Below are 87,637 nucleotides of genomic sequence, written 5' to 3'. Positions count from 1 at the left end.
GTCATATATCGATACTCCGGCCATATTGTTTCGATCTAAAATGACCAAATCATGTCACGGCGATTGAACATGAACCTAAAGCGTATTATGTTATTGTTTTATAATGGGTGGCTTGTTTTATTTGCGGGTCGATTTTGGGAAGGACGCTTTAAATCCCAAGCTTTGTTAGATGAAGCCGCGGTTTTAGCCTGCATGGCCTACGTTGATTTGAACCCCATTCGAGCCAAGATGGCCGCGACACCTGAGGGCTCAGACCATACCAGTGTTCAGCTGCGCATTCAGGCTGCCTTAAAGGGTGAGCAGCCTAAAAAGCTACTCCCTTTTATCGGCAATGAACGCGACAATCAACCGAATGGTATTGCTTTCTCGTTAGCAGACTACCTCGAACTGGTTGATGATACTGGACGTATTATTCGTGACGATAAACGTGGCGCCATCAGTGAAAACTGTGCCAACGTACTGACAAGATTGAATATCCCCCATGAAAATGGGGTTAAGCTCATTAGCGAATTTGGTCAATTGTTTCATGGCCCAGTGGGCACATTACAAGCACTCACCCATTACTGTGAACACTTAGAGAAGCGACGACGGCACTTTGCAACGAGCTGCCAGCATTTCCAAATAGACTGATATTAACGCTTTATTACATCACAAAACCTGTTGTTCTTCTGGTGCAATAGGTTGGTTTAGTGCAACTGAAATACGTCATTTTCAAGTCTGCAGGCTTAATGCCGTCATATATCGATACTCCGGCCATATTGTTTCGATCTAAAATGACCAAATCATGTCACGGCGATTGAACATGAACCTAAAGCGTATTATGTTATTGTTTTATAATGGGTGGCTTGTTTTATTTGCGGGTCGATTTTGGGAAGGACGCTTTAAATCCCAAGCTTTGTTAGATGAAGCCGCGGTTTTAGCCTGCATGGCCTACGTTGATTTGAACCCCATTCGAGCCAAGATGGCCGCGACACCTGAGGGCTCAGACCATACCAGTGTTCAGCTGCGCATTCAGGCTGCCTTAAAGGGTGAGCAGCCTAAAAAGCTACTCCCTTTTATCGGCAATGAACGCGACAATCAACCGAATGGTATTGCTTTCTCGTTAGCAGACTACCTCGAACTGGTTGATGATACTGGACGTATTATTCGTGACGATAAACGTGGCGCCATCAGTGAAAACTGTGCCAACGTACTGACAAGATTGAATATCCCCCATGAAAATTGGGTTAAGCTCATTAGCGAATTTGGTCAATTGTTTCATGGCCCAGTGGGCACATTACAAGCACTCACCCATTACTGTGAACACTTAGAGAAGCGACGACGGCACTTTGCAATGAGCTGCCAGCATTTCAAAATAGACTGATATTAACGCTTTATTACATTACAAAACCTGCTGTTCTTCTGGTGCAATAGGTTGGTTTAGTGCAGCTGAAATACGCCATTTTTAAGTCAGCAGGCTTCATTTCGTCATACATCGATATTCCGGCCATATCGTATCGACCTAGAATGGCCAAATCACAGCACGGCGATTGAACATAAACCGAAAGCGTATTATGTTATTGTTTTATAATGGGTGGCTTGTTTTATTCTGTCACTGGATGCCGCCTTTGTCCAAAACCTAGTTAGCTTTTTAACTAGCTACTCGCACGAAATGAAGCAAAATCGAAGAGACAGAATAACCCAGTGTAGATGCGGCTGCGGACGTTGATGGCAGGGATGCCATCGTCGAGCCTCCACGGATGGATTCACGGCGTGTAGCAGCAGTATCTGCACACTCCCTGCCGGACAGGCGATTGATAACAGTGAAGATACAAATTTCAAAGACACTCTACCAACACTAACTCAGCCAAATGCAAAAATGCCAACACCTTCATTCGAAGTCCCACAACCTTTTGTCCAAAAACAATTTAACTTTTAACGGTTCTGTAGATACCAATTATGGCTAAATCGAAGAGATAGATAAGTCGGTGTAGGTGCGGCTGAGGCCTTCGATTTCAGGGATGAAATCGCAGAGCGCCTAGGGATGGCTCTTGTTTAACAAAAAGTCAGCGGTGCCGAGGAAGTACCTGCACGAAAGGCCTGCGGCAAGCAATTCAAAACAATGTAAGTCAACGCTACCATCAATCAATAAAAACTAACTCGACTAAATGTTACAAGCCCGAAAAAGCCAACACCTTGATTCGAAGGTCTGCATTCTTTTATATCCATGTGATCACGACATTTGCGTATCAGTGAAATAAAAACAAATCAACAAAATGCCACAAGCAAAAAAGCGCAATATGGTCATAGCTAGCACACCAAAGCGCTAAAATATGTGCGTCTGCACAAAATTGTCTTATAAACCCCTTGAAGATTCATCAATTTTAACGAAGCCTGATTATCCTTTTGTGCGGATAATAGCCTAAGCCTGAAATACCTTAGCCCTCACTTTAGGTGGTGCTGACTAAGCGGGTCATTGTTCGAACAATCAAATAAATATAACCCAAATACAGGGACACCCTATGAGCCTCGTACTGATCTTGCTCGCCGTGATCGCGTTTATCGTTATCGCCACGTCGAAATTTAAATTACATCCGTTTTTAACCCTTATTCTCGCGTCATTTATCGCTGCATTTGCCTACGGGCTACCAAGTGCTGATATTGCCAAAACCATCACCTCTGGCTTTGGTGGCATCTTAGGCTATATCGGCCTAGTGATTGTATTAGGTACCATTATTGGCACCATCTTAGAAAAAAGTGGCGCGGCTATCACCATGGCTGACGTGGTCATTAAGGTGCTGGGGCAACGCTTTCCCACCCTCACCATGTCGATCATAGGTTACTTGGTATCCATACCGGTATTTTGTGACTCAGGCTTTGTGATCTTAAACTCGCTGAAACAATCGATGGCCAATCGCATGAAGGTCTCAAGCGTGTCGATGAGTGTCGCCTTAGCCACCGGCCTGTATGCCACCCATACCTTTGTGCCGCCAACGCCAGGCCCTATTGCGGCGGCAGGTAATTTAGGCCTCGAATCAAATCTTGGATTGGTGATTGGCGTCGGTATTGTCGTCGCTGCCGTTGCCGCCTTGGCCGGCATGTTGTGGGCCAACCGTTTTGCCAATGTTGAGCCCGACGGCGAAGGCGCACAAGAGCTTAAAGAGAGTGTCGAAGATTTTGATAGTTTAAAAGCCGCTTACGGCAAACTGCCTAGTCCAAGCAAAGCCTTTGCACCTATCTTCGTGCCGATACTGTTAATCTGTTTAGGTTCTATCGCTAAGTTTCCGTCACAACCCTTAGGCGATGGCAACCTTTTTGCAGTGCTCTCTTTCTTAGGGCAGCCTGTAAATGCCTTGATGATTGGCTTAATGTTGTCGCTGGCATTACTTAAGAGCGATAATCGCATCAAAGAATTTAGCGATCGTATCAGCCATGGTTTGGTCGTCGCCGCCCCTATTTTGCTGATCACCGGTGCTGGCGGCGCATTTGGCGCGGTATTGAAAGCCACCGAAATTGGTAACTTCCTTGGCAGTTCATTGTCGGCTCTTGGCATCGGCATCTTTATGCCCTTTATTGTTGCTGCGGCGCTCAAGTCGGCGCAGGGATCATCTACCGTAGCCTTAGTCGCCACCTCGGCGATGGTCGCGCCTATGCTTGGCGATATTGGTTTAGCAAGCGAAATGGGCCGGGTGTTGACCGTCATGGCCATTGGTGCAGGCGCTATGACAGTCTCCCATGCTAACGATAGCTTCTTTTGGGTTGTTACCCAGTTTAGTCGCATGAGCGTTAAGCAAGCCTATAAGGCTCAGACAATGGCGACCTTAGTACAAGGGATCACCGCTATGATCTTAGTGTATCTACTGAGTCTTGTGTTGCTGTAAACAATAATCATCAGCATGGGCCTCGCCATTAATCGAGACCCATGCTGCTTATCACGCAAGATGTGCGCCCCCTTTTCCGCCCACGGCTTGTCACTCCATTTTTAGATCACAGGATGTTTCAATGAAGATAGTCATTGCGCCCGATTCGTATAAAGAAAGCTTGAGCGCCATGGAAGTTGCCACCGAAATAGAGCGTGGATTTCGCCAAGTACTGCCCAATGCCGACTATATTAAAGTGCCTGTGGCCGACGGCGGCGAAGGGACGGTGCAATCTATGGTTGATGCCACTGAGGGTAAGCTTGTCACCTTGTCGGTAATTGGTCCTCTTGGCAATCGCGTCGAGGCTCACTATGGCATCTTAGGCCAACGGCGTCATGCCCTCGGTGACAGCAGCAATCAGAGCGACGCTATGGCGCAGGCTCACACCGCCATCATTGAAATGGCATCTGCATCAGGGCTTCATCATGTGCCGCTTGAGCAGCGTAATCCACTGCTCACCACCAGTTATGGCACAGGCCAGTTGATCCGCCATGCGCTCGATGCAGGCATTAACCATATCATCATAGGCCTAGGCGGCAGCGCCACTAACGATGGCGGCGCCGGCATGCTACAGGCCTTGGGCGCTCAGCTTATCGATCAGAACGGTAACGAGATTGCCGCTGGCGGTGCGGCGCTCGCCACTCTCAAGCGTATCGATATCAGCGGACTCGATCCACGCTTAAGCCATTGCCATATTGAGGTAGCCTGTGATGTCGACAATCCGCTGTGCGGCGATAAAGGCGCATCAGCCATTTTTGGCCCACAAAAAGGGGCAACCCCCACCATGGTCGCACAGCTCGATGCGGCGCTGGCTCATTTTGCCGATATCACTCGCGCCGCCGGACTGGCCGAATGCCGCGACATAGCTGGCGCTGGCGCGGCTGGCGGCATGGGCTTTGCGGTACTGGCTTACCTTAAGGGTGAACTCAAACCCGGTATCGATATCGTAATGCAAACCGTCAATTTAGCCGCGATCATTCGCGGCGCCGATCTGGTGATCACAGGTGAAGGCCGGCTCGACAGCCAAACCTTGCATGGTAAAACCCCCATGGGTGTCGCCCGAGAAGCCAATAAGCAGGGGATTGCTGTTATTGCCATTGCCGGATGCGTCAGTGATGATGCCAATGTGCTACTCAATCATGGCTTTTGCGCGCTGTTTTCGACCACTCCTAGAGCAATGCCGCTTAACCAAGTGCTGGCCAGCGCCAAACATAATTTATACTCCACCTCGGTGAGCATTGCCGCGCTGTATAATACCAATCGCACTCGTTAACCTTATGAGGGTAAAGGGATCGGCTCAACCCCTTTATCCTGATAAACAACGGCCATTTCACTTTTCCCCTTGATGCGTTATAAAGCTTACAGTAAAGTGAGCTCCCATTTTGACTGACCATGTCCCAGCAATAAGGGAACGGGTCACAGTGAAGCGATGCACCTTGATGACATCTAAACAGACACGACAAGCAACGGCCTCTGAAGCAGCATTACTGCGTATTTTCACCTTGCCAGAAGCCCCCCACTCGACCTTGAGTCAGATTGAAAAAAATCTCTCTGAAAATCTCATGGGGTTCTTAAAAGAAAATATTGTCGCTGTCGAAAAACCCTTAACTGAAATCGAGAAAGATTTTCAGGCACACCAAATTCCCGCATCGCCGAGCTTCGTATCCGATTACGCCGAACAGATGATGCAAACCTTAATCGCTCACAGCGTGCACACCTCGGCGCCAAGCTTTATCGGCCATATGACCTCGGCACTGCCCTACTTCGTGCTGCCGCTATCGAAGATGATGGTGGGGCTAAATCAAAACCTCGTCAAAATTGAAACCTCGAAAGCCTTTACACCGCTAGAGCGCCAAGTGTTGGGCATGATGCACCATTTAGTGTATGGGCAAGCTGATGATTTTTATGATAATTGGATGCACAGCGCCAACCATTCATTGGGGGCATTTTGCTCAGGCGGCACCGTAGCGAACATTACCGCACTATGGATAGCACGTAACCGCTTATTAAAAGCCGATGGGGATTTTCGCGGCGTCACCGCCAGTGGTTTACTGAGTGCACTGCGCCATTATGGCTATGATGACTTGGCCATTTTAGTGTCGACTCGTGGCCATTACTCGCTCGGTAAAACCGCCGATCTCCTAGGTATCGGCCGCGATAACATCATCCAAATCCCTTGTGCCAAAGACAACAAGGTCGATGTGGTTAAGATGCGCGCCGCCGCGAATGAGCTCAAGGCACGCAATATCAAGGTGATGGCGATTGTAGGGGTGGCTGGCACCACAGAAACCGGCAATATCGACCCCTTAAACGCCCTTGCCGATTTAGCCGCAGAGCTGGAATGTCATTTTCATGTGGACGCTGCATGGGGCGGCGCGAGCTTATTATCCAACAAGTATCGCCACCTGCTAGCCGGCATAGAGCGCGCCGACTCGGTCACCATCGATGCGCACAAGCAGATGTATGTGCCTATGGGCGCAGGCATGGTGCTGTTTAAAGATCCTCAGTTGGCCAATGCCATTAAACATCACGCCGAATATATTTTACGTAAAGGCTCAAAAGATTTAGGCAGTCAGACGCTGGAGGGCTCTCGTCCTGGAATGGCGATGTTAGTGCACGCCTGCTTGCAGGTGATTGGCCGCGATGGCTATGAAATTTTGATTAACAATAGCCTAGAAAAGGCGCGCGACTTTGCCGAGCTGATTAAGCAGCAAGAAGATTTTCAGTTGGTGTCGGCACCCGAACTATGCCTGCTCACCTACCGTTATGTGCCCGCCAAAGTGCAGCGTTTGCTTAAACAAGCGGTGCTCGATAACGACCTCAACAAGGTGAGCCAAATAAACGGTTTACTCGACGGGCTGACTAAATTTATACAAAAACGCCAGCGCGAACAGGGGAAATCGTTTGTGTCGCGTACCCGAATCACCCCAGAAGATAACCTTGAGCTCACCTCTGTGGTGTTTAGAGTCGTACTCGCTAACCCGTTAACCGGAGATGATATTTTACAGCAGGTGCTTGAAGAGCAGCGCGAAATTGCCCAGCAAGATAACCCGTTTTTGCCGCAGTTGTTAACCCTATAACATAGCCTGTCCCATATCGATAGCGACGGCACAACCGAATATAGGCCGTTAATGCTCGGTGTCACTGTCTAAAAATCTGCGGCGATCGATCTCACTGGGTAAGGCGCATTGTCGCTGACCAAATAATCGATAACGCCGCCTTGCCACCTGCCGATAGCACCAATCTCTTAGGGGGCGAGGTACTATCTTAAACAGCCGCAATAAGGGCCAGCCACCAGACAGCGCCCCGGCAATGTCGAGTGCCGCATCGCTCTGGCTCATGACCTCAGCCCCCTTAATTAAATAGACACTGTCGGGATCATCGATATCGCACTCAACACCTCGTTGCCGCAGTAGCTGCTGAGCCTTAGGGCTTTGAATCGAGGCAAACTTAAATACCCCTTTTGGATCGCGCTTGACGATGAAGCGTACCGCGCCATGGCACAGGTTACAGCGACCGTCGAAGATCACCACAGGTGGTTGTTGTATCACGCGCCACTCTTGTTTAGTTTATCACTTAGCACGACCATAACATCGCCCGTGGAACAGGGCAATTCGGTAAAAAAACCGTCGGTAAATTTAGGCTATGCTGAACCATCGACAACAACGCCAACATGGACAAGCACAGCAATAAAGAGACCTCATAGAGCCAGATAAGTTGCACGGCGATACAAAACGCAAGTTTACCGCGGCCTTATAGCCCCTCGTTGTCGGGCTCGCATCGGGCCACTGACACTGCGGGCCTTCCATACAGTGCCGTCATTTTGGCGATATAATCGGCCATTTCTTGGCCCGCCGAGTGATCAAAGTGACTTCCCAACGGTAAGGCTCCAGTGATGCGATCGACACGAAAATTACGAAAGTCATTTCGCAGTTCGCACCAAGCCAGTAAAGTCCAAACCCCTTGCCAATAATAGAGCGCCAGCGGCCGGATCTGGCGTTCACTCTCGGCCTGATTCACATCCTGATAGCTCAACATGAGATATTCACGCTCTCTGGCATACTTTCGTAGCAAGTCGAGCAACGAAAACAGCTGGCTGTCGCTGTAGAAGTCGGGGGCAAACATCAGCGATTGATAAGCCTTAAGCCTATCGGGCAACACGGCTTCGACCTTTATCATCGCCTGCTTAGCGGCGCTAGCCAGCTCGTGCCCACCCTGAGCCTGTACCATGCGCATCCCCACCTGAATGGCCTCTAGTTCCTGCTCATTAAACATCAATGGCGGTACGCTGACCTCTTGACGCAGCAGGTAACCAACCCCGGCCTCCCCCTCGATAGGGATGCCAGAGAGGCAAAGATCTTGAATGTCACGATAAACGGTGCGAGTGGACACCTCTAGACGCTCTGCCAGCTGCTGCGCTGTTGTCAGGCGTCTGTGCCTTAGGATCTGCACAATTTGAAATAAACGATCGGCGCGGCGCATCAAATAACCTTAAATAACCAGGCCGCTCCCCTATGGGAACGGCCGAGTGAACTCCTTATACTTCGACATGCACGCCGATATAAATATCGACGCTATCGGCCGTGGAATAACATTCGAAATCGGTCAAATATTGACGGCGATAGGGACAATTATCCTTGCCGAAATAAGCCCAGATCGTTTGCCAAAGCTCAATCACACTGCGGGGCATCTCTCCCTGAGCGCTGAAACAGAGATAGTTACCGGCCTCAAGCGTTAACGGCAATAACCCTTCGCCAGAAATCGTTCCGACGTCGACAGCTGTCATTAAACTAAAGTCACCATTCATGTCGCTGGCATAATCGTAGTAGACACCATAAACAGGCATCTTAGCCAAGATCTGCTCACCATACTGACCCATAAAATCCTGCCAGAGTGGACCTATCTTTGCTGACACCGACTCAGACTCGGCGCGGTTATTGGTACGCACGCTCTTGCCAATAACCGACTTCTGCGGCAGATTTACCGTCTTCATCTCAATTCCTTCTGTTATCCGTTGCATGTTCTGCAGGTTTAACCCGCTGTTAGACTAGGCGACCACAGGCCAACCTTGTTGCCCTCACTGTCGATAAAGAGACAAGAGTAACCACACTCGCCGTCATTGATCGCCATCGCGGGCATGACAATCTCGACGCCGGCACGCTCGAGTCGCGCCACCAACGGCGAGAGCTGATCGCTTACATGCAGATACACCACACTGCCATCTTTACTAGGACGCATGGTTTCATGCTTCACTAAGGCGACACTGGCGGCCTGCTCAAGCTCCGTTTCTATGATCGCCATCTGCATACCGCTCATCGTCTGCTGTCGAAACGTCACATCGAAATGTTGTACATAAAACGCCTGTGCTCGCGCGATATCTTCAACGGCTATTTCGCCCCATACCAAAGGTTGTTGCTGTAACATAATGCTCTCCTTGTGTAGCAGATGCGATGTTCACCCCTGAACACCTAACACATCTGACGACAAGGACAGCTTAACGCGCCCCTACTGACAGCTTGGTGTCAGTAGGGTTTAGCCGAACTCAAATATTGCCCCTTGCTGGCCGCTATGATTTAGGCAGCTGCTGTTGATGCTGCTCGATAAGCGCCTTCATCGCCAATGTAGCGCGATGATGCACCTCACTTAACGTCTCCTGTTCGCCAAAATCACACACCACCTCGTAGTAACATTTAACCTTAGGCTCGGTGCCAGAGGGGCGCACGATGACACGAGCACCATCATCTAGACAATAGATAAGTACATCACTGCTAGGAAGATCGATAGGCTCGATGCGCCCATCGGCAAAACGCCGTTTTCCTAGGCTGATATCATCCACAGACACGATTTTTTGCCCCGCAATCTCAGTAGGATTAAGGTTACGCAGTTGCTCACCTATGGTTGGTGAGTCATCACTACCGCTCAGGGCAATACTCACTTGCTCGTTGAGGTAATAACCATGTTGACGATAGATAGCTTCTAGCCTGTCCCAAAGGGTTTGTCCTTGGGAGGCCAGTTCGGCGGTTAATTGGGCAAAGGCCACTAAGGCCGATAAACCATCTTTATCCCACACCATACTGCCGATGGTGTAGCCCAGCGCTTCTTCATAGGCAAACAAAAACTGGTTGTCTGCCGATTGCTTACTCATCCCCACGTTCGTCAGCCACTTAAAACCCGTTAAGGTGGTTTCGCACACACCGTGCATCGCAATACTCACCTTAGATAATAGACTCGAAGAGACTATGGTACGGCAGGTGAGTCTTTGGTTATCGGGTGCATGGGACAGTAAATAGTGTCCTAACAACACCCCTACTTGATCGCCGGTGAGCATTTGATATGCCTCGGTTGCCGCCATAGAAGCTAAGGCATCGGGTTTTCTGACCGCCACCGCAAACCGGTCGGCATCGGGATCGTTAGCGCACGCTAACATGGCATTATGTTGGTGCGCTTCGGCGATCACCAAATCCATGGCTCCAGCCTCCTCGGGGTTGGGGAAATTGACCGTAGGAAAATCGCCGTCGGGTTCTCGCTGCGCCGCCACCGAATAAACCTGAGTAAAGCCAGCATCCTTGAGCACAGTTTCGGCCATCTCGGCGCCAACACCATGCATCGCGGTATAGGCCAGACTCACCAATGCTGGTTGTGTATGATTTTGCAGCACTGTGGACTGTTTGATGCCATCGCGGTAAGCCTGATAAAAATCATCGCCGAGCATCACCAACTGCTTGCTCGCCAACGCGTCTGATATCGGCATTAATGGCACCCGTTGCTGGGCAGCCTGTTCGATACGCGCCGCAATCCCCGTATCGTGCGGAGGAATAATTTGCGCGCCATTTTCCCAGTAAACTTTATAACCATTATATTGCGGTGGGTTATGACTTGCGGTGACGACTATGCCCGCAGCCGCTTTAAGGTGCAGCACACCAAAGGCCACTAACGGGGTGGGAGCCACCTGTTCGGTGAGATACACCTTAACGCCAGCACTGGTCAACACGGCCGCAGCATCATAGGCAAACTGCTTAGAATCATGGCGACCATCATAACCTATGACCACGCCTCGACTGGCGGCCTGCTTGACTTGTGCCTTAAGGTACTCAGCTACCCCTTTGGATGTTTGTTGAACCACTAAACGGTTCATTCGCATCGGTCCTGCTCCAACCACACCACGGATCCCTGCGGTGCCAAAGGTCAATCGCCCACTAAAACGCTGTTCAAGCTCACGCTGTTCATCGTTATCGAGCATGGCTTGGATCTCATTATGACTACTGGGATCGCCGTCTAGCCCCAACCAATGTTGAATTTTTGCCTGTAGATGTGCATCCATAAAAGCCTCCCTTTACCCATCAATCCGCTATGCGAATATTACTATAACTAACAGTAAGTCGCGGCGCACGAGAGAACAAGTGAATTTGCATTAAAGGTAAGTATACTTAACAAAGTACTCTGGTGTGATGACAAACCGCTATCGCCCGCAACCCTCTCAAACGTGATAGCCTTTTAGCTTGTGGACGGATGACAACTGTCAGTCTAATTCAGCGCGTGTACACCGCTGCCACTGATAGTCAATACGTTACCACTCACCCTAGCTTACGCACTTCACTTACGTGGTGCGATAAAGCTTGCATGAGGTAAGCTGTCTAAGAGACTCCGTTGAGTCATGCAGCTCATAGCATAAATACAACACAGTTTTTACCGGCACGCTTTGCACGGTATAGGGCGGCATCGGCGCGTTTGAGACTATCTTGATAGCCGCTATCATTGGTGGCCATGCACGCCACGCCAATACTGACCGATGCCGACAATCCAGATATGGCCAGTAGCTCAAATCGCGCAAGTGTGGACTGACGTAGCCGCTCGGCAAACGCCAAAGCTTGTTCTGCGGTCATACAGGGCAAGGCCAACACAAATTCATCACCGCCAAAACGATAAACACTGTCGGCTTGTCGACATTGCTCGCGGCACGTCTCCGCCATGGCGACAATGATATTGTCGCCCATATGGTGGCCTAAAGTATCGTTTATTGCCTTTAAGTTATCGAGATCGAGCATCAAAATGCTACAAGGCCTACTATAGCGAGCCCACTGTTCATAATGCTGACTGACATCTTGCTCTAGTCTGCGCCGATTAAATAGCCCTGTCAGTTGGTCGGTATCGCTGTACTCTCGCAGTTGTCGCTCCATTTCATGCCGCTTAGAGATATTGCTCGCCACCCACAGCACTACGCGCTCACCCGCTATTGTAAAGTCCAGCGGTTGGATACGCCCCTCAAACCAAATGGGCAGATCTGGCCCATCGACTGATACGCCCAATACGTCTTTATCGGATAGCTCATATTCTTCAATTAATAATTTGTTGGATTGTAATGCTTGGGTAATTTTATCGAGGAACCATTGTGCCTTTTCGGCCGAAATAAGATTACTGAGGTGTAAGCCGACCAGTGCAGAGCCATCGTGATAGTAGCGCGAATCGTTGCCACCAAATACACCGAGGTATTTGCCACTTTGCGACAAGATAAACGTTGGATCGGGCAAAGCTTTTAGCACTGCGGTCATATGTTCAATGCGCACCGCATTCACCGCGCTAATATTAAGATGAGGATGACGTTGTGATTCGGGTAGATGCATGGCTGTGTCCCTCGAACACTTGAGGAATCCCGTGCAAGCATGACGCTTTATCCCCCCAACAGACTATGCCCTAAGGTCAATGAGGTGGCACTTTTGTCCTAAAATTGTATTCATATTTAGATTACGTTTTTCATGAGATAACAACAAGATAATTTAAACTAAAAGAGTTGATCTAACTCTTATTTTATGGCTAAAAATGACGTCGAAAACGCCATATACAGCTTTTATGGTTATTCATCAGCCGATAACGCATTTATCCATACCGCTCATAAGCACTGACTTGCTTTTTACCTAGCACTGAGGTCGATATCAGCCTCTCATGCTTGGCAAAAATAGTGTAAACTCGCCCCCAACAGCGGGGACCACCATCAACATATAGCCGACCTCATGAACCTAACTAAATCTGAATATCATCTTACCATTACCCAAGTCGATAGCGATGCCGTCAGCCTCTTGGCGGCGCACTGTGGATTATCTAAACAGATCATTAAACAGGCCATGGTCAAAGGCGCAGTGTGGTTAAGTCGTGGCAAATATACCCAGCGACTACGGCGGGCAAAAAAAGCACTCAAGGTGGGCGATACATTACACCTCTATTATCATCCGGAGGTGTTGGCGCAAACGGTTGCCGATGCACAACTGATTCTCGACAAAGGCCAATACAGTATTTGGTATAAACCTTACGCCATGCTCTGCCAAGGCTCGAAATGGAGCGATCACACCACGATTAATCGTTTTGTCGAAACCCATCTTACTCCCCAACGTCCGGCATTTATTGTGCACCGGCTCGATCGCGCCGCCACAGGCTTAGTGATCATCGGCCACAGTAAAACCACCACGGCGGCACTGGCGGCGCAATTTGAACATCGGCAGCTTAATAAGCAATATCGCGTCATAGTCAAAGGCGAATTCCCCAAGCAGCGCCAAACCATAGACACGGATGTCGATGGTAAAACGGCGCGCTCGCACGCCGAGCTTATCGAATACGATGCCCAGCATGCTCGCTCGCTTGTGCAGGTCACTATTGAAACGGGGCGTAAACACCAGATCCGTATCCATATGGCCAGCATAGGGTATCCCGTGGTGGGCGACAGGCAACATGGCGATGCCGTGGCGGGCGATCCAAACCTGCAATTAACCGCCTGCTTTCTCGATTTCACCTGCCCGCTTACCCAAGAAAAGCTGCATATTGCCCTACCCGAGCACCTACAACCTCAGCTGGCCGCGCTCGATTAACCTTTAATCACAGCGCGGCTCAAGTGAGCACAGGGCACACCTCGCAGCCTCGGCGGTCGTTAAGGCGTGATATCGGCTTTAGCTGCCGCTGGGTCGATAGGCTCATCACCTTCAAGTACCTCCTCGTAGCCTTTAGGCGGCGGTGTCCAGCCACGTTCACTGTTAGAATGCTTGTCACTTCTATCTCGCGTCATTGCAGTTTTAATGGTCTCTTCCAGCTCAATAAATAATTTGCGATAGTTATTGTCGAATCGCTCACCTGAGCTGTCATCACACCAGGCTTGATAGAGGATATCGGAACTGCGTTTTTCGATGCGCTTGAAGGTATTTTTTTGCTGCTCAACGTGAAAGGGATGAAACCCTAAACACTTCATCGCATCGGCCCCTAACTCTAACGCCGATAATAGGGTCTCCTTTTGGATAAAATCCGCGCCCGCGCGGCGCAGCATATAAGCATGACCACGGTCGAAGGCGCGCGCTAATATCTTCACCTGAGGGTAAGTGTGTTTAACGTATTTAACTAACTCGGTCGCACTTTCGGGGTTGTCCATCGACACCACTAGCAGTGAGGCCTCCTCGATACCTGCGGTGTGCAGCAGATCGGGGCGAGTGGCATCACCAAAATAACTTTTAACATTGATACTACGCAGAATATCCACTTGGCTTATCTGATGGTCGAGTACCACAGTGTTAACCCCGTTGGCCGTCAATAACCGGTTCACCACCTGACCAAAACGGCCGACACCGGCGATAATAACTGGGCCTTGCTCTTCAATAATATCGGCCTCTCGGGCGTCAGGCGCGGCGCGGTAACGGGGTAAAATGAGCTTTTCAAAGGCGATAAATAGTCCGGGTGTAAGGAACATACTCAGCGCCACCACCAGCAATAAGGTTTGGGCTAAGTCGGTTGGCAATACATTATTTTGTACTGAATAGCTCACCAACACGAAACCAAACTCCCCCGCTTGGGCTAGGCTCAAGGCAAATAGCCAGCGATCGCTTTTTCTTATCTTAAACAGCAGGCTCAGCAGCAGTAATACTAAGACTTTGAGCAGCATCAAGCCTAATGTCATCAAGACAATGACACCTAACTCTTGCCACAACCAAGCAAAATTCACTCCCGCACCCACGGTGATAAAAAATAAACCTAATAACAAACCTTTAAAAGGCTCGATACTCGACTCTAGCTCATGGCGAAACTCACTGTTGGCTAAGACTACGCCGGCTAAAAAGGCCCCTAAAGCCGGCGATAACCCCACGAGACTCATCATCGCCGCAATGCCGATAACCAACATCAGCGCGGTAGCGGTAAAGATCTCTCTTAAGCCTGAACTGGCGACAAAACGAAACAGCGGCCGGCTCAAATAATGGCCGCCAACCACCAACAGGGCGATGGCCCCAGTAATCACTAAGGCGTAAGCCCAACCGGGTAAACCAGCCACCAGACTCACCTCTTGATGTTGCTGCGCGGCAGTGCTAGCTAACTGCTGCGCCTTATCCACAAGCTCAGGCAACGCCAGTAAGGGGATAAAGGCTAACATGGGGATCACCGCGATATCTTGAAACAGCAACACCGAAAACGCACTGCGGCCACCGTCGGTTTTCCCAAGCCCTTTCTCATTGAAGGTTTGCAGCACAATGGCAGTAGACGATAGCGTAAAGACTAAACCTATGGTCAAGGCGATGGTCCATTGCACTTCAAAATAGAGCGCAATCGCCATCACGGCAGCGGCGGTCAACACCACTTGCAAACCACCCAGTCCCATTAAGCGATGACGCATCGCCCACAACATTTTGGGCTCGAGTTCTAGCCCCACCACAAACAGCATCATCACCACACCAAACTCGGCAAAATGCTGAATAACGCTGGCCTCTTCGCCCACGAGCCCCACCACAGGGCCAATCACCACCCCGGCTATGAGGTATCCCAGAACTGAGCCTAAGCCAAAACGTTTGGCTAAGGGCACGGCAATCACCGCTGCCACTAAATAGATAAACGCCTGTAGAAAATAACCTGTCATCACCTCTCCCTCTCGATAATGGTGTCCAAGTGATGATTTAAACAGTCTAGCTTAGCCGTCAGATGCACATTGACCCTGTCTTCAACCAAGGCCTTTAGTAGGCGTTGCCATTGCCCTATATGGCGGGCCATGAAGTCATCTTCGATAACGGTTCGGGCGCCAAACAGCACCAGAGGCGCAAGATAGTGCATGCCGGTTAAGCTGGCGGTCTGCTCCAGTGGTGCCAACAACTGACGCACAGTGAAATGGTTATAACCTTGCGCTTGATAAGCATCTTCCTTACCACCGGCGCTGACGGCGCAAAAAAAGGTTTTCCCCTTTAACGCAGTGCCATCGGTGCCATAAGCGAAGCCGTATTCAAGTACCAAATCTTGCCACTCTTTTAAAATGGCTGGAGTCGAATACCAGTACAGCGGAAATTGAAAAATAACAATATCGTGCTCAATCAGTCGCTGCTGCTCGCACTCAATATCGATATCGAAGGTGGGGTATTCGCCGTAGAGATCGACAGCAGTCACCCCATCGATGGCCTTTGCCGCGTTAAACAGCGGAATATTCACTTCAGAGCGATGCTGGGAAGGGTGGGCAAGTAAAAGTAAAACACGTTTATGAGTCGTCGACATGAGCGTCCTATGCGAGGCGGCATGACGCAATATCCTTGCAAAATTATCGCGCCATAGGTCTAGATAAAATAGCTTGTAACGCCTTGAATCTCAAGCGCGGTCACGAGAAAATTGCACCTAAAAATGGCATTCTAAAACGCCCTTTAACCTGTTTGCCGAGCCTGTCTACTGATCCACATTGACTGGTTAATGTGGTGAGACAAATGTGCGATGTGCATATCAGCGAGCCTAGGCCTGTTGATCTTTGCTGATTGAAAACAGGCCCTAGCGTATCGCGCTGACAATGTAGTGTATCAACCGTGATAACACTGTCATTTATGTTAATAACATCAAGCACTTGGCGTACCACACTAATCTCGTTATTCTTGTTTTTAGTCGGCTTTTGACTCAGAGCGAGGCCATATTCAGTGTCGTAAGCAGTCACCCATTGTAATGCTGTTTTCTTGTTATTGCTGTACGAGCCACGCAGTACTATTCCGCCAAATGCGATGATGGGCCTGTTTTAACTCGTTCGTTGCTCGTTAATCCACAGAGCGAATGCCTCAAACAAAGATTTCGCGACAACAGAACGCAAGATGCGTGCTATCGTGTGTCGTCGTGGGACCTCGTGTTTAAATGTCTATATATCCTCAGCCAATCTAACTTCTCTTCTCCATAATATTCAATGTCTTGCCAGCCTTCACATCCTGATGAAATAGCACTGATAACAAGGAAAATCACGTCAATCAGGTCATACTTTTGATTAATGTCAGATCGAATATCCTCGACGACTGATAAATGTTCAATTATGTTCAACGTGGCTGTATAGCTAAGGGGTTGGCGCTATTAGATCATAGCTGTTAACAAAGTGCGATCCCGCCCTGACCGCAGCGTACATGGTTTCATGCTTAATGTGATAGGAGGTTTAGTGGCTTATCAACTCAAAGATAATATGCCACAACTCAATATTACATCAGCAGAATTTAACGTGATTTCAGTGTTACATTAAACCGATCTGAGGTTAATTAGGGCCTGTTGATCTTTCAAGGTTGTTTTTGCAGCGAATTGCTGGGTATTTATACAAGGCAGAAGCTTTGTAGTGTAGTTATTCTACATAAAAAGCTGAGAACGCAGTAAAAATACCCAACAAACGCTGCCCGAAGGGTTCGGCTAAAAACGTTTTACTCTTTGTTAAGTGAATTTTGCTTAGATGACTAGGCTGCAATCCACTCGCCTCGATTAAAACGTTTTTGTCTAGAACAAAATTCAACCAACAAAGATCAACAGGCCCTAGTTATCAAATAACTAATTTTGTATTTGTGTCAATTTTACCAAACGCTCCACGCTTCTAAGGTTGTCTTTTATGCCTTGTGTATCAGGAGCTAATTGATAAGCCTGAGTTAATGCTAATAATGCTCGCTCATAAGCTTTCATTTCCAGTAGTAACTGAGCTTGTAAAGTAAGAGCACGCACTGCTGTGGCGTCAATATCAGCTGCCCTAGCGAGCAATATTTGTGCTTGTTGTTGATTACTCGACTTGAGTAATAAAGCCTGTTGAATAAAGGCTTCACCATTTAATGGGTCCGCTTTAACGGCCATAGCAAAAGCATTATGGGCTTGGGTATTACGCCCATCGCTTAATTCAGCACGACCTACTAACATCCATAATTGGCTATCGAGTTCACTATTAGATTGTGGGTGCGACATTAAACCATTCGCCAATTGTTTAACTTGCTTAGCTTGGCCTTGAATTAACAAGTAATCGAGCGTAGCAACTAATTGTTTAGATTCGGGTAAACGGTTACTGCCACCTAAACTTGCTAACATATCATTTGCTGAATTATACGCTCCGGCTTTTAAATACAGTTGCGCTAATTGCCAGCGAATAGTCTGCGCTTGTTGCTTGGTGGTTTTTGTCTGGTTTAATGCAAGGCGCAAGCTATTAATCGCCGCAATATCATTATTCCGCCGCTGAGCAATACTGGCACGAACCAGCAATAATTCTGTATCTGCATCTTGCTGAGCTAATAACGCCTCTAAAATATTATCGGCACTAGACCACTCCTGTAACGCCATCGTGACCTGCAGTAAGCCTTTTAAATAACTGCTATTAAATCCATCTAACACTAAGGCTTGTTGGTATGCAGCTTTTGCAGCCACATAAGCTTGCTGCTTTAGGTACCCATAGGCCAACATGCCATAAAGACCGGCAGACGCTTGACGCTTAATGGCTGCTTGTAGAAATGGCCGCGCCTTATCAAACTCCCCTTGTTGAGTATAAATACCTGCTAATACGCTCTGCGCGCGAGTGAAATCAGGCAAAGCCCCTAACGCTTGCGTCAATGAGCTAACAGCCGATTCTGTTTGCTTTTGCTGTAATTCAATACTGGCGAGGGTATACCACAAGGCCGCATTAGTCGGTTTACTCGTTTTCAGCCCATGGCGTAACTCAACCATGGCCGCCTGATAATCTTGTTTCTCAAGTAAATGGCTGACCTGTTGTAGTACCTTACGTCCGGCCATATCGACTTGCGGTTCATGTACGCCAATTGGCATGTTCGAAAATGTTGGGATCACCAGCGGCACCGACACATTATGGTCTTGTGCCGTAACTACTGCGATCCAAAATGATGCAGTTAAAACAAGCGCTAACTCGATTGATTTTTTCATATATAACATTAGGCTTTAATCCTTACAGGCCAGTAAAACTCAGCCTTCACTTTTTCACCATATCGCATTGGTGACGTAAAATGTGCTTGGTGAACTATCTTATTAGCAACAGGAGTAAGTTGTGGATATTGCAGATCGGGCGTACCAACTAGCTCGACTTTGCCAGTTTCATGGATAATCACATGCAGCATCAATTTCAATTCATCGACACCTTGAGATGCGATATCAGCCGGAATACGGGCATTAATACGATTCAACAAACGTGGGGCCTGATCGAGCTGATCGAGCCCAAAGGTCGCTATCTCATCTAAGGTGTGGCTTGGCGCCAAAGCAAAATCCATCGTCAGCTCAATTTGCTGACCTAAATCTAGGTTAGGTTCAATCACGCTTGGCAATTCAGTTTCAATAGGACTGACGTGTACACTTGTACCACTAGTTTGCTGCGGCAATACCAATTGCGGTGCAGTATCAACATTAGTCTGTGTTTGACTTTGCGGAGGAGGCGGTGGCGGCGCTAGTTGCGCAATGCTGACCTCTCGCACCATTAAGCGGGCTTGCGACAGTGGTGGTTCACGTCTCAGTTGCTGCATAAAAATAAGCAACAGCACCATGCTCAGGGCAACCAAAGTATTAAACACTGATCGTGGTAAACGATTAAGCAACGCTATCATATTATTTATCCTTGCTTTGTCGCCACGCTAACCGTGGCAGATGAAGCTAATTTGCAAGCATCTATCAAAGACACCAATAAACCTGCTTCAACAGCAGTATCAGCCTGAATAACCACAGGTTTGTCGGTCATTTGGCGTAATAATGGCGCCACTCCTGCTAAACCAATTTGCGCGCCGCCGTGCCAAACTTCTCCATTTGCGGTTAATGCAATTAATACACTGCGCTCGGCAACTTGTGTTGCACTGGCCGCTTGGGGCCTTTCAACTTCAATACCGGTTTCTCTAACAAATACCGCAGATACGATAAAGAAAATCAGCAAAATAAAAACCACATCTAATAACGGTGAAATATCCACGGCTAAGGTTTTATCCTGCTGCTGGCTTAATATAACTTTGCGCCGTCTCATCAGGCTTGCTCCAGTTTCAATTTACAGTGCTGCTGCCCTAGCAGTAGCAAAATCCACGCAGGAATAGCCACAGCCAACCCCACCTCAGTGGTGATCAACGCCTGTGCCATACCTTGGGTAATGTTAGCGTCTTCGCCGCTAGCCATAATTTCAAAGCTCCCGAGTAAACCATGCACTGTACCGAGTAATCCCAGCAGTGGTGCAACGCTAACCCAAGTCATTAACTGTACGCATTTGTGACTGCGACATTGCCAACAGCAATGTCCACCGGGGCAGCGAAACTGCCCCAATAAGTCTGCCAGTTGCCAGTAAAGAATGGCGGCGAACAATAAAATCAGCAACAACACCAGCCCGCCAGCTTGAACACTGTTAGCCACTGTACCGATATTGAATGTATCAAACACCGTTGCGTTCTCCGAGCTGACACAAGATCCCAGCGTCAGCTTCTAACTGACTAAGAACCCCTTGATGACGACGGCCCAACCAGGCATGCAATAATAGAGCAGGAATCGCCACCACCAATCCAAGTTCAGTTGTGACTAAGGCTTCAGAAATACCGCCCGATAAGACACTAGAGTCTTGGTTACCAAATAGATTCATCATTTCGAAGGTGTGGATCATGCCACTCACGGTTCCCAATAACCCCATCAATGGCGCTACCGCAGCCGTTGCCGCAATCAATGTCATGCCTTTTTCTTGCTTGCTTTTAATTGTTAGCAAGTACTGATGCAGATAATCCGCCATGACATCAGCGCCACAACCTTGATAACGCTGCGCCTGTAAAGTCAGTAGCGCCTGCCAACCATCAGCACGGGGCAACACGCCATCCTTAAGGTAGCGGCCAACAAACCCACAATCAGGCTTGGGTTGCCCACGTAATTGCCACGCCTTTAGCGCTGCAATAATAAAAGCAAATAACCCCATCGCTAAAATAGGGAAAACCCAAAATCCACCTTGATTAATTCGCTCATACCAAGACTTATGATTCGCTTCAATCTTAATTGCACGGTTACCAGTAATATCTACAGGTAAAGTCTGTGGAAGTGTGCTATCAGCGGCTAAAGTCAGACTGATCTCAGCTATTCGATGCTTATCAGTGCCCTGCATATTTAAAATGCTTAGCTGGTCACCATGATGCAAATACCCCAGTGGCCCTAGGCGTAAAACCTGCCCTGTGACTAAAGCGCCATTGCTAGCAATCGCTTTGCCAACTTGCCACTGCGGTGTTATTTTGTCACCAATGCTGGTTAGCTCGCCATTAATCAATGCCAATGGCGCTCCCACTTGATTACCAGCATGGCGCATCAATAAGTTATAGATATATCGGTTCTGCTCCTGCCACGTGCTTAGGCGTTGCTCCATCGCCTGTACACTAAGGTATGCGTCATCCTGAGCTCGTGTTTGACCAAGTAATTGGTGGCGCAAATCAATCAGTTCAGCTTCTAACTGAGTCAACTCATTAAGCATAGGTTGGCGCGCTTTTGTCACTTGTGTCACCTGCCGTTGGTATTGCTGTTCGGCTTGTTTTACCTCTTTGCTAAGCGTGGCTTCATAACTTGCCATATCAATAGCTTGCACCGTTACTGGCAAAGCCAGCGTACAACACATCACTAAGTGCTTTAATACTGCCGCAGGCTTAATCATGCTTGCTCTCCAGCTTTAGCAACGGCAAGTCAACTAAACTAACCTTTTGTTGCTGTAAATAGATGGCAAAAGTTTGATTTATTTCATCTTTAGCTTGGTCATTGATTTGCCATAACCAACCATCACTCTCCCCCAATGTTACAGGGCTGCCCATTCCAGCAAGCGAGCCATCAGGTAAACGAAATAATGCTTTAGCTAATCCCAAGTACAATACCTCGGCTTGCCAGTCTTGACCGTTTAATGTCAATAATTGCTTATTTAAGGTGAAGGTTTGATTAAAGCTACGCGTTGCCTCAAGCACATTCACTAGCGCAGTAAGTCTTTGCGCTAGTTCTGCTTTGTCATTCGTCAGCTGACGATACTCTTGCAATTGGGCACGCTTTAACGGCTCAGGTAATAACGGCCAGCTAAGCTTAAAACTCGCCACGCCTTGGGCTAACAAGTTTTGGTAATCCACCGCCGTTTTCTCAGCATTGGCCTGCTCTTTTGCCAATGCTTGACGTCGTACAGCGGCATCGTCACTTTGCGCACCAGTGCTGCGCAACTTCAGCTGCAATTGCCGCTTTTCGGCTTGATAGCTGGCTTTAAGCTGCTGCAAACTGGCTTGCTCTTGTTGCCAAGAAAAGCTCAGCTCTGCACTGGCTTTGTCGTTAGCAAGCTTTTGCGCCATCAATTGATCTGTGCGTTGTAACTGCTGTGCGCGCTGCAACTCTGTGCTGCTCGCCTGCGCGGTAGTCACTGAACAACTCAAAAGCAATAGCACAGACGTTAACAGGTTACGGTACATGGTTGCTCCTCCACTACGGCCTTAGCTTTTGCGGCGTAAGGTGTTAAGTCCAAATGACGCTCAAACAATGGCTGTAGCGCAGTTTGATGCGACACCATCATCAACGTGGATTGTGGCAGCTGAGTTTGTAGCAACGTAATCATTGCCAGCGCAGTGGGCTCATCTAAACTACTGGTTGCTTCATCTAAAATTAGCGTATCAGGCTTGCTTATCAGTGCTCTAGCTAGACTTAATCTTTGCTGTTCACCGCCAGAAAGCTTTTGTTGCCACTCTGCTTCAACATCTAATTGCGATGCCAATGATGCCAAATCGACTTGTGCTAAAGCTTGAATAAGGCGGTCATCCTTGGCCCAAGAGTCATAACCATCAGCCGTTTGCTCTGCTGACGTTTCTCGTGGGTAAAGCAAGCAATCACGCAAGCTACCGGTTGGTAAATAAGGGCGTTGCGGTAACAATAAAGTATGGCCTTGAGGCTGAGAAAATTTGCCTTGATAGAAGGGCCAAATCCCAGCAATAGTGCGCAACAAGGTCGACTTACCCAAACCGCTGACACCAGAGATAAATAACTGCGTTTGCGGTGCTAGCGTTAACTGCATATTGCTGATTAACGCCTCGCCATTCGGCTTTTCTATACTCAAGTTTTGCCAGCTAAGATTGGTTTGGCGAGTCACCTCAGCAATTGGCTCAAGCTGCTCCATCGCCGTCGTAAATTGCCCCAAACGCGTTACGGTTGCACTCCACCGGGTTAGATTTTGATACTTGTGTACAAACCAGCTAAAGCCTGAGTACACCTTCATAAACGCCATGCGAACTTGGAATAGTCCACCAATAGTAATGGTCTTGGCCATCAGTGCCGGAATACCGGCAAACAGCGGTACCATCATGGCTATCTTATGGTAAGCATTAATCACGAAACCTAATTTTTTCTCACGGTTCATTAGCGCATACCAATTGCCAGAGATATCAGCAAAACTCTGTTTCAACTGGCGCTCCTCACTAGCTTCACCGTTAAGTAAGGCGATCTGTTCGGCTGCATCACGCTTGCGTAATAACAGTGCACGGAAGTTAGCTTCTTTTCGCTGTTGTTGAAAATTCAAACCATGTAACTGACGCCCAAAGAAATGGGTAACCGCCGTTCCAATAACCGAGTAAATTAACGCAACCCAAAATAGGTAACCGGCAATATGTATCGTTTCGCCCTGCCACTCAAAGCCCAGATTCCCCGACAGATCCCAAAGGATTTGTGTGAAGGCAATCAACACCGCCACCGCTTGAATCCCCCCAACAAACAGTTCAACAGAGTCTTCAGTCAGTATTCTGGCATCTTCGGCAATACGTTGATCTGGGTTATCAGGCTCGCTGCCTAAGGTCATGCGGTAATAGGTTTTATCTCGCATCCAGCTCGAAATAAGCTGCTCAGTTAACCAACTACGCCAGCGAATAACCACCAGCTGTTGTAACCATTTACCATAAACCATTAGTACGACGGATAATGCAATAATGCCGCAAAACTCAAGCATCAATGGATAAATAGCATCAATATCCACTGCAGCTAGAGCATCGTAAAAATGCTTATTCCACTCATTTAACCATACGGTGGCTTCCACCACGCTTAACAGCGCAGCAATACTTAAAAACAGTAAAACCCAGCTAAACCAATGGGCTGGGTTAATCCAATAAGGTTTGGCCAAAGACCAAAATTGTTTTAACAGCAACATCTATATACTCCGACCCGGCATGGTTGCCGGGTCTACTTCCTATATCAGGGATATTTACTTAGTTTCAGGGGTCAGTCTCGCGTCTATGGTGTTGGGTTCGCTCAATACCGCTTTAGCTAAGGCGTTTAGCTCGGCAACAGTGACTTGATCTAACCAGTCCAAATAGGTATCGCGCTTGTTTTCAAACTTGTTGTACTTGGCGTTTTCAGTCAACCAGCCAAGGCGCTGTCGGTCGGTGATCATTTCTGACGCTAATGCCGACTTATACTGGTGCTTAACTTGTGCTAACTCCTGCTCTGTAACGCCCTCACTCAGTGCGTGAACAATCACGTTATCTGCTTGTTGCTTCAGCTCATCACCTCGACCAGGTTGATGGCTGTAGCTCAACATCCCAATTGCTTGCTGACGCTCTTTGTCTAATTGGATACCAAAACGAAGACTATAAATACCGCCGGATGTTTCACGTAATTGCTCACGTAAACGCGTAGACAAAATACGACTAACAAGGCCGGCCTTATTTTTAGCGTCATCACTGTATGGCATTGGTACGTTAAACAGTACACTGGTTAATGCCACTGGCTCATTACCCGCTTCGATGCGAACTTTATGATGCCCTTCGGCCACTTTAGGTAATACGATTTCGGTATAGCTTTCACCAGCAGGTAAGTGACCGATGTAACGCGCCGCCATATCTATAATCTGCTCAGGCTTAGCGTCACCAATCACAACAAGTTGATGATCAGCTGCGCCAACAAATACTTTTTGCCATGCATTTAACATATCTTGACTACTAATTTGCTGTAGCTCGCCCTTTGTCAGTTGCAGCGTCATAGGATTGTTCTTATAACGAATATTATCGATAGCATGGTTAAAGATGCCATCTGGTGAGGTATTACGGTTTTCAATCCCACGTTCGATAATTAACTGACGAGATGCCCAAATGGTGTCATCTATTTGCGGTGCTGTGATGCGTTTATTGAGGTTTTGCATCCAAGTTTCTAGTGAGTGCATATCAGTGCTACCAAAAATGATATGTTCATCTTGAGTAATAAAGCAGGATTGTCGCATTTGCTTACCGGCATTTGCCGAACTCAGCTCAGTTGCAGTTAAACCTGCATAGCCAAACAGGCCCAAGTTTTGCCCAGACAGCTGTGCGGCACGTTGATCTGCTTCAGGAAGATGCTCAGTACCACCATTGCCTTGCCACTTAAGCATTAATTGGTTTTCAGTTTCATCACTTGCGATAAACCACACGCTAGCACCATTGGCAAAAGTCCAAACATGCGTGTCGCCGTGCTGCTGATAGCTAGTGTATTTTGCTGGCTCAGGCACTTTATCAAACAACACCTTTTGTCCTTTGCTTTGCTTATCAACCAGCGGAGGATTGGCTAGCGCTTGCAGCCATAGCTGCGTCACTTCGGCCTCTGTTGGCAATAAGTCAGCATGCTTTGGGTTTGCTTGCACAATAGCAACCGGCGCACGGCTCGATAGCATCTTGCTAAAGTATTGGTTAACTTCAGCTAAAGAGATCCCCGCCACCAGTTGCTGAGTAGCCGTAAACTTAGCCTTAGGGTCAACTAACGGCTCATGGGTGCGCAATTGATTAAATAACGCCATTAATAAGCGGCTATTGTTTGAGTTTTGCTGCGCTTCAGCCATTTGGCGATAGCGCTGCACGATATTGGCTTTGGCAACCGCGAAATCTGCTTCACTAAAGCCATGCGCTTTAAAGGCACTAATATTAGCAAACAGCTCGCTATAAGCTTGTTTGTAGTGCTTATCTTGTAATATCGCGATAATACGATTGTTGTTATAACCTGTAGCCAGCGGTTGTGACGCGGCAACCATACGGCTGATATAATCACTTTCAATCTGATAGGTTTCTGTCATACGCTTGGTGAACATCGACATAGCAAGGTCATTAAGCAACTCTTGCTGCAAGGTATCGACGGTATTTGGCGAGGCCTGCTCACCGCGAAAACTCACCGAAACGACTTCAGTTGTGATCTCAGGATCTTGAATGGTTGCCAGTTTCAAACTTGTTGTTAATGGCACTTTAGTACTGATGCGCTCAGGTAATGTCGCTGCCGGAGCTGACGCAAAATATTGATTAAGCTTAGCTTCAACAGTAGCTTTATCAGTTTGCCCTACAGCCACTAAAGTCATGTTATTTGGGTGGTACCAGGTTTCCCAAAAGGCTTTAATGCGGCTCGCATCAACGTGGCGCACAAGCTCCATATCACCAATAGGCTCGCGCTCTCCATGACGACTACCCGCAAGTAAAATCTTACGGTTTTCTTGGCCTAGGCGCGCCATCATATTACGGCCACTACGCCACTCTTCCTCTACCACTGGACGCTCTTTTTCCAACTCCTCATTGCTAAATACTATTGAGAAAGCTTGCTGCGACAGCATATGAAATGCCTCATCCAGCATTTGGTTACTGTTATTTGGCAAATGCAGGAAATACGATGTCGTGTTGTACTCTGTCATCGCATTCACATCACGACCAAACACCATTCCTAAAGATTCTTGATGTTCAATAATCTCATTAGCAGGAAAATCTTTAGTGCCGTTAAACGCCATGTGCTCAACTAAATGAGCAATACCTTTTTGATCATCATCCTCATCAAGAGAACCAGAATGTACGATTAATTGCAGCGATACTCGATCACCAGACTGATCGTTTTCAACAACAATGTAATTCATACCATTTGCAAGCTGGCCACGCTGAATACCAGAGCGCTCAGCCAGTACATTTTGTGCTTGAGATGCGCTGTTTTCAGCAGTAGCCGAATGAGGAGTAAAGTCTGCCGCGCAACCGCCAAGCAACACTGAGCTAATCACTACAGCAAGAGAAAGTTTTTTCATAGGATGTCCAAAATAAACAAGGCGAGCCAGATATACTGACTCGTAAAAATAATCGGCTAAATAATTAGGGCCTGTTGATCTTTGCTGGTTGAATTTTGTTCTAGACAAAAACGTTTTAATCGAGGCGAGTGGATTGCAGCCTAGTCATCTAAGCAAAATTCACTTAACAAAGAGTAAAACGTTTTTAGCCGAACCCTTCGGGCAGCGTTTGTTGGGTATTTTTACTGCGTTCTCAGCTTTTTATGTAGAATAACTACACTACAAAGCTTCTGCCTTGTATAAATACCCAGCAATTCGCTGCAAAAACAACCTTGAAAGATCAACAGGCCCTAGTATTTCAAGCTGAGGGCTAACCAGACTTCGCGACCTTTATTGAAGTAAGTGCTGGTATTGTCTTTGCCGTTAACGTTAGTACCGTGACTAGTAATTTCTGCGTGGCTATCAAGCAAATTAGTAACACTTAACTCCACACTGGCATGGTGCTTAACCCAAGTTTCAGGACTCCAACGAACACTACTGTCCCAAGTGATTAACGATTCCATCTTAGCGGTATCAATCGCTTTCACATTGACCATTTCGCCGTCTATATTGACCGATTCCATTCCCATAAATTGCGTCAAGTTGCGACCATCTTCGAAATTAACTAAGTTACTCCAAGTTAGCCCCCAACTTTCCCAGGTCATGCTGCTGCCCAATCGCGCTTCCACCGGCGAACTGAAACCAGATGTATCCATGTCATTGCTGCGCATTAGATCACCATCAAACACGACCCAAGCGTTTTCATAACCTGAGTTCAAATCATTTACATCATCATACTTAGCCGATAAGTTGCCACTGCCTGTACGGATCTCATAGGTAACATTTAAGAAAGCATCTAGCCTTGCGCCAGCGACTTGCCATGCTTGAGTGTTATGGATGTTTAAGCCGAAAATTTGGCTTTCACTTTCCACATTGTTAAGCACTTCATCACCCGAAATAGATAAACCAGCCTTTTGCTGCCGCAGCATATAGCTAGGCTTAACACTGAAACCAGCAAGGTCATACTGCCAGCCAAGACTTAACTCATCAGAGTAAGGTACATCAGCCTTATTCAATGCCACCATATCGGACGCAGGACGAGCGCTACAATCATAATCAGCAATGTTATTGCTGTTGTAATCGCCGTTAAGTGGGGTGCACATACTATAATTTGTTGTCTGAGATTTAGCTGCATTACGCAGCTCCCAACCTAACTGGTCATTAGAGTAATAGCGGTTGGCACCCAAGGTAATTCGATTGACCTTATCTTGATTGAAATCCCAGCTGACACTGACACGCGGAGAAAAAACGGTTTTATCAAACTGTGATAATTTTTCGGCACGGGCACCTAAGTTGACTGTCAATTGATCCCATATCATTTGATTATTGGCAAACAGCGCATAACGCTGGCTATCGACTTCCACAGAGCCTTGCTTATAATGAGTCCAATTGGAGATCGACTTATTACCCCGTACATCCATATAGTTAAATGCATTGAAATCACTGTGACGATCTTGCTTAGCGTTTTGGCTAATGAACTCAGATCCTAACATCAGCTCATGGCGGCTATTACCTAAGTACATAGGTGTAAATTCAAATAATGATTTTAACTGCCAAGTGTCTTGCAACTGACTTAAATCACCATAGCCCCCTGTATTCTCGCGCACCATAGTGCCACCTGCTGGCATCACTATATTAGTGCGAAAATAATTAGCTTCTGATTCACGGTTATCTTCGAGTTGATCATAGGCCAATGTGGTTTGCCAACGGCCCGATTCAAACTGCCCATACAGCTTAAAAGTACCACCCAAGCCTTGATGCTCATTGCTTATATCGCTGTTAGCTTGAGCGGCATTAGCATTCATCGGGTCATTAAGAAAATCTTTACTGATAAACTTTGAGTAGCGTAGATCTGATTGCAACAGCCATTGTCCAAGTTCTAACTCATGGGTAACAAATAGATTGTCAATCGATTGGCCGTAATCGCTGGTTACACCGTTATTGTTCAGTGGGATCTCAGAGTCTTTATGGCTGTAGTTCACCGCAAGCTTTTGGTTATCGGTAATAGCACCACTGAGGTGCACACTGTGGAAACGTTTTTGATACTGTGGTTGATAGCGGCCATCACCAAAGTTGCCATCAGCAAAGCCTTTATCTTTGGCCGACGTTTCAGGATCAGCATTCCAATCACTGTCGGTCATACGATACTGATATTCAGCTTGAAACTCATCTTTGGCCTTTCGTAGCTCAACATTAATCACACCGCCGGTAAATCCGCCGTATTCTGGATTAATATTTTTATCTAACACCTCAACTTGTTCCATTAAGGCAGTATCAACATAATAACCTGATGGGTGGCCAGAAGTCAGAGTACCTGAATTGCCATTACTTGATGCAGCCGTTGTGACGTTATTAGTGCTAACGTCGCCAATCATATATTGAGTTTGATGCGGTCTTGCACCGGCAATCGATATTTGCTCAGGAGTTAAATCACCACCACGCATACCTGATAAACCCGTATCAACACCAACACTCGACTCTCTAGTTAACAATGACGATAAGTCTGTATTACCCATTGGAGTATTGGCAATTTGAGTGCGGTCGATACTAATACCTAGATCCGTTTCATCATGTATAGCTTGCGTTTCAGCTAACTCTGGAACGGTCTCATCCGCTATCGCATTACCGCCATAAAGTGCAAAAAATATACTTACTGCCAACACCTTAGGATGCAGTTTGCTTTCCGTATTCATCCTCAATTTCCCTACTCAAAAATTTGATAGCAGGATTCTGTAAGAATTTAATAAACAAATAAAGATCTAAATGCGAATGATTATCATTTTTGTGATCAATTGCATATTCCATGCTTAATGCACTTAGAGGTCGTGTTACTCAAATGATCCTCTGCCATTTGGGGATGTGCATAGCTTTAACCGTAATGCTTATGGGAATAATAATCCTTATAAATATCCTACTCAGAGCGTCTGCATGAATAGTTAGGATTTAGCCATTAAGGCAGGTTTTGTCAATTGGAGCTCGTCGGTGTGGGGAGAAGGCGGCATGTACCGCGACCGATAATTTGCCTTGATTGCCCTTAACCGCCAATAAGTAGTCTCCACCCTTGCTGATGATAGCCTTGGCAATTTTGGTCTGACGGGCCATCGCATCAATCGCGCAAGTCGAGCAATGCCGGGATCGCGGTAATTTCATTGCTCTTATTATCGGTTTTAAGTTGGCCCAATACGAGTTGATTGGCGCTGACGTAGGCACTCACCATATGGATGGTGCAATTCAGCAGGATCGATGTTCGCAATCAAACGGGCAAAAGTATCATCAACAGGCACGCTATTTTCAAACAAGCCCTGCTTAAGGAACCATTCATGGTGACCAAGAACGTATTCTCGAATGTCAGTCCAGCCTTGACCTCAGGCTATCACGGCACAGATAGAGCCAAACAAAATATCAAACAATGGGTAATCGACTTTTGCGCTTTGTCGTTCGTCACGGATAATGGTGAAATGCGCTTTGATGGTATCTATGTTCATGGCTACTCCTCAAAAGAGGAGCATAAGATCACAGTCGGATGGTTAGGTCAACTTTGGTCTGAAAATGTTCATGATCTTGCCCTGCTCACCCCTATCTTGATTCCCATGGGGTTATGCCGCTCATATCTTCAAGATTGTAGGGGGTCAACTGATAAACATAGTAATTAAGCCAATTACTGACCAACAGGCTACCGTGACCATGCCAGCGGGCGACGGGTTCTTGGTTTGGATCGTCGCCGCGATAATAATTTTGCGGAATGTCGGGATTAAGCCCTGCGTGTAAGTCGCGCCGATACTCCTCATTTAAAGTCGACTTTTGGTATTCGGGGTGGCCCATCACAAACAGATTACGGTTACTGCGACTGAGCACCATATAGGCACCCGCCTCGTCCGATTCGGTCAGCACTTGTAGCTCAGGATGTTGTTTTAATTGATCAACGTTCATCTCAGCAAAGCGCGAATGGGGCGCAAAAAACTCTTCATCGAAGCCGCGCAGCAGCGGAAAATGAATCGACGTACGTTGATGACAAAATACGCCTGAACGTTTTTTATCCAGCACTTGGCGTTGTAAACCATACAGATGATAAAGCGCGGCATGGGCGGCCCAACATAAAAACAACACCGAAGTGACATGGGCCTGAGACCAGTCGATGACCTCACAAATATGCTCCCAGTAGATAACGTCTTCAAATTCTACCTGACCAAGGGGGGCGCCGGTAATGATTAAGCCATCGTAATTTTTATGGCGCACATCTTCAAAATCACGATAGAAGTTATTCATATGATCGATAGAGGTGTGCTTGGACGCTTTATCATGAATACGCAGCAGATCGACATCGACTTGCAGCGGCGTATTGCCGAGCAGGCGCAGCAATTGAGTTTCGGTCTCAATTTTGTTGGGCATCAGATTTAAGATCAGCACCTTCATGGGTCTGATATCTTGATTCGCCGCCCGGGTTTCAGACATGACGAAAATATTTTCTGATTCAAGGATCTCTGCCGCTGGCAGATTGTCAGGAATTTTTACCGGCATAGCGCGCCTCATTCAATCTTGTTAAGCACTCTTAAAGGTGCACAGTAATGAAATCGGCGCGATGACAACTACTTAAGCTTGTTGTCAGTGCACTAGAGATTGGTGCACTAAACAAACATTCAGGATTATCGGCCGACCTGCTGTACCAATACCGAAATGGGTTCTTGCGAGCCAAGATCGATAGGGTACGCCTGAGTATTAATGAACATCAGCTGATCGTTATGACTAATTTTCGCCCCTACCGCATAAGTATGCCCGGGTTCAAACTGATCACTTGGGATCACAAACTGAAACGGGGCTGGAGTCGTAATATCACTGCGCTGCAGCTCTGCTATCACCACCGAAGGAGCATCCATCTTGGACACATCTTTTACCTGCACCGTTAATACCGCATTAGGTGGCAGCGCGATACGCTCTCTAAACCACACTTCGCCTTGAATTTCGACACTGGCATTAGGCGTCGCACAGCCACTTAGCACACTGGTCGCCATGGCCACAGGTAACAGCGGTTTTAACCATTTGTTCATTATCTAGCTCCTTATAATACATCAAGACATCTGGATGTCTATATGTCCAACCTTAATTAGATCAAATAACTGATCTCACCAATAACGTATCTCATCAATAAGGTATCTCATCAATAAGGTATCTCATCAAGAACTGTGAAAGCACGCATATTTGTGCAATTCCCATAAGTGATACACCTTGTCCTAGGATCAATATGTCCATATCATAGAACGACCACTTGTTGCGAAATAGCCTAATGACCCAAGCTACAGCCATTATTGTGGGCGCAAGCTCACTGCTCAGCCAAGAAATAGCCAAACAACTGGCCAAACAAGATGTTGAACTCGTCCTACTGGCTCAAGATCCTGACTCAATTAGTGAATTTGCGCAATCCTTACCGACCAAGGTCAGGGTTCAGGCGCTGCAAATTGACCAACCCGCGGCCATTATTGCCACCCTTGAAACCCTCTGGCAGCAACTTGACAGCGTACACTTAGTATTAGTCAATACTGGGCTTAATAGCTATGATGCCACGCTGCCTTGGCAACCCGAAGCCGACATTATTACCGTCAACGTACAAGGTTTTAGCGCCATCTGTAATACTGCCTTTAGGCTGTTTACCGAGCAAGGTTATGGCCAACTCGCGGCCATCAACTCTATCGCCGGCCTGCGCGGTGGCCCTAGTGTGGCTTATCATGCCTCAAAGGCTTATGCCAGCAACTACCTCGAAGGGCTGAGTATGCACGCCCAGCGACTCAAATTGCCTATTACCATTACCGATCTGCAACTGGGACTGCTCGATAAAGCTGCCCTGCAACGCAGTCGATTGTGGCTCTCACCTCCAGATGAAGTGGCTAGGCAGGTGATTAAGGCGATGCAATCGGCTAAGCGTAAAGCCTATATCACTAAGCGTTGGCGCCTCGTTGCCTGGTTAACTAAGTTGCTGCCTGAATTTATTTATAATACCCGCCACTGGCGCACTAAAGCGCAGCGTCTGGCTGAAAAGTCGGCTAACAATGCCGCCAACGGCAATCAGGATAAATCTCAATAACTCCTTATTGACTCACCTATGTGCCATGATCATGGGTGAGTCATTATGACCGCTGTTAACCTCTGCATTGCCTCAACCCCCCTAAATGGGGGAGCATCTCCTCATATTCAACGCCCTATTAATGCCCACTTTTGATCCATTTTGCCACTTACCTGCCACCTCATTTATGCCCTAACAGGCTATTAGTGCTTTAGTCTATAAATGTCAAAATGTGCTTGTGGCGCCTTGGCAGCATTGGGTAGTGTGTTGATCTAATCACTCAGCTCACTGTTACGCATGGAGGCCTCATGTCTGCCGTACCGACATTTGCACATAACAACACTTTTCCGCTTACCCTAAGCCAATATGACGGACACACCAGCTCGCCGTTAATAGAACGCACCATAGGTCACTATTTCGATGACATCGTAAAACGTTACCCTGATAAACTCGCCATTGTGATGCATCATCAAGGGATCCGCTGGAGTTACCAAGAGTATCAAGCACAAATAGATGAACTGGCGGCTGGCCTGCTGGCTATTGGTATCCAACCGGGCGATCGCGTTGGTATCTGGTCACCCAATAATATTGAATGGTGTTTAACTCAATTTGCCACCGCCAAAATTGGTGCCATCATGGTGTGCATCAACCCCGCCTATCGCCCAGAAGAGCTGCAATACGCCCTCAATAATGTCGGTTGCCGCGCCATTATCTGCGCCGAAAAATTTAAGTCGAGCAACTACCTTGAAATGCTCTACCAATTAGCGCCCGAGTTACACGACTGTCAACCGGGGCAACTCACCGCGGCGCAGTTACCCTCGTTAGAATGTGTGATCCGCATGGGGCACGACGCCTCCCCCGGTATGTTCAATTTCGATCAGGTTAAGCGTCCACTGAGCAGCGCTGACAAGATACAACTCAATGCCGTTGCCCAAGGGCTCTCGCCTTTTGATGCCATTAATATTCAATTTACCTCAGGCACCACAGGCAACCCAAAAGGCGCAACCTTGAGCCATCATAATATTCTTAACAATGGCCTGTTGGTGGCTAACGCCATGCAGTTGAGCGCCGATGATAAGTTGTGCATCCCAGTCCCCTTGTATCACTGTTTTGGCATGGTACTGGGTAACTTATCGTGTATCAGCAAAGGCGCTGCGGCGATCTTTCCAAGCGACTCATTCGATCCCCTCACCACCTTACAGGTGGTTGAAGCAGAAAAGTGCACCGCCCTGCATGGGGTACCGACCATGTTTATCGCTCAGCTTGAGCATCCAGAATTTAATCAGTTTGATGTAAGCTCGCTGCGTACCGGTGTCATGGCAGGTGCCACCTGTCCCGAAGAAGTGATGCGCCGAGTACAAAGTCTGATGTATATGGAACAAGTGCTTATAGGCTACGGACAAACCGAATGCAGTCCAATTAACAACATGACCGAAATTGACTCTTCGGTAGAGAAGCGGGTCACCACGGTGGGGCGTGCTCTGGCTCATACTCAGGTTAAAATAGTCGATGAATTTGGCGAACTCGTGCCTATAGGCCAGCCTGGTGAAGTGTGCAGCCGCGGCTATGGAGTGATGCAGTGTTATTGGAATGATGCTGAAAAAACTGCCGCCACCATAGACAAGGACGGTTGGTTGCACTCGGGCGATATTGGCGAAATGGACAGCGAAGGTTACGTTAAAATTGTCGGGCGTATTAAGGATATGATCATTCGCGGCGGCGAAAATATCTATCCCCGTGAAATTGAAGAGAAGCTTTATAGCCACCCCGATGTACAAGATGCCGCCGTATTTGGAGTGCAAAGTGACAAATACGGTGAAGAGGTGTGCGTGTGGATTAAAGTACAGCCGCGCGCTCAAATTGACGAAGCGGCGATCCGCCATTTCTTAACCGAGAAAATAGCCTACTTCAAGGTGCCAAGGTACATCAAATTTGTCGAACAATACCCAATGACAGTGACGGGTAAAATCCAGAAGTTCAAGATGCGCGAGCTCATGTATCAAGAACTCTATGACGACATTAACCGTCCGCAGGTAAGCTGCGCTTAGATCTGAGGGATAACGGTGCATTTAGTTGCTGACAAGGTGCATCACTCACTGGCACATCAAGGCAAATCGACCAAGCCTTAGCTGTATGCGTAAAAATAGCGACCAAACAAAAAGCCAACCTGCATGCAGGTTGGCTTTTTTAGGTGTATACCAAGCGCTCGTTGGCAGCCCCATCAAGGGGATATCGGCTTGGCGCTTACAAAATAAAGGTTGCGACCTTTTCACTCAAATCGGTTGCCCGATCTTTGAGCATTTTAGCCTGTGTTAGATGACTCATCGCAGAGGCGGTGATCTCATCGGTAACATCTTTTATCGCAACCGTATTTTGAGTGATCTCATTGGTCACCTGCGTCTGCTCTTCTGCGGCGGTGGCAATTTGGCCCGCCATATCAGAAATCACATTCACCGCTTGTGTGATCTCATCAAGCGCTTGCGCCGCGGCATTAACATCATTGACACTGTTATTGGCCAATCCCTTACTGCTGTCCATCAAGCTGACCGCTTGCTTGGTGGTATTTTGCAGGGTTTCGATTGTGGTATAGATCTCTTCGGTAGAGTCTTGGGTACGGCGAGATAACACCCGCACTTCATCTGCTACCACCGCAAAACCACGGCCTTGCTCGCCAGCACGCGCCGCTTCGATCGCCGCATTTAGCGCCAACAAGTTGGTCTGCTCTGCGATCCCTTGAATCGTGGTTAAGATGCTCGAAATCGCTTGAGCGTGTCGACTTAACTCACCAATCACTGTAGTTGCCTCGTCAACTTCTGATGCTAGCGCATTAATGGTCGTTCGAGTTTGATCAACCAAACCTTTACCTTGGGTACTACTTTGAGCCGACTGCTGCGCCGCCGCAGCGGTGCTTTCGGCATTAGCGGCAATTTCATGGGTCGCGCTCGACATTTCGGTGACCGCTGTGGCGACCATAGACACTTCTTGCTGCTGGCGTTGCAATTCATCGACGCTCGATTGGTTTGTGACTAAGCTCTGCTCGGCATCGGCATCGAGTTCAATAGCCAGCTGACGAATATGGCTGATAAGCTCATGCTGGCTACTGACAAAACGGTTAAAGCTGTCGGCCAGTACGCCCACTTCATCTTGGTTGTCCACTTCGATGCGCTGGGTTAAATCACCATTACCATCGGCAATTCGTGACAGTGCTTGCGATACTCGGCTTAATGGCCCCAGTAACAGGCTTAACAGCCAAGAAATGGCTAATACACTGATGATTAAGGCTAATGCAGCTAAACCTAACTGGGTTAGCATCAAGTTAGTCAATGGGGCTTCGAGGGTCTCTTTATCAAGGACAAACACCAATTGCCAATCGGTATTAGGGATTTCAACTCCCCAAAGCAGTTTATCGCGTCCTTCGGTCTTAAAATACGCGGGCGCTAATTGCCCCGTTTGACGACTGGTTTCAGACAAACGGTTATTCAGCCCATCATCGATATCGGTCACCTTGCCCATCACCTTGCTAGGATCTTTATGGGCTATCACAGTGCCATCTTTATGCATCATGATGGCATAACCATTGGCAGGCAGAGACATACTGTTGACACTATCGACCAAGCTGGCTATAGACACATCGCCGCCTACCACGCCATTACGAGTCGGCTGAGCTATGCTCACCACCAATACATTAAAGGCAACATCTAAATAAGGCTTAGTTATGATAACGCCGCGCGCCTGTTGCGCCTGTTGATACCAAGGACGAGAGCGAGGGTCGTATCCCGTACGATCGATACTTGGATCCGAGTCAACCATGACGCCGGCGCTATTGCCAAAATAGGTTAGCTGAAAATCGCCAGAGGCTTGTGCTTGCTGTAGCGCATTAAGCGTATCGCCCTCCACTTTAGTAGCCACCGATGCGATGACCCGCTGGCGATCGGCTAGCCACTGTTCAATCCGCATTGCTTGCTGCTCACCAGACTCGCTCACCTGAGCAACACTACTTTGCAGTAACAAGGCTTTTTGGGTGGAATAGCTACGCCAGGATAGCAGTGCAATAACAACCGCAAGGGCAAGCACAACCGATAACAATATTTTTTTCTTGAGTGAATATGAATTCATATTAGATGCTAATCTGATGTTTAATGAAACTAAGGAACAGGGATAAATAAAGCCATATAGTCGCTATATTTAATGTGCGATTAGAGACTGAAAAACCACCTCAATCTTGCCGATATTCTCGCACACGCAATAAAACAACAAAAGAAAAAAAACACTATTTTATAGCGAAAACTACGTCACTTTAACACTGGTAGTACAAGTTTAATTTATTGTTGACGTCAAATTCAGTGTAAAACACTGAATTTGTAAATCAATTGTTTTTGAAAAGCACGGAATGTTAAATAAGTAGTACCTTAAGTAACCTATGTTAAACTTCCCGTTTCGACCCTATCTTGATGAAACCCAGTTTGGTTAACTGCGCTTATTAATCAGTTAATCTGACTCTACGTGACGATGTGCAGCAATGGCTACAAGTAGCATGAATAGGCACCTTGAGTGCTATTTTTACCGCTTAACCTTAACTACTCTTACCTTAAGTTGTCCATTGCGAAGAGGTTTGCCCAAGAGTGTCGCCCCCATAATCAACACAGGATTAACTACAGATACGCCGCGACATCATGGTATACCCAAATGAACGTCCATCGATGCGGTACATATCATTAATCTGCGCACACTGAATAAAATCATGGCGTTGATACAGTTTGTAAGCAGACTGATTCTCTGTCAGCAACCATAAATCAATCACCTCGCAATCAGTGTGCAGCGCCGCCCATACAAACATACTATTGAGTAATTGGCTGCCTATCCCCTGACCACGACAGGACTTATCGACACCCATCCCCAGTAGCACGCGATGCTCGGTATGCGCCTCTTGATAAGGGCGAATATCGATATGCCCCACCAGCTGCTCATTGTCAAAAGCCAGCAACATTCTGCTCCAACCACTTTGTTGCAGCGACTTATCTATGCCCTGTGTGAAGCGGGTGCGCATCTCATCATTGAGCCGCGACTCGGCTACCGACAGCGGCTGAAATGGCACACTGTCATCGGCACCATTCTCTTTGAGTTGCCTGGCCAGATAAACAAAAAAACGGGGTAAATCGTCGCTGGTCGCTAATCGAATGTCCAAAGCTCAGTATCCTTTTTTATAGTTAAGCATGAGTCAAAATTGGCGCCAATGCCGCGATGAATAACGCAGAAATACACGACTCATTAAAGATAAAAATAATGAATGACGTTTTATCGCCACAGCGTAACTGACTGATGCAAAAAAATGCTAATAAAATAATCAGTTAAACAAGGTGAACTTGTGCTTGTATTGAAAATAACCGTTTGTAAGCATCATTAAATAGCTACTGACTATCCCTTATTGAATCCAATAAATCTACACATAAACTGGCTTTTGTGAAAACACCGTGACTTACATCATACCCTTAGCCATTTTAAGCTCAGCGATACTGAATGCAGCCCTTGAACATGACAAGCGTAAATGGTTAACGCACAGATAGCGTTTAGGCTTAAACATGGGCAACAAAACCGATTAAAAATCCTGTTATAACCGCGGTAAATCATTAAATTTAGCCAATCATTCACCGCCTGCCCGCTTTCGCTGCCAGCCCCCAAACAAACTAGGTGACATCAACACACAGGGTGCTAAAATGTCGGCCTATTTCACTACATAACTGGATATTGGCAATGCGAGTTAGCAAGTACCTGCTGTCAACACAAAAAGAGACCCCAGCAAACGCTGAGGTGGTAAGTCATCAATTAATGCTACGTGCGGGAATGATCCGTCGTAACGCATCAGGTCTTTACAGCTGGTTGCCGACAGGCTTACGTGTACTGCGTAAGATTGAAGCGATTGTGCGTGAAGAGATGAACAATGCAGGTGCTGTTGAGATCTTAATGCCCATGGTACAACCGGCTGATCTGTGGGTTGAAACTGGTCGTTGGGAAAAATTTGGTCCTGAGCTACTGCGCTTTCAAGACCGTCACAACCGTGACTTCGTCTTAGGCCCAACCCATGAAGAAGTGATCACCGACATCGTTCGTAAAGAAGTTAACTCATACAAGCAGTTACCACTTAACCTTTACCAAATTCAAACTAAATTCCGCGATGAAGTACGTCCACGTTTTGGTGTGATGCGCTCGCGTGAATTTTTGATGAAAGACGCTTACTCTTTCCATTTAGATCAAGAAACCATGGATGAAACCTACGAGGCGATGTACACCGCCTATAGCAACATCCTCAGCCGTATGGGTCTGGCGTTCCGCCCAGTACTTGCTGATACCGGTTCTATCGGTGGCAGCATGTCACATGAATTCCACGTATTAGCCAACAGCGGTGAAGACTTAATTGCTTACTCAACTGAGAGTGATTACGCCGCTAACATCGAAAAAGCAGAAGCGCCAATCCCAACTGAGCCACGCGGCGCAGCAACGGTTGAAATGAGCATTATCGATACGCCTAATGCCAAAACCATTGAAGAGCTCGTCTCACAGCACGGCATCGCTATCGAAAAAACCGTTAAGACCATTATTGTTAAAGGTGCAACCGAAGAAGCGCCGTTAGTTGCCATTATCATTCGTGGCGACCATGAACTTAACGAAGTGAAAGTTGAGAAGCTTGACGCCGTATTGGCTCCATTTGAGATGGCCGATGAAGCCGATATCCGTAATGCCATTGGCGCAGGCCCTGGTTCATTAGGTCCTGTCGGTTTGACTATTCCAGTCTATATTGACCACAGCGTTAACATCATGAGTGATTTTGCCGCTGGCGCTAACCAAGATGGTAAGCACTATGTGGGCATCAACTGGGAACGCGACCTACCGGAAGCCCCCGTTGCTGACTTACGTAACGTCATCGAAGGTGAAGCGAGCCCATGTGGCAAGGGCACGATCGGACTGCTACGCGGCATCGAAGTGGGTCATATCTTCCAGTTAGGCACTAACTACTCAGAGTCGATGGGTGCTAACGTACTGGATGAAAATGGCAAGTCAAAAACCTTACTGATGGGTTGTTACGGTGTGGGCGTAAGCCGCATGGTGGCAGCGGCGATTGAGCAAAACAATGATGATCGCGGCATTATCTGGCCAGATGCGATTGCACCGTTCAAAGTGGGCATCTTGCCAATGAACATGCACAAATCTCACCGCGTTAAGGATATGGCTGAGCAGTTATACCAAGACCTTAACGATGCCGGTATCGAAGTGCTGTTTGACGACCGTAAAGAGCGCCCTGGCGTAATGTTTGCCGATATGGAGCTTATCGGTCTGCCACACGTTATCGTGATTGGCGATCGCAACATCGACAGCGGTGTATTCGAATATAAGAACCGCCGCACAGGTGAAAAACAAGATATTCCATTCGATCAAATCATCGACTTTATTCAGTCTGCTAAATAAAACGGGATCTGAATCGATACTTAAAAACGCCCAGCTTATGCCGGGCGTTTTTTATGGATGGTGTCATTCACAATCTGTAAACCGCTGTATTTGCCATTTAACGCCATTCCCCCACAGCAACGTCACATTCGTGCCCGATACGGTTATACAACTCGCACCATTAGCTCTGTAACTCCTTCGTCATCGCTTTGCTAAAAAATTGCATGCCTTTACCCACTAAAACAATCACCACGGCACCTAGTAGCACAGGCGTAACCAGAAAAGTCCACCCCTGCCCAGCTAACATAATCAGCAAAGGATTTGCACCTGCTGGCGGATGAGTGGTTTTGGTCAGCAACATAGCACTCACCCCAACTCCCGTAGCCAAGGCCAATGTCAGTGGTGATACGCCTATGTATTGGGTAAAAAATACGCCAACAAAAGCGGTAATTAAATGACCCAATATCACATTTTTTGGCTGTGCTAATGGGCTATCTGGAACACCAAAAACCAATACAGCCGTGGCACCAAAAGGCGCCATCAACAATGCAACATCACTCAATGTCGAGTCAAAAAACGACAGTAAGCCAATCGCCAAAAACGCACCCACACCCGCCACAATCGATAAAACAATATTATTCATGCTAACCTCAATAAAAGTATACCAGTCTGTCTACCCTAATAGGGTAGACAAATCGGTATACTTTTGTCAATATACTTTTTTAAAGACGAATCGCCTCTAAAGAAACACCGTTTTCAAAGAAAAACGCCTTGAATGGAGAGAAACATGAGTCAAAAACGTCAGCGACTGTTAGACACAGCACTAACGCTTTTTTACCAAAACGGTATTAATTCTGTCGGCATCAACGAAATACTTGCCGTTTCGGGTATCGCCAAGCGAACCCTTTATATTCATTTTCCAAGTAAAGACGCTTTAGTTTTCGCCGCGCTGCAACAAAGGCACGATATTTTTATCGCCTGGCTGAAACAAAAACTGGCCAATACAAAGTCAACAAACGAGGTTATTCATAGCCTATTCTCAGCACTAGAAAGTTGGTTTAGTAACCAAGAAGCCGAACTCGGCCCTTTTAGAGGCTGTTTTTTTATTAATACCTCTGCCGAATTTAGCGACATCAACAGTGACATTTTTAACTTCTGTCACCATCACAAACAACAAGTGAGGCAAGTGATAGCTGATCACCTAATAAGCAACAACAGTGAACTCCTCGAGGCGATGTGTATCATGAAAGAGGGGGCAATTGTCACCGCTCATCTATGTGGAAGCGGCAAAGAAGTGACTGCTAACTGCATCAAGATACTGGAAAAACTGGAAACATCATGATGCTAGCTTTAGCAATTAGTTTATCGAAATGGCAGCTTGACACAGCAGGTTAAGTACCACTTGCATGTTTGTCTGTTGCTTAGGTGCGGCGTACACATTAAGGCGGATTCAAACGTAAAATGGAAAGTGTTGGGCGTCCTGCTTGAGCCTTGTTATCCCTACGCTAGCAGCGGCTTTTCCATTGGAATACAATCCAAACTAATGCCTATTGGTGAGTAATAGGTAGACAACTCGTCCCCAGTAAAACCACATGAGCGATAAAAAGGCGCAGCATTTAACGTTGAGTCCAACTTAAGCAAGCGCAGGCCACATTCTTTAGCCAGCTTCTCTAGGAACTCAAGCATTTGTCTTGCCGCCCCTATTCCAAAGTGTTCAGGCTCTACGAAGATAGCATCGACCAACCCCGTGTCGGTATTGAGCTTGCCACTACCAATCACTCGACCACCTTTTTCTGACACATAAAAGGTGTCGGTAACATCTTGAACGAACCCATCCGATACTCCACCTTGCGTCCACAAAGTGAGTTGTTGTTTGCTGTAATATGCTGAACATTTAGCAAGAATAGCCCTCCTCCTTAATTCATAAATCACCTGAGCATCAGACTTAATGGCTTTCCTTATTGTGATCATAAACGTCCCTCAAGTGCTTTATACATAATTGCGCATCAAGTGATGACCGAAGCCATCACCTCCTCCAGAAAACAACAAAACGTTTAAAATCAACACCATTGTTTGCTAATGCTACCTAATGGCGGCAAAGAGGTACATGGCAACAGCCAGCACAGCACCAGATAAGCTTAAAGTAAATGACAGTACCTAACAGCGCAGAATGTAAGGCATCACATTAACGGTGAGTTGCTTTATTTTTGGGTTATGGTTTAAAAAAGCGCAATAAACTCGCTGGCTACAACACCCTATTCGTTAGGCTTTTATTAGCTCAGAACAAGATTGCCCGCTTAAGTGACTCTTTATTAAAACGTTAATCTTTTCTTTTAACCATACCGGACCAAAATCAGCGATGTCATTGTGTTTTGCATTAGGAATCTTAACGACGCAACTTCCATACTTTTCTTGTTCTATTTCTGTTGGCAATACGCCTGTATCTGCAGGGAAGTCACTCGCCCGAATAGATAGTATACGGAGACCACTATTACGAGGTAGAGGAACACGCCTATGATCTAGCGTTATAATTCTTTGAATGTAACTCTTATTTTCATTAGCTAACCACACTGAAATATCGCCACCATTAGAGTGACCAATGAGTATCAATTCATCAAAATTGTATTGTTTGAAGCGTTGGCTCAATGAGACTTGTAAGAAGTCTAATGTTTCGGCACCGCGACTCCAATTTTCACTTCGTGTTTCATATAAATGACCTGAAACTGACAAAGCTGGATCGCCGGGCAACTCATGGCCTACGGCAATAACAAGATAACCAAGTTGATTGAACTGCTGAGATAAGAAAGTATATTGTAAATGCGATATACCATATCCTGCGCTTAAAAATGCAACAGGACATTTTGATTCAGTAGAGCAGGACTCAATATTATGAGGCAAAGTAATTTCGATTGGAATCGTTCTATTTCTGGTTTGATCAAAAATTGTCTCTGCATTTACGCTATTTAACCAGCACGTAATTATGATTACGAATCCTTTTAGGTAACTCATAACGCTCCTTAAAGCCTAATCTCTTAATAACGATAGGTTGACCTTCTCTACAAGGCGTAAACCGCTTATAAGACTTGGCCGCTGCCACATCCATGGATATGGTCTGCATTATGTTATTGTATTGGTAAGCATTATACCAGTTTGTGGTTTCGTGGTAGTCATTTTTGAGCTTAGCTTAGGTAATTAGTTGGTCTTCTTTTTGATTTTCACTTTCCCCTCTCATTACTCACACCTGATGCAGCTAAATCGAAGAGATTGCATAGTCGAGTGTAGATGCAGCCGAGGGTATCGAAAACAGGGACGTTTTAGCAGAGCAGCGATAGCCAACTACGTTCCCTATATTTTTTGGCATTTTCTACAGATGTTTTCGCTAAACGGCCAAGGAAGACGCACAAAGTTATCCTATCTAAAAACCAGTTAGGCATCTATGCCCCGTGCTCGAGACTGCACAGCCCCCTTAATAAGTGACTCTCTCACCAAACACAAAAATACCCAGCCTCATTCAAGGCTAGGCATTACACTTATGTCAATAACTGACTAAGTACAGAATCGATGGAGTATCGACGCTCATTCTTAGCACAATTTTTTAGCGCTACTTTTTAGCACGACATAAAATTGTTATCTTTTATCCTCAATCACCACGCCATCATTGGCCAATGTCCCTGTGGCAACCAAAGCCACCTCGCCACTGAGCTGGGTTTCGGCTCGAATAGAGGCGCTAATGGCCGCTATATCCAGTTGCGAGCGCTGGGCGTCATCCACTTCACACAGTAAACACATAGTATCGTTATGGTTACTGCTCGCGATCACTAGCCGTACTTTAGTAAGCTCACTATGACGACAGCGAATACGCTCAACTTGTTCTGGGTGCACAAACAAGCCTTTCACTTTACAGGTTTGATCGGCGCGGCCCATCCAGCCTTTAATACGCATATTGGTGCGCCCGCAGCGACTTTCCCCACCCATTAAGGCTGACAAATCCCCTGTGGCAAAGCGGATCAGCGGATAATCACGATTAAAGCTGGTGACCACCACCTCGCCGACTTCGCCATCGGCAACAGGAACTTGCGTACCTGGGCGCACAATTTCGACAATAATATCTTCGGCAACCACTAAGCCATCATCGCTGACACTTTCAAAGGCGATAAGCCCCAGATCGGCAGTAGCATAAGCCTGCTTAACGGCAATGCCCGCCTCGGCAAAGCGGGCTTTGAGCGTCGCCGTTAACGCCTCACCAGAGACCAGCGCCTTAGTGATCGATGAGACATCGCAATCCAACTGCTGCGCCTTCTCGAGCAAGATATTTAAAAATGAGGGTGTGCCGCAATAGCCATTGGGCTTTAAGCTGCCAATCAAGGCCAGTTGCTGCTCTGTCTGCCCGGGACCTGCGGGGATCACGCTGCAACCACAGGCCTTAGCGCCCGAGTCCATCATGAAGCCGCCGGGGGTTAAATGATAAGAGAGGCAATTTTGCACCCGATCGCCCTGACGAAAACCCGCAGCAAAAAACGCTTGTCCCATGCGCCACCAATCATGGCCATCACATTCGGGCTCATGAATTGGGCCCGGCGATTGAAATATGCGCCCCACGCTATGCTGATTGGGAGTCATGCCGGCAAAAGGCGGCTTCGCGGCCTGCAATTCAATCAGATCGGCCTTACGGGTGATGGGCAGCGTCGCTAGTGCTGCCCGGCTATTGATTTGGCTAACATCAATGTCGGCTAACCGCGCCGCATAATAGTCGCAGTGGCTTTTAGCGAAGCTGAGCTGATCGGCCAGCGCCGACATAAGGTAGTCTTCGCGAACAGCGGCGCTTTGCCCTTCCAGTGGGTGATAAAAATGGCTCATGTCGGCTCCTATTACAACCAGCGTTTACGGCGTTTATACGACTTTAAATTTTTAAAACTTTTGCGAGTTTCATTGCCGCCCCCCAGATAAAACTCTTTTACGTCTTCGTTATTGAGCAGCTGCGCCTTACTGCCATCGAGCACTATTTTGCCCGATTCCATGATATAGCCATAGTTGGCTGCCTTTAAGGCGTAGTTGGCATTTTGCTCCACCAGCAGCATGGTGATCCCCTGCTCGCGATTGATCTTTTCTATGATGCCAAACACCTCTTTTACCAATAGCGGTGAAAGGCCCATCGAAGGTTCATCGAGGCAGATCATCTTAGGACGGGCCATTAACGCGCGGCCGATGGCCAGCATTTGCTGCTCGCCGCCCGACAGGTATCCGGCGAGCCCTGTGCGCTCTTTCAGGCGTGGGAAATAGTTAAACACCATCTCAATGTCTTGATTAACTTGACCGTCATGGCGGGTATAGGCGCCTAACTTTAAATTTTCAATCACGCTCATATCTTCGATGATCCGCCGACCTTCCATCACCTGAAATAGGCCCGAGCGCACCACATCCGAAGCATTTTGGGTATCGATTCGCTCGCCCATAAAATGGATATCACCACGGGAGACCTCACCGTTTTCGGTCTTTAGTAGTCCAGATATCGCCTTCAAGGTGGTCGACTTACCTGCGCCATTAGGGCCAAGTAGGGTGACGATTTCGCCTTGTGGCACATCGATACTGACGCCGCGAAGCACCTGAATGACATCGTCATACACCACTTCGATATTATTAATAGAGAGAATGGGGCTTTCTGGCTTTAACTGCACTGCTTGTGTCATAACAACTCCAGGGCGATAGGTGATGGCCTAGCAGGCAGAAGTGCCCTGCTAGGCCGAAATGGGTGATTAATAACCTAACCAATCAACGCGGCGCTCAAGCGTGACTTGGTTGACCTTCTCAACCTTAATGTCTCCGCCGTTGTAGTTGCCTTTGTAGATGTTAACCTGATTAATGCCGCGGTGATCTTCTGGGCTCCACGTCGCCGCTAAGCAGACGCCTTCAAGCCCTTTAGGCACCCAGTTTTGCTGCACATACATGCCTTTTTTAACGTTAGGCCCAGTAATACCACCATTGGCCTTAGCCCACTCCATCGACTCTTTCATAAAGTAGGTAGAGCAAACACCGCGAATATAGTGGTGTAGACGAGGTTCTTGCCCACTCGCATCGGACATTTTTGAGATCTCACGAACCAAGGCCATGCCCGGTACATCATCGCCCCAAAACGGGGTCATGGTAGGGAAAATATAGTTTTTCACCCCTTCACCCGCCGCCTGAAACACCAACTTGTCGCCGCCCCAAATATTAGACATAAACTGAATATCTGTGCCGACCGTGTCGCACGACTTGATTAACGACTGCACCGAACCGCCTAAGTTGCCGATATAGCCATAATTGGTCCCCGAACTTTTAAGGCTTAAACATTGCGCTTTAAAGTCACCGGGTTTCATCGATATCACTACCGGCGGCTGTACATCAAAGCCAAGCTCGGTGGCGTATTCGGCACATGCCTCTTTAGGGGCGTTAGGGAACGGATGGTTGGCACCAATGTGGGTGAACTTTGGCTTGCCCTGCCCACCTTTTGCTTGCCAATCCTCTGCGGCCCACTGCACCAAGCCGCGACATGCATCAGAATAAGACGCGCCATAGAAGAAGTTATACGGCGCAGGCTTTTTGGTATTGGGGTTTTTACCTTGAGGATCGGTTAGATGCCCCGAATAGGAAGCCGAGAAGATCGGCAGTTCATCTTTAGCGGCAAAAGAGATCAACGCTTCGGTATCGGCCGTGCCCCAGCCCTGCATCGCCACCATATTTTCACGCGACAACCACTTTTTATAGGAGGCGATAGCCTGCGGCACCTTGTAAGCATAATCTATGGTTTCATATTCCAGCGTGGTGCCGTCGATACCGCCATTGGCATTGATATACGCCAGTGCATCACGCACGCCATCGGCATACGGTTTGCCCACAAACGCCGTGGGACCAGACATATCGGCAAGATGGCCAACAAATACCGAATCTTCGGCTTGCACGCCCGCACTGACTAAGGTGATGCCAGCTAATGTCGAGCCAAGTAATAGTGTCTTATACATAATAATTTCCCTTCAAAAATGGTCCATCAGGTTGAACGCTGCCATCCCAAAGTGGGTTAGGCTAAGCCCGTTCTCATATCAAACTGCGTGCTTCTTTAAAGGCTAAGAAGAGTATCTTGTTAACGCTGCTCGCCAGCGCCGTTAACCCCTGCGCCCGCTCTTGGGCACAGGTAAAACCTGTCACCACTAATAAGCAAATGGATAGCACTTCCAGTAGTTTTTAATTTGGCCCCAGCGATGGGCTAATCCTTGCGGTTCAAAAATCAAAAACAAGATGATCACCAAGCCAATGGCCATCTCTTTAATATAGGCAAGGCCATCGGTCACCATAGGGATGTCCCCCCACGGGGTATAATTCATTAACCCCACCATGCTCTCGAGCACTTCGGGCAGTAACACCATAAACACCACCCCCATTAAGGTGCCTTTTACCGAACCTAGACCACCAATGATCACCATGGCCAGAAACTGAATCGACATAAAAATGGTAAAGCCTTCCGCCGAGACATAACCCAAATAGTGGGCGTACAACGCCCCACCAATACCGGCGTAGAAAGAGGAGATACCAAAAGACAACAGGCGATACTTATTCAATTTAACGCCCATGATCTCGGCAGAAAGATAATGGTCGCGTACCGCCACAAAGGCGCGGCCATCGCGGCTACGCATCAAGTTACAACCCCAGATATACATAAACACTAAGGCGAACAGCGCGATAAAGTAGAAGCTCAAGTCGGTATCAAATTCAAACCCAAACAGGTTAACTGGCGCAGCCATCGCCCCCGACGCACCGCCAGAAAACCATTCGGCGCGGCCAAAAAAATCCTGAATAATGAACTGCGCTGCCAAGGTAGCAATCGCCAAGTACAAGCCCTTAATGCGTGCTGCCGGCATACCAAACATCATGCCAACCGCCATGGTTAAGAAACCCGCCAAGGGGATACAAAACACCACAGGAATATTAAAACTGGTATTGAGCCAGGCCGAGGCAAACGCACCAAAGCCAAAAAAGGCTCCGTGACCTAAGGAGATCTGTCCGGTAAAGCCCACCAGAATATTGAGCCCCAAGGCCGCAATGCCAAGATAGGAGATTTGAATAAATAGGGTTAAAAAGTAACCATCGAGCACCAAAGGTGCCGCGCATGCCAGTGCGATCACCATGATGGTTACTAATCGAATAGTACTGGTTTCGAAAATGGTATTATCCGCCTTATAACTGGTGCGGAAATCACCACAGGGGCGCATCGCCAAACTAGACATAACAAACTCCTTGGGCCAATAGGTCAATCTCAAATAGTTGATTCATAATGCTATCCTCTAGATCCGTTCAATATCACGGGTGCCAAATAGGCCATAAGGTTTAAACCACAAGATGATAAGCAGCACGTAAAAAGGGGCGATGTCGTACATGTTGCCGATATGCAGATATTGGCTGTCGAAGAACTCGGCCACGTTTTCCAGCACGCCAATCACCACGCCGCCGACAATGGCACCGACAATGGAGTCTAGCCCGCCTAAGATCACCGCAGGAAACACCTTAATGCCGATAGAGGAGAGTGAGTCTGATACCCCGTTGACCATGCCAATCACCACGCCTGCGGTGGCCGATACGGTGGCGGCAATGCCCCAGCTCATGGCAAAGACCTGCTTCACCGAAATGCCTAGGCTTTGTGCAACCTGCTGATCAAACGCCGTGGCGCGCATGGCTAACCCATGCTTAGAGTATTTAAAGAACAGAAAGAAGCTCACCATGATCAACAGTGCAATCACAGTACTCATCAAGTAGGCAAATTCGATATTGAGGCCAAAGATGGCCACCGACTGGGTATCAAACACCTGCGGATAGCTCTGGGGCGACACCCCAAAAATCCACTTGGTTAACGACTGGAAGAAAATCGACAGGCCGATAGTCACCATGATCACCGAAATTATCGGTTCGCCAATCATGGGGCGCAGCACTATCATCTGCAGTAACACGCCAAAGGCGGCCATAAAACAGAGGGTTAATATAAAGCCTAAGAAAAAAGGTAACTGGAAGTAGGTTAAAAATGCCCAGCAGACCCACGCGCCCACCAGCAAAAACTCACCTTGGGCAAAGTTGACGATTTGGGTCGACTTATACACCAACACAAAACACATGCCGACAACCCCATACAACAGGCCGACTATCAGGCCGTTAATGATAAGTTGTAATAACAGTTCGAAATTCATGATGCTCTCCTTTGCGTGACATTGGCATCGCTAGCCGTAGGGCCATCGACCAAGGTGGCGACCTTAAGTTGGGTTTTGATCCGCGACTGAGTGCCATCTTGGAAGGTGATCACTGTGTCGATATCCACATGGGGCTCATCGTTATAAATCGAGTCGATAATGTCGCCATACTTGTCGGCGATCACCCCACGGCGCACCTTACGGGTACGGGTTAGCTCACCGTCATCGGCATCGAGCTCTTTATATAACAAAATAAATTTATTAATTTTTTGTGCATCTGGCAGGGTTTCATTGACCCGCTGCACTTCAAGGCTGAGCTGCTCATACACCTCAGGTAAACTCGACAGATTGGTGTAGTTGGTAAACGCCAAGCCTTGCTGCTCGGCCCACTTGGCGACAATACTGAAACGGATACACAATATCGCCGACAAATAGGGTTTATCTTTGCCCAAAATCACCGCCTCACCGATAAAGGAGGAGAACTTGAGTTTGTTTTCGATATATTGTGGTGAGTACTGGATACCGTGACTGGTTTTAGCCAGATCTTTAATGCGGTCAATCACTACCAGATGGCCCGATGGCTTGAAGTAACCGGCATCGCCGGTGTGCATCCAGCCATCTTTGACATCTTCCTGATAAGCTTCATCATCACCTAAATACCCGTTAAACATGCCAACGGTTTTGGCGATGACCTCACCCACCCCTTCGCTGTCGGTGTTGATCACTTTGAGTTCGGCGGTATCAAAGGCGACCCCGACGCTGTCGTAATCGATATCATCTGACTGATGAATAGTGTAAGCGCCGCACATCTCGGTTTGCCCATAGAGCTGACGCAGCGGAACGCCGATGCTTTGAAAAAACTTAAAGGTATCTGGCCCCATCGCGGCGCCGCCGGTGGCTGCCGATTTTAAAAACGAGAACCCTAAGCGATCACGCAGTGCCTTCATCAACAGCCAATCGGCAAGCTGAGAACGTTTGCCCTGCGTCAGCCGTTGTTCGGCACGCGCCATGGCAAAGTTAAACAGCTTTTGTTTAAAGGGGGTGGAGTCCATCATGCGTGCTTTGACATCGGCAAGAATGCCTTCCCACACACGGGGAGCGAGCAGCACAAAACTTGGGCCTATCTCGCGTAGATCCGCCATCATGGTCTCTTGCTCTTCCACAAAATTAACGATTTGCCGGGCAATTAATGCCTGCCCCACGGCGTATACCTGCTCCATGATCCACGGCAGCGGCAAGACCGACACATAGTTATCACCAGGTGCCCTTGGATCGGCACGTAAATAGGAGCAGCAATGGTCGATAAATTTACTGCCTTGCAGCAACACAATTTTCGGCTTAGAGGTGGTGCCCGATGTGGTGCAATAGATGGCGATGTTGTCGGCCTTTCCGGCATCGACTAAGTTGTCATAATGGCGCGGTGAGGTGTTATCCACCTCCTGACCAATGCGGTAAATATCTTCCACACTGATCAGGCGTGAATCGTCATATTTACGCATGCCTCTTGGGTCGCAATAGACAATGTATTTTACCGACGGGATCTGGTCGCCCAGCTCGAGTAACTTATCGCACTGCTCTTCATCTTCAGCCACCACCACCTGGGCATTACTGCGATTAAGCAGATAAGCCACCTCTTCGTGCATCGAGTCTTGGTAAATGCCCAGCGAGTAACAACATAAGGCGTGGGCGGCCACCTCGCCCCACACCCACTCGGGGCGGTTTTCACCCAGTAGGGCAATGGTGGTGTTGGCTGTAATGCCTAAATGGTTAAATGCGAGCGCCATCCACTTGACGCGATTGTGATAGTCTTGCCAGCTAAACTCGCTCCAAATGCCAAACTCTTTTTCACGCATGGCGATATCGGCGCCCCAATTAGCGGCGTTATGGCGCAAGATCTTGGGAAAGGTATCCATGCTTCCCATATCAAAGGATTGCGCTGCTTGATTTGACCTACTCATTAGACGACCTCTTTTAATTGCTCATTGTCTTCAAGCCCTAAATAAGCCTGTCTTACGTGCTCGTCGGCCATCACCTCATCGGGGAGACCACAAATAAGCCGCTTACCAAAATCGAGCACCATCACTTCGTGGGAGATATCCATCACCACGCCCATATCGTGTTCAATCATCACCACTGTGATGCCAAATTCTTCATTTAAGTCGAGGATGTAACGCGCCATATCCTCTTTCTCTTCCAGATTCATGCCTGCCATCGGCTCATCGAGCAGAATCAACTTGGGGTTGAGTGCAATTGCGCGCGCCAATTCAACCCGTTTGCGCAGCCCGTATGACAAGGTGCCTGCGACAGATTTACGCACATGGGAGATATCGAGAAAGTCGATGATCTCCTCGACGTGGCGGCGATGACTCAGCTCCTCTTTTTGTGCCGGAGATACCCAGTACAACGGGCCCGTCAGCCAGTTATTTTTCATCAGGTGATGACGCCCAACCATGATGTTGTCGAGCACCGACATATGACCAAACAGCGCCAAGTTTTGGAAAGTGCGCCCAATGCCAAGGTCGGCGCGATCGTTAGGACGCATGTGGGTCACATCTTGGCCGTCAAAATGAATCGAGCCCCGCTGCGGGCGGTAACGGCCTGAAATGCTGTTAAGCATCGAGGTCTTGCCCGCACCATTAGGGCCAATGATGGAGAAGACGGCGCCGCGATTGACCTCAAAACTGACATCGGTTAGCGCCTTAACGCCACCAAATGCCAGTGAAATCTGCTCGACTTTTAAAATGGTCTCTGTCACACCCATACTCCTTTTAAAAAAACGCTTATCTCGCCTTGAGCGCAGCGCGGTTTATCTCAACCCGCTAGCTCACTTAACTTGTAGCGCTGTATTGTGGTGTCAAAACTGATGTTAAAAAAATGACGAGGGGCCATAGCCGCCTCGCCAAGTGGTGGGTCTAGAGGGCGTAGCGCATAGACAGTTGCACATAGTCTGAATCGACGTTTTGATCATCCATGGCAAAATTGCCCACCTCAACACCTATGGCTAACGCTGGCGTGAGATTTTGGAATAAGTTAACGCTCCATTGGCTGCGCTCAATGTTGCTCACATCGGTTTCAAGGTAGCCGTAAAGCACGGTGCTTCTGAGGGTGTCGGTCCAATAATGACGGTAGGCCGCTAAATACGAGGTGGTGCTTTCTACTTCTTCACCGACCAAATCTTGCACTGCGCCCACCCCGACATAACGCCCCACATCACCTAGGTGCACCTGAAAGCGAAAATCATCTCTGCCAAAGGTGTTAACCACGCCGGCGATAGAGCCACCAAAGGCGGTCTCACTGTTACCCGTTGTGGTATTAAGGTTGCGGCCTAGAGCCGAAAACGACACATTACCCCAGTCGCCTTTGACGTTATAACGGGCCACCACATCGGGCAGATCGTCATTAGCCGTATCGCCGCCCACGCTCTCTGGGTTTTCTATCGACACTTGGAAATCGCCCATCTCGTAACGCACTTGCCCTTGGCGAATAAACGCCAAGCCTATGGTGGCACCGGCAAAATCGGCCGTTTCAGGTATGGCACTGGTGTTCATAAAGGTGGTCCAGGTTTGCCCCGCCGTCAGCCCTTTGTAATTGATAAAGGCATGACGCAGGCGCGGATTGGCCGAATTAGACACCACCTCGTTACCGCCACCACCATAAAAATCCATCTCAATAAAGCCCATCACATCGCCATGGACATATTTGGTATTAAAGCGTGACTCATTGGCGAAAATCTTAAATTGATTCGCACTTTCTGCGAGCGGCTGACCCGAGCCTATCCAAAAGTCACGATAGGCAACGTCGCCAGACACATAGCGCGCATCGACTTTGAGATAACCACCAAATGACAACTTACCCTCGTCGCCGACCTCAAAGTCAAATGCGGCAGCGGCAGAACCCGCCACGAGGCAGAGTGAAGTAGCAAGCGTGATGTTTTTTATGGTTGAAGTGAGCATCTTTTTATCCCCTGTTTAGTCTGCCTCCAAGATGGAGAAATAACCTTGGGGGCTCAATTGGGAATAGGTATTAATGCACAGGGCTTAGATCCCATGGCTTACATCATGGGGATTAGACACTAAGCTGTAATCAGAAAGCGTTAATCAAGAGGGGGTAGACCATCAGTCGTAAGACAAAAGTCTGTGGCAGCGCACGCTGCCGTCAAAGGGTAACGAGAGCAGCCCGTTAAGACTTAAGTCGGTAGCCTATAAGTGATGCACAGAGGAGAAAATGTGATAAGTTAATTTGCATAACAATCACAGCAGTGGGCACCTTTGCCACAACACTGCGCCGCAATAGGTTTAGCGCTACCATGTTTCCTAACTGGCTCTTAGTGACCATCAGCATCAGCTATATCGGTTTGCTTTTTTTGATGGCATTTATCGGTGACAAATACCGCGATAAGCTGTTTAAACAGCAACATAAAATAATCTATTCACTGTCTCTTGGGGTGTACTGCACCTCGTGGGGCTTTCTGGGGACTGCAGGGCAAGCGGCTAACAACTCGTTTGCTTACTTACCTGTGTATATTGCGCCTATGTTACTGTTTATTTTCGCCTGGCCTTTTATTCAGCGGGTGATACGCGTCTGTTTACGGCTCAATATTACCTCGATTGCCGACCTACTCGCGTCCCGCTTTGGTAAATCACCGCTATTAGCAGTAGTGGTGACCTTAGTCGCCCTGTTCGGCACCTTGCCCTATATTGCCTTGCAGCAAAAAGCGATTGTTAACTCCTATGAAATTTTGCGCCAAGACCACCTCTTATCATCGTGGCAGTTGGGTCTGGTGGTGAGTTTAATCTTGGCCGGTTTTACCATTATCTTTGGCGTACGGGCCATCGATGTCACCGAGCGCCACCCCGGCATGATGCTGGCGATTGCCTTTGAATCCCTAGTCAAGCTTATCGCTTATCTCACCATAGGGATTTTTGTCTCCTTTTTTCTCTTTGATTCGCCCCTAGAGATATGGCGTCAGGCCAGCGCGATCTCCCCCATCACCACAGAGTTTGCCTACCCCAATATTATTTCGATGTTTGGCTTACTGTTTATCGTAATGTCGGCGTTTTTGTGTCTGCCGCGCCAGTTTCAGGTGTTGATTGTGGAGCTAAAAGAGCAAAAACACGCGCTATGGAGCCGCTGGACATTTCCGCTGTATGTGTTGGTCTTTGCTTTTTTTGCCACGCCGCTTGGGCAGGCGGGTAATATTCTCTATGGGGATTCGTTACAACGTGATGCTTATGTGCTGTTTTTACCCACGGTTAACGGCGATCTTTGGTTAGGCTTATTTAGCTTTCTTGGGGCAATTTCGGCGGCCAGCTCTATGGTGATCATCTCGACCATAGCCCTGAGTACCATGCTCAGCAACGAAGTGGTGTTTCCCACCCTATTTAAGATCAACAATATCCACAGCGATGACTTTCATAAATTTCGCTCACACCTGCTCAATATACGTAAAGCTCTGGTATTAGTGGTGATATTTATGAGCTATGGCATGTTCCTTATCGCGCCTCCCGATACCTTATCATCGCTAGGAGAGGTCGCCTTTGGCGCCATCGCGCAAATTGGCCCCGCACTCATTGCCGCTTTTTTATGGCGTCGTGTGACCCTGATTGGCGTGTTGGTGGGGATAAGTGCAGGCTTTAGCTTGTGGCTGACACTGAACTTACTGCCACAGCTTGGCTTGTATCCTCACCCCTTTGCTGGCAGCGACTACTCCATGACGACCATGGCGACCTTAGTGGGCTTGTTTGTCAATATCATGGCTATCTGGTTGGTATCCTCCTTTACCCGCCAAAGCGTGCATGAGCAGATGCAAATCGCCCACTTTATTGAGCGACCCGAGCTGGATAAATTACAGCAAGAGGTGCCCAAAAACGTCAATCCGACCGAGCTTGAACTCTTAGTGGCTCGCTTTGTGGGTAAAGATAAGGCCGCCCAAGGCTTTTACCATTTTTTTGCATGTCAGCCCCAACCCATTGTCGATAAAAATGCCCATAACCAGGCGCTGATTTTCTATACCGAGAACATGCTTGCCAGCGTAATGGGCTCAGCCTCCGCGCGCTTGGTGCTCTCTTATGCCCTCAATGGCCGCGATATTGCCATTGAAGATGTGGCCCAATTGGTAGAAGTCGCCTCCAGCCATCGTATGGAATTTAGCCGTTCGGTGCTCCATAGCGCGATTGAAAACGCCAGTGAAGGGATTTCGGTGATCGACAGGGATCTCAAATTAGTGGCCTGGAACCAACACTATTTGAATCTGTTTAACTATCCGGACGACCTGATCTACATAGGTTGCCCGGTGAGCCAACTTATCGAATATAACCTCAGCGTGGGTAAACGTTATATTGCCAATCTCGATGAGCAAGTAGAGCGGCGGCTGAACTTTTTACGTCAAGGCAGTCATCACAGCACAGAGCGCGTGCAGCCCGATGGCAAAACCATTCGCATTCAGGGCAACCCGATCCCCGATGGCGGTTTTGTGATGATTTTTTCCGATATCACTATCTATCGCGAAGCGGAAAAACTGCTCAAAGAGAAAAACCTCGACCTAGAAGCCCGAGTCTCTGAGCGCACCAAAAAGATGGAGCAGGCCAACGCCCAGCTGGCTCAGTCCAACGCCGAGCTGGCTCAGGCGCTGCAAAAAGTGGAGCAGGCTCATCAGAAAAAAAGCCAATACCTCAAGGCGTGCAGCCATGATCTCCTACAACCCCTGTCGGCGGCCAGATTATTTTCCTCGGCCTTTGTGCAAAATGGCCAGCTCAGTGCCAAACAAAAACAGCAAATAGGTTATATCGATAATGCCCTGCAGGTGGCTAACGAACTGCTACTGGATCTTAATGAGGTATCCCGTATTGAAAGTGGCACTATAGTGCCTGAAATTACCGACTTCGCCCTGCAAGAGGTGCTGGACTCGCTCAAAGAGGAGTTTAGCGCCATGGCGGCGGCCTCTAAGGTCAAGTTCAAGTTGATTAACACCTCGGTGTGGGTTTGCAGTGATAAGGTGTTACTCAGACGCATATTACAAAACCTGGTTAGCAACGCGTTTCGGTATGCGGGTAATGGCAAAATAGTACTGGGGTGTCGTAGGCAATCAACAGGCGTCTTAGTGCAAGTGGTCGACGATGGCCCTGGGATCCCGGCCGACAAACAGGCAATGATTTTTGAGCAGTTTACCCGCTTGCAGCATTCGGGGCATGATGGCGTTAACGGCTTAGGCTTAGGCTTAAACATTGCTCAAGGATTAGCGGGATTACTGCAACATCAGCTAACCTTATCGTCCGAGGTTGGCAGCGGCAGCATCTTCAGTTTGGCGGTGCAAACGGTCTGCGCACAGCCCAACACCACAATGGCCACTCAGGCAGACATTTTGACCCTCAATGGGGTGCATGTCTTAGTGGTCGATAACGACCCTAATGTGCTCAATGGCATGACAGAGTTGCTGGCAGGCTGGCGCTGCCAAGTCTACGGGGCATCGACGCCTGAGCAAGCCAAAGCCCTGTTTAAACAATATGTTGCCAATATCGATATCGTGTTGATGGACTATCAACTCGATGATAACCAAAATGGTTTGGATTTAATGAGTCAGCTACAAGCCCTATCGCCCCATCCTGTGCCAGCGGTGCTGATCACTGCCACCATAGATGAAAGCGTGGTATTACAAGCTAAATCCCTAGGTTATGGCTATTTACGCAAAATTATTAAACCCATCGCACTGCGCGCGGTGATGAGCGCCACATTGGCGAGCAGCCTGCACAATAACTACTCGGCGCCGACATCGACTAATTATGTCACCAGCGAACGAGAGCCTTAAGGTCTCGAAGCAAGAGACCTAAGGCAAGGGCCTTTAGCCAAGGAGCTTCAGCAAGAGGCTCTAGCCTAAGACAAAGCTAGGACTAGCGGATGGTCGGGTTGCTGGGCAGTGACTGTCTGACTGAGCAACGCTCCACTTTCGCATGTTTGCGTAGTTGCTTGTTTAGTTGCTCCCATGGTCGTTAGGCCTGCTCAGGTTGCGGCGTCTGATCCAGATATAACTGACTCATGGCAATCACCGCTTGAGTGCGGGTATGGACGCCTAATTTAAGGAAAATCGCACTGGCATGGGCCTTGATGGTCGCTTCAGATAAACCCAGCTCGTAAGCGATTTGCTTATTGAGTAGGCCATCGGCAAACATCATTAAAATGCGGTGTTGCCGCGGTGATAAACTGGCAATTTTACTGCTCATACTGTCTAAGGTAACCGAGGCTAAATCGCCGCAGCCATGAGGGATCCATTGCTGACCCGCTAGCACAGCCTTGATGGCTTTGACCATCTCATCGACCGCCGTTGACTTAGGGATAAAGCCCGCTGCACCAAAGGAGATGCTCTTGCCCACGGTTACCTTATCTTCTTGGCCTGAGATCACCAGAACGCCAATTTGCGGGTAACTATTACGGATATTGACTAAGGTATTAAAACCATGCGCGTTAGGAATATTAAGATCCAATAACAGCAGGTCGGCATCATCATGGGCCATTAACAGCGCTTCGAGCTGACCCACGCTTTCGGCTTCTAACAAGGTTACGCCGTCAAAGTGACTGGTTAAGATATTGATTAATGCTTGTCTAAACAGTGGATGGTCATCAGCTATTATTATTTTTAGTGGCTGTAACATGGTTAATCCCTCAAATGTACATTTTTCCAGTCTACCCCAACTTCCGATATTATCAAATCTGCCCAGTTGGCAACAAAGCAGACACCACTTTACATTTAACATATCAATTACAAAGAGATAGGCAGATACCTCTCCTTGGTACACATTTTTGACCCTAGGTAAATATAGACTTATTAACTAGACGATATTCGCCGCTTTTTATGTTAGAGCCACCACTTACCCAGCACACCACACGTTGGGGGGATCACTGACCCGACATGACGGCACGGCAACCGCTTGCCGCCATAAAAAGGGGTCGCTAGACTTGAACATCCACAGCCTCTCACATATTCTTGACTGATAACAAAGTGATTACCTAGTGCATGTTTTATCAACACGCTTGCCAGAGATAATTTAAAAATAATATTTGTTTTTAATAAGATAGTAGCTTAGCGATATTAAGGGGCAAACTTGCCAGACACAACAGCGTTAGTCTTGGGCGGTGGGGGCGCGAGGGCCGCTTATCAGATAGGTGTGCTCAAGGCGATAGTGCAATTTTATCCTCGCAACCATGGCATCCCTTTTAAGATCATTTGTGGTACCTCGGCCGGTGCGATCAACGGCACCTCTATTGCGACTCACGCTTCCTGTTTTCATCTTGGCGTGCGTAAACTCGAGTGGATTTGGCGTCATTTTAATACCCATATGATTTACCGGGCGTCATTTACCGGCGTGTTTTCGCATCTGGCTAAAATGGCGTTAATGGGTTTACAAGATGAACGCATCAACCCTGAACCTGGCAGCCTATTTGATAATGAACCGCTGCGTGGCCTACTCAATGAAGTGATTAATTTTGCTCGTATTGACAGAAATATTGCCAATGGCGCCCTGCACGCCCTAAGTATTGACACCTCTTGTTATAACTCGTCGCGTTCGGTGACCTTCTTTCAAGCCAGCCGCCAAATTGAGGAGTGGAATCGAGCCCGCCGCGGCGGTCGACGCACACATTTAAATACTGAGCATCTACTGGCGAGTGCAGCGATCCCTTTAGTGTTTCCCTCGATAAAGCTTAATCGAGGTTACTATGGTGATGGCTCAGTGCATCAACTCGCGCCACTGAGTAGCGCCATTCATTTGGGGGCGAAAAAAATCATGGTGATTAATTTAGAGAGCCCACATAAACAAGCCCACCAAGAGATGGAATATCACCCTAAAACCGCAACGATTGCGGGTCATCTATTAGACACCATCTTCTCCGATACCCTCAACAGTGACTTAGAGCGATTGCAGCGTATTAACAGTACCTTAAGTTTGATCCCAGAAGCGGCGCGCCAACAAGCTTCACTCAAACCTATCGATACTTTAGTGATTAAGCCTAGCGAAGACTTAAGCCAAATTGCCGCGCAGTACTATCATAAAATGCCACTGGCGGTGCGCACCTTACTGCGCCTTATCGGCATTAATCAGCAATCGGATTCCAGTATTGTCTCTTACCTGCTGTTTGAGCAGCCCTATTGCAGTGCCTTAATCAATTTGGGCTATCAAGATGCCATGTGTCAGGTTGATGAGATTAAGGCATTTTTTAATCTCGATTAATACCTCGCCGCGCAAGCATCTGCTGCGCTGCGACCTCAGCCCACAGGCGATAACTCGACTCACTCGGATGAAATCCATCAAGGGCCAGTGAATCGGCACTTAAAGGCAATTGCAGCGACAGCAACTGACAGCCAGTTTGGGCGTCGATCACTTGCTGCAATCGCCGATTAAACTCATCGCTTCGTTGCCCAACAAACCAGCGTAAGGGCTGTGGAAAGGCCAAGAACGCCCCCAAGGGCGGTACTGGGGTGAGCAGCAGCTGTGCCTTGGGCGAGTGTTGTCTAAGTTGACTAAGTAAACGCTCGGTGGCGCTAAGCCATCTCGTCACACTTAACGGGCTGAGTACATCATTCACTCCAAGAGACAATAACACCACATCATATTGTCCTTGGCGTAAACAGGCTTGCCAAGACTCACCGCTCAGATGGGTTAAAGTGTTATTTGTGGTTAAGCCGCTGCGAGCAAGCAAGGTCCAGCGCACACGATAATGCTCGCTCAGCCGCGCAGTTAAATACCCGCTAAGCGCCTGTTGCTGTGAGCCCACGCCAACCCCCGCCGCCGCAGAATCGCCTAAGATGAGCAAGTTTATGGTTGTTACCCCCGAAGGGGCTAAGTCACTTGGGCTTGTGCACACAGATGTCGGCATGCTTAAATCGGCTAAATTTGCCCCCTCTATGCTTGCCTCTTGATCTCCTTTATCGATAAGTCCTTCGCGCGGCCCCTTAGCTTCAGGTAGCCTTGGCATAATGCGTTTTAGCCACAAGGCTTGCACCATTAACATTGGCGCCAGCACAGGCAATAAGAGTTTGGCTAAAGCTTGTTGCATTGTATTGTCCTTTTTCCATGCCCCAGATAAGGTTGAGGGTGCTTGGGTCAACTGATAAGGTGCGGTCTATTAGCCTTGCAGTAGAAAATGCTCCGCCTTCTCAATGCGTCTTGGTTTTCCAAGCAAAATTAAGATATCGCCGGGCCTAATAAGCCAGGTTAGATCTGGGCTTTCTACCTCGGCGCCCGCTCGCCTTACTGCGCGCAACTCTACCCGCAGCGTCTGCCAAGGAATATCGGCTAAGGTCTGTCCCACCACCTGAGCCCCTTTGGGCAGCGCTACCGCATGCAGTAGCTCCAAGGTGAAGTCGGTCTCCTCTCCTGAAAAAAAACCGTGCAGATATTGATAATGGTTACGGCGCTCATATTCGAGCCGTTTAAATATGCGCGTCAGTGGCACACCACACTGATACAGCACCTGCGACACCAACATTAAACTGCCCTCGAGCGATTCGGGGATCACTTGGCTGGCACCGGCTTGCTCGAGCTCTTCCATGCCTTCATCATCGCGCGTTCTGACTAAAATGTTGGCATCGGGTGCCAACTGGCGGCACAAAGGCAATACCTCATCTAACACCTGCGCATTACTAAAAGCCACAACGATTAACTTAGCTTGGCGAATTTGCGCTTGTTTTAAAATCGCTCGTTTAGCCACATCGCCAAAATACACAGGCTCCCCAGCGCGGCGAGCCTCTGTGACCCGCGTGGGGTCAAGATCGAGCACCAAATAGGGGATCGCTTCAATTTTCATAAAGCGGGCAATGGTTTGCCCCACCCTGCCGTAGCCTAAAATCAACACGAGATCTTTATTATGCTCCATGGGCGGTATGCCCTGTATCTCAATGTCACTCTTAGGTCTACCGCCCTGTAAGCGCCGCGCAATATCGACGCTGTGTTTAACCAACCATGGCGCGACGGCCATCGACAGCACTGCCACCATCACCAGCTTAGTGCTCACCGTGATCTCCAATAACTGGTAATTGACCGCTAGGGCGAGCACCACAAAACTGAACTCGCCCACTTGAGCTAAACTGATCGCGCTGGCCACCGATGTGCGAAACGACTCCTTAGCAGCGCGAAGTAAGCCATAAACAATTAATGCCTTAGCAATGATGACCGCCACCACCAGCAGTAGCACTTGCCACCACAAAACAACCACCAGACTAAAATCGAGCAGCATACCAATTGAGATAAAAAACAGCCCCATCAATAAGTCTCGAAAGGGACGAATATCGGCCTCGAGCTGACGTTTGTACTGACTTTCGCCAAGTAACATCCCCGCCATAAACGCGCCTAAGGCCATGGATAACCCCAGCCATTGAGTCACAGCGCCGGTCACTAACGCCACCACTAGGGTCGATAATACAAACAGCTCATTGGATCGTGAGCGCGCGACCTCATCAAACAACTTAGGCAGTGCCCACTTACCAAAGGCCATTAGGGCGATGAAGGCAAATACTCCTTCTAACATGGCAAGGCCTATGGCTTGCCATGTTAACGGCTCTCCGTCTGAGGCCAATAACGGCATTAAAATCAATAGAGGGACAACGGCAAGATCTTGAAACAACAACACACTGACCGACAGTTCGCCGTGGCGACGACGCAACCAGCCTTGCTCGTTGAGCAGTTTGAGTACTATGGCGGTGGAAGATAAGGCGATGGCAGCGCCGACAATAATCGACTCATTGACGCTCAGCCCCAGCATCAAACTCATACACATACCAAGTAAAACGGTTACGAGCACCTGTGCACTGCCAAGGCCAAATACGGTGCGACGCATCGCCCATAGGCGTGGTAAAGAAAACTCTAATCCTAAAGAGAACATCAGCAGCACTACGCCAAGCTCGGCCACAGAATGAATTTGCTGTTGGCTAAACCAATTAAATACCGATGGCCCACTAAGGGTTCCTGTCACTAAGTAGGCCAAAATAGCTGGCAAGCCCAAACGGCGAAACAGGGCGATAGTGGCAATCGCGATCATGAGCATCAATAAAATTTTAATCAGAAAGCTATGTTCCATTGGGGCTCCAAATCAGCTAATCCTTCCTGCCCACATGACAACGCAATGACGCGATCCGTCCGATAAAATATCGAACATTGATGAGGCCTGACACGAGATATTGACACTCGCACATCTTACCTTGTCAGGGTTTTTTGAGCTTGTCAAAAACCTGACGCCCAATAATTTACATTTAACCAACAAAGGTAACTGGATGACAAATATAGATAAATTATTAGTTAAAGCTTTAGGCACGATAATTGCTTACTTTAAAGCATATCTCTAGTCCCATTATTTTGTGGAGTTAATACATGGACTTTGCCTTAACTAGCGAGTTCTCACCCAGTGAATATCGTTACCAGCCGGCCTATCGGCATACTGGTACGAATTTGCCTAATATGGTGACCATAATGCAACAGCTTCATCTGCATTTATCACCAGAAAAGGTGTTTAGTTGTTACGGCGCGATCGTCGGCCAATATTTGCCTATCAACGGCATAAAACTGCACTTTAAAGAGTATCAGCTAAGCTGGGGCTGTGAGCAAGGTTTGCACATAAAGCAACACCTGCCCATTGAAGAGAGCTGTGCTGTTATTGAATATCGTCTCAATGCGCCGATGCTAAATTCGCAAACTGAATTACTGTATCAGCTACAGGCATTATTAGTGCGTCCGCTTTATAATGCGGCGCAATATGAGCAGATGGCTAAACAGGCGATGTATGATGCATTAACTCAACTAGGTAATCGTCGTTATTACATGGAAAGCCTAAAGCAATCCCTAGCCAGAGCCACTCGCCAGAGCGAGCCATTATCATTGATCGTATTAGATTTAGATCATTTTAAGATGCTTAACGACAGGTACGGCCATCACATTGGTGATGAGACGCTCATTACATTCGGGCAAACCATCAACCAGGCGATCCGTGATAGCGATCAGGCCTTTCGTATCGGCGGCGATGAATTTACCATATTAGTGCAAGGCAACGCACAAGCGGCGAGCCTGATTTGTCAGCGCATATTGACTATGATGCAGCATAATAATCAACTGCATCATCGACAAATTTACACTAGTTTAGGGGTGGCCGAGTGGCAATCACTGGATAATGCAGAAAGCCTGTACCTACGTGCAGACAAAGCCCTATATGATGCCAAAGTCGCTGGCCGTCGCTGTTATAGGATTGCAGCTTAAGATGAGATATCTGGCATAAAAACAAGTATCTCATCTTGCAGCCCTAGCCCAGTGCCCAGATAGGCCTCACCTTATGTCTGGCTTTTTCATCGACTCATTAAAACTGATATAGCGCCGCTTTAACTATTGATTTTCAATATTTTTAAACTTTTACATCCATGAAATTATTTACTTTAAGAGCACACTGCCCAATTTGCCGAGGCATCATCCTCAGGCAACCAGTCTCATTACATGAATACGCCGCCGCTTTTTAACACAGACTTTAATCGCCCAAATATCTTCTCATCGACTAAAAATCCACACACCTATGTTGTTAAAGTTAAGTCAAACTTATTGGTAAGATGAAAATGGTCATCGTTAAGCTCTTGAGCCAAGAAGCCAGCAATACTTACAACATTGCTTAGTGTTGACTCCGCCAACAGATTTCACTGAGCTACGCCCAATGAACACCTAAGATTTTATTCTATATGATGAAACTCGGTTTCAGGCTTGCAACTCAAAAACCAGACCTACGTCATCGGCCAACGCAATAAATCGCTTTTCTACCCAGTAGCCCACCGCGGCAACCAGATGGTCATCGAAATAGATAAGCGGCACTTGATCGCGCATCCACGGCGGTACGGCTAACTCCTGCCACAGTTTTTTTAATTCGCGCCCCTTGTCTCGAAAATGGGGATGACACCGCAGCGATCCTGGCGCACCAAAGCGCACGCTGACCTGCTCATCTGCCATAGGAAGGCGCAGACGAGCGCCGTGACAACAGCGCTTAGCCTGCAATGAGGCAGTGTCCGTTATTGGCCAATGTTGTGATAGGGCATCGCTAAGGCGAATGTTAATTGGCGCTAACTTTGCGTGAGGTTGATACCTATCAATATAGAGCTGATGACGAAAGCGGCGTAACACCATAGCGTTAAGCCTGATTTCGACCTTAGCATCTTCTTTAGCGTCAATAAGTTGCACCAGAACCTGTTTAAGCTGCGCTGCTGATGGCATGGCAAACCCGAGAGAGTCGATAAACCCCCTTAATAACTGTGCGCGCCACGGCGCTGATTGCTGGGCTAACAAACGTAAATCTAATACAGGGCTGCTTGCGTTAGCAGTCTCTTGCAACATGGCGGGTAAGCGAGAGGCTACCTCGTCATCAATCAAGGCTTGCTGCTCGGCGCACAGCTGCGCGCTGCGAGCACTGGTGACGGCAATGGCTGGCCAGCGCGCACGCAAAGCGGGGATCACCTCAAGGCGCAGGAAGTTTCTGTCAAAACGATTATCTAAATTACTCTCATCTTCGATATGTTCAATGGTGTGAGTGACCGCAAATTGCTCGACCTGTTGCCGGCTAATATCGAGCAAGGGGCGTAACAACCACTTATCTTGATGAAACGCTTGTATTTCGCCCATGGCGGCCAGTCCCTTGGGGCCTAAGCCGCGCTTTAACGCCAATAATAAGGTCTCTAGCTGATCGTCTTGATGATGCGCCGTCAATAGCAGATCGCCTGCAGTTAACTCTTGGGCTAAGGCGTGGTATCTGGCGTCGCGCGCCGCGGCCTCTAGGCTTACCCTAGGCCCAGTGTTCACCGCAACTTGCTTAACTTTAATGGGTAAACCGTATACTAAGGCGCGCCGTTGGCAATGGGTTGCCCAGCGCCCGGCATTGCCACTTAACCCATGATGCACATGCACCAACAGATAACGATACTCGGGATGCCGATTGGCAAACTGAGCCAAACCATGAGCCAAGACTTCAGAATCGACGCCGCCACTGTAGGCCAGCACCAGTTGAGTACCGGGCGGTGGCGTTAACTGCGCGATTAATGCCGCAATTTGCTCTGCGGGCTGCCAAGTGGTGGCGCTCATATTAAAATAAGATCCTGACTTTATCTGAGCCCGTTAGGGTCTCCAGTGACAGCATCAGCTCATCGGTTGGATTAACCCGCCATTCATCACCCAGCTTAAATTGCGCCTTGGCTTGCGGCTGCGCATAATTAATCACCACGGGCACCGCGCCCGCTTTCCACGGCATTAATGCCTGATGAAACCGGTTGAGCCAGTCACTGTCGACTTCGCTGGCATCGACATCCACCTCTACCGCCTGCGCAAAATGGCTACGCGCCTCACCCATATCGATAATGTTACGTGCCGTCATGCGGTTGCCGCCTGAAAAGTCATCAAAACTGACTTCGCCTTCGACAATTAAGATGCGATCTTTTTCGAGCAGGTGGGCATATTTCTCAAAGGCTTCGGTAAATAGCATCACCTCTAGGCGCGCACTCTTATCGTCTAAGGTGACTAAGCCCATCTTAGAGCCGCGTTTGGTCATCATCACTCGGGTGGCGACCACCAAGCCAGCGGCCTTAGTGGTTTTACCGCGCTCGGTCGGATGCACATCTTTTAAGCGCCCCGAAGTGTAGTGTTTCAACTCTTTAAGATATTGATTAATCGGATGACCTGTAAGGTACAAGCCCAAGGTATCACGCTCCCCTTCGAGCCAGACTTTATCGGGCCATGGGGTGCATTCGACAAATTGCTGTTTGCTGTCTTCGGGCTCGCTATTGAGTAAACCAAACATATCGTGCTGGCCAATCGCTTCGGCTTTCGCATGTTGGTCGGCGGCGCGAATGGCCTCTGGCAAGGTGGCCATCATTGATGCCCGATGTGGCCCTAAAGTGTCGAGGGCGCCAGCACAGATAAGTTTTTCGATAACCCGTTTATTGAGCTTTTTCAGATCAATACGGGCACAAAAATCGAATAAATCGATGAAGGGGCCATCTTCACGCGCCTTGAGGATCGAGTCGACCGGGCCTTCGCCCACCCCTTTAATGGCACCAATGCCGTAGACGATGTTTATATCGTCATCCACGGTAAAACGAAACAGCCCTTTATTCACATCCGGTGGCAACAGTGGCAAGCCCATGCGCTCACACTCATCAACTAGGGTGACGATCTTGTCGGTGTTATCCATATCGGCCGACATCACCGCCGCCATAAATTGCGATGGGAAATGGGTCTTAAGCCACAAGGTTTGGTACGACACCAAGGCATAAGCGGCCGAGTGGGATTTGTTAAAACCGTAACCGGCAAACTTTTCCACCAAGTCGAAAATCTTCATCGATAGCTCGCCATCGATGCCGTTATTGACTGCGCCCTCTTTAAAGATACTGCGCTGCTTAGCCATCTCCTCGGGTTTTTTCTTACCCATAGCACGACGCAACATATCCGCGCCGCCCAAGGTATAACCAGACAAGACTTGGGCAATCTGCATCACCTGCTCTTGATACAAAATAATGCCGTAAGTGGGCTCAAGCAGGGTTTTTAAAGACTCATGCTGATATTGAGAGTCGGGATAGGAGACCTCTTCTCGACCGTGCTTACGCTCAATAAAGTTATCTACCATGCCTGACTGTAGCGGTCCGGGACGAAACAGCGCCACCAAGGCGATCATATCTTCAAAGCAATCGGGTTGCAGACGCTTAATCAAGTCTTTCATACCGCGAGATTCCAGCTGGAATACCGCCGTGGTTTCATAACGCTGCAACAGCCTAAATGAGGCCGGATCGTCTAGCGGTATCGCTTCGATTCTAATGGGCTCTTTGCCGGCTTTTTCTAGGCGCGGATTGATCATCTGCAGCGCCCAGTCGATGATGGTTAAGGTTCGCAGCCCCAAGAAGTCGAACTTAACTAATCCAGCGGTTTCGACATCATTTTTATCAAATTGGGTAACCGGATTTTGCCCTTCGGAGTCGCAGTACAGTGGCGCGAAGTCGGTGATCACCGTTGGCGCGATCACCACGCCACCGGCGTGCTTACCCGCGTTACGCGTCACCCCTTCTAAGATGCGGCACATGTCGATGAGATCTTTAACCTCTTCATCGGCGTTATAAGCTTCAGGAAGCGCAGGTTCCGCCTCAAAGGCTTTAGCCAGCGTCATTCCAGGCTCGGCAGGGATCATCTTTGAAATACGGTCGACAAAACCATAAGGGTGACCCAGAACGCGGCCCACATCGCGCACCACGGCTTTGGCAGCCATGGTACCAAAAGTGATGATTTGCGATACCGCATCTCGGCCATACAGCTCGGCCACGTGATCGATCACCTCATCGCGGCGGTCCATACAAAAGTCGACGTCGAAATCGGGCATCGATACCCGTTCTGGGTTCAAGAAACGTTCGAACAGCAGGTCAAATTCTAATGGGTCAAGGTCGGTGATCTTCAGCGCATACGCCACCAAAGAGCCGGCTCCCGAACCACGCCCCGGGCCAATCGGAATACCGTTGTCTTTACCCCACTGAATAAACTCCATCACAATAAGGAAGTAGCCGGGGAACCCCATGTTGTTAATCACGGTCAGCTCAACATCGAGACGCTCATCATATTCGGGGCGGCGCTCGGCTCGAACCTTAGGGTCGGGAAACAAAAATTCGAGACGCTCTTCAAGCCCTTTTTTAGACACGTCAACGAGAAAATCTTCGATGGACAGATCGCCGGTGGGGAAATTAGGCAAAAAGTATTCGCCAAGGCGCACAGTGACATTACAGCGCTTGGCGATCTCTACCGAGTTTGCTAACGCTTCAGGAATATCGGCAAACAACTCACACATCTCATCTTGTGAGCGAAAATACTGCTCTTTGCTGTAGGTTTTAGGGCGGCGCGGATCGGCGAGTGTATAACCATCAGAAATCGCCACACGGATCTCATGGGCCTCAAACTGCTCGGGTTGAATAAATACCACTTGGTTGGTCGCGACCACGGGCAAGTCTTTTTCAGCCGCCAGTTCGACCGCCATGTGCAAATAGCGCTCTTCGTCGGGGCGACCCGTTCGGATAAGCTCCAGATAATAGCGCTCAGGAAAATGGGTCTGATAAAATGCCACCAAGGAGTCTACTTGGCCTTTATTGCCTTTAAGCAACGCCTTACCGACATCGCCATCTTTGGCCCCCGAAAGTAAGATTAACCCTTCGCTGTATTTAATCAGCCACTCTTGATCGATCACGGCGCGGTCACGTACATGGCCACGTAGATAGGCATCGCTTATCAATAAGGTGAGGTTTTTATAACCTTGATTGTTGATGGCCAATACCGTAATCGAACAAAACTCGTCATCAAAGCCCGGCACCAACATCGAAAAGTCAGTGCCAATAATTGGCTTAATCCCCGCCCCATGGCAGCCGCTGTAAAACTTGACCAAACCACATAAATTGGTTTTATCGGTCAAGGCAAGCGCCGCCATTTCAAGCTCAGTCGCCTTAGCAAGAATGGGCTTCACTTTCGAGAGGCCGTCGGACATGGAAAAATCACTGTGAACGCGCAGATGCACGAAACGAGGTTCTGACATAGTTGATAGTATCTTTTTAGTTGGGCGGCAAGCGCCCATTGAGATTAACAGACTGAGATTAACACATAGCGAAACACAGCGTCACCCTTTCAGCTCGGCTTTGCCTATGCTGATAAGGATTAATCATCCCGCGATAAACGTGCCTGTACGGGGCGAAAACTCTTACGGTGTTCGGCTAATACGCCATGTTGTTCTAGCGCCTCAAAATGCGCTTTTGTCGGGTAGCCCTTATGCTTGGCAAAACCAAATTGTGGGTATCTGGCATCGAGCGCGTCCATCTCTTGATCTCGCACCACTTTAGCAATGATCGATGCGGCGCTGATGCCAGCGATCAGGCCATCGCCTTTGATCACCGCATGGCTTTCAATACCAAAGTCAGGCACACGATTACCATCGACCAGTATCCGCTCGGGGCAAGCCTTAAGACCGGCCACCGCGCGCTGCATTGCCAGCATAGTGGCGTGCAAAATATTAAGCTCATCTATCTCAGCAGGACTGGCACGCCCCACACTGACATCGAGGGCTTTTTGGTTAATCTCGGCAAACAAGGCTAAGCGTTTTTTTTCTGACAATTTTTTCGAGTCATTCAGCCCAGCGATAGGATTATTAGGGTCGAGTACCACGGCCGCGGTGACGACATCTCCTACTAGAGGTCCGCGCCCCACCTCATCGACACCGGCGTAAAACCCTTGGCACAACAGGCTGATTTGCGCTTGCGTGATCTCTTTAAAGGTCGCCATATTATGCCTCCTCAATTAACGCGACCACCGCATCGGCGGCCCGCTGACTGGCATTACATTTGAGTTGTTGATGCAAGGTGGCAAAACGCTTCATTAACGGACGATGATCGCTATCGAGTTGTTGCGCTACCGCATCGGCAATCTTCTGCGCGGTGCAGTCGGCTTGGATCAACTCAGGAATAATGTTCTCACCAGCCAATAGATTAGGCAGTGAGTAACTGTCTATCTGCATCATACGTTTGGCAATGCTATAGGTGATCGGACTCACGCGATACGCCACCACCATCGGCCGTTTAACCAACATGGCTTCTAACGTCGCCGTGCCTGACGCCAGTAAAATGGCATCCGCAGCCGCCATCACCACCCGCGACTGTCCTTCAACCATATGAATCGCCAAATCGGGAGCAAATTGTTCAAGCGCCGCCTCAAATTGGGCGCGGCGTTTGGCATTAACCAGCGGCGTGATGAACTTAAGATCGGGATAACGTTGTCGTAGCAGCAATGCCGCTTTGACAAAAGGCTCTGCCAACTGCTTGAGTTCGCCAGCGCGTGAGCCCGGCAATAAGGCTAAGTATTCATCTTCGGCATCTAACCCCAGCTGAGCTCGGGCTGCTGCTTTATCATTCTCCATAGGAATGTCGTCGGCTAAGGTGTGACCGACGAAAGTGCACGGCACCTGATGTTTATCATAAAACGCCTTTTCAAACGGCAACAACGACAGCACCATGTTGGTTGCTTTGGCAATTTTAAAGATACGCTTAGGCCGCCATGCCCACACAGATGGGCTGACATAATGCACGGTTTTAATGCCACGCTGCTTAAGCTTTAACTCGAAGCCGATATTGAAATCGGGCGCATCGATACCGATAAAACAATCGGGTGACAAGGCGGAGATTTCATCGATGAGGGTTTTACGTACCTTAAGCAACCGAGGCAGGCGCGACAAGACTTCCACTATCCCCATCACCGCTAACTCTTCGAATGAGAACAGCGACTCAAATCCCAATTCGTCCATCTGTGGACCACCAATGCCGACAAAACGCGCGTCAGGATAACGCTGCTTTAGGGCGCGGATTAACCCCGCGCCTAAGATGTCCCCAGACAGTTCGCCTGCGACCATGGCAAATATTTTTTGTCTACGTTCAGTCATAACCCGATTCTTATCCGTTGTTTCCGACTTACGATTAATCACATTAACTCAATGATTATTCATTGATACCTGCAATGGGTCGATACCATTGACACCAGAGTAACAGCCTATTTTAACCATCAGGCCTAGCTCCATAATTAATGCGATTGATATTAATTTTATTCATAAAAAAAAGCCCGTCTAAACGAGCTTTTGATTTCCAAGACCAGTGGCTTAACGAATAATGCCTCGACTGGAATTGGCGATGAAATCAGTAAATAGCTTCACTTGCTCATCTTGGGACTCTTCACCCAATGCGGCAATGGCTTCATCGACCGTCAGCCCTTTACGGTACACTGTTTTATAAGCTCGACGCACCGCAAGTTGGCTCTCTTTAGAGAAGCCACGACGCTTGAGCCCTTCGGCGTTAAGACCACGCGGTATCGCAGGCTGGCCAGAAGCCATCACAAACGGAGGCACATCTTGCAAAATAAGTGAGCTACCCGCGGTAAAAGCATGAGCGCCAATATGCACAAACTGATGCACACCCGTCATACCACCTAAAATGACCCAATCACCGACATGAACATGACCTGCAATCGAGGCATTGTTAGCCATGATCACATTATTGCCAACCACACAGTCATGGGCAATATGCACGTAGGCCATAAACAGGTTGTTAGAGCCAATAACGGTTTCGCCCTTGTCTTGAATCGTGCCGCGATGAATGGTCACCGATTCACGGATCACATTATTATCGCCGATAATTAAGCGCGTGGGTTCGCCCGCGTACTTTTTATCTTGGCAATCTTCACCCACAGAGGCGAACTGGAAAATGCGATTGCCTTTGCCCATCACTGTCGGGCCTTTGACCACAACATGAGAACTCAGGTGGCAATCGTCACCAATTTCGACATCGGCACCAATATAGGTCCATGGGCCTATGGTTACATTGTTGCCAATTTTGGCATCGGGATGTACAAACGCTAAATCATCAATCACTGACTAATCTCTCTACGGGCACACATAATCTCGGCAGAACAAACTAGTTCGCCATCGACCTTTGCTTCACCGGTAAACACCCCTATCCCGCGGCGTTCTTTAATCATTTTCACTTCAAAATGCAGTTGATCGCCTGGCTCAACCACACGCTTAAAACGTGCTTTGTCGATACCCGCGAAATAGTAGAGTGCATCATTTGATGGTTCGTCACTCATGGTCTTAAATGCCAATAAACCAGTGGCTTGCGCCATCGCTTCGAGGATCAACACGCCTGGCATCACAGGTTGAACGGGAAAATGGCCCTGAAAAAACGGCTCATTAATAGTGACATTTTTGATCGCGTGTAGTGTTTCGCCTGGGGTAAAGTCGAGGACTCTATCGATCAATAAAAACGGATATCTATGGGGTAAAAACTTTAGGATCTCTTTGATATCCATTGTGTTTAATTGATTTGACACTCAATAATTTCCTTAGCTGCCAAGGGGCACTTAATCTTCTATTTTAACGTTTTTTTCTAACTTTTTCACGCGTTGGAACAGTTCATCTAGCTGTCTAAACCTCACGGTATTTCGACGCCACACCTTATTTTCCATCGCTACAGTAGCCGAGGAGTATACACCAGGCTCCCTGATAACACTCGTAACGTTTGTACCACCTGATACATGGGTGCCGTCGGCAATGGATAAATGCCCTGCCACCGCGCTACAGCCACCAATGATACAATACTTACCTATGGTGACACTACCGGCAAAAGTTGACCCACCGGCAAGGGCACTGTTTTCTCCGATAACCACATTATGGGCAATTTGCACTTGGTTATCGATGATCACCCCGTCATGGATGATGGTATGATCCAACGCCCCACGGTCAATACTGGTACAGGCACCAATTTCAACTCGATCACCAATGCGCACGCCACCGGTTTGCGGAATGCGGATCCACTGACCGCGTTCATTGGCATAGCCAAAACCGTCAGATCCCAGTACGGTTCCTGAATGGACAATACAATCCTGTCCAAGGTGTACATTGTGGTACACAGTCACATTGGGCCATAAAATCGTATTGGAGCCGATGATAACATCTTGCCCAATAACACATCCCGCGCCTACCTGTACCCGCTCACCCAAAATCACATTGGGGCCAATAACGGCATTCGCGCCAACCGCAACACCTTCGCCTATGGTGGCACTGGCATCAATCACCGCACTTGGGTGTATCGCTTCGGCGGCTTTAGGTGTCGAATCGAGTAACTGTGCTACCCTTGCAAACCCCACATAAGGATCGGCCAGCACGATGGCGTTACCGTTATAATCTGCCGCCATTTTGGGCGACAACAATACCGCCGATGCCGCTGTTCCGGCTAACTGCTGCTGATATTTAGGATTGGCTAAAAAAGAGATCTCACCCTTTTGCGCTTTTTCGAGGGTGGCAACTCGGTTAATTTTAACCGTGTCGTCACCTTGTACCGCAGCATTTAAGTAAACAGCGATCTCTTTTAATGTATAGCTTTTCATTAATCGTTAGCCTTTGCTCAACGCTTCAACAACTTTACTGCTGATATCTGAAGTGGGCTTAACATAGATAGCAGCACCACGCTGCAGTACAACATCATATTGCTCTTTTTCCGCAATGGCGGTGATCGCTTTTTGTACTTCCACTAACAGTTTATTTTGCTCTTCACCGTTACGACGACGCATGTCCTCATCTAAAGCTTTACCTTTTAGTTGTAGCTCGGCTTTGAGTGATTCCATCTTGCGCAACATATCGGTTTTTTGGCTCTCGCTCATTAGCGCGGCATCACGCTGCTGCTTCTCAAGCATGCCACGCAACTCGTCTTGCATCTTTTGCACATTAGCCACACGATCGCCAAATTCCGTTTTGAGTGTTTTACTCACGGCTTCGCGCTGCGGTAACTGCTCAAAGACCGCTTGCATATCTACCACGGCAATTTTCTCTGCTTGTGCAGCAATTGGTGCACCTAACAGAACCAAAACCATCATTGCGCGATTAAACATCTTATTCAAAATAAACTCCTTGTTGTCAGCAAAACTTGCCGATTATTTTTATTTAAATTAGTTCTAACTTAGAAAGTTTTACCAATGTTGAACGAGAAAATCTCAGTTTCATCATCTTCATATTCTGTGATTGGCCACGCAAGGCTAAATACCATTGGCCCCATTGGCGACAACCACTGAACACTCATACCCGCTGACGCACGAATGCGAGAAGGATCTGAGTAATCTGCCAGCTCGGTAAACTCTTCAGCTGGCAAGCCGCGATATGAATCATAATCAAATTCAGTATCCCAGACGTTACCTGCATCGACAAAGAAGCTAGTGCGCACAGAGTTAGTATAGGCTTCGTCCAAGAAAGGCGTCGGCACAATAAGCTCAACACTGGCAGTCGCGATGGCATTACCACCGATAGAGCGACCTTGGCTCACTTCGATGCGATTTGGATCGCCAGGCAAGGTACAACCATCACCTGATGGATCTGGTGAACACGGCTCACTGCCACGATACAAGTAGAATGAACGTGGGCCAACAGAGTTCGACTTAAAGCCACGTAGTGAGCTGCTACCACCAGAGTAGTAGTTTTCCCAGAACGGTAAAATCTGATCGTTATCACCAAACTGGCCATACCCATTACCGTAGCCTACACGCGCCTTAGTTAATAACACGAAGCTATGGCTACGGTTAAAAGGCCAGTAGAAGCTGGTGTCAAAGTCGGTTTTAAAGTATTGCAGATCCGAGCCTGGAACCGTCATCTTACCGCTTAAGCGCTGTGATGAACCGTCTGTTGGGAAGGTGCCGCGGTTCAACGTACTGCGATACCAGCCAAGATTTAACTCGAAGTTATTGAATGACAGGTCAGCATTTGGGTCATCTTGGTCACGATAGATATTATAGAATCGCAGCGCCTGTTCATAGGCTGAGATCTCTGAAATACTGTTATGACGGAAACCAATACCACCGTTAATACGATTATATTCGTTGATTGGGAAGCCCGAGTTCAGGGCGACACCGTAAGAGCTGTTTTTATAACGCTCAAGGTTAGCCTCTTGCGCATCAAACTCGTTCCAGAAGATGCTACCACCTAAGCTCACGCCATCCTTGGTAAAATAGGGATCGGTATAAGATAAATTTATATTCTTAGAATATTTGTTGGTATTTAAGTTAATTCCAGCCTGATTACCAGTACCGAGGAAGTTACTTTGCTGAACACCAAACTGCAAGCTGATGCCTGACTCTGTACCATAACCCACGCCCGCGTTAAATGAGCCAGAAGGCTGCTCTTTAACATTGAAGGCGACATCAACCAAATCATCGGTACCAGGTACTTGAACCGTTTGAGTATCCACAGTTTCGAAATAACCTAGACGATTAAGGCGTGCTTTAGATTGTTCTACTTGTGCGGCATTTAACCATGCCCCTTCCATCTGGCGTAATTCACGGCGCAGTACTTCATCTTTAGTGACTTGGTTACCCGTGAAGTTAATATTACGCACATAAACCCGTTTACCCGGCTTAATATTGACATTGAGAGTCACCTCTTTGGTGTCATCATTAATTTCAGGGTAGGTTTTTACTTCAGGATAGGCATAACCAAAACGACCAAGATATTTACCATACATCTCTTCGGTAAAGGTCACATCGCCACCATTGTAGGTATCACCCACTTTGATTGGCAAAATGGCCTCCATCACAGCTTCACGGCCCATAAGGTCACCGGTGAGATTGACCTCTTTCACTTTGTACTGCTCACCTTCATCGACGTTAATCGTGATGTACAGTCCTTTGCGATCTGGGGTCATCGCAACCTGAGTCGAGGTCACATCGAAGCGAATATACCCCCGGTTATGGTAGAAGGTTTTGATGGTTTCAAGGTCGGCTTGCAATTTTTGCTTTTGGTAGCGGCGCTCACCAAACAAGTCCCACCAAGCCACATAATCTTTTAATTCCAGCATGCCGATCAGTTCGGCGTCACTAAACACTGTGTTACCCACTACGTTTATCTGGCGGATTTCAGCAGCTAACCCTTCGGTAAACTTAAACTTAAGTTCGACACGGTTACGCGGTAAGTTGATCACCTGCGCTTCGACTTTAGCGCCGTATTTACCCACGCCGTAATAAAAGTCTTGCAGGCTTTTTTCAATCCCGCTGAGCATGGTGCGGTCTAATGACTCACCGACTTTAACATCGCTGCCATCGAGACTCTCTTGCAGTTGCTCATCTTTAATGTCTTTGTTGCCTTCGAAAGTCACGGCGCTAATGGTCGGACGTTCTTTGACCGTCACCACAAGAACATTGCCATCGCGACCGACTTCAATATGTTCGAAGTTGGTCGACGCGTATAAGCTTTTAATCGCTTGCTGCAGACGCGTTTCATCGACGGTATCACCCACCTTAATGGGGATATTGAGTAGTGCAGCACCTAGTGCAACACGTTGTAAACCTTGTACTTGGATGTCTGTAACTTCAAAAGGCTGGAATGTTTCGGCCCAACCGTTCCCTGATAAAGACGCACCGACTAATAACATCGAGGCAAAAATTTTATTCAATCTCATAGAGCACTTCTAATTATGTGTGTGTCCTTGCTCAGAGTCGGGAAAAATCGTTGAAAAGGGCGATACTCATCAACATTAGCAGCATAGCTGCCCCAAATCTGAATCCAATTTCCTGTACCTTCTCTGGTACAGGCCTGCCTGTGATCACTTCGATGAAGTAATATAACAGATGCCCACCATCCAGCACGGGTAAAGGCAATAAGTTAATAATGCCTAAATTGACGCTGATTAATGCTAGGAATCCTAAAAAGTAAACTAAGCCATAAGTGGCACTACTTCCCGCACCTTGTGCGATTGAAATAGGCCCACTCAGGTTTTTCACCGACACATCGCCAGTAAATAATTTGCCAATCATCTTAATGCTGACTGACACAAGTTGCCACGTTTTATCCGCCGCAACCACAAAAGATTCACCTAAACCATATTCTAACTGTAAACGCATCTCTTCTGGCCATGGTGCTTGAGTGGGGGCAACACCTATCACCCCCTCTATTTGACCATTCTCACCAGTGCGTGATTTTGGCGTCACGGCAAGCTGAAGTGGTTTACCATCACGTTGCACGGTTATCTTGACTGTCTTACCCGCTGCCGCTTTTATTTGTTCGACAAACCCATCCCACTGGCTATAGCGCTGGCCATCGATAGCAACCAAGATATCACCGCCCCTTAGCCCCGCGGCATAAGCCGCACCATCTTCGCTAACAAAGGCCAAGGTTGGGCTCACTTCTGGGCGATAAATGCCTAACCCCAGCGAGGTGATTGGCGATTGTTTTTCTGGGTCAAATTGCCACTGACGGGTGTCGAGGCGATAAGTACGCTCTTGGCCCATCAAGCCTGATAGTGGCGCCAAGGTGATATCGATATTATCATCACCAATATGCCCAACCAAGGCATAAGTCACCTCCTCCCAGTTACGGACAGCTTGATCGCCAACGGCAATCACTTGCTGCGGTTGTTTAACCTCAATCACTGCGGCAGGCGTATTAGGCTGGGTGGTTTCAATCACTGGTTTTAATGACGGCACACCAATGAGGTACATGATGTACAACGCAAATATGGCAAAGATAAAGTTAGCCATCGGACCTGCGCCAACAATGGCAATGCGCTGCCAGACTGACTTACGATTAAAGGCTTGAGATTTTAATGCTTCTGGCACATCGTCAACACGCTCATCAAGCATTTTCACGTAACCACCAAGGGGGATCATCGCGACCACATACTCGGTGCCATCGGCCCCTACTTTACGCCAAATCGCTTTTCCAAAACCGATAGAGAAGCGTTCCACTTTAACGCCGCAGCGACGTGCAACCCAAAAGTGGCCATATTCATGGGCCGTGATTAATATGCCTAAAGCAATAATAAAGGAACCTAGGTTCCATAAAAAATCTAGCATTGAGCTCCTTCTTTACTGCTGCACACGTTTAACATGTTCAGCAGCCACTCGGCGAGTTTGATAATCTAACGCCAAAATATCTTCAATCGTATTTAAATTTTGCTTCGCCACCTTGGTTAAGCAAAATTCATTGATATGAGCAATATCGGTAAACCTAATGTTGCCCGCCAGAAACGCGTCGACCGATATCTCATTGGCAGCGTTAAGCACAGTGGTGGCTTCTTGTCCTTGCTCGCAGGCATCAATGGCTAATGCTAAGCAAGGGAACCGGTTAAAATCGGGTTCAAGAAAGCTTAACTGTCCGACTTTGAAAAAATCTAAAGGTTCAACTCCGGCTGAAATTCTTTGTGGGTAGGCCATACAATGTGCAATAGGCGTGCGCATATCGGGGTTCCCCATCTGTGCCAGTACCGAGCCATCTTTATATTGCACCATAGAGTGAATGACACTTTGGGGATGTACCACAACTTTGAGCTGCTCTTTACTGGCATTAAACAACCAACGCGCCTCTATATATTCCAGCCCTTTATTCATCATGCTAGCCGAATCGACAGAGATTTTACGCCCCATCGACCAGTTGGGATGTTTACAAGCTTGATCTGGCGTCATGTGCTGCAAAGAAGCGAGCTCGGCATTAAGAAACGGGCCACCCGAACCGGTTAGCAAAATATGTGATATACCAGCATCGGCAAGTTGGCATACGCCGATTTGCTGCTGCACCTCAAAGGGTAAACATTGAAAAATCGCATTATGCTCACTGTCTACTGGCAGCACTTGTGCGCCGGAGGTTTGCATCTGATCGATAAACAAACGCCCGGACATCACCAATGATTCTTTATTGGCCAGCAACACTCGTTTACCCGCTTTAACCGCCGCTAAGGTTGAGGGCAACCCTGCCGCGCCCACAATCGCCGCCATCACGGTATCGACCTCACTTGCGGCAACTAAATCGAGCAGTTCATCTTCACCGCTGGAGACTCTAGTGCGCAGTGACGCGGGCAGTTTTTCGGCTAAGGTTTTTGCGGCATCGGCATCGACCATGTGCGCCACGTAAGGCTCATGGGTGATGCATAACGCTAGCATCTTGTCGACGCTACGATTTGCCACTAGGGCATGAACCTCATAATCAGCCGGATTACGCTCAATCACACTGAGCGTGCTAGCACCAATTGAGCCCGTGGCCCCAAGAATCACCATTTTTTGCATGGTTACATCCAAAATGCGATATAAATGAGTGTGAACACTGGCAGCGCAGCGGTGAGACTATCAATTCTGTCGAGCACCCCCCCGTGGCCTGGCAAGATAGTACCTGAGTCTTTGATATCCGCGACACGCTTAAACATACTTTCAGACAGATCGCCCACTGCAGACACTAAGGCAACAAACAAGGTGACCACAATCACCAAGCCTAATTCTTGTTCGGGTGACAGCAACATCACAACTGCGACAACAATCATAGTGGTCAGCAAGCCACCAATGAGCCCTTCGACCGTCTTGGCAGGACTGACATTAGGCATTAATTTATGTTTACCTAAGGTTTTACCCGCAAAGTAAGCGCCAGAATCGGTTGCCCAAACGGTCAACATCACCAAGAAAACCAAGGTCCCGCCATAATAGGGATCAGCCTGTGAACTTAATGCCTTAAGCGCAACTAATGCAGTAAAACAGGGGATTAATGTTAACTGGCCAAACATCGACTTAAACATGTGGCTCTTAGCCCACAGGGTCGAACTTTTAGGATATGACAATATGAAGAGTAAAGAGATGGCCCACCAACATGCACCAATCACCATAATCGCCAGAAAGATGGGGTGCAAATGGCCTTTAAACCACACCTCATCACTAGGCACAAACAGATTAAGCGCCACCAATAAAATACCGATAGTCAGCGTGAAACTCCACTGGGTGATGTTACAGCGCTTATCGATAATTCGGCCCCACTCTTTAGCAGCGATTAAAAACACTGCCACCAGTGCCCATGAAAAATACTCCACAGGGAAAAAGAATATGGCCCCCATCACTAATGGGATTAACCATACTGCTGTTATTATTCTATGCTTTAGCAAAACTTTCCCTCTTATAATTTATTGCTCAGCCTGTAGCGTCTCAATTTGCGTGCCCGTTAATCCAAAACGGCGCTGACGCGAAGCAAATACCGCGACGGCTTCTTTAAAGGCTTGCTCGTCAAAGTCGGGCCAAAGCACCTCAGTAAAGACTAACTCTGCATAAGCTGCCTGCCAGAGTACAAAGTTACTAATGCGAAAATCTCCACCCGTGCGGATCATTAAATCAACTTCCGGCTGATTTTGCATGCATAAATGCTGACTTAACGCCTCTTCAGTGAACTGACTGCTGCTCATTTCGCCAGATTCAACCTTTTGGGCTAAGGTTTGGGCCGCTTGCATGATGTCCCAACGACCACCGTAGTTGGCGGCGACGTTTAAGATTAAACCGTCATTATCGGCAGTTTGTGCCATTGCCGAAGCAATTTGCTTTTGCAACCGAGGAGAAAAACGACTGATATCGCCAATGATATTAAGGCGCACACCATTGTTATGAAGTCGCTTTAACTCCCGTTGTAACACGGTAAAAAACAGTTCCATCAACAAACTAACTTCTTTATCGGGCCGACGCCAATTCTCACTGGAAAATGCAAACAAGGTCAATGAACCGACGCCCATTTCACGTGCGGTACTCACCGCTCGACGGACGGCCTTTACCCCAGCTTTATGCCCAATCACCCTCGGCTTACCTTGGGCTTGCGCCCAACGCCCATTGCCATCCATGATAATAGCAACGTGCTTAGGTATAGACAGCTTAATCAGCTCAGCGAGTGTTTCATCAGCTAACTCTGAGCCAGATTGAGATTCGATCGACATCTATTACAACCCTTAAAAATAGCAAACGCCGTGTAGTATACCCCTACACGGCGTGTTAACTCTAGTGACTAAGGCAGCAGATTAGACTTCCATCAACTCTGCTTCTTTTGCCGCCAAAATTTCATCGATCATTTTAATGTGCGCATCGGTAAACTTCTGAATTTCATCTTCGCTGCGACGTACATCATCTTCGGTACATTCTTTTTCTTTCTCTAATGCTTTCACATCTGAGTTGGCATCACGACGCACGTTACGGACCGCAATACGACCGTTTTCAGCTTCAGCACGAACCACTTTAATCAGATCTTTACGACGCTCTTCAGTCAATGCTGGCAGCGGAATGCGGATAGTGGTACCGGCAGACATAGGGTTAAGCCCCAAATCTGAACTCATGATAGCCTTCTCTACCGCTGCTATCATAGTTGAGTCAAAAACGCTGACCGCTAGGGTTCTTGAATCTTCAATCGATACGTTACCCACTTGCTTTAGCGGCGTTAGTGAACCGTAATAAGGTACCTTGATAGAATCAAGTAGGCTCGGATGTGCACGACCTGTACGCACTTTAGCCATTTGTGCTTTAGTCGCTTCAACACATTTACCCATGCGCAGTTTCGCATCTTCTTTGATTTCATTAATCACGTTTAATATCCTTTTTGCTTACTAAATTTACGTTAGTATAAATCGTATTTATTCGGCTGATTTTACGCGGCTACTTTTGATCATGGTGCCTTCATGGTCACCCATAATAACACGGCGCAGCGCACCAGGCTTATTCATATTGAACACTAAAATTGGCATGTCGTGATCTCTTGCCAGTGTAAATGCAGCAAGATCCATCACTTTTAATTCTTTGTCTAGTACTTCGTCGTAACCCATTTCATCATATTTAACGGCTTCAGGGTTCTTCACTGGGTCATCAGAATAGACGCCATCGACTTTGGTACCCTTAAGCACGACTTCGGCTTCAATCTCAATACCGCGCAAACACGCTGCAGAGTCTGTGGTACAAAATGGATTACCAGTACCGGCCGCAAAAATCACTACTCGACCCGATTTAAGCAAGCTAATCGCTTCAGCCCAGTTATAATCGTCACACACACCTTTAAGCGGTATCGCTGACATCAGGCGCGCATTAACATAGGCACGGTGCAAGGCATCACGCATTGCCAAGCCATTCATCACTGTGGCCAACATGCCCATGTGGTCACCAACGACACGGTTCATACCGGCTTGCGCTAGCCCTTCACCACGGAACAGGTTACCACCACCGATCACAACACCAACTTGAATACCAAGCTCAACCAACTCCTTAACCTCTTGTGCCATACGATCGAGTACTTTAGGGTCGATACCAAAGCCTTCTTCGCCCATCAGGGCTTCGCCACTCAGTTTAAGAAGAATACGTCGAAAAGCGGGTTTGGGGTTTGTGCTCATAGTTATTTGTCCTGATAAATGCTGGTGGGTATGTTACCAATTATATCGAAAAAAATGCAGGCTGTGACAATCTAATTGGCATAATAAAACCGCAGCGATTGCTGCGGTTTTTAGAGTATCAAAAAAGCGGCGATTACGCCTTAGAAGCAGCGATTTGTGCAGCTACTTCAGCAGCAAAATCTTCTTCTTTCTTCGCGATACCTTCACCAACTTCTAAACGAATGAAGTTTGTCACAGTAGCGCCTTTCTCTTTAAGAATCTCACCAACCGTTTTCTTTGGTTCCATGATGAAAGCTTGACCAGTAAGAGATACTTCACCGGTGAACTTCTTCATACGACCAGCAACCATCTTCTCAGCGATCTCTTGAGGCTTGCCTTCATTCATCGCGATTTCGATTTGGACGGCTCTTTCTTTCTCAACCACATCAGCTGGAACGTCTTCTGGGTGCACATACTCAGGCTTAGAAGCTGCTACGTGCATTGCGATGTGCTTAAGTGTTTCTTCGTCAGCTTCACCCGTTACAACAACACCGATACGCTCACCGTGACGGTATGTAGCAACGTTAGTACCATCGATGTACTCAACGCGACGTACGTTGATGTTTTCACCGATTTTAGCCACTAGTGCAACACGCGTTTCTTCGAACTGTGCTTTTAGGTCTTCAACAGTTACTTTAGATGCAGCTGCAACGTCAAGTACTGCATTAGCGAATGCTAGGAAGTTACCGTCTTTTGCAACGAAGTCAGTTTGACAGTTAACTTCTAAAAGTGCAGTGAAACCTTCGCCTTGCTTGATAAGGATAGTACCTTCAGCAGCGATGTTACCCGCTTTCTTAGCAGCCTTAGCAGCACCGCTCTTACGCATGTTTTCAATCGCTAGCTCAATGTCACCATTGGTTTCAGTTAGCGCTTTTTTACAATCCATCATGCCAGCGCCAGTGCGCTCACGTAGTTCTTTAACTTGGGCAGCAGTAATTGCCATTGTTAAATCCTCTATAGGTAAATCTACAAATCAAATGATATAAAACAGGGGCCTTAGGGGCCCCTGTTCACCAATCATATATCTTGGTTAATAAGGGCGATGAAATTCATCTCGCCTTATTATTCAGCTTCTACGAAACCGTCTTGTTCAGCTTGAACCGCTAGGTCTTGACCGCGACCAGCTTTAGCAGCTGCAGCAACTGACTCAGTGTACAGACGGATAGAACGCATAGCATCATCGTTACCAGGAACGATGTAGGTGATGCCGTCTGGTGAAGAGTTAGTATCTACAACAGCAACAACTGGGATACCTAGGTTGTTAGCTTCTTTAATTGCGATGTGCTCATGGTCAGCACCGATAACGAAAATAACGTCAGGTAGACCGCCCATGTTCTTGATACCACCAAGAGACTTTTCTAGTTTCTCAAGCTCGCGAGTACGCATTAGCGCCTCTTTCTTAGTTAGCTTGTCGAAAGTGCCATCGATTGACTGGCTTTCTAGATCTTTTAGACGCTTGATTGATTGACGAACTGTTTTCCAGTTAGTCAACATACCACCTAACCAGCGGTTATCAACATAGTACTGATCACAAGAAATTGCTGCTTCTTTGATAGCTTCGCTTGCAGCGCGCTTAGTACCTACGAAAAGAACTTTCCCTTTCTTAGATGCTACGTTGCTGATGAACGCTAATGCTTCATTGAACATAGGCACAGTGTGCTCTAGGTTAATGATGTGAACACCATTACGAGCACCGAAGATGAAAGGCTTCATCTTTGGATTCCAGTAACGAGTTTGGTGACCGAAGTGAACACCGGCTTGAAGCATGTCGCGCATTGAAACTGTAGTCATTTTATTACCTTAAAATTGGGGGTTAGACCTCCACGCATCCCATATCTCCGACCTTTTTATAGGCACCCCGGAGAACGTGTCGATACGTGTGTGATTTAGTATTTAGTAATTGCCATGTATAATGGCCGCCAGATTCGCTCTTAACCAAACGTCAGAAGACCTGGTCAGATGACAAGTAATCAAGAGTCAAACGTAACGGCGCGCTTTATACCATGAAATCAGCGAAAACACAAATTTTTAGCATAGCTGGCGCGCCAAAAATAAGACTACCGAGAAACAAGAGAAAGCCTAATGAGTATAGTGATTAAAACAGCCGAAGAGATCGAAAAAATGCGCGCTGCGGGCAAATTAGCCGCCGATGTGCTAGCAATGATAGCCCCTTATGTGAAGGTCGGCGTCACCACGAATGAGCTTAACGATATCTGTGCGAAATATACTGAAGAACAAGGGGCTATTTCGGCTCCACTGAACTATCACGGTTTCCCAAAATCTATTTGCACCTCTATTAATGAGGTGATTTGTCACGGTATTCCCAGTGACAGAGCCTTAAAAGATGGCGATATCCTCAATATCGACATTACCGTGATTAAAGATGGCTATCATGGTGACACCTCAAAAATGTTTCTGATTGGTGATGTCAGCGCCAAAGACAAGCGTCTGTGCCGTGTTGCCCAAGAAAGCCTGTATGAAGCCATTAAAAAGGTGCGTCCAGGTATGAAGCTAGGTGAAATTGGTACCATCATTGAGAAATACATTAAGGGTAAGAAAACGGGTCTCGAAAAATACAGTATCGTGACCGATTATTGCGGCCATGGTATCGGCGCAGGTTTTCACGAAGAACCTCAAGTCATGCATTACAAAAACAATGACAAGACCGTACTGCGTCCGGGCATGTGTTTTACCATCGAGCCGATGATCAATGCGGGTCGTCACACTAGCGTGTTAGATAAAGACGACAACTGGACTGTAACCACCTCTGATGGCAAAAACTCGGCCCAATGGGAACATACCCTATTAGTGACTGACAAAGGTGTCGAGGTACTAACACTGCGCGCTGAGGAAGACTTTCCACGCATAATCAATCACTAATTACTGTACTTTTCGTTTAAGAATTGCGTAAAGTGGAGAAGGAATTGCGATAATATCGGGCAGTGGGCTGGCAACAGCCACTGCCTTTTCCCCAAGGATGCCAATGAATAACGCACTGAACGCCAAATCTGCCTTAAAACTGCAAAACGAGCAACTATTAGAGCGATTTAACGCCGGCGAGTCAGTCACCTTGCTGGTCAAGCAACGCTGCCGCGCCGTCGATGCGTTATTGTGCAAACAATGGCAATGCCATCGACTCGACCAACACCCTGTGGCCCTGATCGCGGTGGGCGGTTATGGCCGCGGTGAACTGCACCCCCATTCAGACGTAGATCTGCTGTTTTTAATTGACGGTAAATTATCTCAAGCAGGTGAACACCAATTGGGACAATATATCGCCTTTTTATGGGACGCTGGCTTAGAAGTCGGCCACAGCGTACGCAGCGTCGATGACACCATTAATCAAGGGCGTACTGATATTACCATTGCTACCAACTTGCTCGAAGCACGGCAGTTATGTGGTCCACAGTACTTATTTGATGAATTATATAACCGCGTAAGAGAAGCCAACTTCTGGCCCCCCAGCGACTTTTTTGTCGCTAAGCGCGATGAACAGATGCTCAGACATGCTAAGGCCAGCGCCTTCGATCTCGAACCCAACATTAAGTCATGCCCCGGCGGTTTACGCGACATTCAAACGATTACCTGGGTAGCAATGCGTTACTTTAATGCCAGCTGCACCGAAGACTTAGTCGCCCACGGCTTTTTAGAAAAAGAGGAGTTAGATGAGCTTCTCGAATGCCAAGAATACCTGTGGCAGTTGAGATTTGCACTGCACCTTATCTCGGGCCGAGACGAAAACCGCTTATTGTTTGATCTTCAGCGTCAAGTCGCCACACTGCTTGGCTATAAAGATGAAACCCAGCTTGCGGTAGAACAGATGATGAAACGCTACTATCGCACGGTGCGCCGTGTGATGGAGCTCAACCAAATGCTATTGCAACTGTTTAAACGGGCAACCTTAGGTCACACCAAGGCGCTTGAGATCTTCCCTATCGATGAAAACTACCAACGCCGCAGTAGTTTTATCGAGTGCCTTAAGCCTAATGTATTTGACGATCCCGCCGAGATTATGGGGCTCTTTTTACAAGTCGCGCGTAACTCTAATATTAAGGCGATTTATGCGCCGACCTTACGCCGGCTTCGCCGGGCACGGCGAGCACAAACACAACCGTTAATGCATCATGAGGCGTGCCGCGCGATATTTCTTGAAATTTTACGTCATCCACGCGGTATAGCGGCCCTCTCCTTGATGCACAGCCACGGGATCATGTCCGCCTATTTGCCTGCTTGGCGCAGTATCGAAGGGCAAATGCAGTTTGACCTGTTCCATGCTTATACGGTCGATGAACATACCCATAGATTAATCTTAAATATCGAGCGGTTTTCTCAACCCGAACAAAAAGAGGAATTTCCACTCGGCTCTGTACTGATTAATCAGCTGCCTAAAAAAGGCTTACTGGTATTAGCAGCCATTTTTCACGATATTGGTAAAGGCCGCGGCGGCGATCACAGCAAGTTGGGCGCAGTGGATGCCCAAGCATTTTGCGATCTACACGGCTTAAATAAACATGATGGCAGACTGGTTAGCTGGCTGGTAGAGAACCACCTTATCATGTCGGTAACGGCCCAGCGCCGAGACATTTCCGACCCTGATGTGGTCGCTGAATTTGCCGATAAAGTGCGTGATGCTGTGCATTTAAGCTATCTCTATTGCCTGACGGTGGCGGATATTTGTGCCACTAACGAAAAAACCTGGAACAGCTGGAAAGGCTCATTACTGCGCGACCTTTACTTTTCAACGCAGCGGGTGCTGGCACGCGGTAAAGAGAAGCCGGTTGATATTCGAGCTCGGGTTCGCGAGCACCAAGCCAAAGCGAAAAAAGAGCTGCTCAGACGTGGCATTAAAGAAAAAAGCCTCGACCAATTATGGTTACGCTTTAAAGCCGATTACTTTTTACGTCATCAGCCCAATCAAGTGGCTTGGCATGCCGAGGCTATCCTTAAACATAAACATGATGA

The 87,637-nt window shown here is 47.8% G+C and carries 65 protein-coding genes and 5 pseudogenes (1 of these 70 cut by a window edge); 16 read left to right on the top strand and 54 right to left on the bottom strand.

Annotated elements, in window-relative coordinates; translation table 11 throughout:
• Positions 1 to 126 precede the first annotated feature (126 nt).
• From DN599_RS16455 to panP, 5 genes and pseudogenes are all read left to right on the top strand, one after another.
• A pseudogene (locus DN599_RS16455) lies at positions 127 to 630 on the top strand (transposase); the annotation flags it as partial.
• A 229-nt stretch (positions 631 to 859) separates the two neighbouring features.
• Positions 860 to 1,363 (top strand): annotated as a pseudogene (locus tag DN599_RS16450) (transposase); the annotation flags it as partial.
• 1,138 nt (positions 1,364 to 2,501) lie between these two features.
• Positions 2,502 to 3,860 carry a GntP family permease gene (locus DN599_RS16445; protein WP_110458672.1) on the top strand — a complete coding sequence of 453 codons (1,359 nt, stop codon included), beginning with the start codon at positions 2,502 to 2,504 and terminating at the stop codon, positions 3,858 to 3,860.
• Positions 3,861 to 3,981: 121 nt separating this feature from the next.
• On the top strand, positions 3,982 to 5,172 hold the full coding sequence (locus DN599_RS16440) for a glycerate kinase (protein ID WP_110458671.1): 1,191 nt from the start codon (positions 3,982 to 3,984) through the stop codon (positions 5,170 to 5,172).
• A gap of 166 nt (positions 5,173 to 5,338) precedes the next feature.
• Positions 5,339 to 6,979, top strand: coding sequence for a pyridoxal-dependent aspartate 1-decarboxylase PanP (gene panP / locus DN599_RS16435; protein ID WP_110458670.1), 1,641 nt, complete (start codon positions 5,339 to 5,341; stop codon positions 6,977 to 6,979).
• A 48-nt stretch (positions 6,980 to 7,027) separates the two neighbouring features.
• Here the strand turns inward: panP and DN599_RS16430 are convergent, their stop codons facing one another.
• The 6 genes from DN599_RS16430 to DN599_RS16405 form a co-directional block, all read right to left on the bottom strand.
• Positions 7,028 to 7,450 carry a thiol-disulfide oxidoreductase DCC family protein gene (locus tag DN599_RS16430; RefSeq protein WP_110458669.1) on the bottom strand — a complete coding sequence of 141 codons (423 nt, stop codon included), beginning with the start codon at positions 7,448 to 7,450 and terminating at the stop codon, positions 7,028 to 7,030.
• A gap of 202 nt (positions 7,451 to 7,652) precedes the next feature.
• Entirely contained in the window at positions 7,653 to 8,381 is a 729-nt protein-coding gene (locus DN599_RS16425; protein ID WP_110458668.1) for a helix-turn-helix transcriptional regulator, read from the bottom strand.
• Positions 8,382 to 8,436: 55 nt separating this feature from the next.
• The gene (locus DN599_RS16420; protein WP_110458667.1) at positions 8,437 to 8,892 is read right to left on the bottom strand and encodes a GyrI-like domain-containing protein; all 456 of its coding nucleotides are present in this window, start codon (positions 8,890 to 8,892) and stop codon (positions 8,437 to 8,439) included.
• A 38-nt stretch (positions 8,893 to 8,930) separates the two neighbouring features.
• Entirely contained in the window at positions 8,931 to 9,323 is a 393-nt protein-coding gene (locus DN599_RS16415) for a VOC family protein (protein WP_110458666.1), read from the bottom strand.
• A 142-nt stretch (positions 9,324 to 9,465) separates the two neighbouring features.
• Positions 9,466 to 11,220 (bottom strand): phospho-sugar mutase, encoded by a 1,755-nt coding sequence (locus DN599_RS16410; protein WP_110458665.1) that lies wholly within the window; start codon positions 11,218 to 11,220, stop codon positions 9,466 to 9,468.
• A gap of 340 nt (positions 11,221 to 11,560) precedes the next feature.
• Positions 11,561 to 12,520, bottom strand: a complete 960-nt coding sequence (locus tag DN599_RS16405) for a sensor domain-containing diguanylate cyclase (RefSeq protein WP_110458664.1) — start codon at positions 12,518 to 12,520, stop codon at positions 11,561 to 11,563.
• Between the two features lie 387 nt (positions 12,521 to 12,907).
• Here DN599_RS16405 and DN599_RS16400 point away from each other — a divergent pair, with 387 nt between their 5' ends.
• Positions 12,908 to 13,756 (top strand): RluA family pseudouridine synthase, encoded by an 849-nt coding sequence (locus DN599_RS16400; protein ID WP_110458663.1) that lies wholly within the window; start codon positions 12,908 to 12,910, stop codon positions 13,754 to 13,756.
• Between the two features lie 59 nt (positions 13,757 to 13,815).
• Here the strand turns inward: DN599_RS16400 and DN599_RS16395 are convergent, their stop codons facing one another.
• The 3 genes and pseudogenes from DN599_RS16395 to DN599_RS19010 form a co-directional block, all read right to left on the bottom strand.
• On the bottom strand, positions 13,816 to 15,777 hold the full coding sequence (locus DN599_RS16395) for a monovalent cation:proton antiporter-2 (CPA2) family protein (protein WP_110458662.1): 1,962 nt from the start codon (positions 15,775 to 15,777) through the stop codon (positions 13,816 to 13,818).
• Entirely contained in the window at positions 15,777 to 16,400 is a 624-nt protein-coding gene (locus DN599_RS16390) for an NAD(P)H-dependent oxidoreductase (RefSeq protein ID WP_110458661.1), read from the bottom strand. Before DN599_RS16390 ends, DN599_RS16395 begins: the two co-directional genes overlap by 1 nt.
• A 265-nt stretch (positions 16,401 to 16,665) precedes the next feature.
• Positions 16,666 to 17,195: pseudogene (locus tag DN599_RS19010) on the bottom strand (ISAs1 family transposase); the annotation flags it as partial.
• Between the two features lie 70 nt (positions 17,196 to 17,265).
• Between DN599_RS19010 and DN599_RS16375 the strand changes: the two are divergent.
• Positions 17,266 to 17,388 (top strand): annotated as a pseudogene (locus tag DN599_RS16375) (IS982 family transposase); the annotation flags it as partial.
• Positions 17,389 to 17,684: 296 nt separating this feature from the next.
• Here DN599_RS16375 and DN599_RS16365 read toward each other — a convergent pair.
• From DN599_RS16365 to DN599_RS16300, 12 genes and pseudogenes are all read right to left on the bottom strand, one after another.
• A complete protein-coding gene (locus tag DN599_RS16365) occupies positions 17,685 to 19,058 on the bottom strand; it encodes a tetratricopeptide repeat protein (RefSeq protein WP_110458658.1) in 1,374 nt (457 codons plus the stop codon).
• Positions 19,058 to 19,720, bottom strand: coding sequence for a hypothetical protein (locus DN599_RS16360; protein ID WP_110458657.1), 663 nt, complete (start codon positions 19,718 to 19,720; stop codon positions 19,058 to 19,060). The genes DN599_RS16365 and DN599_RS16360 overlap by 1 nt, the downstream gene beginning before the upstream one ends.
• Positions 19,721 to 19,725: 5 nt before the next feature.
• A complete protein-coding gene (locus DN599_RS16355; RefSeq protein ID WP_110458656.1) occupies positions 19,726 to 20,127 on the bottom strand; it encodes an ExbD/TolR family protein in 402 nt (133 codons plus the stop codon).
• On the bottom strand, positions 20,127 to 20,531 hold the full coding sequence (locus DN599_RS19000; protein ID WP_239473333.1) for a MotA/TolQ/ExbB proton channel family protein: 405 nt from the start codon (positions 20,529 to 20,531) through the stop codon (positions 20,127 to 20,129). The genes DN599_RS16355 and DN599_RS19000 overlap by 1 nt, the downstream gene beginning before the upstream one ends.
• Positions 20,524 to 21,771 carry a MotA/TolQ/ExbB proton channel family protein gene (locus tag DN599_RS16345; RefSeq protein WP_110458655.1) on the bottom strand — a complete coding sequence of 416 codons (1,248 nt, stop codon included), beginning with the start codon at positions 21,769 to 21,771 and terminating at the stop codon, positions 20,524 to 20,526. The genes DN599_RS19000 and DN599_RS16345 overlap by 8 nt, the downstream gene beginning before the upstream one ends.
• On the bottom strand, positions 21,764 to 22,558 hold the full coding sequence (locus DN599_RS16340; RefSeq protein WP_110458654.1) for a DUF3450 family protein: 795 nt from the start codon (positions 22,556 to 22,558) through the stop codon (positions 21,764 to 21,766). The genes DN599_RS16345 and DN599_RS16340 overlap by 8 nt, the downstream gene beginning before the upstream one ends.
• Positions 22,540 to 24,276: an ABC transporter ATP-binding protein/permease gene (locus tag DN599_RS16335; protein ID WP_110458653.1), complete on the bottom strand. Its 1,737-nt coding sequence runs from the start codon at positions 24,274 to 24,276 to the stop codon at positions 22,540 to 22,542. The genes DN599_RS16340 and DN599_RS16335 overlap by 19 nt, the downstream gene beginning before the upstream one ends.
• Positions 24,277 to 24,330: 54 nt before the next feature.
• Positions 24,331 to 27,147, bottom strand: coding sequence for a M16 family metallopeptidase (locus tag DN599_RS16330; protein ID WP_110458652.1), 2,817 nt, complete (start codon positions 27,145 to 27,147; stop codon positions 24,331 to 24,333).
• A gap of 329 nt (positions 27,148 to 27,476) precedes the next feature.
• Positions 27,477 to 29,918 carry a porin family protein gene (locus tag DN599_RS16320; protein ID WP_110458651.1) on the bottom strand — a complete coding sequence of 814 codons (2,442 nt, stop codon included), beginning with the start codon at positions 29,916 to 29,918 and terminating at the stop codon, positions 27,477 to 27,479.
• A gap of 280 nt (positions 29,919 to 30,198) precedes the next feature.
• Positions 30,199 to 30,710, bottom strand: a pseudogene (locus tag DN599_RS18990) (ISAs1 family transposase); the annotation flags it as partial.
• 91 nt (positions 30,711 to 30,801) lie between these two features.
• Positions 30,802 to 31,743, bottom strand: a complete 942-nt coding sequence (metA, locus tag DN599_RS16305; protein WP_110458648.1) for a homoserine O-acetyltransferase MetA — start codon at positions 31,741 to 31,743, stop codon at positions 30,802 to 30,804.
• 125 nt (positions 31,744 to 31,868) lie between these two features.
• Positions 31,869 to 32,270, bottom strand: a complete 402-nt coding sequence (locus tag DN599_RS16300; protein WP_110458647.1) for a YbaY family lipoprotein — start codon at positions 32,268 to 32,270, stop codon at positions 31,869 to 31,871.
• Between the two features lie 236 nt (positions 32,271 to 32,506).
• On the opposite strand from DN599_RS16300, the gene DN599_RS16295 reads away from it, so the two are divergent.
• Both DN599_RS16295 and DN599_RS16290 read left to right on the top strand, forming a co-directional pair.
• On the top strand, positions 32,507 to 33,301 hold the full coding sequence (locus DN599_RS16295; protein WP_110458646.1) for an SDR family NAD(P)-dependent oxidoreductase: 795 nt from the start codon (positions 32,507 to 32,509) through the stop codon (positions 33,299 to 33,301).
• 287 nt (positions 33,302 to 33,588) lie between these two features.
• Entirely contained in the window at positions 33,589 to 35,328 is a 1,740-nt protein-coding gene (locus DN599_RS16290; protein WP_110458645.1) for an AMP-binding protein, read from the top strand.
• Positions 35,329 to 35,524: 196 nt separating this feature from the next.
• Here the strand turns inward: DN599_RS16290 and DN599_RS16285 are convergent, their stop codons facing one another.
• A complete protein-coding gene (locus DN599_RS16285; RefSeq protein WP_110458644.1) occupies positions 35,525 to 37,396 on the bottom strand; it encodes a methyl-accepting chemotaxis protein in 1,872 nt (623 codons plus the stop codon).
• A gap of 532 nt (positions 37,397 to 37,928) precedes the next feature.
• On the bottom strand, positions 37,929 to 38,465 hold the full coding sequence (locus DN599_RS16280; RefSeq protein WP_110458643.1) for a GNAT family N-acetyltransferase: 537 nt from the start codon (positions 38,463 to 38,465) through the stop codon (positions 37,929 to 37,931).
• A gap of 566 nt (positions 38,466 to 39,031) precedes the next feature.
• Here DN599_RS16280 and DN599_RS16275 point away from each other — a divergent pair.
• Positions 39,032 to 40,741, top strand: coding sequence for a proline--tRNA ligase (locus DN599_RS16275; RefSeq protein ID WP_110458642.1), 1,710 nt, complete (start codon positions 39,032 to 39,034; stop codon positions 40,739 to 40,741).
• Positions 40,742 to 40,901: 160 nt separating this feature from the next.
• Here the strand turns inward: DN599_RS16275 and DN599_RS16270 are convergent, their stop codons facing one another.
• Complete coding sequence (locus DN599_RS16270) at positions 40,902 to 41,363, bottom strand: HPP family protein (protein WP_110458641.1); 462 nt, start codon at positions 41,361 to 41,363, stop codon at positions 40,902 to 40,904.
• 144 nt (positions 41,364 to 41,507) lie between these two features.
• Here DN599_RS16270 and DN599_RS16265 point away from each other — a divergent pair, with 144 nt between their 5' ends.
• Positions 41,508 to 42,062, top strand: a complete 555-nt coding sequence (locus DN599_RS16265; protein WP_110458640.1) for a TetR/AcrR family transcriptional regulator — start codon at positions 41,508 to 41,510, stop codon at positions 42,060 to 42,062.
• 158 nt (positions 42,063 to 42,220) lie between these two features.
• On the opposite strand, the gene DN599_RS16260 is transcribed toward DN599_RS16265, so the two are convergent.
• From DN599_RS16260 to DN599_RS16215, 10 genes are all read right to left on the bottom strand, one after another.
• Complete coding sequence (locus DN599_RS16260; protein ID WP_110458639.1) at positions 42,221 to 42,691, bottom strand: GNAT family N-acetyltransferase; 471 nt, start codon at positions 42,689 to 42,691, stop codon at positions 42,221 to 42,223.
• Between the two features lie 291 nt (positions 42,692 to 42,982).
• Positions 42,983 to 43,729, bottom strand: coding sequence for an alpha/beta hydrolase (locus tag DN599_RS16255; RefSeq protein WP_110458638.1), 747 nt, complete (start codon positions 43,727 to 43,729; stop codon positions 42,983 to 42,985).
• A gap of 618 nt (positions 43,730 to 44,347) precedes the next feature.
• Positions 44,348 to 45,577 (bottom strand): phenylacetate--CoA ligase family protein, encoded by a 1,230-nt coding sequence (locus DN599_RS16250; RefSeq protein WP_110458637.1) that lies wholly within the window; start codon positions 45,575 to 45,577, stop codon positions 44,348 to 44,350.
• Between the two features lie 11 nt (positions 45,578 to 45,588).
• On the bottom strand, positions 45,589 to 46,407 hold the full coding sequence (locus DN599_RS16245; protein WP_110458636.1) for an ABC transporter ATP-binding protein: 819 nt from the start codon (positions 46,405 to 46,407) through the stop codon (positions 45,589 to 45,591).
• A 66-nt stretch (positions 46,408 to 46,473) separates the two neighbouring features.
• The gene (locus tag DN599_RS16240) at positions 46,474 to 47,718 is read right to left on the bottom strand and encodes an ABC transporter substrate-binding protein (protein WP_110458635.1); all 1,245 of its coding nucleotides are present in this window, start codon (positions 47,716 to 47,718) and stop codon (positions 46,474 to 46,476) included.
• A gap of 186 nt (positions 47,719 to 47,904) precedes the next feature.
• Positions 47,905 to 48,978 (bottom strand): branched-chain amino acid ABC transporter permease, encoded by a 1,074-nt coding sequence (locus DN599_RS16235; protein WP_110458634.1) that lies wholly within the window; start codon positions 48,976 to 48,978, stop codon positions 47,905 to 47,907.
• A gap of 57 nt (positions 48,979 to 49,035) precedes the next feature.
• Positions 49,036 to 49,929, bottom strand: a complete 894-nt coding sequence (locus DN599_RS16230; protein WP_110458633.1) for a branched-chain amino acid ABC transporter permease — start codon at positions 49,927 to 49,929, stop codon at positions 49,036 to 49,038.
• On the bottom strand, positions 49,926 to 51,887 hold the full coding sequence (locus DN599_RS16225; protein ID WP_110458632.1) for a long-chain fatty acid--CoA ligase: 1,962 nt from the start codon (positions 51,885 to 51,887) through the stop codon (positions 49,926 to 49,928). The genes DN599_RS16230 and DN599_RS16225 overlap by 4 nt, the downstream gene beginning before the upstream one ends.
• On the bottom strand, positions 51,887 to 52,684 hold the full coding sequence (locus DN599_RS16220; protein WP_110458688.1) for an ABC transporter ATP-binding protein: 798 nt from the start codon (positions 52,682 to 52,684) through the stop codon (positions 51,887 to 51,889). The genes DN599_RS16225 and DN599_RS16220 overlap by 1 nt, the downstream gene beginning before the upstream one ends.
• A 157-nt stretch (positions 52,685 to 52,841) precedes the next feature.
• A complete protein-coding gene (locus DN599_RS16215) occupies positions 52,842 to 53,882 on the bottom strand; it encodes a DcaP family trimeric outer membrane transporter (protein WP_110458631.1) in 1,041 nt (346 codons plus the stop codon).
• 353 nt (positions 53,883 to 54,235) lie between these two features.
• On the opposite strand from DN599_RS16215, the gene DN599_RS16210 reads away from it, so the two are divergent.
• On the top strand, positions 54,236 to 57,733 hold the full coding sequence (locus tag DN599_RS16210) for a hybrid sensor histidine kinase/response regulator (RefSeq protein WP_110458630.1): 3,498 nt from the start codon (positions 54,236 to 54,238) through the stop codon (positions 57,731 to 57,733).
• A gap of 181 nt (positions 57,734 to 57,914) precedes the next feature.
• On the opposite strand, the gene DN599_RS16205 is transcribed toward DN599_RS16210, so the two are convergent.
• A complete protein-coding gene (locus DN599_RS16205) occupies positions 57,915 to 58,574 on the bottom strand; it encodes a response regulator (RefSeq protein ID WP_110458687.1) in 660 nt (219 codons plus the stop codon).
• Positions 58,575 to 59,024: 450 nt separating this feature from the next.
• Between DN599_RS16205 and DN599_RS16200 the strand changes: the two genes are divergently transcribed.
• A complete protein-coding gene (locus DN599_RS16200; RefSeq protein WP_110458629.1) occupies positions 59,025 to 60,149 on the top strand; it encodes a patatin-like phospholipase family protein in 1,125 nt (374 codons plus the stop codon).
• Here DN599_RS16200 and DN599_RS16195 read toward each other — a convergent pair.
• Positions 60,136 to 60,975 carry an SGNH/GDSL hydrolase family protein gene (locus DN599_RS16195; RefSeq protein ID WP_110458628.1) on the bottom strand — a complete coding sequence of 280 codons (840 nt, stop codon included), beginning with the start codon at positions 60,973 to 60,975 and terminating at the stop codon, positions 60,136 to 60,138. The two genes, DN599_RS16200 and DN599_RS16195, sit on opposite strands and share 14 nt — an antisense overlap.
• Positions 60,976 to 61,044: 69 nt before the next feature.
• Complete coding sequence (locus DN599_RS16190; protein WP_110458627.1) at positions 61,045 to 62,994, bottom strand: monovalent cation:proton antiporter family protein; 1,950 nt, start codon at positions 62,992 to 62,994, stop codon at positions 61,045 to 61,047.
• Positions 62,995 to 63,284: 290 nt separating this feature from the next.
• Between DN599_RS16190 and dgcS the strand changes: the two genes are divergently transcribed.
• Positions 63,285 to 64,163 carry a diguanylate cyclase DgcS gene (gene dgcS / locus DN599_RS16185; protein ID WP_110458626.1) on the top strand — a complete coding sequence of 293 codons (879 nt, stop codon included), beginning with the start codon at positions 63,285 to 63,287 and terminating at the stop codon, positions 64,161 to 64,163.
• A gap of 483 nt (positions 64,164 to 64,646) precedes the next feature.
• Here dgcS and tilS read toward each other — a convergent pair whose 3' ends face one another.
• From tilS to rpsB, 17 genes are all read right to left on the bottom strand, one after another.
• Positions 64,647 to 66,017 carry a tRNA lysidine(34) synthetase TilS gene (tilS, locus tag DN599_RS16180; RefSeq protein WP_110458625.1) on the bottom strand — a complete coding sequence of 457 codons (1,371 nt, stop codon included), beginning with the start codon at positions 66,015 to 66,017 and terminating at the stop codon, positions 64,647 to 64,649.
• Between the two features lies 1 nt (position 66,018).
• Entirely contained in the window at positions 66,019 to 69,492 is a 3,474-nt protein-coding gene (dnaE, locus tag DN599_RS16175) for a DNA polymerase III subunit alpha (protein WP_110458624.1), read from the bottom strand.
• A gap of 119 nt (positions 69,493 to 69,611) precedes the next feature.
• Complete coding sequence (rnhB, locus tag DN599_RS16170) at positions 69,612 to 70,232, bottom strand: ribonuclease HII (RefSeq protein WP_110458623.1); 621 nt, start codon at positions 70,230 to 70,232, stop codon at positions 69,612 to 69,614.
• 1 nt (position 70,233) lies between these two features.
• Entirely contained in the window at positions 70,234 to 71,382 is a 1,149-nt protein-coding gene (gene lpxB, locus DN599_RS16165; protein ID WP_110458622.1) for a lipid-A-disaccharide synthase, read from the bottom strand.
• A gap of 213 nt (positions 71,383 to 71,595) precedes the next feature.
• Entirely contained in the window at positions 71,596 to 72,363 is a 768-nt protein-coding gene (gene lpxA / locus DN599_RS16160; protein ID WP_110458621.1) for an acyl-ACP--UDP-N-acetylglucosamine O-acyltransferase, read from the bottom strand.
• Positions 72,360 to 72,821, bottom strand: a complete 462-nt coding sequence (gene fabZ, locus DN599_RS16155) for a 3-hydroxyacyl-ACP dehydratase FabZ (protein WP_110458620.1) — start codon at positions 72,819 to 72,821, stop codon at positions 72,360 to 72,362. The genes lpxA and fabZ overlap by 4 nt, the downstream gene beginning before the upstream one ends.
• Positions 72,822 to 72,851: 30 nt before the next feature.
• Positions 72,852 to 73,877: a UDP-3-O-(3-hydroxymyristoyl)glucosamine N-acyltransferase gene (lpxD, locus tag DN599_RS16150; protein WP_110458619.1), complete on the bottom strand. Its 1,026-nt coding sequence runs from the start codon at positions 73,875 to 73,877 to the stop codon at positions 72,852 to 72,854.
• 6 nt (positions 73,878 to 73,883) lie between these two features.
• A complete protein-coding gene (locus tag DN599_RS16145) occupies positions 73,884 to 74,378 on the bottom strand; it encodes an OmpH/Skp family outer membrane protein (protein WP_110458618.1) in 495 nt (164 codons plus the stop codon).
• Between the two features lie 68 nt (positions 74,379 to 74,446).
• A complete protein-coding gene (gene bamA / locus DN599_RS16140) occupies positions 74,447 to 76,930 on the bottom strand; it encodes an outer membrane protein assembly factor BamA (RefSeq protein WP_110458617.1) in 2,484 nt (827 codons plus the stop codon).
• Between the two features lie 31 nt (positions 76,931 to 76,961).
• Positions 76,962 to 78,323, bottom strand: coding sequence for a sigma E protease regulator RseP (gene rseP, locus DN599_RS16135; protein WP_110458616.1), 1,362 nt, complete (start codon positions 78,321 to 78,323; stop codon positions 76,962 to 76,964).
• A gap of 12 nt (positions 78,324 to 78,335) precedes the next feature.
• Positions 78,336 to 79,529, bottom strand: a complete 1,194-nt coding sequence (gene ispC / locus DN599_RS16130) for a 1-deoxy-D-xylulose-5-phosphate reductoisomerase (RefSeq protein ID WP_110458615.1) — start codon at positions 79,527 to 79,529, stop codon at positions 78,336 to 78,338.
• Between the two features lie 2 nt (positions 79,530 to 79,531).
• Positions 79,532 to 80,389, bottom strand: a complete 858-nt coding sequence (locus DN599_RS16125) for a phosphatidate cytidylyltransferase (RefSeq protein WP_110458614.1) — start codon at positions 80,387 to 80,389, stop codon at positions 79,532 to 79,534.
• A gap of 18 nt (positions 80,390 to 80,407) precedes the next feature.
• Complete coding sequence (uppS, locus tag DN599_RS16120) at positions 80,408 to 81,202, bottom strand: polyprenyl diphosphate synthase (RefSeq protein WP_110458613.1); 795 nt, start codon at positions 81,200 to 81,202, stop codon at positions 80,408 to 80,410.
• A gap of 81 nt (positions 81,203 to 81,283) precedes the next feature.
• Positions 81,284 to 81,841, bottom strand: coding sequence for a ribosome recycling factor (gene frr, locus DN599_RS16115; protein WP_110458612.1), 558 nt, complete (start codon positions 81,839 to 81,841; stop codon positions 81,284 to 81,286).
• Positions 81,842 to 81,889: 48 nt separating this feature from the next.
• On the bottom strand, positions 81,890 to 82,636 hold the full coding sequence (gene pyrH, locus DN599_RS16110; protein WP_110458611.1) for a UMP kinase: 747 nt from the start codon (positions 82,634 to 82,636) through the stop codon (positions 81,890 to 81,892).
• Between the two features lie 133 nt (positions 82,637 to 82,769).
• Positions 82,770 to 83,618, bottom strand: a complete 849-nt coding sequence (gene tsf, locus DN599_RS16105; protein WP_110458610.1) for a translation elongation factor Ts — start codon at positions 83,616 to 83,618, stop codon at positions 82,770 to 82,772.
• A gap of 119 nt (positions 83,619 to 83,737) precedes the next feature.
• On the bottom strand, positions 83,738 to 84,466 hold the full coding sequence (gene rpsB / locus DN599_RS16100; protein ID WP_110458609.1) for a 30S ribosomal protein S2: 729 nt from the start codon (positions 84,464 to 84,466) through the stop codon (positions 83,738 to 83,740).
• Positions 84,467 to 84,757: 291 nt separating this feature from the next.
• Here rpsB and map point away from each other — a divergent pair, with 291 nt between their 5' ends.
• Positions 84,758 to 85,555, top strand: coding sequence for a type I methionyl aminopeptidase (gene map, locus DN599_RS16095; protein ID WP_110458608.1), 798 nt, complete (start codon positions 84,758 to 84,760; stop codon positions 85,553 to 85,555).
• Positions 85,556 to 85,658: 103 nt separating this feature from the next.
• A protein-coding gene (gene glnD, locus DN599_RS16090; protein ID WP_110458607.1) for a bifunctional uridylyltransferase/uridylyl-removing protein GlnD crosses the window boundary here: on the top strand, positions 85,659 to 87,637 show its 5' portion. Its footprint extends 592 nt past the window's final position; the window shows 1,979 of its 2,571 coding nt (coding positions 1-1,979); it begins with the start codon at positions 85,659 to 85,661; its stop codon lies beyond the right edge, outside the window.

The organism is Shewanella algidipiscicola, assembly GCF_900380485.1.
GTDB classification, from domain to species: Bacteria; Pseudomonadota; Gammaproteobacteria; order Enterobacterales; family Shewanellaceae; genus Shewanella; species Shewanella algidipiscicola.
This window is presented reverse-complemented; position numbering and strand designations above follow the sequence as displayed.

What these genes read in the sequence shown, in the direction of transcription:
- rnhB (WP_110458623.1), bottom strand. Translation starts at nt 70,232, where the DNA reads ATGGCGACCTTTAAAGAGATCACGCAAGCGCAAATCAGCCTGTTGTGC.
- DN599_RS16260 (WP_110458639.1), bottom strand. Translation starts at nt 42,691, where the DNA reads ATGATCACAATAAGGAAAGCCATTAAGTCTGATGCTCAGGTGATTTAT.
- DN599_RS16300 (WP_110458647.1), bottom strand. Translation starts at nt 32,270, where the DNA reads ATGAACAAATGGTTAAAACCGCTGTTACCTGTGGCCATGGCGACCAGT.
- DN599_RS16320 (WP_110458651.1), bottom strand. Translation starts at nt 29,918, where the DNA reads ATGAATACGGAAAGCAAACTGCATCCTAAGGTGTTGGCAGTAAGTATA.
- DN599_RS16230 (WP_110458633.1), bottom strand. Translation starts at nt 49,929, where the DNA reads ATGAATTTCGAACTGTTATTACAACTTATCATTAACGGCCTGATAGTC.
- DN599_RS16390 (WP_110458661.1), bottom strand. Translation starts at nt 16,400, where the DNA reads ATGTCGACGACTCATAAACGTGTTTTACTTTTACTTGCCCACCCTTCC.
- DN599_RS16205 (WP_110458687.1), bottom strand. Translation starts at nt 58,574, where the DNA reads ATGTTACAGCCACTAAAAATAATAATAGCTGATGACCATCCACTGTTT.
- DN599_RS16290 (WP_110458645.1), top strand. Translation starts at nt 33,589, where the DNA reads ATGTCTGCCGTACCGACATTTGCACATAACAACACTTTTCCGCTTACC.
- DN599_RS16225 (WP_110458632.1), bottom strand. Translation starts at nt 51,887, where the DNA reads ATGAGTAGGTCAAATCAAGCAGCGCAATCCTTTGATATGGGAAGCATG.
- tsf (WP_110458610.1), bottom strand. Translation starts at nt 83,618, where the DNA reads ATGGCAATTACTGCTGCCCAAGTTAAAGAACTACGTGAGCGCACTGGC.
- DN599_RS16405 (WP_110458664.1), bottom strand. Translation starts at nt 12,520, where the DNA reads ATGCATCTACCCGAATCACAACGTCATCCTCATCTTAATATTAGCGCG.
- tilS (WP_110458625.1), bottom strand. Translation starts at nt 66,017, where the DNA reads ATGAGCGCCACCACTTGGCAGCCCGCAGAGCAAATTGCGGCATTAATC.
- DN599_RS16245 (WP_110458636.1), bottom strand. Translation starts at nt 46,407, where the DNA reads ATGACACAAGCAGTGCAGTTAAAGCCAGAAAGCCCCATTCTCTCTATT.
- DN599_RS16360 (WP_110458657.1), bottom strand. Translation starts at nt 19,720, where the DNA reads ATGATAGCGTTGCTTAATCGTTTACCACGATCAGTGTTTAATACTTTG.
- DN599_RS16395 (WP_110458662.1), bottom strand. Translation starts at nt 15,777, where the DNA reads ATGACAGGTTATTTTCTACAGGCGTTTATCTATTTAGTGGCAGCGGTG.
- pyrH (WP_110458611.1), bottom strand. Translation starts at nt 82,636, where the DNA reads ATGAGCACAAACCCCAAACCCGCTTTTCGACGTATTCTTCTTAAACTG.
- DN599_RS16145 (WP_110458618.1), bottom strand. Translation starts at nt 74,378, where the DNA reads ATGTTTAATCGCGCAATGATGGTTTTGGTTCTGTTAGGTGCACCAATT.
- rseP (WP_110458616.1), bottom strand. Translation starts at nt 78,323, where the DNA reads ATGCTAGATTTTTTATGGAACCTAGGTTCCTTTATTATTGCTTTAGGC.
- DN599_RS16400 (WP_110458663.1), top strand. Translation starts at nt 12,908, where the DNA reads ATGAACCTAACTAAATCTGAATATCATCTTACCATTACCCAAGTCGAT.
- dnaE (WP_110458624.1), bottom strand. Translation starts at nt 69,492, where the DNA reads ATGTCAGAACCTCGTTTCGTGCATCTGCGCGTTCACAGTGATTTTTCC.
- metA (WP_110458648.1), bottom strand. Translation starts at nt 31,743, where the DNA reads ATGCCGGTAAAAATTCCTGACAATCTGCCAGCGGCAGAGATCCTTGAA.
- DN599_RS16445 (WP_110458672.1), top strand. Translation starts at nt 2,502, where the DNA reads ATGAGCCTCGTACTGATCTTGCTCGCCGTGATCGCGTTTATCGTTATC.
- DN599_RS16240 (WP_110458635.1), bottom strand. Translation starts at nt 47,718, where the DNA reads ATGTATAAGACACTATTACTTGGCTCGACATTAGCTGGCATCACCTTA.
- DN599_RS16295 (WP_110458646.1), top strand. Translation starts at nt 32,507, where the DNA reads ATGACCCAAGCTACAGCCATTATTGTGGGCGCAAGCTCACTGCTCAGC.
- DN599_RS16415 (WP_110458666.1), bottom strand. Translation starts at nt 9,323, where the DNA reads ATGTTACAGCAACAACCTTTGGTATGGGGCGAAATAGCCGTTGAAGAT.
- bamA (WP_110458617.1), bottom strand. Translation starts at nt 76,930, where the DNA reads ATGAGATTGAATAAAATTTTTGCCTCGATGTTATTAGTCGGTGCGTCT.
- DN599_RS16250 (WP_110458637.1), bottom strand. Translation starts at nt 45,577, where the DNA reads ATGAGCCATTTTTATCACCCACTGGAAGGGCAAAGCGCCGCTGTTCGC.
- lpxD (WP_110458619.1), bottom strand. Translation starts at nt 73,877, where the DNA reads ATGAAAAGCTATACATTAAAAGAGATCGCTGTTTACTTAAATGCTGCG.
- DN599_RS16235 (WP_110458634.1), bottom strand. Translation starts at nt 48,978, where the DNA reads ATGTCTAGTTTGGCGATGCGCCCCTGTGGTGATTTCCGCACCAGTTAT.
- DN599_RS16265 (WP_110458640.1), top strand. Translation starts at nt 41,508, where the DNA reads ATGAGTCAAAAACGTCAGCGACTGTTAGACACAGCACTAACGCTTTTT.
- rpsB (WP_110458609.1), bottom strand. Translation starts at nt 84,466, where the DNA reads ATGACTACAGTTTCAATGCGCGACATGCTTCAAGCCGGTGTTCACTTC.
- DN599_RS16285 (WP_110458644.1), bottom strand. Translation starts at nt 37,396, where the DNA reads ATGAATTCATATTCACTCAAGAAAAAAATATTGTTATCGGTTGTGCTT.
- DN599_RS16210 (WP_110458630.1), top strand. Translation starts at nt 54,236, where the DNA reads ATGTTTCCTAACTGGCTCTTAGTGACCATCAGCATCAGCTATATCGGT.
- lpxB (WP_110458622.1), bottom strand. Translation starts at nt 71,382, where the DNA reads ATGACTGAACGTAGACAAAAAATATTTGCCATGGTCGCAGGCGAACTG.
- DN599_RS16215 (WP_110458631.1), bottom strand. Translation starts at nt 53,882, where the DNA reads ATGCTCACTTCAACCATAAAAAACATCACGCTTGCTACTTCACTCTGC.
- DN599_RS16425 (WP_110458668.1), bottom strand. Translation starts at nt 8,381, where the DNA reads ATGCGCCGCGCCGATCGTTTATTTCAAATTGTGCAGATCCTAAGGCAC.
- DN599_RS16345 (WP_110458655.1), bottom strand. Translation starts at nt 21,771, where the DNA reads ATGATTAAGCCTGCGGCAGTATTAAAGCACTTAGTGATGTGTTGTACG.
- dgcS (WP_110458626.1), top strand. Translation starts at nt 63,285, where the DNA reads ATGGACTTTGCCTTAACTAGCGAGTTCTCACCCAGTGAATATCGTTAC.
- uppS (WP_110458613.1), bottom strand. Translation starts at nt 81,202, where the DNA reads ATGTCGATCGAATCTCAATCTGGCTCAGAGTTAGCTGATGAAACACTC.
- DN599_RS16330 (WP_110458652.1), bottom strand. Translation starts at nt 27,147, where the DNA reads ATGAAAAAACTTTCTCTTGCTGTAGTGATTAGCTCAGTGTTGCTTGGC.
- DN599_RS16440 (WP_110458671.1), top strand. Translation starts at nt 3,982, where the DNA reads ATGAAGATAGTCATTGCGCCCGATTCGTATAAAGAAAGCTTGAGCGCC.
- DN599_RS16270 (WP_110458641.1), bottom strand. Translation starts at nt 41,363, where the DNA reads ATGAATAATATTGTTTTATCGATTGTGGCGGGTGTGGGTGCGTTTTTG.
- DN599_RS16340 (WP_110458654.1), bottom strand. Translation starts at nt 22,558, where the DNA reads ATGTACCGTAACCTGTTAACGTCTGTGCTATTGCTTTTGAGTTGTTCA.
- DN599_RS16190 (WP_110458627.1), bottom strand. Translation starts at nt 62,994, where the DNA reads ATGGAACATAGCTTTCTGATTAAAATTTTATTGATGCTCATGATCGCG.
- ispC (WP_110458615.1), bottom strand. Translation starts at nt 79,529, where the DNA reads ATGCAAAAAATGGTGATTCTTGGGGCCACGGGCTCAATTGGTGCTAGC.
- map (WP_110458608.1), top strand. Translation starts at nt 84,758, where the DNA reads ATGAGTATAGTGATTAAAACAGCCGAAGAGATCGAAAAAATGCGCGCT.
- DN599_RS16420 (WP_110458667.1), bottom strand. Translation starts at nt 8,892, where the DNA reads ATGAAGACGGTAAATCTGCCGCAGAAGTCGGTTATTGGCAAGAGCGTG.
- DN599_RS16410 (WP_110458665.1), bottom strand. Translation starts at nt 11,220, where the DNA reads ATGGATGCACATCTACAGGCAAAAATTCAACATTGGTTGGGGCTAGAC.
- DN599_RS16355 (WP_110458656.1), bottom strand. Translation starts at nt 20,127, where the DNA reads ATGAGACGGCGCAAAGTTATATTAAGCCAGCAGCAGGATAAAACCTTA.
- DN599_RS16275 (WP_110458642.1), top strand. Translation starts at nt 39,032, where the DNA reads ATGCGAGTTAGCAAGTACCTGCTGTCAACACAAAAAGAGACCCCAGCA.
- DN599_RS16195 (WP_110458628.1), bottom strand. Translation starts at nt 60,975, where the DNA reads ATGCAACAAGCTTTAGCCAAACTCTTATTGCCTGTGCTGGCGCCAATG.
- panP (WP_110458670.1), top strand. Translation starts at nt 5,339, where the DNA reads ATGACATCTAAACAGACACGACAAGCAACGGCCTCTGAAGCAGCATTA.
- DN599_RS16255 (WP_110458638.1), bottom strand. Translation starts at nt 43,729, where the DNA reads ATGAGTTACCTAAAAGGATTCGTAATCATAATTACGTGCTGGTTAAAT.
- DN599_RS16365 (WP_110458658.1), bottom strand. Translation starts at nt 19,058, where the DNA reads ATGTTATATATGAAAAAATCAATCGAGTTAGCGCTTGTTTTAACTGCA.
- DN599_RS16335 (WP_110458653.1), bottom strand. Translation starts at nt 24,276, where the DNA reads ATGTTGCTGTTAAAACAATTTTGGTCTTTGGCCAAACCTTATTGGATT.